This is a genomic window from Arthrobacter bambusae, assembly GCF_022606295.1.
Taxonomy (GTDB): domain Bacteria; phylum Actinomycetota; class Actinomycetes; order Actinomycetales; family Micrococcaceae; genus Arthrobacter; species Arthrobacter bambusae_A.
Map to the genome: position 1 here is coordinate 1 of NZ_JAHHZS010000019.1, position 98,520 is coordinate 98,520.

The window sequence follows — 98,520 nt, forward strand, 5'->3', positions numbered from 1 at the left end:
TTCGCTTCCCTTCCGACGCTCGCTCACTTATGTGGGTGCTTTTGGAAACCCTCGCTCACTCATGTGAGCGGGCGTCGGGCCGGGAGGGCTTGTTTGTGAGCGAGCGTTTAGGGTTGAGGGATGCCGTCGTTCCAGACCAAGTTGAAGATCACCGGGCTCAAGCCGGGCAATCCGCCGGAATCGGTCATGGCCGCTGCGCTCGAGGCCTTGGAAACCCGGCACCACGTGGAATCCAAGCATCTGGACATTGTTGGCGGCGTCGCCCAGATCAGCCTCCGCTTCCTGGTGGAGCCGCGCGACTACTTAGGTGAGAACAGCGAGGCCCGCGCGTCGGCAGCCATGATGCGTGACGCCGTCGAGCGCGTAGCACTCACAGGGAACCTTTACGTGCTGCGCCGCCAGCGGGGGAAATGGTCGCCGGTTTGAGCCCGACGGCGGGACGCGCCTAAAGGTGCGGCGGCTCGCCCGGCTCGTCCACTGGCGAGCGGTCGCCTCGGCGACGGGTGACGAGCACGCCAACCACGATGCCGATCAGCAGCCCCACGCCGACGCCGATCAGTGAGCTCGCCCAGAAGGGAAGCTTCGTCGTCGAACCGGCCAAATAGCCCAGTTCTATCTGCCACGCGGCCCACAACAGCCCGCCCAAGCCAGCGCAGAGACTGAACCCGCGCGAGGAAACGTCGGCAATTCCCGCAGCCGCCGATGCCGCAAGCCGGCCTCCCAAAATGAACCGGCCGCCGATAATCCCGCCATAAGTGGAGGAGCGGCCGGCCTTGGCGATGGCCTGATGGATGCCCCGGTGGACTTTGCGGCCCCAAGACCAGCGGTCCAGGACATGTCCCAGACGGCGCTTGAAGAGCTGGAAAACGAGGATGTCGCCCAGCCACGACGCGCCGGCGGCCAACAAACCCAAGAGCCACGGGTTGACGCGGCCCTCCGCGGCCAGAGCCCCACCGGTGATCACCAGCATCCCGGACGGTATGGGCGGCAAGATCGCGTTGCCCACCACCATGGGGATGATCCAGACATAGATCGCTGCCCCCCAGCCTTCAGCGGTGGTGATGTCCATGGCCACAAATTACCCCACTTTGGTGCGTCCGCCGGAGCGCCGTGCAAGACTAGCGCCATGCGGCTCGAAATCCTGCAAGGTGACATCACCACGCGCGACGTCGACGCGATCGTCAACGCCGCCAACTCGTCGTTGATGGGCGGCGGCGGAGTGGACGGTGCCATCCATCGCGCGGCTGGCAGACAGCTCCTGGCAGCGTGCATGGAGGTGCGGGAGGGGTATCCGCACGGACTGCCAGTGGGCCAGGCTGTGGCCACCCCCGGGTTCAAATTGCCTGCACGGTGGGTGATCCACACCGTTGGCCCCAACCGGCACGCGGGCCAGAACGATCCGGAACTGCTCGCTTCTTGTTTCCGCGAAAGCCTGAAAGTGGCGGCCTCCCTCGGGGCGGGTTCCGTCGCGTTTCCCGCAATCAGCGCAGGGGTCTACGGCTGGGACCCGCGCGAAGTCGCCACTGTAGCGTTCGACGCCGTAAGCTCCAGCGAGCTGGAACTCGTCGAATTTGTGTTGTTCGGCGCAGAGACGACGGAGGTATTCCGGAGCGTGTTCGGGGCTTCGGGAGAGTAAGGGAAGCGCGCGGACTTTCGCGGGCGGGCTTTCGCGGGTGGCGTCAGGCGGACTGCGCCTCAAGCACGGACTTCAGCTGCGCGAGCTGGCCGACTTCCGACTCCATGGTCTTGGTGATCATCGAACCCATGAGCTTCATGAAGCCCTTGGGCTGGAGGTCCAAGGCAAAGCGTACGGTCGTGCCGCCGTCGTTCTCGTTCAGGGTGAAGGACCCCGTTGGGCGGGCCGGGCCGGCAATGACCTGGAAATCGAGTCGCTTGCCCGGCTGGGCCGCGATGACCTCATAGTCGCCGGCGATCGTGCGGCCACCGGGGCCTGCCATCGTCTGGGAGTAAACAGCACCCTTGTTGCCTGCTTCTCCGCTTGCGAGGGCGACAGTCTTCACACCCGGACGCCACAGCTTGTTGTTCAGCCCGTCCGCCAGGAAGGCGTAGACGTCGTTTGCGGGGCGGTTGATCGAGACTTCGTTTTCAGCGTGGGCCATGTGGTTCCTTTTCGCGAGACCGAACACCGCCCGCGGTCTTTGGGCCGGCAAAACCGAGCATATACGCCCGGTCCCGTCGGCATTGTTGAACGCGCCATTGTTTCGCCGCCGCGGCCCGGGGCGCCCGACGCCCGCTCACGTATGTGGGTGTTTGGCCGCACGCCCGCTCAGCTATGTGGCTGTTTGGCCGCACCCTCGCTCACGTAACCACAAGGTGGACATGTTCCCCAGCTTGGGTGAGCGAGGGTTTGGGGGAAGGGCGCCATATGTGAGCGAGGGTTTGGGGAAAGGGCGCCATAAGTGAGCGGGCGTTAGGCGGGGAGGGCTTCGCTCAACTGAAGGCGGCTGCGGTACTCCACAGGTTGCTTGCTGATGGGATCAACGAAGCGGATGCCGCGGGCCAACAACTGCAGGGGCTTGGAGTAGTCGTCCGGGGCCTTGTCCAGGAGTTCGGGGTAGAACGCGTCGTTCACGATCCCGAGCCCGAGCGAGGCCATGTGCACGCGAAGCTGGTGGGTCTTGCCGGTGTGGGGCTCAAGGCGGTACAGCGCCCGGCGAGTGGTGCCGCCGTCGTGAGTGCCGCCGTCGAACGTTTTCAGCAGCTCAATGCGGGTCTCCGCGTTGGGTTCGCCGTCGATCACTTCGGCGAGGAGGTAGCTCCGGGATTTGGTCATGCGGTTGCGCACGACGGCGGGGAGCTCGACGGCGGGAAAGCCCGCGGCGGGTGCGGCGGCGGAGACACACTCGTACTCCTTTTGCACCTGCCGTTTTTCGAAGAGCACCTGGTACTTGCCGCGGGTCTCCGGATTGGTGGAAAGCAGCAACACTCCGGCGGTCATACGGTCGAGCCGGTGCATCGGGATGAGGTCCGGCAGGTCGAGCTGGTTCCGGAGCCGGACGAGCGCGGACTCCTGGATGTACGTGCCGCCCGGGGTGGTGGGCAGGAAATGCGGCTTGTCGACGACAAGGAGATGCTCGTCTTGGTGCAGGATGCTGATCTCCACTGGCATCCGCGTCTCCGGCGGGAGGGTGCGGTAGTACCAAATGAAGGTGTGCTCTTCGAGGGGAGTGCAGCGGTCAAGGGGCGCGCCGCCCTCGCCGACGATTTCGCCGGCGTCGAACCTGTCTTCGATGCCCTGGGGGTCGATATGTCCCCAGCGGTGCATCATGTAGTCCATCGCGGTGTCCCAAGGTCCCTCGTCCGGGAGGCGCAGGCGGGTGGCGTTGACGCCGTCGCGCACTGGAAGGGGGGATTGCATCACCGGTCTATTCTACCGGGGCCGCAACAAGGGCGGCCCCGGGGCCCAAACACCTAATACGTTGTGCCGCCGGGCAAGGTGACGGGTTTGAGGGGTTGCTGGTCGAAGTTGAAGTCGTTCACCAAATTGCCGAGCTGGGGGTTGTCCTCACGGACGCCGGGCCGCGGATCGGGGCGTCCGTCGGTGGCCGGGTCGAGGCGTTGGCCGTGGAGGAAATCGTCTTCGATGAACTTGGCGTAGGCGTCGTGGCTGAGGACTTGGTGGTCGATGTTGCCCTGTTTGGCGTAGGGGCTGATGACGATTCCCGGGACCCGGAGGCCGTAGCCGTTTTGGTCCACGGTGGGCGGGGTGACGTGGTCGTAGAAACCGCCCCAGTCATCCCACGAGAGGAAAATGGCGGTGCTGTTCCAATCCGGGCCCGACATGACTGCATTGATGAGGCCCGTAACGTAGGCCTGACCGGTGCTGACTAGCGCCGGCGGGTGTTCGCTGACGGCTCCGGTGGGGTCGATCCAGCTCACAGCGGGCAAGGTGCCTTTTTTGGCTGCGGTGTAGAAGTTGCTGAGGGACTGGATGTTGCCGAGCTGGCCGTCCTGCTTCACGGTGTCGAAGTAGGGTAGCGGATTCCAGATGCCCGGTGTCTTCGCGTTCTGCGCCACGGGAGCGCAGGTCATGGCTGCGTCGTCTTGGCAGTCCGGCTCGGTGCCGTTGAAGACGTAGTAGGCCCAGGGCACGTTCTGTTTGTGCAGCAGGTAGGTCAGGTCCGTCCAGGCGTAGTCAGGTGGAGCAAGGAGCTTGGCGGCGGCCAGGAGCTTTTGCTTGAGCGCGTCGGGGAGTGTTGCTTTGTCGATCGCGGCCTGGCAACTCGTATAGGAGTCCGAGCCGGCGCAGTTTTTCGTGATGATGGTGTGCAGTTGGGCGGCAATGTCCGGGGTGATCCCGGCCGCGGCGAGCGCGTCCTTGCAGGCCGTGTTCTGCAGGCCGGCCCGGCATTTGCCGATGATGGTGGACTGGATCGCGGAGGTGAAGTCCGGCGGGCTGCCCGGATTCTGGAGGGCGTTCACGCAGGATTGCGGATCGCCCGCCCGGCTGCATTTGGCCGACCATTCCGAGACCATGTACAGGTGCGCGGGAAGGCTCCAGGATGCGTTGGGTTCGAACATATGGTCCTGCAACGTGAAGTCTTTGGCATACGCCCAGTAGTTGGGGATGTCGCGCGCATCGTGGTAGCCCATGACATCGCTTTGCGTTCCGCCCGCGCAGCCTGGGGCATTGGGTGCGCAATTGCTTGCGGCTTTCTCGGCTTGGGCGATGAAGCCGTCCATTTTCCCGCCGTCGACGTCCGCCGTCGCGTTGTTCTGGCTGTGCGGGCCGCCGGAGTTCCGGTCAGAGGGGTCGTAGTAAGGTTTCACGCACGCGCCGTGGGCCGGATCCGGGACGCACACCGCCGGGGATCCGTTCTGCATCGGAATCCCGTCCGCTCCGGGGAACGTGCCGAAGTAGCTGTCGAACGAGCGGTTCTCCTGCATGATGACGATGACATGCTGGATCTTCGAGATGCCGGTATCCGCCGAGGTGCCTGCCGCGGCTCCGGCTGCAGCGGGTGTGCTGACCGCCACCCATGACGTGGACCAGAATGCGCCGAAAAAGACGGCGGCGCCAACAATCGCGATGACCCCGACGATGGACAAGGCAGCGAGGCCCGGACGCCGTGAGGCCCAGGCCCGGATCCGCCGCCTGCGACGCCTGACTGGCCGGTCGGCTCCGGACTCAGCGGGCGGACTATTGAACCTCATCTTGCACCTCACGAACGGTGATACCCGCAGGGTACTCCTTCGCTGACCGCAGCGGTACAGGCTCGCATGACGCCCAATGACCGAGCCGCGCCATCCTCCGACGATAAAATAGTTCTTGACAATAAAAGTTGTCGGTGGCCAGAATGGAAGCATGTTGGACATCGAAGTGATCGAGGATCCCGCCGCGGCGGAAGCGTCGTTGGACCCGATCCGCACCCGTATTCTGCAGGAGCTTGTCGAGCCCGGTTCCGCCACGCAGCTGGCGGTCAAAGTGGGCCTCCCCCGGCAGAAAGTCAACTACCACCTCAAGGCCCTCGAGCGGCATGGGCTCGTCGAACTTGTCGAGGAACGGAAGAAGGGCAACGTCACCGAACGCGTTTTGCGCGCGACGGCGGCGTCGTACCTGATCTCGCCGGTGGCGCTTGCATCCGTGGCGCCGGATCCCCGACGCTTCTCGGACCGCTTTTCCGCTTTCTGGCTCCTGGCCCTCGCGGCCCGGACCGTCCAGGAGATGGGCAAGCTGATAGCAGGCGCCGCAGCGGCCAAGAAGACGCTTGCGAGCTTCGCGATCGACGGCGAGATCACCTTCCGCTCGGCGTCGGACCGCGCCGCTTTTGCCGAGGAGCTCGGCGTCGCGGTGACCCGGCTCGTGGGTAAGTACCACGACGGCGGAGCTGCCGCGGTGGCGAGCGGCGCGCGCAAGCACCGGCTCGTCGTCGTACTTCATCCCGCGCTCAAGACAAACACGCAGCACTCTCCAGAAAAGGAACAGGACAATGACTGACAACCGTGAATTCGAAATCGTGGCCGACACCGAACTGCCCGGCACTCCTGAACGGGTCTGGCAGGCTGTCACCCAGGACACCTCGGCCTGGATGTTCCCCACCGATCAGTGGCCGGCCGTGAAAACCGTCGACGAATACCCCACCCACCTCGTGACCCGGATGGAGGGGCCGGACGGCTGGTTCAACCAGCTCGAGCACGTACTCGAACCGCTCGACGGCGGCCGGGCCAAGCTGCACTATGTCCACAGTGGCATCTTCGCGGACAACTGGGAGGGGCAGTACGACGGCGCCAGCAAGCACACCGAGTTCTACCTGCACACCCTGGGCCAGTACCTTCAGTACTTCGACGGCAAGCCTGTGGTCTTCACCGACATCCAGGGTCCGGCGGCCTCGCAGACGCCCGACGGTTTCGTGAAGCTGAAGAAAGCGCTCGGCGTGGACGGTATTGCGCAGGCTTCAACGGTTCAGGTGGACGTCGACGGCGTGGGGCGGCTGAGCGGAGAGCTCGACTTCTCCAACCAGCACTTCCTGGGCCTGCGGACCGCCGACACGCTGTACCGCTTCTTCGGCCGCCACTCCTTCGGAGCCCCCGTGGGCATGACGGTGCACGATTTCAGCGGCAGCGGCGATTCCGAACTGACCGCCAAGGCCTGGGGCGGGTTCCTGGAGACGGTGTACGCCTAAGTCCTCCGACGCGTAGAACGCGCCGACGCGCAAATGGCCTGGCGACCCCGGAATTCCGTGGTCGCCAGGCCTTTTGCGCGTCGCAGGGCAATTCGGGCGTCATTGCCAGCCGCGCGCCACCGCATCCAACGCCGCGGCGTAGATCCCTTCCCAATCGGTTCCGGAGTCATTCATGTTCGCCAATTCCAGGCTCACCAGTCCGTGGACCTGCCCCCAGATGGACATGGCGATCGTTGCGGCATCATCGCGGCGAATAGTCCCCGTTTCCTGTGCGGCATTCACGGCTTCCACCAGCGGAAGCATGGCTTCCGAGGCGACTGCCGGCGTCGGGCTGCAGTCCACATAGCCGGCGAGGGTGCCGCCAAACATGAGCCGATACAAGGCCGGGTGTTCCAGCGCCCAGGAGCGGTAGGCGCGGCCCAGGTCTCGGAGGCCGCCGCTTTCGGCGAGCCGCTGCGAGTCGCCGAAAGAGCGGAATCCGTCATCGACGGCGGCCGTCAGCAACTGGGCCTTGCCTCCGAAAAGCGAGTAGATCGCCGTCGTTGAGGTCTGGGCTGCCGCGGCAACGTCCCGGAGCGTGACTCGCGCGGGACCATCCCGGTCCACGAGCTCGGCGGTTACCTGAAGGAGCCGCTGCCGGACGAGCTGGTCATGAACGATGGGTCTTGCCATGCCATCAAGTGTTTCATAACATTGTTTCGTAACGACGTTATGAAACTTGACCAGCGGAACTTGAGCTACCGCTCCCAGACCGAAGGATTCAGATGGCACAGGAAATCTTCCCCGGACGCTTCACGGCGGACACCGGGCGCGAGTCGGTGACCGTATTCCTTATCGGAATGCGGGCCAACCGTTGGTGGAAGATCGGCAAGGTGGCTCGCGTGGCCTCGGCGATGCCCACCATGCTCCGCCATCTCGCCGAGCATACGGAGTCCGGGATGCTCGGCTGCGAACAGTGGCTCGGGCGCACCACCATGTTGCTCAGCTATTGGGAGAGCCCAGAGCATCTCAGGCGCTTCGCCGCGGACGGGGATTCGCCGCATTTGGGGCCGTGGCGACGTTTCATGAAGGAAGTCTCGGGAAGTGGTGACATCGGCGTGTGGCACGAGACCTATCAGGTGCCGGCGTCGGGAATCGAGGTGGTGTACAACGGCATGCCGCAGTTTGGCCTGGCCAAAGCCACCTCGCATGTCCCGGTCGGTCCCGGCAGCAACACCGCCAAGCAGCGCATGGGCTCCGGGCGACCCAACTGACTCGCAATAAATGTCGTTCTGAGCCTTCAAAACGACAACGAATGCGAGCTAGTTGGGGGAGACGCGGGATTTAGGCGACCGCGGCGGGTTCCTTGGGCGCCTTCAGGGTGGTCCGGAGCTGCGGTGAGGCGTCGATCCGCGCTTGGGCATCGCGCAGTGCCAGCACCGCCGTCTCGAGTTGGGCCGGGGCCAGCGTGTACGGGACGCGCATGAAATGTTCGAAAGCCCCTCCGACGCCGAAGCGCGGCCCGGCTGCCAGCCGGACGCCGAAGTCCGGGGCGACGACGGTGAGCGCCGTGCTCGACGGCGTGGGCAGCCTGCACCATGCTGTCAGCCCGCCGCGCGGACGTTCCACGTGCCAATCGGGCAGGTGCTCGGCCAGTAGTCCGAGGAGCGCTTCCCGGTTCTGCCGCAGCTCCGCTAGCCGGGCGTCCAATGGTTCGGCGAAGGCCCTGAGCAACCGGGCCGCAGCCAACTGCTCGACGACGGGCCCACCAAGATCCATCGTGGTCCGGGTCTGCACGAAGCGACTGATCGAGTCCTCATCTGCGCGGATCCACCCCGTCCGGAGCCCGGCCCAATGTGATTTGCTGAGCGAACCGATGGTCACCACGGCGGGACTGAATGCCGAGAGCGGCGAGGTATTGACGGCGTCGAGGTTTAGCTCCCGGAGCGTCTCGTCCACTACGAGGACGGTGCCCGTCCCCGCCGCCTCACGCACCAGGCGGCGCCGCTGAAGATTGGACATGATCCGCCCGGTGGGGTTGTGGAAGTCCGGAACGAGGTAGGCCATGGCCGGGCGTTGGTGGCGCATTGCCGCCACCATCCCGTCGATATCCCAGCCGCCCGACGCCGGCTCGACGCCACCGCCCGACGCCGGCTCGACGCCACCGCCCGACGCCGGCTTGACGCCACCGCCCGACGCCGGCTCCGCGACAGGCGGCATGGGCACCGGTACCGTGCGGGAGCCCGAAGCGCGGATCGCGTCGAGCGCGTTGGGGTAGCTGGGATGCTCCACGAGGACCTTCTGCTGCCGCCCGGCGAGGGTCCTCAAGATGATGTTCAGTGCATGCTGGGCTCCCGAGGTCACCAGTATCTGTGCGGCCGTTGTGGGGATGCCGGCTGCCGTGTAGCGGTCCGCGATGGCCTCCCGGAGCGGCGGGAGGCCCACTGCGTCGTAGCCAAAACCGGGCAACAGTGCCGGGAGGTCGATCAACGCGTCGGCGAATGCCCGGTGCACCACCTCGCCCGTGGCCGGCAGCGAAGCGTAGGCGAGGTCAAGGATCCCCTCCGGAGCGGCCAGTCCCGGTCCACTGACCGGAATCGTCCGGTGCGGAATGCCCGTCCGGCCCCGGCTGCCTTGGCCGCCACGGAGGAATCCTTGCTCGCGCAGGCTGGCGTAGGCGGCGGTGACTGTGGTCCGGCTGACGCCCAGGGTGACGGCAAGCGCCCGTTCGCTGGGCAGCGCGACATCGAGCGGGATGCGCCCGTCCATCACCAAAAGGCGTACGACGTCGGCAAGCTCGCGATAGGCGGGAGCGGCGCCGGTGTTCCACGCCCCGAGGAGACGCAGCATGGCTGTGGGGTTCAGGGATCCGGGCATAAGACCAGTATTGCAAACTGGCTATGGAAAGCAATGCCAGTTTTCGGGAGCATGGTTCCATGATAACCCGCAGAATCACCCAGCTCCTGATTGGCCTCGCGATGTATGGGATCTCCCTGGCCATGTTCATCCGGGCTGGCCTTGGCCTGGATCCCTGGGACGTGTTCCACCAGGGCGTTGCGGGGAAGATCGGGTGGAGCATCGGCACCGTCGTGGTGGTTGTCAGCTTCCTTGTGTTGCTCCTCTGGATACCGCTGCGGCAGATGCCCGGCTTCGGAACCCTGGCCAACGCCGTGCTGGTGGGCGTGTTCGCGGACATCGGACTGGCCCTGATCCCCGCGTTCTCGCACCTGGGCGGCCAGATCGGCATGCTCGCAGGCGCCGTGGTCCTCAATGGGATCGCCTCCGCTTGCTACATCGGCGCACGCCTTGGCCCGGGCGCCCGCGACGGACTCATGACGGGACTTGCCCGCCGCACCGGATGGTCGGTGCGTTTGTCCCGGACCTTGATCGAGGTTATTGTGCTGGGCGTGGGTTGGCTGCTGGGTGGCTCCGTCGGCGTCGGAACCGTTGTGTACGCCTTGGCCATCGGCCCGCTGGTGCAGTTGTTGTTGCCCCTGTTCACAGTTCCGGTAAAGGCTCCCTTGGCTGTTCCCGAAGCGGTGCCGGCCGCTCCGTGACGCGGATTCTTCCTGGCGATGCGCGAATTTCCCTACGCACCCGAATTCCGGTGTCGCTGGGGATTTCCCGCGTCGTCAGGCGGATTGGGCAGAGTTAAAGAGCCGGCTGGCACTCGGGGCAGAAGTAGATGGTCCGGTCCTCCATCCCCGACGCCGGTCCCAGCATCCCGCGGCGAATCGGCGTACGGCAACGAAGGCACGGTTGGTGCTCGCGGCCGTACACCCAGTAGCCGGAGCGGGGAATCCCTCGGACTCCGGGGAACGCAGTGCCGCGCGTGATCCTTCGCCCCGGTCCTAAGTTGGCCTCGAGCAGGACCTTGGCTTCCACGAGCATCCCTGCGAGGTCGGGTACGGCCGATACCGGCGTGGCCGGATGCACCCCGGCCAGGAAACACGTTTCGCAACGGTAGATATTGCCGATACCGGCGAGGTTCCGCTGGTCCAACAGTGCGACGCCGATCGGTGCGTCCGGTGCGGCCCGGAGCCGACGAACAGCCTCTTCCGCGTCCCAGTCGGGCCCGAGCAGATCCGGGCCCAGATGCCCCACCGCGCGGGACTCGTCCGGGGTCGGGATCACTTCCAGGACTCCCAAGGAGAAGCCGACGACGTCGGCCGTCGCCGTGCGGAGGACGCATCTGGCCGTGTGGCCGGGTTTCCTCCAACGGCCGCCGGGGGCATAGACCTGCCAGCTTCCCTCCATTTTCAAGTGCGAATGGATGGTCAGGGTGCGGCGGGGTGGTCCGGCCGCCGCCGAACCCGCCTCCACCGGTCCGGGCCCAACGTCCGCCGGTTCCACCAAGCGCATGAGCAGGTGCTTTCCCCTCGGCACCACCTCGGACACGGTCCATCCGGCCAGGTTGAGCGTGGCAAACCTGGGTACCCGGAAATCGGAAGAGACCAGTGTTTGCCCGGCAAGGGCTTTATGCAGCTCCGCGGCAGCCCGCCAGACCGAGTCGCCTTCAGGCACGGATCCTCAATCCCTTCGGCGTGGAGTACGCCCCGGCAGCCGCAAGCGCTAATGCCACGGGGGTGTCCAAGAGGTCATGACCGTTGACCTTTTCCATGATCAGTTTGTCTACCGCTCCTCGCCGCACAACTCCGACGAGCTCGGCAGCGGCAGCCGCCAGGACGTCGTCGTCATGGCTGAAAGTGAGCAGGGTCTTCCCGCCGCGTTCGACGTACAAAACCAAGGCGCCGTCGACCATCACCACCAGGGCACCTGCTTTCCGCCCCGGACGGTGACCCGATCCTGCGTCGACGGCTAACGCGGGCCAGGGGAGGGCTGCGCCGTAGGGGTTGGCGGGATCCGTGGATGCAAGGGCCAAAGCGACAGGCGCGGCCTTGGCGAGTTGGGCATCCTCCGTGAAGGAACGTAAGCGGTCCACCGTTGCCGGAACGGCGAACTGGGCTGCTCCGAGGTGCTCGATGAAGTAGCCGCGGCGGCACCGCCCGGCTTCTTCGAGGCGTGCGAGGACCTTGTACATCAACCCGAATCCGCCCACGATGTTCTCCACCATGACGGAGCCGCGCGTCACGATGCCGTACCTGTCGAGGAGGAGTTCGGCGGTGCCGCGCGCATGGATGGTGGGGTCGACCTCAGGTGCCGGCAAAGCCGACCAGCGGCCGACGGCGAGCGGAGGAGTGGGAGCCGTACCGGAGACCGAGCCGTAGCGTCCGCCCGTGAGCCCGGGCGACCCCATCAAGCCCGTGCCATGCGAACGGCCGAGCCTGCTCATCCGCAGCGACCGGGCACGCGGCGGCCGGGCCGGCTGCTTGTGCGCCGTGCGGCCGCCCGCAATCATCGCGCGGACGGGGGCGAAGGTGTCTCCCGTGATGCGGCCGGCCCAGACGAGATCCCACAGGGCGGCGACCACGGCGTCGTCGCTGAGGACCGCATCCATGCCGCCGGCAACCTCGGTGAGTTGTCGGAAGAAATAGGCGCCGCCACCGCCTTGCAGATATTCCAGAAGGCGGAGCTGGGCATCGCCTGGCTCGAAATCAGGATCCGGGTTGAGCGTCAGTTCCGCGGCTTCAGCCACGTGGAGGCTGATCCAGCCGTCGTTCCCGGGGAGCGAGCCGGCTCCGGACCACAAGACTTCGCCTGCGGCCATGAGCTCATCCAACATGGCCGGCTGATAGTCGGAGATCCGGCTGGCCAGCACCAACGGTTCCCAGGCCGACGCCGGAACGGGCACGCCGGAGAGTTGATCGATGGCCGTCATGATGCCGTCGAGCCCCCGCAGTGCCGAGGCGCCCCTGCCTCCAAAAGAACCAGGGCCCCCGGAAGAGGGCGCGGACACGTTTTGCCAGGCCGGCAGGAAGCGCCCGTAAGCAGCCGCGTCCACCGGCTCCACTTCGGCCCGCAACGCCGCCAGCGAACGACGCCGGAGCTTGCGCAGGACCTCGGAATCGCACCACTCGCTACTCATTGGGATCCCGCGGAGCGGAATGGCCGGGAGTTCCGGCGCCTCAAACAGCTCCGGTCCCTCATCGGCCACCGTGTCCGGCGCACTCGGGTGCGGACGGAACTCGCCCTCCACCACACGCCCGTCGGCCGCCAAGCGTTTCAGTGCTGTGCCCACGACGGCGACACCCAGTCCCAGCCTCGTGGCGGCCTCCTCGGCCGTGAACGGTCCGTGGGTTCGTGCATAACGGGAGACCAGATCCCCGAGTGGATCATGGACGGGTTCAATGAACGCCAAAGGCACACCCATGGGCAGCGGAACGCCGATGGCGTCCCGGAGCCGGGCCGCGTCCTCAATGGCGGCGAATCGTTCGACGCCGCCGAGCGTCACCGTGAGGGCGCGGTTGGCCTTGCGTAGCGCCGCCAGATGCAACGCAGCCAGCTCCGTTTCGGCGGCCGATTTCACCGCAGCCGGTTCCGCGGAAGACTCCACTCCTTCGGGCTGCAAACGGGCGGCCACTTCTTCGACACTCAAGGGGCCGAGCAGTCGCAGCAAGTCCGCCACGCCTTCCACGCCTCGGACTTGCCGGTCCGGTGCCAGCCGCTGGAGTTCGAGCTCGGTAGCCTCAATGACCTTGGCATCCAGGAGCTCGCGCAGTTCCACCCTGCCCAGGAGCTCGTTCAGGAGTGTGGAGTCGAGGGCCAAAGCCGCGGCCCTGCGTTCGGCGAGCGGGGAATCGCCCTCATACAAGTACTGGGCAACGTAGCCAAAGAGCAGCGACTTGGCGAACGGGGACGGCTGCTGGGTGGTGGTCTGTACCAAGCGCAGCTCCCGGCGCTCGATCGAAGCGGCAATGTCTTTCAACGCGGGGAGGTCGTAGACGTCCTGCAAGCATTCGCGCACTGTCTCGAGCACGATGGGGAAGGACGGATATTTCTTGGCGACATCCAGCAATTGCGCCGAGCGTTGCCTTTGCTGCCAAAGCGGTTGCCTTTTCGCCGGATTTTGCCGCGGCAACAACAGCGCACGCGCGGCGCACTCGCGGAAGCGGGAGGCGAACAAGGCGCTGCCGCCAACCTCCGCCGTCACGATCTGCTCAAGCTCGTCGGGGTCAAAGAGGAACAGCTCCGCTCCGGGAGGTTCGTCTTCCATCATCGGCACCCGCAGCACGATGCCGTCGTCGGCGGCCATGGCGGAACCGTCCAGACCGTAGCGCTGCTGGAGCCGCTGCCCGACGGCGAGGGCCCACGGCGCGTGGACCGGCATGCCGAAGGGGCTGTGCAGGACTACCCGCCAGTCGCCGAGTTCGTCGTGGAACCGTTCGACCACCAGCGTCCGGTCATTGGGGACGACCTCCGTGGCCTGCTTCTGTTCGCCCAGATACTGGAGCAGGTTGCCGGCGGCGAAGTCGTCCAGCCCGCTGGCCTTGCATCGTTCCAGCGCGGGACCTTGATCCGATGCAGAGAGCTCGCGCACGAATGCTCCGAGCGCCCGGCCGAGATCCACCGGCCGGCCGAGGGAATCGCCTTTCCAGAAGGGGAGCTTTCCGGGCTGGCCGAAGGCGGGGGAGACAAGGACGCGGTCGTGCGTGATGTCCTCGATTTTCCAGCTCGTGGCACCGAGGGCGAAGACGTCACCTACCCGGGATTCGTAGACCATTTCCTCGTCGAGCTCACCGACGCGTCGGCCGCCTTTGGCAGCGCGCGACGCCGGACTCGGCTCCTGCGCGGACGCCGCACCGTCCCTGCCGGAGCCGGACTCGGAGGCCGAACGGGACCCGGACCCTTCGCTTTCCGTGCCGATGATGTACACGCCGAAAAGGCCGCGGTCCGGGATGGTTCCGCCCGAGGTCACGGCAAGGCGCTGTGCCCCGGGCCGGCCTTCGATGGTGCCGGCGTTCCGGTCCCAGATGATGCGCGGCCGGAGCTCGGCGAATTCGTCCGAGGGATACCTGCCAGCCAGGAGATCCAAAGTGGCTTCGAAAGCTGAGCGTGGCAGGGTGGCGAACGGAGCGGAGCGGCGCACGGTGGCGAACCATTCCTCGACGTCGATGCTTCCCAGCGCGGTGGCGGCGACCGTTTGTTGGGCCAGGATGTCCAAGGGGTTGGCCGGAACATGGAGGCGTTCGATCTTCCCGCCCAGCATCCGTTCCACCGTGATGGCGGTGTGGACGAGGTCTGCCCGGTGTTTGGGGAAGAGCACCCCTTCGGAAATTTCGCCCACCTGGTGGCCCGCGCGGCCAACCCGTTGCAGTCCGCTGGCCACCGACGGCGGCGATTCGACCTGGACTACAAGGTCCACGGCGCCCATGTCGATGCCGAGTTCCAGCGACGACGTCGCTACAACACATCGCAGACGGCCGGACTTGAGGTCGTCCTCGATGAGTGCGCGTTGGTCCTTGGACACGGAGCCGTGGTGCGCGCGGGCCAGGACCGGATCGGCGCCGCTGGTGCTTCCGGCCTGCGCCATCATGCGGGCGGGTGTCGCCGTCGAGGACGGCGGCCCCGAGTCCAGCACCGAATCCGCCGGGGCCGCAAACACATCCACCGCCATGAGCTGGCGTTCTGCGTAGATCTCGTTCAGCCGGGCCGTGAGCCGCTCCGCGAGGCGCCGGGAGTTGGCAAACACAATGGTGGACTGCTTCGACAGCACAAGGTCAACGATCTTTTCCTCAACATGCGGCCAAATGGAGGCTTGTGGTTGCAGTCCGGAGGCCGGCCCGGAGTCGAAGGCGCCGGCAGCTCCCGCAAGGTCGGACATGTCCTCCACAGGGACGCTGACGCTGAGGTTCCAGTTCTTGTGCGACGGCGGTGCGACGATTTCCACGGGTGCCGAACCGGCGAGGAACTGCGCGACGAGCTCCCGCGGCTCCACGGTGGCCGAGAGGCCGATCCGCTGGGCGGGCTTCGGCAGCAGAGCATCGAGCCGTTCCAAGGACACCGCGAGGTGCGCGCCGCGTTTGGTACCCGCAACTGCGTGGACCTCGTCGACGATCACAGTGTCCACTTCGCTCAGCGTCTCCCGGGCCTTGGACGTCAGCATGAGGAACAAGGACTCGGGCGTGGTGATGAGGATGTCCGGTGGGTGGCTGAGCAGCGCGCGGCGGTCCGCCGTCGTCGTATCTCCGGAACGGACGCCGACGCTCACCAGCGGGGCCGGCAGTCCGAGCCGTTTGGCGGTCTGCGTGATGCCGATCAGCGGCGAGCGGAGGTTCCGTTCGACGTCGACGCCGAGTGCCTTCAGCGGTGAGATGTACAGGACGCGGGTCTTGCGCTTGGGGGCTTTGGCGCGGGCGCGGCTGCCAGCTTCCTCAAGCCCCGGGAGGGCGTCCGCCGACGCGGCCGGGGAAACCGACAGGAGCCGGTCCAGCGCCCACAGGAAGGCCGCGAGCGTCTTGCCGGAACCGGTGGGTGCGACCACCAAGGCGTGCGATCCCGAAGAAATGGCCTTCCATGCACCGTCCTGGGCAGGGGTGGGCGCGGAGAAAGCTCCGAGGAACCACTCGCGCGTGGCACGGCTGAAGCGGTCCATGGCCGTGTCGCCAGAACCGCCCGGTAGCTCCTGCTCCTGCATTCCTCCATCATGCCTCACGGCACTGACACAACCTCACGGCACTGACACAACAAGGAACAGCGCAGGAATAGGAGCAGCGCTACCCCGCCTGGAACGCCTGGACGCTCAAAAGGTTGATATTGGTGTTGCTGCAGGCCGTACGCTGCTGCGGGATGAAAAGCGAAGCGGTGTCCTCGGGCGGGTAGACCCGGAACCCCGCGGCCTGGGCCTGGGTGCACTCGGGGTAGTTGCCCGCCTGGGTGTAGCGGAGTTGGGCGAAACCGGCCTTCCCTGGAGCGAGAACCACTTGTGTCACAGGCTGGGAGTCGTCGCGCGCGGCGGCAGCGCCGATCGGATCGCCTGTAGCTCCGGACGTGAGTGAGACACCCGGGAAACCATTCAGGACGCAGGGTTCCGTGCCGGTGTTGGTCAGGATGAGTTTCATGTAGACGCTGCCTGCCGCTCCGCCGCCGGTGGAGTCGACAGAAGCCGTCAGCGAGCCCGCTTTGCAGAGAGCAACGCCGGATGCCGTCGTTGTCCCGGAGCTCGATGGGCTGGCGCTGACGCTGGAGCTCGGAGTACTTGAGGCCGAGGTTGACGTCGAGGCCGAAGCCGTGTCGCTTGGCGCGGCTGTGCCCGAGGGCTGGGCTTGGCTTTGGGCACAGCTGGAGAGCAGGAATACCGAGGCTGCTGCCATCGTGAGCAGGAGACCGTTCTTGACTCGCATATTCGTCATGCGCACAGCATTTCGTCGACATTTGCCGGAGTCAACTGCGGCGCGGCAGCGGCGCCGGATTGGCGTCCGGATCGTAATGTTCCGGACGCCCACCCACCGGACTCGTTACTTGGGCACTGAAGCCTTGGCAGAACGGCTGCGGAAGAAGGCCGCGCCACCCAGCCCAAGCCCAGCTACTCCGGCGATCAGCCCGGCCCAGCTGCGCGCCTGTGAGCCGTCGTCGGTCACCGAGGCAGCTTGCTCTGTGGAGATCGACGCAGCCACGTGACCATCGCCCGCGGCCGCATCCGCGGCTGTGACGGCCACTGACGGCGCTGGAGCCTTGAGCGAGTGCGGGTCCTGGCCGTCCTTCGGGATTTCAGCCCAGTTTGTCTGCCCCTGCTCGCAGTTCTGGAGCGTGGGGAAGTAGAGCGTCTTACCGGCGGCGTCGGGCAGCTTCACGGACAGGACCAGCGCGTCGCGCAAGTGCGGGTCCAGTGGAGCCTTGGCCGTGTAGACAATCTGGCTGGTGCGCTTGGTGATTGATGTGCCGTCGGCCAGCTTCTTGGGCGCGGGCAGCGTCTGCGTCACTTTCTCGACCGTCCAGTTGGGGTTCACCGTGGGCGTGGCGTCCGTCAGTTCCTCGGGCAGGTTGATGGTCAGCTTGGTGGTGCCCGAAGTGTCGCAGCCATGCGGGACACCGAAGGTCAACAGAGCATACGAGTTGGCCGTGGTCTTGTCCGGGGTGACAGAAACGTGGGCAGATGCGCCCGCGAGCCCGGCCATCATCAGCGCGGCGGTCCCGCCGGCGGTTGCTGTGGCAGTAAGGGCACGGCGGAGTGGGGACTTGTTCATGGTTGTTGCCTTTCAAAGGGCGCGCGAAAGCGCGCCAAAGTGCGGGGATATGCCCGTCACCAGTTAAAGGCGGTGCCGGGCGGAGTCAGGAGGGTACGACGACGGCGGGCGGGCCGCGTCTGCTGTCTTGCCTGAGGTTCCGCCACGGGCGGGGGATGAATACGGCAGGTGCGCTGAACGCAACAGCTGCGCTGCCGGCGTCGGGCCTGAAGACCAGACGGATGAGCCGGAGGAGGGGACGGAGCCAAGCCTCGAGCTGCCACAGCGCCTGCTCGCCCTTGGCCAGCAGCAAGGCCGAAGCGGCTGTCGCGAGGGCATGCCCCGTCAACATCAACCAGCTGAGGGGAGTGTCGGCCTCGTGAAAATGTACAGTTTCGGCTCCCAGCGGCGGCGAAACGTGCTCGGCCGCGAGGTGATGTGCCGGCGATTCCGGAGCCGGGCCCATGAACGGACCGAATGCCATAAATGCTTCGTGCAGGACCAGCTGGCCGGCTCCCAGAAGGAAGGCAATAACCGGGAAGCCGAGCTTGAACCGGGTAGCAAGCGTGGTGACGAGCCCGGTCAATGCGAGGACGGCCAGCAGGACCGGTGTGACGGGAAGCGCGCCGCCGGAGAGGACGTGGGCCCCTGCTGCGAGGGCAACAATGGCCACCGCCAGAGCGGCCGAACGCAACGCATGGAAGGGGGTCCGGGCAGGCGATGAGCGCACGGGTTCCTCCCTCGGTAGCGTTCCAGCAGGTGATGGACCGCCCAGTTCCGGCTGGTCAACCCCGACATTCTATCGGTGGTTCGTGGCTGGACTGCCGTCGGATGGGTCGTGTGACGGGGTTGCTAGCCAGGGTGGACCGGGCCCGGTTCGAAATTGTCTTCCATGGCAAGAACCAGGGCGAGCGCCGGGATCACACACTGGATGACCGGCGGCGGAACGGTGTAGTGGGTGTCCACGTCGACGAGGCCAAGATCGGCGAGGGTGGCGAGCTCGCGGAGCGCCCGGATCGCCTCGAACGTGGGCAATGCGCTGCCCACCGATTCGTTCGCTGCCGCACTCTTGAGTTCGTCCACGCTGACGGGCTCTCCAGTGGCTCCTCTCAGGAGTACCCTGGCCAGGGTTGCATTATCCCGGGGACCTTCCTCCCACATGTCGCCGGAATCCATCACTGCACTGGCAAGGAATACCGTGAGGAACTCACGCCGGATCTGAAGCCTCGAATCGAGGTCTGGGGAGTCCCACGATTCGGCGGCCGCTCCGGGTGCGGCACGTGTTGACCCGATCGACAGGCCATCGATGTCCACCAGCGCGGCCCAGATTTCACGCAGCACGGGAACTTCGTGCATGGAGCCGACTTCAAATGACTCCGGATCGGCTTCGGCCGCGCCTTCGCCCTCCGGGAGAGGCCTTTTCCCGGTCTTTTTCCCTCTGGCTTTCACTCCTACCGCTCCGGCAGCACCTTCAATGTCTTTCAGCCGGAGCACGCCAGTGCTGGTGACGTCCTTTCCGGCTCCGAGCCACTCCAGCAAACGTCCGGTCAACTGGAGAACGGGCAGTTCCTGGAACGCCCGGTCCTGCTCTTCGTCGGAAAGTTCCGGAATGTCGTCAGGAAGGCCCAATTCCCCGGAAGCTTCTTCGGTGAGGAGCATGTGGAGGACGAAGTAGTCCTCCTCGGTCCCGGACCAGCGGCCAGTTTCAAAGAGGAATTCAGTGTAGAGGTGCAAGTAATCGAAGATCGCTACGAGCGCCTCATCGCTATCAGCCTCGTCAAGCGTGCTCGCAAGGGCAAGGGCTGCGTCGTCCAAGCTGTCGGGGTCGAACCAGGTTGCGGAGCTTTCTTCGCTGATCGCGTGGCTTGCCGAGATGAAGAGTTTGACTATGTGCAAGCACTGCAGGGCGTCTTCGGCGTCACTGAATCTTTCGTACCAGCGAACGAAATCCGGGGTGAAGGAGTCGACTACGCGATGGTTGAGGACCAACTGCAAGGGCATTCTGGGGGCCGAAGGCACTGCCTTGAGATGCCCGCCACGGGTCTTTGGCTTTTTCGTCTTCCGGCTCATGGCAACTCCTTCATTTCCCTGGCGCACAGCTACTGCATCGACGTTACCCGACGCAGTACGCGGGAATCACGCAGTGATCGCCGGACCACCTTCCGACGGCTTGCCTGCCGGGCCTTTGCTTGCCGGGCCACCGCGTTTTGGCCCCTCGCCTGCCGAACCCGGTGCGGCCTGCGAGAAGCTGCGTGCCGCCCTCGAGCCCGCGATGGTGCATGCCCCGATGCTGATGAGGGCACCGAGGATCATCGCCGCGGCTTCTCCCGGTTCCAGCAAGTGCAATTGGGAGCCGATGGTGGCGGCGGCAACCGGCACTCCCAATTGGGATGCCGCCAGCACCGCGAGCGGCAGTGGCTGGCCGAGGGCCCGGATGCTTCCGTGCACCAGCAGTGTTCCAAAGCCAAGGCAGATCCCGAGGAGGATCATCCGCGGGCTGCCCGCGAGGGTCCGCAAGTCCAGCGACGCACCCAGCCAGACGAAGAAGACCGGCCCCAGGAAACCGTCGCTCACGGCGAAGAGCTGGTGCGCCAGGCGGCGGGGTTCGCCCACCGCTGAGACCACCAGGCCGAAGGAGAACCCGGCCAGCATGATGGAGACGTGGCCGAGGACCGCGAGCCCGGAAAGCGCGAAGAGCAGGGCCAGCTGGATCCGCAGTTCCAGGGCGAACTTCCGGTCTTCGGACATTTCATGCAACCGTCCGCGGTTGCCGCTGTTCTCCAGCCAGCGAAGCACGAAGAACAAGGCCAGCGCGCAAACCGCGACGACGGCTGCCCCCACCGCTGCCCGGCCGGCGTTAGGCGGGTCGACGGCCAACGGAAGCGCCACAATGCAGGCGATGTCAGCGATCGCCACTTGCGCCGTCGTCGTCAGGACCTTCGGTCCTGCCAGCCGAAGGGAGTCGACGATCGGCAACACCAGTGCGGCCGAGGAGGAAGCGAGCAGCACGATATAGAGGGGAGCATGTCCGGTCCCGAAGGCAAAAGCGATGACGATCCCGACGACGGCGGCCAGCGCCGCGGCGACGCCGGCGCGCAGGGCGCCGCTGCCCAGGGCGGGACGGATGGCTTTGTCCCGCACGGGGACGTGCGTCCCGGCGACGAACATGATGAGGGCGAATCCGACGTCGGCCACGAAAGTGAAGGTGGGATCCGAGGAATCAACCAGGCCCAGGCCTGTGCGTCCGATGACGATGCCCGCCAGCAACTGTCCCAGGACAACGGGAAGGTGCCATTTCCGGGGCAGCGCGAGCAACGGTCCGAGGAGCGCGACCGTGGCGATCAGCGAAAGCTGAAAGAACGACACGCGTTCCTCCTTCTACCGGCGTTGCGGTTGGTTAGCGGTGGTTACCGGGGCGCATTAGCCAGTTTGAGAGGAATGTCGGTGTTTTCGTTCGTGTAGTAGCTCGCGCACACCCGATGGTAGCCATCGGCCACCTGCGCGGGAATGCCGCGGGCCAGGTCGCCTTTGACGATGAGGATGGGCGAGAGCTTCTTGCCTTCCTTGATCTTCTTCAGGTCCGAGGCCACGTGGGCGTTGTCCTCGGGCAACAACGCTAGACGCGCGGCCCGGAGAATGTCCTTGGCCTTGCGGTGTTGGATGGGCGCGTCCTTGAGCGCCGCGATCACGGAGGCGACGACGTCGTCGGATTCCAACAGAGACAAATAGTCGGCCGCGCTCGGATAGTCCTGGTCCTCGGGCTGCGCCAACCAGCGGACTTCGTCTTTGTTGTCATCAGGCATGCGTTGTACTCCTTGGCCAACGGTAGCGGCTTGCAAACGTAGGCGGCGCGGGGCGGGGGACCTTGGAGAGGTCCGTGCCGGGACGTCGTCGTCGTAATTCAAGGGCGAGACTCTCCTGGCCGCGGGCCATCGCCCAATGGTGATTCGCGGCAAAAGCGGGCTTGAGCAGCCATCTTAGCCGCCGGAGCAGCGGTTTTGATGTGCTGACCCGCCAGTCATAGGTGATCACCGTTTCCGGACCGTCCTGTTCGAAAGTCCAGCGCCCGGTACCATGCAGGTCGCCGTTCGCCGCGATCGCGAAACCGCGCTCCGTGATGGGTTCGGTGACCGTGAACCTCCAGCGCAGCGTGTACGGCAGCCAACCCTTGGAGTGCAGGGAGAAGGCCTTTCCTGTACCGTCCGCATTTCCCGGATCGAGCGGAACAACCCTCAGGTACACCGAGGGCCACCAGCGGGGCAGTGTTCCGGCGTCGCCCAAGATGTCCATGACCTCACGCGGGGTGCCCGCGACCCGCCAGACGGTGAGGAATTCGTAGTCGGCGGTGTTCTTGGACGTGGCGCCCATTGCCCGGCCCGTTTACTCCCGGACCGTTACGGTCAGCCGTTGGATGTCGTTGTTTCCCATGCCTTGGTAGTTCCACTCCGGGGTATCGGGCTGGGTCTGCCCGGTGGAATCCGTCGCCCGGCATGCCAACTCGTGGGAACCGGGCGTTGCGATCCACGTGAACGTCCATCCGCGCCACGCATGACGTCCGGCCGGAGCGTGAAGTTGGGCTTTCTCCCAGACCCCGTCCACGCAGATTTCGACGCTGTCCACGGTTCCCTTCCCGGACCAGGCCCGGCCGGTCAGCAGCACCGGTCCTGCGTCGAGCGTGCGCTGCCTCGTGAGGAAGTCGGGAATTCCAGGGGGAACCATGAGGGAGCGGACTTTGATCCGCTGAACGGGTTCGCCCGGATCGTCTGCGTCCTGGGTGTAGCGGTAGGAGCCGAGCTGTTGGTAGCCGTCGAAACTGTGGTCTATTGCCTCGATGGATTGCAGCCATTTGACGCTCGTCATCCCGTACCAGCCAGGGACGAGCAACCGGACAGGGTAGCCGTGCTGCGGCGGAAGGGCTTGGCCGTTGACCTCGTAGGCGAGCAGGACGTCGTCGGACATCGCTTCCGCGAGGGTCAGGCTGCGCGCGTACTGATGCTCCTTACCGCCCTGGATCCCTCGGTCCGCGCCCGTAAAGACGAGCTCGACGGCGTCCGGTGACACGCCGGCGTCGAGCAGCAACGGAGCGAGCGGGGTGCCGGTCCACTCGGCGGTCCCCACCCCACCTTGGTCCCATGGCTGGCTCACAGGCCGCGGTTCCAGCCGCGAGCGGCCGTTGCCGGCGCACTCCATGGTGACGGCTTGGGTGCGGCGCTCGCGGTGCTGGAGGTCGGACAGGGTGTACTCGTGCGGATGGTCCACGAGCCCGCCGATATTCAGCCGCCACGAGACGGGATCTATCCGGGGGACGTCGAAATGGACCAGGAGGTAGTGCATGCCCAGCGGGGTGACGGGCCATCGGAGCATTTCCAACGGCATGGCATGGTTGCGCGAAGCGAGTTGCAGTTCTTCACGGGTGATGGGACCGGTGGTTGGGGTGGCCGGTGCGGTTGGTTCTGTCGGAGCGGCGGGGGCGGTGGGGACCGGGGTGGCAGCAGCGGCGCCTTCCGCTGTGCGGCGGGTGTTGACGCTCATGCTCCCAGTATGGGCGCCCGTGGCGGTGGTGTCACTGGGATTTGACCTGGGCAACGGGGCGGACGTGTCTCGCGGCGGTCCGGGTCCGACGTCGGGCTGTTGGGAAGTATTCTTGGTCTTTGGCGCTTGCGCTCCTGGATGAAGACAGATGACAAGAAGGAGAGCCTCCGTGAAGATCCGAGCCCCACGACTCGACGTGAGTGGTGTTCTCCTTGTTTGGGCCCTGATATTCGGACTTTGGCAACCTATTATTTGGTGGCGGGGGATTGTCGCTGCCGTATGTTTGATCGTCGCGCTGTGGGGCTTTGTTGCTTGGTACCGGCGTCGTCCTGCGCGGGGGCGTTAAGGTTTTAGGAATTCCTTTCATCCTCATCAGTGACCAATTTCGCGGGGAAATTTGTTAGTGACGCATCACGGCTGACTGGACGGACCGAATTCCCCTTGTTCGTGTTCCGGACTCGCGCGATGAATGGCCGATGATCCAACCGTTTAGCGGCGTCGATGGCTTGCCGCTGGGTTTGATATGTCATTCCGGTGACGCTTGCGCCGGGGGCACCCCGGAACCGGACACCTCCAACGTGAACTACGTGCAAGGCCAGACGGTCCCGAAACTCCGCGATCGTGCCCGTCGGGGCGGACGGAACGGTCTCGTTCACGAACAACTCCACCGGCACCGTCCAGCTCATCGCCGACACCTCCGGGTACTACCTCGCGCCGGCCACCGGCCAACCCGGCCCGCACCGGCTCCAATCCATGACCAGCACCCCCGCCACCGGGACACCCACCACCAACACCTTCACCTGGGACGCGGCAGGGCGGATGACCGGCCGCGCCGGGGAAACCCTTTCCTACGCCCCAGACGGGAAACTCGCCACCACCACCGGCACGGCCACCCTGCCCGTGAACCCGAATCCCTCCGCCACCGCCGGCACACCGCCGGCCCCCGTCACAGGGACAGCGGGAAGCACCGGAACGAGGTTTTTCGACGCCGGAGGGAACCTTGTCGGGATCACCGACGGCACCGGCACCACCGTCACCCTGGGCTCCATCACCGCCCACTCCACACCCGGCGGGGTCAAAACCGCGACCAAGAGCTACACCTTCGCCGGCAAAACCGTCGCCCAGCGCACCGCCTCCGGCGGGAAGCTCAAGCTCGCCTTCATCATCAGCGACGGGGTCGACACCGCCCAGACCATCGTCCAGGCCAGCAGCGGAACCACCCCGGTCACCGCCCAAACCCGCTACACCGACCCGATCGGCCTGGCCCGCGGACCCACCCAGGCCGCACCCGGAACCGGCGCGTACGCCACCGCCACGGGTTCCACCACCGGTGTCGGATCCAACGCCGCCAACCCCAACGGCTACGGCGCCCCCAACGGGTACATCGGCGGGCTTGCCGACACCATCAGTACCATCACCCACCTCGGCGCCCGCGACCTCGACCCCGTGCTCGGAGCCTTCACGAGCCCTGACCCGGTCCTGAAACTTGACGTGGCCAAGAACTTCTCCCCGTACGTCTACGGCGAGGCTGACGCGATCAACAACGCAGACCCCTCAGGACTCATGATCCTCGGGCCGAGGCTCACCGACGGCCCGAACGGCGGCTCCTGGCACGGATCCGACGCCACCCCCGGCGCCGACCTGAACGTTGTTCGCCTGGTGAACGGGTTCAGGCCCCCAGCGCCACGTACCTCGCCGTCAGGACAACGCTTCCTGCAAGAAGTAGCGGACAGTCCGAAGCCACAACCAACTCCCCAACCCAGCCCGCAACAGTCAGCCTGCAGCCAGTACCACGGCAACTGCATCCCGAACTACGCCAAGCTCAGGGCCGAGGCATACAACAAAGGCCTGAGTGACAACTTGGGAACGTGGAAAAAAGCGGAAACGACATTCGGGCACTGGTCGACAGTAACCGGTGGTGCAGCGGTGGTGACTGCATTCATACCTGGCCTGGAAGAAGTTTCACCGGTGCTAGCCGGATCTAGCCTGATAACCAGCACCGCTTCAACTAGTATTGCCTGTACGGTCGGATCGGGACCGATAACGAAGGAATGCGGCATGGGGCTAGTCACTACAGCTGTCGGTTTCGTTTCCTTTGGGTACGGAATATACGCAACCAAGATGGTATTGGGCCTGAGTGTCGCTACATTGCCTGCGGACCTATTTACGAGCGGATATGGAGCCCTGACTTGGTAACCCCTGATCTCGAGCGTCGGCTACTTGCAGGGCCCACAGCCTACGCCCTGATGCGTATGCGTCTCAGAACTACGACTATTACTTTGGCCTTCCTCGCCATCATGGGCGTCCTGAACGTTTCGGGCACCCCTCTGTTGTGGCCCATGTACACCGCTGCAGCTGCCATGGTCGCGAGCGGCATTTCAGTCGCAGTCCTGGTCATCTACGTAGCGATAAAAACAAAAGCCGAGGAAGAAGCCGGCTACACCACCCTGCAATACGGGAATACGAAACTTGAGCAGCGCGACCCATATCTAGGCAGGGTCATCCGTGCACCCGGAGAGGACAATCTCGAACGACCGCAGTTCCGCACCATCATCCAAACTGCCAAGGACGAGGCCGAGAGATTAAAGCCGCACCGCAGGTAGGCGGTTCCCGAGGCGGAACAATAAGATGGATGTCCTGTCCCCTTGACACCGTCTTCTTCGGTCCATTGCCCTGGTTTCGACCCCTCGCGTCGAAGTCGCTCAGAGAAGGCCGTCGGCGCGAGCGGGAACTACTCCGTGTCAAGGATTCCTGACACAGGGGACGTGAAATCAGGCGCTAAGCCTTGACTGTCTGTTTGGGGTACACCCCAAACAGACGTACACCCCGTGTGAAACGATCCCAATGGATACGTGTCAGGCTGGGGTCGAAATCGAAATTTCTTGACGCATGGCGACGGGCTCTTAGAGTTGCCCTGACACTATGGGTCGGAAAAATGACTGGCCAGACTTTCGGTTAGCTAAGGGTCAGCTCTCTCGACCAGAACACGATCCGGCAACTCGACGTCGAGCAGCTCGACCGCGTTTTCATGGACGGGGCGTCAAGGGACCGCCCTTGCCAAAAAGGCCGGCGTCGACAAGGGCAGGGGCAAGGCGCTGAATACCCGGCAGGCGGCCGACCTGGTACGACGTGCCGCCGCTGGAGAAGCGAAAGCCGCACTCGCCGGGGAACGGTTGTTGGCCGCGATGGGCTTGTCGTTCCACCCCCGGCGAAAGACGATGCCGCCGGTCTTGTGTTCGCGGGACTTGGCCGGGGTGGGGGCTCCTCGGCCACGGGCTCAGCCGCCCGGACGAACGCGGATGGATGAAGTTCGGTCCGGCCACGGTGGAAGATGCCCCACGGTCGTAGGCGCATGGTTATCAGCTGCGCTGCTGGGCCTCGGGCTTCTGCTTCGAAGACGTCTCGATCTTGTTCACCGTCTTGGCCCTGTCAGCGGCAGCATGGGGGATGGGGTGCTCTCGCGGTATTTGATAACGGACCTCCACCGTAGGAGATTCCCTGCGTGTCGTCTACCCACTTGGCCCATAAGCACTGGCCGCAAAGCGTGAACACCAGGATGACAGCCCCGGAATCGGGTCGCCGTGGTCTCCTTTTGATCCTGTTCGAAGACGCCTCGCTGCTTCCTCGCTCGCCGGATCAATGCAGAACACCACCCAGCCACATAGCGCAGTGGTAGTTTGCGGGTATGGCAAATGCCCTCGCGTGGTTCTCGCAGTCCGGTGTGGTCCAAGGATTGATTCTCGGTGCCGTGCTGGCCTTCTTGACGGCGATCGTCATCATGAATGCCGTGGGCCGGGCGGTCACAACAACCGTCAATGGTTGGAGCGCAATCCGCAAATGCGGCCAGCCCGGCAACGGAGTCCTCGTGCGGGCAGCGTGTGCAAAAGCGTTGCCCGTCGTCAATGTGTTTGAAGAGGCCGCGTACTGGACTGCAACTGTGGATGGTTCAGGACAAGCGCTGAGCGGCAGGCACGGATACGTCCTGCATTTTCCTGCCGGGAAACTTCCGCCGCATAATGCCTTCTGGTCGCTTACTCCGACCGATGCCGTCGGCTATATGGTGGACAATCCCACTAATCGCTACAGCGTTGGTAACCGTTCGCCGCTCGCGCAGAACACTGACGGTTCAGTGGATCTCTATCTCCAGCATCACGCTCCGAGCGGGCACGAGCAGAACTGGCTGCCCATTCCGCCAGGGAACTTCAAGCTGATGTTCCGGGTGTATCTGCCTGGCGCGGCAATTCTCGACGGCACGTACCAATTGCCGCTCATTGACAGGGCGCAGTGAGATGAACCGCCTCATCTTGAAATACGGACGTCCCCTTACCGCCGTCATACTGGCGGTCTTCGCCTGGGTCATCTACCGACGGATCGCCAACGGGGACGGGATCATTCCACTCGTCATAGCGGCTGTCATTGTATGGGCGCTGGGCGCACCCGCTTTTATCTACCTCTGGCCGCGGCTCACGGTCAATGGATACAAGAGGGCGATTCTCAAACATGGGTTCGGGGAGGGCCCGATCCCTGTCAACACGCTGTACGCCGTGCCCGGCACCTCGTCACCGTCGACGGCGACGTCGCGCGGGAGCCTTATGGCAACCGGGGCCGACGACTTGCTCTACGTCGGCGGCTGGCTCGACTTGAGCAAAGGGCCGCAAATCCTGCACGTACCGGACATGTCCGGCCGTTACTTCAGCGTGCAATTCACCGACCCGTCGAAAAGCACAAATTTTGCCTACGTCGGCAAACGCACCACGGGAACCGAAGCCGGCGACTACTTCCTTAGCGGGCCCGGATGGAAGGGAACCGTACCGAACGGCATGACGCAGATTTCTTCGCCAACCCACTCCGCGCTCGTCATTGGCCGGGTCTTCGTCGAAAGCGACAGCGATCTTCCAACCGCTTACGCGCTCGCGAAGCAAATACGGCTCGCGCCGCTAAAGCAATAGCCTGACCGGCCCAGAAGTACGACGGCGGACGTCTCGCCGTCGATGTTACTCACGCTCAAACGCGAGTAGACGCACTCAGACGATTCCGTGCGTGGATCATCGGCGGAAGGTGACGTGGATGATGCCGCTTTCGGCGGTCTCTGACGTGACGGTGTAGTCGCTTTCCAGCCCCCGGAGATCGTCCCAGAGCCGTATTCCGCTACCGAGCAGGATCGGTGTGATCCCGACGTGCAGCCGATCGACAAGTCCGGCCTTCAGGTAGTCGCGCACCACGGTAGGACCCCCTCCGATACGCACATCCTTTTCGCCCGCTGCACTGAGCGCTCGTTCAAGCACCTCTTCGGGGCTGCTGCTTACGAAGTGGAAGGTCGTACCGCCGGCCATCGTGATGTCAGGGCGGGGCGTGTGAGTGAGGACAAACACGGGGACGCGGAACGGCGGCTCGTCGCCCCACCAGCCCTTCCACTCGGGGTCATCGGGGAAGTTATGGAACCCGAACATGCCGGCACCCATAATTTCAGCTCCGACTCCCTCGAAGTAGGCCGCCGCGTACTTGTCGTCGACGCCGGACGTTCCTTCTCCACTCGTGTCATGTAGGACCCGCTCACGGAACGTGCGGGTGGACGTATATGCGTCAACGAGTCGGCCCCAGTCCGAACCGAACGGATTCTCTGGAGTTGCGTCCGTCGTCGTGGCGAAACCATCCAGCGAGATATTCAGGTCAACTCGAACAGCCATGGTGAAGGTCCCCTCAGATCAGTGGTTGCGTTATGCAATCACCATACTGGTGCTGGGATCACCGTCACGGAAGAGTTCATGGCCGAATTCATCGTTTCTGGGCGCACATCGTGCGGTAGTGTGCGGAGAACAAAACGGGGGAATCCATGAAAAGGCAATCTGGCGCGTTCATTCTCCTCGCCGTTATTGGCTTAACTGCCTGTACCTATACAGATTCAGCTGGAGAGCCGCCCCGGCTGAGAACTTCAAGCTCAGCCGCGACCATTGCCACCCCTCTGCCTCACCGAACAGCGCGCGTAGGACGGCCGAGGGCGAGTTTCAGTCGCAAGCTGCCACCACAAGGGGGACAGCCACGCTACGAGTGACGGATTCCGGAGCAATTCTGGAACTCAAGGACTTTGCGACCGAAAGCAGCAAAGACCTCCGGGTGTTTCTCAGTCCTGGGACGCTGAGCCCCGGCGCGAATGGCGAACTCGGCCTGACGTCGGCCGCTAGGTATGAGCTGGGTGGGCTAAAAAGTAGCCAAGGAGACCAGCAGTATGAAATAGGCAGCCAACAGTGGGCGAACCTGCCCGCAATCGGCTGCGTTGTCATCTACGACTACCCGGCCCGATTAGCCTACGGAGCGGCCAACCTCAAGTGAGGTTGGTCCGATAAACAGATTCGGAAAATCTAGAAGCCGTCACGACGCCGCCCGGCCCAACAATTCGTGATTCGGAGGTCCCTGAGGCCAAACCGCCCGTCGGGCAGTGCGGCCCGGATGCGCTCGTCGTCAAACATGAGAGTCGGGCGGATTCCTTTGGGCAGTTGGGGTGCGAAAGGTGCGGGCTCGCTAACTCCTTCGGCGAGCATCCGCGCTTGTGCTTTCGCAACGAGCGGCACCACCATCGTCCACTCCGTGAGCTGCGCGAGCACGCGGATGGCCCAGACCGGGGCGCGTACGTAGACAGGCCGTCGCCCGGCGACGCGGGCGATCCGGCGAACAGCTGTGGCGAACTCAAGTTCCTCGGCTCCGACGACGGCGACGGTCGGGTTGGGAACGCGTCCCTCGAGAGCTGCGAGCAACACATTGACGGCTTCCTCGACGGGCACGGGCCGGACCGTCCGATCACGGCACCCCACAGTCGCGAAAACCGGCCACGTGCGCACGGCACGAGTCGCATGGTCCACCATGTGATCACCTGATCCGTAAATCATCCCGGCTTTGAGGATCGTGTGGTCGATCCCGGACCGCCGTACGAGTTCCTCGGCGGCCCACTTCGTCTCGTGGTATGCCGAACCACAGTCCGGCCGGGCGCGAAGGAAGCTAAGCATGACGATCCGCCGTACGCCCGTTCGGCGGGCAGCCTCGACGACGGCGCGAGTGCCGTCGACATGCACACGTGCGAAGGTCTGATCTCCGATCTCACGATTGATCCCTGCGCAATGTGCGACGACGTCGCAACCCGCGAATGCTGCCGTCAAGGCGTCCACGTCATCGATCGGCACGCCCGTCCGACGAGACACGATGACGGTATCCGCGGGATCCAGCCGCTTGGCGAGGTGACGTCCCACGAATCCGGTACCGCCAGTTATGGCAACACGCATTATGTTCTCCTTTGCTTATTAGCAATGAAGCTAAACTGTATATAGCTATTGTGCTATATTGCAAACATGACAGATACGGCGTCAGACATCTTCGCCGCTCTCGCGCACCCGACGAGACGGCAGATCCTGCAGGACCTCAAGGACGGCGAACTCGCCGCCGGCGAGATCGCCGCGCGGTTCCAAGCCACCGGGCCGACGATCTCGCGGCACCTCGGCGTGCTGCGCCAAGCGGGTTTGGTCACCGAGCGGCGAGATGCCAATCGCATCCTTTACTCGCTCGTGGGTGAACGGCTTGCCCTGTCGGTCGGCGACTTTCTCTCGACCGTGTGCCCCGAACAGATCGTCCTACGCGAGGTCCGGAAGCGCGGCACCGGCCGCACAGCAAAGGCGCAGCAGGGGTGATGGCCCTCTCTGCGCTCGTCACTCCGTGGTACAGGCGCACCCGAACCGGTGCCGGAGATGGCCCGGAACAGCCGGGGTCCGTGGCCCCAACGCCCATTCTCGACCATGAAACCCCGGGGATCGCACGGCTCGTCTCCCGGTCACAGGACCTCGCGCAGTCAGCTGAACAAGTGGCCGTGCTTCAAGCCGTCCACTCGATCATCCTCGATGAAGTACGCGCTGTGTATGCGCTGGAAGAGGGCACGCCGGCCTCCCGAACCCTTGCGCGCGGCTTCGGCTCATGCAGCCAGCGCCTCGCAATTCTCGAAAGCGCCGCGCGAGGCATCGGAGTTGCGACAAGAGTGCGAGCCCTTCTCATCGATCGGTCCTTCTGGTATCCGCGTTTCCCACACATCGGCGCTGCGCTTCCGGACCGAGTACTGCTCGTATGGCCGGAATTCAACATTGAAGAGTGGAGGCCTGCGTCCGAGCTCTTCGGAGCGATCGGATGCCGCGGAGGTGGATCATTCACAAACAGCGGTTCGGAAACGCTGTTCGAGGCTGCGGGGCGGTGTGCTGTTGACTGGGACGGCCGGGCAGAGGATAACGCGTATGATCTTTCACGGTTCATTCGCGCCGACTACGGGTACTTCTCGAACCGGGACGACGCCTTCAGGCAACTCGGACAAACCCTCTGCGCACCGTCTCGCGCAATCGCGGACCCCATTCTCCGCCGCATCTCCGCCTGAACTAGGCCCTGGTACCCCTGCCAACCCCCACAACATCCCCTGCGGCTACAATGAGTCATATGCCGGACATTGAGCGTTGGCCCACCGGACGGTTGCTTTCGACAGCGGCCCGGCTGGTGGAGCACGCTTGGGACGAAAATCTCAGGGAGATCGGCCTCACCCACGCCGGTGTCATCGCCCTCGAGGTTCTTGCCGTCACGGGCCCCATCACTCAGACCGCTCTAGCGCAGATCGTCCGGGTGCAGGCCCAGACCATGGGGCAGACCCTCAGCAGGCTCGAAACCCACGGCCACATCAGCAGGCGTCGAAGTCCCGAGGACCGCAGGGTGCACGTCGTTTCGCTGACCGACGTCGGCAAGGAAGCGCTCGAGCGGGCGGTCGAGTCGGAGCAACAGGTCCTCGCCCAAGTGTCCATCGATACGTCGATGTTCAGGCAGGAATTGAAGGTACTCGTGCGCGAGCTGGCCGGCCGGCAAGCACCTGGGGGAGACAACGCGAGCGCCCCTCTTGCCGCCGCAGCACGGGAAGACTAATCCGAGGAAACGTCGACGGCGGATCGCTCACTGCGCCCAGGTCCCAGACCGCGCGCAGCCAGCTCATCCAGGACCGCGTCGTACCAGGACTTGACCCCGAACTCAGGCTTCCCGACGTCGAGCAACCTGAAGAGCGCGTCAGCCAAGAAGTTGAGCTCCGCGACGGACAACTTCGCAAGCCCCTCGACTGGGTCCAGCTCGCCTTCCAAGCATGAGCTGAGCAGCGCGTTCACAGCTCGGCTCCAAGCTTCGGAGCAGCTACGCGAAAAGAGTTGGCAGAGAGGTGAGGCGGGCGGGTCATGGGGTCACTCCGTGGAAGAATTCCGAGGGCCAGCTGCATAACCCACCTTGATGATATCGACGCCGTGAGGCGCGCGGCAAGAGCGCCGCGCCGCCCGAAAACCACCCTCCACACGGCTTGGATGGGCGTTCAATCCATCCCGTATCGCCGGACAAGCCAGACGACCAGGGCCAGGACAGCGGCGGCGCAAAGCACAGGGCCGAAACGGCGCACGAGCACCGGCCACACGGCCGAGCCCAGGTCCAATTCCGACGACGGCGCGAACGGCGCAGACAGAGGTGCGGGGGCAGCCGCGGCCGCGGAAACAGGCGCCGCCGGAGGCCCGGCCGTCGGTGTTGCGGGAACCCCGGCGGCGCGCTCGCCCACCGGTGCAGCAGGCCCGGCCGCAGCCAGCCCGGCTTCGGGCTCCGCGACCTCGTCCCCAGCCGCCCCAGGCTCCGCCGATGCCGCAGCGTTTCCGGCGTCGGGCCCCGTATCGCTAGGAGCCCCGCCGCCCGCCTTCCCGATCACGCACTGGACAAACTGCTCCAGCAACTTGTCCGAGATGTCCTGGATGACGCCCCGGCCGAATTGGGCCGGTTTGCCGGTGACGTTCATGTCGGTAGTCACGTCGACGGCGGTGCCGTCGCCGTCGGGCGTCAGCACTGCCGTCACCGTGGCGCCCGCTGTGCCGTTGCCCCGCTTGTCCTTGCCCGTGGCCGAAATGACCACCGTATGCGTCTCCTGGTTGCGCTCGAGGAATTCACCGGTGCCGGTGTAGATCATGGCGATCGGGCCGAGCTTGACCTTGACCGTTCCGGTGAACTGCTCGCCGCTCACGGACGTGAGGGTCGCCCCCGGGAAACAGGGTGCGATGTCTTCCAGTTGGTTGAAGGAATGCCAGGTGTCCTCCAGCGAACTGGGAACCACGAAGTGATGTTTGAGTTCCATGTCTCCCTCCCGCCCGTGTTCCGTTAGAGTCCGGCGGCCGCGATGACGGCCCGTTTGGTGAGGACCTCCGCCAGGTGGCGGCGGTAGGCCGCGTCTCCATTGAGGTCGCTGGCGGGATCGCTCCCTTCGGCGGCGTGCGCGCTCGCGGTGGCGATCGCTTCCGCTGTCAGCGGGGCGCCCGCGAGGGCCTGTTCGACGGCGGTCGCCCGCAACGGCGTGCTGGCCATGTTGGTCAGGCCGATCCTGGCCTCGGCGATGGTGCCGCCTTCCACCCGGACCATCGCGGCCACGGCGACGATGGACCATTGCTGGGCCACCCTGGTGAACTTCTCATAGTGCGAACCCCAACCGGTGTACTTCGGCACCCGAATATGGGTGAGGATCTCGCCGTCGTCGACGGCGGTGGTGAAGTATCCCTGGAAGAAGTCCGCCGCTGCCACCCGGCGTTCCCCGTTGGGGCCTGCCAGGATGAACGTCGCGTCCGCGGCCAGCACCGGCGCGGGCATGTCGCCCGCCGGGTCGGCATGGACGAGGGCGCCGCCGAACGTGCCGCGGTGGCGGACCTGGGGATCCGCGACCGTGGCCGCGGCCTGGGCCAGCAACGGCACGTGCTCGACTATGAGCGGGTCGGTGGCGATCTGGTGGTGCGTCGTCATGGCTCCGATCAGCAGTGCATCGCCGTCGTCGCGGACACCGGACAACTCGCCGATCCGGCCCAAGTCGACCACCATCGCGGGGTCGGCAAGGCGCAGTTTCATCACGGGGATCAGGCTTTGGCCACCGGCCAGCACCTTCACGTCGTCACCGGCGTCGGCCAACACGCCCAACGCCTCCGCTACCGTAGTGGGCGCGGCGTAATCGAATGCGCTCGGAATCATTGCACACCTCCGGTGGTCTTGGCTTCTTCGAGGGCGGCCCACACGCGCGACGGCGTACACGGCATCTTGATGTCCTTCACCCCGAGGTGCCGCACCGCGTCCAGCACACCGTTGACAATGGCGGGCGTTGAGGCGATGGTTCCCGCTTCGCCGACTCCCTTGGCCCCCAACTGGTTGGTGGTGGACGGCGTCTCGGTGCGCGCCGTCGTGAAATGCGGCAGATCCGGGGCACCAGGCACCAAGTAGTCCACAAACGAGCCCGTGACGAGGGTCCCGGCGTCGTCATGAACCGCCTCCTCATAGAGGGCCTGCGCGATTCCCTGTGCCAAGCCACCGTGGACCTGACCCTCCACGATCAGCGGGTTGACCACCACTCCGACGTCGTCCACGCAGACGTACTTTCGGATGGTGACCTGCCCGGTTTCGGTGTCCACCTCCATCGCGGCCAGGTGGGTGCCGTGCGGGAAGGAGAAGCTCTGCGGGTCGAAAGTGGCATCCGAATCCAGATTGGGCTCAAACCCTTCTGGCAGGTTGTGCGCGGAGAAGGCGGCGAAGGCGACTTCACCGAACGCCGTGGACTGGTCGGTGCCCTTGACGCTGAACTTGCCGTCTGTGAACTCGATGTCCTCTTCGCTGGCCTCCATCAGGTGCGCTGCCAGGACCTTGGCCTTCTCGATCACCTTGTCCGCCGCGGCCAGCACAGCCATGCCACCGACAGTCAGTGAGCGGGAGCCGTAAGTGTCCAGGCCCCGCTGCGAGACCTGGGTATCGCCATGCAGCACCTCGATATTTTCGAACGGCACGCCGAGCCTGTCCGCCACGAGCTGGCTCCACGCGGTTTCGTGGCCCTGGCCGTGCGGGGAGGTGCCGGTAACCACCTCGACGTTGCCTGTGGGGAGCACCCGCACCTGGGCATGCTCCCAGCCGCCGGCGGCGTAACTGAGCGCGCCAAGTACCCGGGACGGAGCCAGACCGCACATTTCGGTGAACGTGGAGATGCCGATGCCGAGCTGGACCGGATCGTTGGCCTCGCGGCGCCGTACTTGCTCGGCACGGAGCTCGTCATAGCCAAAGAGCTCCACGGCCTTCGCGGTGGCCGCCTCGTAATTGCCGCTGTCGTATTCGAGTCCGGTGACTGTGGTGAAGGGGAATTCCTCGTTGTTGATCCAGTTCTTCTTCCGCACTTCCAGGGGATCCATGCCCAGTTCGACGGCGAGTTCATCCATCAAGCGCTCGATCGCAAAAGTGGCTTCCGGCCGGCCTGCGCCGCGGTAGGCGCCCGTCCACGCCTTGTTGGTGAAGAGGTTGTTGCATTCCAGACGGTAGGCCGGGAACTTGTAGATGGCGTTGTACATGAACGCGCCCAGGATCGGGACTCCCGAGCCGATAATGCCCAGGTAGGCGCCCATATCCGCCAGCAACTGGATGTCCAGCCCGGTGACAATCCCGTCCTTCGTGGCCGCGAGCTTAACCTTCTGTACCTGGGCCCGGCCGTGGTGTCCGGACTGCAGGGACTCGCTGCGGGTTTCGGTGTATTTGCACGGCTTGCCGACCCGCCGGGCTGCCATGAGCGTGATGAACTCTTCCGGGATCACTGTCAGCTTTCCGCCGAAACCGCCGCCCACATCCGGGGCGATCACACGGAGCTTGCTTTCCGGGAGGCCCAGAGTCAAGGCCAGAATCAGCCGCAGGATGTGGGGTATCTGCGTGGACGACCACATGGTGATTTGCTCACTCGTCGGGTCAACCACGATCGAGCGCGGTTCCATGAAGGCCGGGATGAGGCGCTGCTGATAAAAGGTGCGTTCGATGAGGACTTCGGCGTTCGCCAATGCTTCGGCGATCGGCTTGCCTGTGCCGGCTTCGCCCGAGTCAAAAACCCACGTCGCCGAGAGATTGGAGTCCAAGTTGGAGTGGGCCAGCACCTTGTCAGTGAACGCCTCCTCCAGATCCAGGACCACCGGCAGTTCGTCGTAGCTGACGTCCACGAGTTCGACGGCGTCGCGCGCCGCGGCGGCGCTGCGGGCAACGATGCAGGCCACTACCTCGCCGGCAAAGGCCACCTCGTCGACGGCGATCGATGGGAAAGCGGGCGCCTTCTGCTCGGCGGTGACGGGCCAGACGTTGGGCAGGCTGCCCTGTTCAGCGGCCACATCCGCTCCGGTAAGCACGGTGACGACGCCGGGTGAAGACTTCGCTGCGGAGGTGTCGATCGAGGTGATCTTGGCGTGGGCGAACGGGCTGCGGACCATGGCCAAATGAAGCATGCCGGGCAGCGTCATGTTGTCGGTGTACCTCGAGCGTCCGGTGATGAGGTGGGCATCTTCCTTGCGGAGGCGGGCCCTGCCGACTTCGGTGATGGTCATGCCACACCTGCCGTTTCCGCTTCATCGCTGTCAGCGGATACTGTGCCGTCTGCCGAAACCGTGCCGTCAGCCGCGGCCTGCACCGCGGCAACAATGTTCTGGTACCCGGTGCACCGGCAGAGGTTCCCTTCGAGGCCGTCCCGGATTTCCTGTTCGGTGGGGTGCGGGTTTTCGGTGAGGAGGGATGCCGATTGCATGATCATCCCTGGCGTGCAGAAGCCGCATTGCAGCGCATGGCATTGGTGGAAGGCTTGCTGGAGAGGGGCGAGTTTTCCGTCCCGGGCCAGGCCTTCGATGGTGGTGACACTGTGGCCGTCTGCCTGAACCGCGAACATGGTGCAGGATTTGACGCTGACTCCGTCCAGATGGACGGTGCAGGCGCCGCAGTTGGTAGTGTCGCAGCCGATCAATGTGCCGGTCTTGCCAAGCCGTTCGCGCAGGTACTGGACCAGCAGCAATCGTGGCTCGACATCGTCTGTGTAGCTCACATCATCGACTTCGACGGTGATCGTCTTGGAACTCGCCATGGGGATCTCCTGTCGCGTTGGACGACGGGCACGACTGCTCGGCATCCAGTCCTGATGTGACACAGGTTACTCCTCGGAGAACGCGAATGCCCTAGCCCGGCTTGAGTTCGTACCCCGCATCCTCGTGGTCCGCTTCAACCGTGGGTTCGTGGTGGATCCGGGCCTCCATGGTGCTCAATCGTCCGCCGCCGCCACCCCAGTGCAACGCAATGATTTCGGCGGCGATGGAGACGGCCGTTTCTTCGGGGGTGCGGGATCCCAGGTCCAGGCCGATCGGGCTGGAGAGCCTGGCCAATTCGGCCTCGCTCAGGCCGGCTTCGCGCAGCCGTTCCAGCCGGTCGTGGTGCGTGCGTCGGGAGCCCATCGCGCCCACGTAGGCCACGTTGTGGCGCAGTGCCAGCTCCAGGAGCGGAACGTCGAATTTTGGATCATGGGTCAGCACGCAGATCACCGTGCGGTCATCCACTTGGCCGGCAGCGATCTGCGCCTGCAGGTAGCGGTGCGGCCATTCCACCACTACTTCGTCGGCCTGCGGGAACCGGGCAGCCGTTGCGAAAACCGCGCGGGCGTCGCAGACCGTGACCCGATAGCCCAGGAAAGTGCCTTGTTTCGCGACGGCGGCAGCGAAGTCGATCGCACCGAACACCAGCATCCGAGGCTGCGGGGCGAAACTGAGGGCGAAAACGCGCATGCCCTCGCCGCGGCGCTGCCCGTCCGGTCCGTACATGAGGGTGGCGTTGCGGCCTGCGGCCAGCAGGCCCTGGACATCGTCGGATACCGCGTGGTCGGCACGCTCGCTGCCGAGGGAGCCGACGAACCCCTCCGGGCGGACCACCAAATGGCGGCCCAGCCACGCCGGATCGGGGTGTTCGATCACGGTGACGATGGCAACCGGGCGGCCTGCACCGACGTCGTCCGCTACTTGCGGCAATTCCGGGAAGAGCTCAGTGGAAAGCGGTTCCACAAAAATATCCAGGATCCCGCCGCAGGTGAGGCCGACCTCGAACGCGGCGTCGTCACTGATGCCGTAGCGCTGCAGCACCGGCTTGCCGGACTCGACCACCTTGGTGGCCAGTTCGTAGAGCGCTCCTTCGACGCACCCGCCGGACACCGAGCCCACCGCACTGCCGTCGGCGTCGACCATCATGGCGGCTCCGGCCGGCCGCGGTGCGGAGCGGAAGGTGCGCACCACCGTTCCGAGTCCTACTGTGTGGCCGGCCGCCATGGCTGCGACCAGATCGTCCAAGACTTCACGCATTGGCAACCACGTCCAACAACTCCTCGAAACTCTGCATTGAGTGCCCCCCTATAAAGAAGTCAACGTGCGGCAGGACCGCCCTGATTCCCCGCTGCAGCGGCTGATATCCCGCTTTGCCGCGGTGCGGATTGGACCAAATGATCCGCCGCGCCAGATGGTGCAGCCGTTCGACCTGCCGTCCCAGCAGTGCGGGGTCGCCCCGCTCCCAGCCATCGCTGGCAATCACGACGACGGCGCCGCGCACCATCACGCGCTGCCCCCAGCGGTCGTTGAACGCCCGCAGCGCTTCTCCAAGCCGGGTCCCCCCGGACCAATCGGGGACGGCGCGGCCAGCGAAGGCCAAGGCATTGTCCGGGTCGGGAACCCGCAGTGCGCCCGTCACGCGGGTCAGTCGGGTACCGAGCGTAAACACCTCCACTTGGCGAGGGGCGGCTTCCACGACCCGGTGGGCCAAGCGCAGCAGGCTGTCCGCGTAAGGTGCCATCGAACCCGAGACGTCGATCAACCAGACCATCCGGCGGGGTTTGCGCGGAGCCCGGGCACGGCGCAGCGGTCCGGGTTCCCCGCCGCGGCGCAGTTGGTCGCGCAGGGTCCGCACGCGGTCCACGTCGCCGTGCCGGTCGAGGTGCTTGCGCCTGGTCTGGCGGGTGGGCAGGCGTACCGGTAGTTCCTCGAACATCCGGCGCAGCAGGGCCCGCTCGGCGTCGTCCAGGACGGCGACATCGCGGTGCCGCAGCAGCTCACGGCGGCTGGCGAGCGCCCGCAACTGTTCGCGCCTACCTTCCGGCCCGCCGTCGTCGTTGTCCAAAGACGTGGCGCTGACGGCCGTCGCGGAGTTTTCCAGGCGTTCGGCGGCGGAATGTTCCACGGCGAACCAGGCCTCAAACGTCCGCTGGTAGGCGGGCAGGTCCTCCGGCGAGGCGCACAAGGTGGCGCGGCCGGCCCAGAAGACGTCCGAACGGCGATCCAGGGCGAGCCTGCCGACGGCGTCGACGAAGCTGAGCGAGCGGTCCGCGGTCACTTTCACGCCGGCCGCACGCACGGCGGCAGCAAAGGCCAACAGGATCTCTTCGGCGCTGTGGCCCGTGCCCGTGTCTGGGCTGTGGCCTGGGCTGTGCCCTCCCGGGGTGATCTGTCCTGCCGGCGGCATGCGCTCAGCCGAGCATCCGGGCCAAGGCCGCCGAGACCCGCTCGGTGTCCTCGCGGTACTTGCACAGCGCGCCGATGCTGGCCGCCGCCGAGGCCAAGTCCAACTCCGCACGGCCGAGCTGGTGCAGCGCGCGGGCCCAGTCCAGGGTCTCGGCAACGCCCGGAGGCTTGAGCACGTCGTCGGTGACCCGGATCTGCTGGACCGCGCGAACCACCTGCTCGGCAAGGAGCTCGGGCACCTCGGGGAGCCGGGTCCGCACAATCTCCACTTCGCGGGCCAGCCCTGGGTGGTCGATCCAGTGGTACAGGCAGCGGCGTTTGAGCGCATCGTGCAGGTCCCGGGTCCGGTTGGAGGTGAGCACCACGATCGGCGGGGTGTCGGCCTTGACGGTGCCGAACTCGGGGATGGAGACCTGGTAGGTGGAGAGCACCTCCAGCAGGAACGCCTCGAACTCGTCGTCGGCCCGGTCGATTTCATCGATGAGCAGCACGGCCGGGCTTTGCTGCAGCGCCTTCAGGATGGGGCGGGCCAGCAGGAACCGTTTGTCGTACAGCGAACTTTCCAGTTCGGCCACGCTCAGCCGCGTGCCCATTCCCGAGCCGCCGCTGGCCTCCACGCTGCGCAGATGCAGGATCTGGGCAGTGAAGTCCCAGTCATACAGCGCTTGCGACGCGTCGATTCCCTCATAGCACTGCAAACGGATCAGCGGCAGCCCGAACCCTTCCGCCAGCGCTTCGGCGAGGGAGGTCTTGCCGGTGCCCGGTTCGCCTTCCAGCAGCAGCGGCCGTTCCATGCTCAGGGCGAGGTAGCCGATGGTGGCCAGGCCGTCGTCGGCGAGGTAGCCGGTGGCGGCCAGCATTTCGGCCAGCGCTGTCGCGGAGCTGATCGACGTCTGCGTCATGGCACCAGCATAGGGTCACCGGCAGGGCTCCGGCCCGCTCGGCTACCCGCCGATGTACGACATCTCGATCTTGTGTGCCGCTGCGGGGTCTTTAGGCGTGTGCGAACTGCGCAGTTCCGAGTAGCGGTCAGTGCGGCCGCCCCACAGTGCGGACAACGCCGTCGAAAGCTCGACGTCGGACGCGCCGTCTCTCAGGAGTGCCCTCAGGTCCGTCCCGGCTGTGGCGAAGAGGCACGTGAACAGCTTCCCGTCGGCCGAGAGCCGGGCCCGCGTGCAGCCGCGGCAAAAGGCTTGGGTCACGCTGGAAATGACACCGATTTCGCCGCTGCCGTCCGCGTAGCGCCAGCGATCCGAGGTCTCGCCAGGGTAGTTCGGCGCCACGGACTCCAGCGGGAACTCCGCGCCGATGCGGGCCAGGATCTCGGCGGAGGGGACCACTTCATCCATTTTCCAGCCATTGGACGCACCCACGTCCATGTACTCGATGAACCGCAGGATGAACCCGGACCCCTTGAAGTGGCGAGCCATGGGAAGGATGTCCTGGTCATTCGTCCCGCGCTTGACCACCATGTTGATCTTCACCGGCCCGAGTCCCGCGGCCTGGGCAACCTCCGCGGCGTGCAGGACCCTGGCCACGGGATAGCCGACGTCGTTCATGGCCTGGAAGGTCTCCTCCCGGAGGGAGTCCAGCGAGACCGTCACCCGGTTCAGCCCGGCATCCTTGAGGACCTGTGCCTTCTGCGCCAGGACCGAGCCGTTCGTGGTCATGGCAAGGTCCGGTGCCAGCCCGTCGGGAGTGCGCAGCCGGGCCAGCATCCGGACCAGTTCCTCGATGTCCTTCCGCAGCAGGGGTTCCCCACCGGTCAACCGGATCTTCCGCACTCCGTGCCCTACCGCGATCGACGCCAGCCTGGTGATTTCCTCAAAGGTCAGCAGCTGGTCCCGGGGCATGAAAACGAAGTCGCGCCCGAAGATCTCCTTGGGCATGCAGTAGACGCAACGGAAATTGCACCGGTCCGTGACGGAAATCCGCAGGTCCCGCAGGGGCCGGTGGAAGGTGTCGGTGATGGAATTGGCGTCCATGCAGCGCCCTCTCAACGCGGTAGTAGTGCCAACCGCTTGTGCCTCTCCCAGCGTAAGCCCGGCCCCCGGCGCCCACAATGGAGATTCGGATGGGCGGCGGCGGAACCGGACTCAGCCGATGGGCTCCGCCATCTTCTCCACAACATACTGGGCGTCCACCGAGGTGCCGATCACCGGGTCCGTCATTTCCACCTTCCAGCTGCGGGCAAACTGGTCGACCCCTTGTTTCATCGCAACCGTTCCTGAGATGAGGACCGTGCCCGGCTGGTTCAGCCCACGCTCCGCCAGGACCCCCAGCCAGTAGTCGGGGCTGAGGAGCGCCTCGAGCGAACTGTCCTGGATCAGGGTGTCCGGAGTTTCGCCGTCGCCTACCCAGCCCTTGAGCGTGATGTTGTCCAAATGGTCGCGGATGTCATCCAGGCGCCAGGCTTTGCGACCCAACACGTCCGGGCTGGCGTTCTTGCTCCATGCCACGCCATGGACTTCGAGTTCGCGGTCCGTATGATCGCACGCCACTGTCAGGAGCACGTCCTCCTCCGTGATCACGAGCGCCCATTCCGCTTCGCCCGAGGTCCTGCCGTGCTGCACGCGGACTTCGGAAACCTGCTGCGCCAGGTATGGCGACACGGGGTACAGTGCCGGCGTGGTTGCGGGACCGGGAACGCCGAGTTCGGCCAGCTCGGCGATGTGGGCTTGCACTTCTTCCTGTTCGCGCCCTGCGTAGCCGGCGTTCAGGAGGTGCTTGACCTGGACATTCCGTGTGGTGCCATCGGGAAGTTCAAAGCTCAGAGTCGTCATTTTCTGTCCATTCTTTGCGTGTCCTGCTGGAGAAATTTTTCAAACCGGAAACCGGAAACAGTCGCCAATGTACAACCAGTATGCGTAATGTATACATTTAACGCCAGTGTGGCAGGCGTCACCGTAAACTTCTCGTGGAGGAAACCCATGGCCAACGTTCCAGTTCCGGCTTCCGGCGCAGCGCCGCGTCCGGGAAAGCCGATGCATCCCAAAGGCCTGTACAAGGCCTTTGCCGCAAGTCTCACCGGCACCGCGCTCGAGTGGTACGACTTTGCCGTCTACTCCGCCGCGGCCGCCGTCGTGTTCCCCCTTGTCTTTTTTCCGTCATCGGACCCCTTGACCGGGACCATCCTGGCCTTCTCGACCTACGCCGTGGGCTACGTGTCCCGACCGGTGGGTGGCATCATTTTCGGCCGGCTTGGTGACCGCATCGGCCGTAAGAAAGTCCTGGTGACGACGCTGATGATCATCGGCGTTGCCACGGTGCTGATCGGGGCGCTACCGGGCTATGGCAGCATCGGGATTTCGGCCCCGATCATCCTGGTGTTGCTGCGCTTTGCCCAGGGCGTGGGCGTGGGCGGCGAATGGGGCGGCGCAGTGCTGCTCTCCAGCGAATACGGCGATCCCCAGCGGCGCGGCTTCTGGGCTTCGGCGGCCCAGGTCGGACCGCCGGCCGGCAACCTCCTGGCCAACGGCATCTTGGCCGTCCTGACCGTTACCCTCAGCGAAGCGCAGTTCATCAGCTTCGGCTGGCGCATCGCCTTCCTGGTCTCGGCCGTGCTGGTGGGCTTCGGTCTCTGGATTCGGCTCAAGCTTGAAGACACCCCGATTTTCAAGGCCATCGAGGCGCACGGTGAGCAGTCCAACGCTCCGGTCCGCGAAGTCTTCAGCAAGGAACTCCGGCCGCTCGTCGCTGCCACCCTGTGCCGGGTGGGCCCGGACGTGCTGTACGCCTTGTTCACAGTCTTCACCCTGAGCTACGGAATCCAGACGCTTGGCTATGACCGCAGCCAGGTCCTCACCGCCGTGTTGATCGGCTCCGCATTCCAGCTCTTCATGATCCCGCTGGCGGGTGCCGTCTCCGACCGCTTCAACCGGCGCCTCGTCTACGGCATCGCGGCAGTGATCGGAGCCGTGTGGACTTTCGTCTTCTTCGGCATCCTGGGCGGGCACAGCGAGCCGCTGCTGATCGTGGGAATTGTCCTGGGCCTCATGGCGCACTCCTTCATGTACGGACCGCAGGCCGCCTTCATCGTGGAACAGTTCTCCCCGAGGCTTCGGTCCACGGGAAGTTCGCTGGCCTATACCTTCGCCGGCGTGATCGGGGGCGCCATCGCACCCTTGATGTTCACACTCTTGCTGTCCCAGTTCGGCACCTGGATTCCGGTTGCCATCTATGTGGCCGTGGCCGCCGTCGTCACCGTCGTGGGATTGGCGCTCGGCCGGGACTCCGACACTGTGGAGGATGAGGACTACCGCCTGCTGCTCGAAGGATCTGCGGCGGCAAGCCAGCCGTCCGCGGCCGCTGAAACCCGCTGACCCTCGGGAGAAGTCGTGAGCATCTCGGCGAGCAGCGTTTGGCAGCCAGAAACTGCCTTAAGTCCGGAGCAGGATGTCCCGGGTCACCGCAAGGTGATGGTCAATCGCTTTCTGCGCCTTCGCCGCGTCGCCGGACATCAGGGCGTCGAGAATGTCCTGGTGTTCGGCGCACACCTGCTCGCGCCGGCCTCCGGTACGGAACAGCGCGGAGACGCCTACCAGGATCTGCCGGACGTGGAGCTTGCTGTACGTCCGGGAGATCAGCTCGTTGCCCGCCGCGTCGATGAGCTGCTGGTGGAACAGCGTGTCCAGGCGGATAAACTCACGGGCCGCTTCCGGGCTCAGTTCCTCGGGAAGCTTGGCCTGCTGGTCAAGGGTTTCCTGCATCGTCCCGGCGGGGATCCGGCCTTGCTCGATGACCAGCCGGGCAGCGTGGCTTTCAAGAATCCCGCGCAGTTCCATCAATTCGGACATTTCCCGGCCGGTCACCGGGGGAACGTAAGCCCCGCGCTGGGGAATCAATTCCACCAAGCCGTCGGAGACGAGCAGCAGGAGCGCCTCACGCACCGGCGTACGCGAGACGCCGATTTCCGCGGCCAGTTCCTGCTCGTTCAGGAACTTCCCCTGGACTTCGGGGTCGATCAGGATATTTTCACGCAGGTACGCGTACGCCTTCTCGCGGCCGGACGCCGCAGTCCCCGAACTTTTTCGCATACATCATGTATACAACAATTTGGAGCAAATTCATGCGTTTAGCCGTGGCACAAATCATCACGGGAGCCGATCCGGCTGCCAACCTGGAACTGATCCGAGAATACGCCACCCGCGCCAAAGCCGCCGGAGCCGAACTCGTGGTCTTCCCCGAAGCAGCGATGCGCGCCTTCGGCAACAGCCTGGCGGACATTGCCGAACCGTTGGACGGACCATGGGCCACAGCGGTCCGCGGCCTTGCGCGGGAGCTGGACATCGCCGTCGTGGTAGGAATGTTCACTCCGGGCGAGGGCGGCCGGGTCCGGAACACGCTTTTGGTCACCGGCCCAGGGGTGGACACGTCCTACGACAAGATCCACCTCTTTGACGCGTTCGGCTTCGCGGAATCGGATTCGGTCGACGCCGGGACGTCGCCCGTAACCTTCGAACTCAACGGCACAGTGTTCGGCCTTGCCACGTGTTACGACGTTCGATTCCCGGCCCTCTTCACCGCCAACGCCCGGGCAGGAGCGCAGGTCAACATCGTCTGCGCCTCGTGGGGCGCCGGCGAGGGCAAGGCCGAGCAGTGGGAGCTGCTGGTGCGGGCCCGCGCAGTGGACAGTACCACCTTCGTGGTGGCTTGCGGCCAAGGCAATCCCGCCAGTGTCGGCCTGCCTGCCACCGGCACGGCGCCCACCGGCATTGGGCACAGTGCTGTGATCTCGCCGTTGGGTACCGTGATGGTGGCCCTCGGCGAAATGCCGGAACTCGCCGTCGTCGACATCGATCCGGCTGTTGTGGAGGGAGTCCGGGGCAAGCTTCCGGTCCTGGCGAATGCCCGGGAACTTTAGGGGCCGCCGTCGGCGTCTTCTTTGAGTGCCAGCCAGTAGGCCGAGCCGTCGGGCATGCGGCTCACGATGCCGGCGTCCACGAGGTAACGCCGGAGCATGGGCACGTCTCCAGTGAACCGGGCGAGGCGTTCGTTGAGCTCCCGTTCCGCCATGCGCTCGCCGGTGTCCAGGATGCGCGTCGCTACCCATGCGAGGAGCCTGAGGCGGTCTGCCTCCCGCGCAGGATAGCGATCGATGCGGCCGTCCGCAGTCAAGAAGCGCTCGACGCCGGACGGGCTGGGTGCAGACGAGAGGCCCGCCAGCGCGTCCCGGAAGGCGTGCTCGCGGATGCAGTAGCGGGCACCGCCTTCGGTCTCGACCGCCTCGACCAGCCCCGCCTGGTTTAGGAGCGTGAGCGCCCGTTCGAGTTTTGCCGGCGAGAGCGAGCTGCCCGGGGTTCCGCCGACGCCGATCTCCGCGAAGACTCTCCGGGCTTGGGCGTTTGCCAGCGCCGCGAGGAGGCGCCGCGCATCCGTCGTCGTCGATGATTCGCTCCCCATGGGCCCAGCATAGGCACAAATGGACGCCGGGCGGATGGGGCAGGAGGCTACGCTGAATAACTGCCAGGGCGATGTCCTGCGGAGGTCTTCCCAGCCGATCTAAGGAGCTCTCTAACGTGGACCTTACTTTAACGCTATTTGTACCGGTGATCTTTTTGGCAATATTCCTCTATTGCCTATATGGAGTTATTTACCGCGCGGTAAAGAATGCCATCAAAGATGCCTGGCGCGACCGGGACGATGAAGCTGTTTCCGGACTCGGTTCCAGAGGAAGCGACACATAGCCTCAGGTCAGGGCGGCGCCGTTCTGACCCTCCTTCGTTCCGGAATGCGCTTACGACGCGGCGAGTCGCGTCATTTCAGGGCTTTCGAGCGGCAAAAAAGGTCAGGACGGACAGCCACCCTCAAGCAGCCCGTCGATAGTGCAAGGCGACCGCGCCGTTGCTGAGCGGCTCCGCCGAGATCAGCTCGAGGCGTCGGGTGCTAGGCAGTCCGCCCTGGTACAGGGTGGGGCCGTGGCCGGCAATCCTGGGATGGACAAGGAACTTGTACTCGTCGATCAGATCCAGCTGGTCCAGCGCTGTCGCAAGTTCGCCGCTGCCGACGAGCACCCCGCCGGGAGTCGCATCCTTGAGATCCTGCACCGCCGTGCGCAGCTCGCCGACCACGTGGTGGCTGTTGGTCCACGGGAAGTCGCTTCGCGTCGACGACACAACGTACTTCGGCTTGGCCTCCAGTTTGAGCGCCCACTCGCGCATCGCAGGCGGCGCGTCCTCGTCGCCGCGGGCGACCGCCGGCCAGTAGCTCTCCATCATCTCGTAGGTGGTGCGGCCCCAGAGCATTGCACCCCCCTCGTCCATGAGGCGGGTGAAGTAGGCGTGCGTCTCGTCGTCGGCGATGCCTTCCTGGTGGTCGACGCAACCATCCAGGGTGACGTTGAGGCTGAAGGTTAGGAGACCCATACGACGATTCTAGGCCGCCCACTTACGGATGCCTCAACAATCACTGCCTCGCCACGGAGGCTGCGTTCGTCGGATGCACGAAAGCGATCAGCTCCCTGCTCGGCGAGCGGGGGTAGCTTACTCGGCGGAATCTGCACCACCACGCCCCAAGAATGCAGAAAACCCCCGGAATTCCGGGGGTTTTCATTGGCGGTGACGGTGGGATTTGAACCCACGTTGGCTTTTACACCAAACAACATTTCGAGTGTTGCACCTTCGGCCGCTCGGACACGTCACCAACTGAAATAGGGTACCGGAGTGGAGGCCTGTTCCCCAAAACGGCCGGGCTGCACCCACTTAGTAAGTAGCCTTCCCTTTCGTAATCGCAGCCGCAGGACTAGATTCGCAAGCACGATGACTCTTCCACGAAACGCGCCGCAGAACCCGGCACAGAACACCCACCCCCAATCCGCCCTGGCCTACTGGACCGTCGGCCCCTGCCAGGGTGAACTCCGGAGCGAGGACCTTCGGGCACCGGCGCAGGGTGAGGCCCTGGTTCGGACCCTGTACTCGGGAATCAGCCGGGGAACCGAACTCGTGGTCCACGAGTTCAACGTCCCCCCACGAATCGCGAAAGCGATGCGGGCGCCCCACCAAACCGGGGATTTTCCTGCGCCGGTCAAGTTCGGCTATCTATCGGTCGGCGTCGTTGAAGAAGGTCCCGAAGATTGGATCGGCCGGAACGTCTTCTGCCTGCATCCGCACCAAGACCGCTACGTCGTGCCCCTCAGCTCTCTCACCCGAATTCCCGACGGCGTGCCGCCACGGCGCGCTGTCCTCACCGGCATCGCCGAGATCGCCCTCAACGCCCTCTGGGAGGCCGGACCCCGCCTTGGTGACAGGATCGCCGTCGTCGGGGCCGGACTCGTGGGCGGCATGACCGCAGCACTGCTGCGCAGTTTCCCGCTGGAACGCCTGCAACTCGTGGAGACGGACCCGGGGAAGCGCGGGTTCGTCGAATCCCTGGGCGTGGAGTTCGTGCTTCCGGAGGATGCAAAGCAGGACTGCGACATCGTGTTCCATTGCTCTGCCACGGACGAAGGGCTGGCCCGTAGCCTGCAGATCGCGGGGGACGAAGGCGAGATCATTGAGATGTCCTGGTACGGGGACCGGAAAGTCTCCCTCCCACTGGGGGAGGACTTCCATGCCAGGCGCCTCTCGATCCGGGCCAGCCAGGTGGGAGTGGTGGCACGTTCGCGCCGGCACCGCCGCACCTCGAGCGAGCGGCTGGACCTGGCCGTGTCACTGCTGCGGGACCCGGTTTTCGACGCCTTCCTCACGGGAGAGTCGCAATTCGAGGAGCTACCGGAGGTCTTCAATGGCTTGCAAAGCGGCGAACTGGACGATCTTTGCCGGGTCATCAATTACCCCAAAACCAAGAAAGGCTAACCATGTTCAGCCTCACCGTCCGCCGGCACTTCATGATCGCCCACAGCCTGCCGCGGGAGTCGTTCGGCCCGGCGCAGGGACTCCACGGAGCCACTTTCGTGGCCGAGGTGACGTTCCGCCGGGCAGCACTGAACGACGACGCGATCGTCCTGGACATCGGCGCGGCCGGAACCATCCTGGACGAGGTGCTGGCCGGCCTCAACTACAAGAACCTCGACGAGCACCCCGACTTCGCCGGACAGCTCACGACGACGGAGGTCCTGGCCCGCTTCATCGCTGAGGCGGTTGCCGCGAAAGTCCGCGAGAGCGACGACGGCGGTGCGCTCGCCGGCGTCGACGTCGTCCTCCGGGAACATCCCGACGCCTGGGCTGGCTTCTCGCTGGACTTCGAGCGATAGCTAGCGCGGGACCGCCCCGGATGCCGGGCAAACGGTGCAGAATGGGGCCATGACGTCCGCCGTGCTTTCCACCCGAACACTCACCCCTGAACTGCTGCGCGCCTGGGCGTGGCATCGGCAGGGCCTGGACGGCTCCCTCTCCGGGAAGACCTCCGAGGAAGTCCTGGACCGCGCCGGTTGGGCCCGTTCCGTGGGCGGCGCCAACCCCTACCTGACGCTTTTCGCCCGGGCAGGGATCCGCCGCGAACAGGTCGATCGGGACGTGGCCGAGCTGAGAATACACGAGCTTCCCACAGCCCGCGGATGTACCTACGTCCTCGGCCGGAACGACTTCGCGTGGGGCCTCCAAGTGGGTCGGGACGCCGCAGTGGCGCCGTTCAAGGTCCTGGCCCGGCTCGGCGTCGAACGCGGAGAGATCACCCTGCTCGAAGAGCAAGTGCTGCACACCCTCATGGAATCCAGCGACCCCATGGATCCCAAACAGCTCAAGGACGAGCTCGGCGAATCCGTCCGAAGCCTCGGCGAAGAAGGCAAGAAGAAGGGCGCGTCCACCACCCTTCCCACAGCGTTGGGCCTCCTGCAAGCCGACGGCCGTATCCGCCGCGTGCCGGTCAACGGCCGCCTCGACCAACAGCGCTACGCCTACACGTCATGGGCGCTGCCGCCCAGTACCCTCGACGACGACGCCGCCCGCGCGCGCCTGATCGAACGGTACCTGCGTTGGACCGGCGGCGCGACGTTAAAGCAGAGCCAATGGCTTACCGGCTTCACTGTCGCGCAGAGCAAGGCGGCGCTGGCCGCCGTCGGCGCCGTCGAAGTGACGACGGCGGTAGGCGAGCCTCTCTGGATGCTGCCCGACGACGTCGAGCACCTTTCCGCGTTCAAGGCGCCGCAGGAGGAACAGATCCAGCTTCTGGCCGGGACAGACTCTTTGGTGCTGTTGCGCAGGAACTCGGCGGACATGCTGGCTGAAGGCGATAGGGGCCGGAAGGTCCTGGACGGCACCCTGGGTCTGCAGGCGGATCTGTCAGACCACCCGATCCTGGACCGGGGACGCATCATCGGGCTGTGGCAATACGATCCGGGCAAGGAACGGATCGCGGCCTGGACATTCGACAAGCCCACCGCGGCCGTCACCCAGCGGATCACTGAGGTGGAGAGCTGGATCCGCGAAGACCTCGGGGATTTTCGCTCGTTCAGCCTGGACTCGCCGGCATCACGCCAGAAACGCATCGACGCCCTGGACAGCGCCAATTCAACAGTGCCAATTCATAAGGCGAACGCCGCCACCACCTGAGGCTGGTCTCGCTTTGGGTTGCGTCAGTCCACCCAGAATCCGGAGAACTCGCCGGTGGCTTGTGTGAACGCGGCATCCACGTGTTTCACGCGGCCGGGGGCTTCCCGGGACTGCAGCCATTCGAGCAGGGAATCGACTGCTTCGCGATCACCCTCAGCGATGACCTGCACCGAGCCGTCCAATTGGTTGGCCGCCTCTCCGGTCAGTCCGAGCGATCGGGCTTGGTGCATTGTTGAATAGCGGAAACCGACTCCCTGGACGCGGCCGGTCACCATCGCCGTGACGCGTACGTGGCTCATGCGGCACCCGATCCATACGGCCGCGTGATCGCCTCCAGGAAATGCCCGTCCGGATCGGCGAAGTAGACGCCGCGTCCGCCGTCGTTGTGGTTGATCTGTTGGGGGCGGGACCGTGCCGGGTCCGCCCAATAGGCGATTTCCTCAGCCTGGATCCGGGCGAAAATCCCGTCGAAGTCCTCCTCGCTGACCAGGAAGGCATAGTGCTGGGGCGAGATGGGCCGGCTGGCCGTGGCGAAATCGAGGGCGACCCCATGGTCAAAAGGCACGGTCACGAAGGACCACACGGCTTGCGGCTTCGGGAGTCCAAACACCTTGGCCAGGAACTCCGCCGAACGGCGTTTGTCCGTTGCGTAGACGATGGTGTGGTTGAAAGAGACGGTCATGAGGTCCTCCTCAGCTGTGCTTCCTGAGACCATCTGACGTCCAACACGCTATTGATTTCAAGAGCGATCCGGAGGGCAGCCGCTATTTCCGGTGGGTTGCGAAGAAATCGCGCAACAGGGCCGAGCATTCCTCTTCGCGCACGCCGGCGTATACCTCCACCCAATGGTTGAGGCGGCGTTCCCGCAAGATGTCGAACACGGATCCGGCGGCACCGGCCTTCTCATCCCAGGCACCGAAGACCACCCGCGGAATCCGGGCCAGCACAATGGCTCCGGCACACATGGCGCACGGCTCCAGCGTCACCACGAGGGTGCAGTCCTCGAGCCTCCAGCCGTCTCCGCCTTCGCCGAGCTCAAGTGCGTGGCGCTGCAGGGCGGCTGCCGCTTCGCGGATCGCGACGATCTCGGCGTGGGCCGTTGGGTCGCCGTGCGCTTCCCGTTCGTTCCGCCCGGCACCCAGTACGCCGCCGTCGGGCCCCAGGACGACGGCGCCGATCGGCACATCCTCGGTATCCAGCGCCCGCCGGGCTTCGTCAAGGGCCAGACCCATCCAGGCCGCGTGCTCCGCGTGATAAGGCTCGTTGGTGCTCATGCCTCAATGATAGTTTTGGAGTCATGCGCACACTCGTCGTGGACCACCCGCTGGTCGCTCACAAGCTCACCGTTCTGCGGGATAAGAACACTCCTTCCCCGGTCTTCCGGCAACTCACCGAAGAACTCGTCACTTTGCTGGCCTACGAGGCCACCCGCGAGGTCAGGACCGAAGCGGTAGAGATCGAAACCCCCGTCACCAAAGCGATCGGTACCGCCTTCACGAAGCCGACGCCGCTGGTGGTCCCCATCCTGCGCGCAGGCCTCGGCATGCTCGAGGGCATGACCAAGCTGGTCCCCACCGCTGAAGTCGGCTTCCTGGGCATGGCCCGCGACGAAGAGACCCTCGACATCATCACCTACGCCGAGCGACTCCCCGAAGACCTCACCGGCCGCCAGATCTTCGTCCTTGACCCGATGCTCGCCACCGGCGGCACACTGCGCGAAGCCATCAAGTTCCTCTTCAAGCGCGGCGCTTCGGACGTCACGTGCATCTGCCTGCTGGCCGCGCCGGAAGGCCTGGCCAAGCTCGAAGAAGAGCTTTCAGGGGCCAACGTCAAGATCGTCCTCGCCTCGATTGACGAGAGGCTCAACGATAAGGCCTACATCGTTCCAGGCCTGGGCGACGCAGGAGACCGACTGTACGGCGTTGCCGGCTAGCCCTAGGTCCGCGAATTCGTGGGTTTCGGCCGCTAGCAGCTAACCCGCCCGGCGTAGCCTCATCAACGCGGGGTCACTTACGGCCCAATTCGAGCAGCAACATGGGCCGTAAGTGACCCCGCGTTGTGCTCCGCCCCTACCGGTTTTCGGGCTCCGCCGATAGCCTTTGGCGCATGGACTGGAAACTTGAACTCGTGTTTGTCCCCGTGTCCGATGTGGACCGCGCCAAGGATTTCTACGTCAACAAAGTGGGCTTCAACGCCGACTACGACGAGCGGCCCATGGACGGCATCCGCTTCGTCCAACTGACTCCGCCCGGCTCGGCCTGCTCCATCTGCATCGGCGAGGGCCTCAACGACGCGCCTCCCGGCACCGCCCCCAGCCTGCAGATGGTGGTGGGAGACATCCAGGAGGCCCACAGCCAACTCAAGGCCAACGGCGTGGAAGTCAGCGACATCGACGTCCAGGATTGGGGTCACTTTGTGTACTTCGCCGATCCGGACGGCAATAAATGGGCCGTCCAATACATCCCGCACAGGCCCAACGGCTAGGACTCACGCCGTAAGAGTCGGGCCGCGGACGGGTTTCAGCAGGCAGGATGGAGGTATGAACCTGCCTGCTGAAGCCGTGAAAACCCTGACCGTCCGGGCCGTCCTCTTCGACATGGACGGCACCTTGGTGGACTCCACCGCGATCGTGGAGCAGGTGTGGAGCGAATTCGCGGGGCGGTACGGACTGGACATCGACGAGATCCTGCGGACGTCGCACGGGGTCCAGGCCAAGGACACGGTGCGCCGCTTCGCCCCGGCCGGAGCAGACATCGACGCTCTCGCGGAGGAACTCGGCCAGATGGAACGGACCCGGACCGACGGGATCGTGGCGTTGCCCGGTGCCGCGGAACTGCTGCGGTCCTTGCCTGCCGACGCCGTCGCCATGGTCACCTCGGCCGATCGGATCCTCGCCGGGGTGCGCATGAAAGCGGCCGGACTCGAGATGCCTGCGACCGCTGTCACCTCCGAGGCCGTGACCCGCGGCAAGCCCGATCCGGAAGGCTACCTCACGGCAGCCGCGTTGCTGGGTGCCGAGCCGGCCGACGTCGTCGTGTTCGAAGATGCGCCGGCGGGCATCGCCGCAGCCCGTGCGGCCGGCATGCGGACCGTGGTGGTGGGCGACGCCGGTGGCGAGGCGGCGGATGGACTGTGGCAGATCGCGGATTACTCAGCTGTCACTGCCGTGGCCAGCCTGGACGATTCGGGGCGATGGGCGATCGAGCTCCGGTTCTAGCGTCAGCGGGCTGGATGTAGGCCGGACCGCTCCCGTTGTTCCCCGGAGGACAAGGGTTCCTTCGAAGATGATCCTCGCTCCGGTCAGGCTGGTTGAGCCTGGATTCTCGGAGAGGGCAGCGACGGCGCGCCGGGCCGCGGCGCCGACATTGACCGCGATCGTGGAAAGGGCAGGAAAGGTCGTGGTCGCGAGGGTGTCGTCGCATCCGATGACGCTCAAGTCCTTCGGGACGTCCACGCCCGCGGCCGCGAATCCGCCCATCAGGCCGTGCGCGATGACGTCGTCGAAAGCGATGACTGCCGTGACTCCGGATGCTGCCACCGAATCGCTGAGCGCCTTCGCGGCTTCGTAGGTGCCCGGATCCGCACTGAAATGCGTGACCTCGAGGGCGTGGACCTTCGAGAAGTTGTCCACAGCCGAGCGGCGCTGCTTGTTTGCCCATGATTGCGGAGGACCGCCGACGTAGGCCACGCGGCGGTGGCCGAGCTCCGACAGGTGGGTCAGCGCGGAGCGGATGGCTGCCGCGGTGTCCAGCAGTACCCGGTAGGTCTCCGGAACATCGCGGTTGATGAAGGCCACCCTCTGGGAATCGGCGATTTGCCGGATGCGGGCCGAGGCGAGCCGGGATGAAACGACGATCAGCCCTTCAACCTGGGGAGCCATCCGTGAGATGAGACGGTCTTCCCGAAGGGGATCTTCATCAGTGTCCGCCAAGAACACGGAGAGTCCGAGATCGCTTGCGTAGTTTTGGGCCGCCCGGACCAGCGGAGGGAAGAACGGGTTGGCGATGTCCGGCACGATGAGTCCGATCGCCCCGGCACGTCCCGTCGAAAGGGCGCGCGCGTGATGGTTCGGTACATAGCCTGCGGCTTCCGCAGCTTTTTGTACCAGGGCCACGGTCTCCGGTTTGAGCAGGTTTGGCCGGGTAAAGGCCCTCGACACGGTTGAGGGGGCGATTCCGAGTTCGGCCGCCAATTGCGTGATGGTTGGACGGCCCGTCATTGGAGCTCACCCGTGAGTTCCAAAGCGGCCTGGACCAAGGCTTCGGCACTGCCAGGGGAAAAGGGGGCGGGCATGCCGTAATAGCGGTGTGCGTCCTCCACTTCGTATCCTCCGAAGTCATACTCGTCGGCGGTCGGAAAGTACCCCGGGCAGCCGTTGGTGTAGCCAGTGACCATGACGGGACCGTCCACCTCGGAGGCGATGGCGTCCGTTGTGGCCAGGAATGGTTCTCCCGGTAATCCTACGAGGGCCAGGCCTTGCCAGTTGAAGACGCTCACTGCTGCACGCCAGGACATGTCCTCTTCGGGCCTCCGGTCCATGGCCCACTGCCTCCACGCGTCGAGAAGGGATCGCCTGCCGGGATCCGCCGAGACCGCTTCGGCCTCCCACTGCCGGCTCAACTCCGCGGGGGAATCGGCGTCGCGCGAAGTCATTGTGAGGCTGATGGCCCTCCGGGCCACGGAGGTCTTCCTTGAATCGAAGACCGGCAATAGCGGGGTCTCCACTACGGATGCCGCCACATGTTCTCCGATCTTGCGCGCCTGCTCCATCGTCCTGCCGGCGGAGCCGGAAAGCGAGTACGACGCGTCGGCGCGATGGCCTGAATTGATGTCCCCGGCGGTCCCGGGCAGGAAAAGGGCCACTGAGCCCGGGGAACGTTCCTCTAGGACGTTCCTGGTGAACGCGGGATAATCGCCGCTGATGAGGCGGTTTTCCGGGCCTAGGACCACGGGGTGGCAGGGATAGAGCACGATCCAGGCAAGCACTTGTCCGGCTTCGTCGTTGAACGTGGCAACTTGGAGGGGTGGATCCACGGCGCGTTCGGGATGGCGTCGGTTCCTCGCAACATCCACTCCGCGCGATTCGCCGTAGTGCAGGGTCGCCGGCTGCTGGGAGTCCACGGCGGCCTCCGCGGCCTCGCGGCAAGCCAAGACGATTTCCTCCAGGAGGCCCGGGTCATGGCCCCCGAGCCGGCCCGGAATGACGCACGGACCTGCGTGGGTATGCGTTGCGGTGATCGCGACGCGATCCGGCACAAAGGGCAAACCGTGTGCGATGCGGGTGCATGTGTCCTCATGGAGGCCGCACACATCCACGGTGATCAAGCAGGTGTCTTCCACGGCCAACGCCCGGACGGTCAGGGGGTCGTGGACGCCGGTGCTCGGTTCCGTCCTCGCCGCGAAGCCGGCCATTGGCGTACCCGCGGGCGGCGAGATCCCGACGACGGCGGCGCCCACCCGCATGGTGGCCTGCCCGGCTTGGGTGGCACTCATTCCGGTCCGCCAGATACTTTCCGGCCGGACTGGAATACGGCGGTGATGGTTCCCGCTTCGGGTCCTTCTCCGGTGATCAGGACGAAATCCGCCGGGGAACCGACTCGAAGGTGGCCGAGCCCCGGACGGGTCCCCGGGATCACCCGGGCGGGAGTGGAAGTCACCATTTTGAGGGCTTCCGGAAGCTCCAGGCCGACGTTGCGGATCACGTTTTGGAAACCGTCCGGCAGGGTGGCGGCGGCCCCCGCGAGCAGATCCGTGCCCACGTGGGAGAGCCGGCCGCCCGGGGCAAGATCCACCAGGCCACCCACGGAAGTACGGTGCCGGCCAGGCTGGCTGCCGGCCAGCGCGGTGCTGTCCGAGACCAGATAGGCGCGTTCGGGGGTCTTTGCCCGGATCATGACTTTCAACGTGTCACTGGGCAAGTGATGCCCGTCCGCTATGAGTCCTGCCGTGAGGCGGTCGTCCGCCAGTTGAGTCCACAAGGCATTGGGGTGCCTGGGCAGGGTGGTGGCGATGCCATTGCCCAGATGGGTGGCCAGCCCGGCTCCCGCGTTGATGGCAGCCGTGATTTGTTCGGGGCTTGCGTGCGTGTGTCCGATGGCCACTTCGACGCCGAGTTCGCGGATTTGGGCGATCTGGGCCGGGGCGTCAGGGGTATGCGGCGAGACGGTGACGATGCCGACCATGCCGCTTGCGCGAAGCCAGCGCCGGACCTCCTGGACGTCCAAGGGGCGGACGAAATCGGCGTCGTGGACCCCCCTGGGACCGTCCTGGTCCGAGATGAACGGGCCCTCGACATGGATGCAGGGGATGGCTGCGCGGGTGGCTGGGTCAATGTCGCATGCCCGCTTGATCTGTTCGAGCGCGCCGGTGATTGCCTCTTCCGTGGCAGTCACAATGGTGGGCACCCACGTGGTGACGCCCAGCTTCGCCAGCTCTGTGCTCATGTCGATGATGGTTTGCGGCGTGACATCAGCGGCGTTGACATCCAGTCCGCCGTATCCGTTGACCTGGCCATCGATAAATCCAGGTGCGATGACGGGCAGCCCTTGGTCGGGGTCGATCTCCCGCACCGACAGGATGGTCGTGTCGTAGGCGATTTCGATGTTGATCCCCCGGTGGGGGTCTTTGCCCACAATCGTTTTGGGGTGTGTCACAGCTTGTGTACCCGTCCTTTGAAACGTGAAATGAACTGCTGATTGGCTGCGTCCCCGCCCGGCGCATTTCCCGATCTCCACAATGGCGGCTCAATCCCCATTTCGTTCAGCTTGCTGATGGTGGACATCATGAGCCAGTTCAGGGTGAAGGCGTTGGCGAACGTGGACACGGCGGCCGTTTTCTCCTTTGTCCCGGGGACCTTCATGACGGCGTCTCCGATGGGAACCTTCGTGTCGATGTGATGGTCGACGACGTCGTGCAGGTTCAGTTTTTGCGGATGCCTTGCAGGGTGGTCACCGGCTGTTTCCCCTGCATGCTCGCGCGAGGAAACGCCAATGGTCTTGACCGATAGTTCGCGTGCCGTCAGGGCCGCATCGATGAGTGCGCTGTTGATCCCGTACGCGTTGACCAGGATGAGGACGTCTCCTGGTCCAAGGCCCGCGTCCTGGATGACGATCCGGCCGTAACCCGGAGTCCGTTCCATGGCCATTGAGCGGAGGGCGCCGTTGGAGAGCAAGGTCCCTTCGTCCAAAATGGCGGAGACGTGCATCAATCCGCCTGCCCGGAAGAACACTTCCTGGCTTGCCAGGTTTGAATGACCGCCCGGTCCGTAGATGTGTACCAGTTCGTCCTCGGCCACCCGGGCCGCGAGAATGGCGGCGGCGATGTTGATGTTTTCGGCTTCTTCCCAGCGGATTCGCGCGAGGAGCTCGGTGATTTTCCCGAGGTAGTCCTCCGAGAGCTGTTCATTTGCGTTCATCGGGGATCCGATTCGGCGTCGAGGTAGATGGTGACGTTGGGGTGCGTGCGCAGCGCGGTACCGGGATGGTTTCCGCTGATCGGCTGGTTCAGGGTGTTCTGGACGGCCATCTTTTTGGCACTCCCGGGAACGGAAGCGATGATTTCTGAGGCGTGCAGCAAGCGCGGGATGGAGACGGTGATGGCGCGCTGCGGAACGTCGTCGAAACCAGGGAAATGCCCTTCGTCAACCTGTTGCTGGCGGCTTACCTGATCGAGGGTAATGACGCGTGCGGGCAGCGGGTCGGCAAGGTCGGCCGGGGGATCGTTGAAGGCAAGATGACCATTGACTCCCAGTCCCAGCAGGACCAGGTCAAAGGGGTCTTGGCCCATCAGCGTGCCGTAGCGTCCTGCCTCTTCTTCGGCGGGATTCTCCGGGTTGATGCGGTGAAAGGTAGTAGGCGGCAGCCGGCTGAAGAACGTGCGCTCCAGCCAGTTTCCGAAACCTTGGGGTGCGTCGGCCGGCAGGGCCAGGTAGTCGTCCATATGGAAACACGTCAGCCGGCTCCAATCGATCCCGGGCTCCTGGGCAAGCGCCAGAAGCGTTGCCTCCTGGCTGGGAGCTGCCGCCAGCATCAGCCGGACCTCATGCTGGTTCCGTAGCGCCCTGCGCAGGGTTTCCGCTGCGTGCGCGCCGGCGTGTTTCCCCAAGGCGGCCCGGTCGGGGTGTGCGGAAACGGCCGGGCTGTATGTGGTAAGTGCTGTCACGTGTGAGTCCTTCGGGTTTCTAATTCGGTGGTCAGGAGGAGTGATCGGGCTATATGGAAGGGGTCCTTGACGGGCAGTGCCACGACTTTGTCGAGGGGTTTCCCTTCGCGGTCGCGTATTTGCAGCCACTCCTGGCCGGAAGGGTCGGGAAATGTGTCGAGGGTGTAGGACCAGATCCGCTCATGCCAGTCCAGGAGCTCGGGACGCACGAAACGTTCTGCGAGCAGCCTGCTCGCGTAGAGGGCCTCAACCTGGACCCACCACAGCTTGGTGTCCCAGGTCTGGGTCACCAAGGTCTCGTAAGGGTCGTTGCCAAGGAGCCTGCCCCGCGGTTCTGTTCCTGTGCTGTCGACGTACCGGAAGATGCCGCCGTGCTGGTCATCCCAGCCGGCTTCCAGCGCCCGGACAGCGAGGTCCGGTAGCCAGTCCGGAATACGAGGTGCGAGGTCAGGCATGATCTCGACGGCTTCCATGACCATCCAGAGCATCTCCAGCAGGTGGCCGGGGGTTCGGTGGCGGGCCAGAAGGGTGTCGAGGTCATCGGCGCTGTCCGGCCGGTATTCCCACCAGGAGCCGGCCTTCCACATGCCTTCGGAGTTTGCGTCGCCGAGGAGCCGGGAAAGCGCGGCGCCGGCTGTTTGAGCGCTTTCGGCCGAGCCGCTGGCCAAATGCAGCTGGGCGCCCACATTCAGCAGCAGCATCAGCCCGGCCGCGTCCTTGAATCCGGCCCGGACGGGGTAAGGCTCGGACGGAGCGCTCCGGGCCTCGATCCTTTCTTCGGCGTGGGCGAGAAGTGCATGGGCTGAGTGCAGCCACTCTTCACGTTCGCGGGCCGCCGCTTGGGGGAGCCTGGCGGCACCCGCCAGGCCCAGGGCCGCAAAGAGGTCAGCCAGGACGCTGACGGCGATCTCCCCGTGCGGCCCGGACGGCAAGGGCTGCCCCGCAGCCGATGTGCGGTATGCGGTCACACCGCCGTCCAGGATGGCGTGTGCCTGGATGAACCTGGCCGTTTCAATCGACAAGGTGGCCCATAACCGGGGGTCTTCCCCGATGATTCCGGCCTCGCTGTCCAACGCAATCCTTGAACAGAGCCAAGCCCAGCGGCCTTGGGACCACGTATATTTTTCGTTCGAGAGCAATCGCCCCGAGTTGGAAAAGCACGTGAAAACTCCGCCGTCTTTCCTGTCGATTCCATTCTCGAGCCACCAAGGGAGGACGCCCTTGAGCAGCTGATCCCGTATTTCGGACGCCGTTGTGCTCATGCCACGGTGCTTTCAACGGGAAGCGAGGTGGCCGGCTCGAGGTCCCGGTCCAGGGACTCGACAAGGGCGTCGGATGCCTCATTGTGCCAGGGGCGCAACCAGCCGAAGACGCAATAGACGATAGCAGAGGCTACAACGGGGGCGGCCACGTTGATGGTCTGCGCACTTGCCGTGCCCAGGCTCGCGATGGGAGCAGCCAGGGCATACTTCGCGAGCGCGAAAACGATCAGACCGGTGGCCCACGAGAACAAGGCCGCCGAGGGGCCGCAACGACGGAACGGCCGCAACATCCCCAGCAACATGGGAACGGCGATTGGACCAACCAAGGCACCGAACCAGAGGATGATCAGGCCCAAAACACCCCCGAATGAATCCGCGCTCAGGGCAATGACCATCGACAATCCGATGAACAGGAACGTGGAAATCCGGCCTCCCAGCAGTTCCGCACGCGACGTCAGGGGCTGCCGTGAACCGCGCAGCGCGGGGATGATGTCGCGGATGACGACGGCGGAAATCGCGTTGGCGTCCGAAGAGGTCATGGCCATGGTATGGGAGAACATTCCGGCAACAACCAGGCCTACCAGGCCGGCAGGCAGCAGTTGCTGGGTGAGGAGCGCATAGGCCTGATCGGGGTGCGCCAGGTTGGGCAGGATCAGAGGCGCGGCCCACATGGGGAAGAAGAGCACCAATGGCCACACTAGATAGAGTGCGCCGGAAAGCAGGACTGATTTGCGGGCCGCTGAGCCGGAAGGGGCGGCAATGAAGCGCTGGGCCAGATTCCAGGTACCTCCGTTGTAGGAAATAGTGCTGATCAGGCAGTAAGCAAGGAAGAATCCGATGGTGTAGTCGCCGGCGAATGGCTGCGAATGGGAGGCCGGCAGACGGGACCAGATCCCGGCGATCGAGGAAACGCCCCCGAGCTTGGCCATGGCGAAGATGAGCATCGCGACGCCCGCTACGGACTGGATGATGAATTGGCCCACATCCGTCAAGGCGTCAGCCCACAAGCCACCAACGGTCGAGTAGATGAGCGTGACCCCGCCGACAATCAGGATGCCAACGGCAATCGGAACCCCGGCGAACACGTTCAGGAGGATTGCGCTGGCCGCCCACTTGGCCGCAACATCGAACACTTTCAGGGCGGCACCGGACCAGGCCAGTACTTGCTGCGCGGGCAGGTTGTAGCGCGTGGCCAGGTATTCGAGCGGGGAGATGATGCCCAGGCGCTGCCTTAGGCGCGGCCAGCGCGGGGCGAAAAAGACGGAGCCGATGATGCAGGCGATGGTGATGGTGAGCGCCCACCAGACATACAGTGCGAAGCCGGTGGTGTAGGCGATGGCGGCGTAGGCAACGAAGACGGCTGCCGAATAGCCGGACATGTGGTGGGAAATCCCTGCCAGCCACCACGGCATCTTCCCACCAGCTGTGAAGAAGTCCGCGGCGTTTTTCACTCGGCTCTTGGCCCACCAGCCGATCCCTATCATGACGACGAAGTAGGCCCCTAAAACGAGCCAGTCGGCGAAATACATACATCCTCCTTGATGCAACGAAAGCTTGGAAACGGGATCTGCAGTGGCGTCCACTTTTCTCTGCAAACGTTTGCAAAACAAGGGTCTTTTTGAAAGTTTTCCTGCGGGTGCTTCAGCTCAGGATTCAGCCCGCCAGCGGGTACACCGTGGTTCCGCCGATGGACTGTGCCTGGAAGTTCGCCGCCACCCATTGCGCGATCTGGGCAGGCGCTTCGGATCCGCTGCTGCCCTGCATGGTGCCGCCGGCGATGAAGTAGTGGATCTTGCCCTGTGCCACGAGCTGCTGGAACTGCTGGAGCGTGGGGGACGGGTCCGTGCCGTTGAAGCCGCCCACCGCCATGACGGGCAGTTCGGTGGCCAGCTGGTAGCCGGCGGCATTGTTGGAGCCAACCACGGCGGCCGCCCACGTGTAGTTCGAGGCGCCGGACTTCAGCGTGGCAACCATTTCCGACGACGGCGTGGTGGCGCCGAGCAGGCCGCCCATGCCGCCGCCCTGCCGGTTCCCTCCGAAGCCGCCGCCCTGGATGCCAGACGGCTGGAGGGCTTGCGGGGGAGTGTTCTGGGCTGCGTTGTTCTGGCCGGATTGCCCGAAACCGTTTTGCCCGAAGCCGCCCCGGCCTCCAAAGCCGCCGAAGCCACCGAACGTAGTCGCGGGCCCGGCGCTGGGGATGGCGCCGCTGTGCGTCACGGAGGCGGTGGAGATGGAGTACGCCAAAGGCCCGGCGAGGGAGGCCGCGAGGGCGAGCGCCGCCGTCGTGCGCTGAAGGATGCGGGAGGTGAAGCGTCCCGAAAGGACCAGCCCGGCTGCGGCTGCGAGGGCGCCGAACAGCACTGCCCAGCGCAGCAACGGACCATAGGCCGTGGTGCTGCCCAGGAGCTCGAAGGCCGTGAATCCCGCGGCGGCCACTGCGACTGCGAGCATGACCGAGGCGACAAGTTGCGCACGGTGCTGCCACAAAAGCGCGCCGCCCAGGCCTGCGAGCCCGGCGATTCCAGGGGCCAGCGCTACCGCGTAGTAGGGGTGGATGATGCCCGCCATGAAGCTGAATACCAGCCCGGTGACCAGCACCCACGAACCCCACACGATCACTGAGGCGCGCACGGCATCCGTGCGCGGGGCACGGCGGCCCAGCCACAGCAGGCCGGCCCCGAGGACCAGCACCGAGGGCAGCAACCACGCGATCTGGCCGCCGAACTCGCTGTTGAACATCCGGAACAGCCCGGGAACGCCCCAGCCGTTGCCGCCCCCGACGCTGCCTGTCTCCTGGCCGCTCAGCCTGCCGAAGCCGTTGTATCCGAGGGTCAGTTCCAGGATGGAGTTGTTCTGGGACCCGCCGATGAACGGCCGCATGTTCGCCGGAACGAGTTCGACGACTGCGAGCCACCAGCCGGCCGAGACCACCATGGCCGCTCCCGCGCCAAGGAGCCGAAGCAGGCGGCGGCCCACTCCACCCGGCGCGGCAACCACGTACGCCACGGCAAACCCGGGAACCACCAACAGGACCTGGAGCTGCTTTGTCAGGAAACCGAAGCCCAGGAGCACCCCGGCCAGCAGGAGCCAACGCAGTTTGTTGTCCTGGATGGACCGCAGCGTGGCGTAGCCGGCGGCCGTCATGAGCAGCACCAGCAGGGCGTCCGGGTTGTTGAACCGGAACATGAGGGTGGCAACCGGGGTGATGGCCATGACGACGGCGGCCAGCAGCCCGGCCCGGTGGGCGATCCGTGGATCGCCGGTGGCGGGGGCCGCAGCCCGCCGGACTGCGAGATACAGCAGCCATGCCGTGGCAACGCCCATGAGCGCCTCGGGAACCAGGATGCTCCAGGAGCTCAGTCCGAAGATCCGCACCGAGAGGTCCATGATCCACAGTGACGCCGGCGGCTTGTCCACGGTGATGGAGTTCGCGGCGTCGGACGATCCGAAGAACCACGCGGTCCAGTTCTGCGAACCGGCTTGGGCCGCTGCGGAGTAGAACGGATTGGCCCAGCCGGAAGCGCCGAGGTTCCAGAGATACAGGACCGCCGTTGCGAGGAGCACGATGCCGAGCTCCACTCGGTGCCGCAGGGCGTGGGGAACGGGCGGTTCCAGCGGTGTCGGCTCTACGGAACTCGACGGCGGAACCAGCTGGCCCGGCGTGGAACCTGTATCTGTGGAATAGGACGTGGTCATCGGAATCTACTTTGTCAGCTTGTAGACGGTGGAGTTGCCCACCGTCTGGGCTTGGAAGTTGGCCTGTACCCAGGAGGCTACCTCGGAATTGCCGCTTTGGCCTCCGAATCCGCCGCCGCCACCCATGCCGCCACCCTCGATGTAGTAGCCGATCTGTCCCTTGGCCACCATGTCCTGGAACTGTGCCAGCGTGGGGTAGGGATCGCCGCCGTTCCAGCCACCGAGTGCGATCACGTTGGTGTTCGTGGCGAGCTCAAGGCTTGCGGCCTGTGTGGCGCCGGAGACGCTCGCCGACCACTTCGTGGTGGTGGACGACAGCAGCGCGGTCAGTCCGGCGTCGGCCGTTCCCTCGGACCCGGGGCCTCCTGCCTGACCTGCGCCACCGGCTGCGCCGAACCCTCCAGCGCGGTTTCCGAAGCCGCCCGTGGCGGAGCCGGCGGGACCCGACGTCGGGATGGACCCGGAATGCGCGGTAGCCGCCGTCGCGAGCGTCCACGCTGCGGTTCCGAGGCCGCCGGCCAGAAGGGAAACGACGACGACGGCCGCGGCCGCTGCGCTCCGGAACCGGCCCGCGGGCCGCAGTGAGTCGAGGCGGAGCAGGATTGCCGCGGCCGCCACCACGCCCAGGACCACGATCACGATGCGCAGCCACGGAAGCCAGGATGCGTCGCGGCCGAGGAGAACCGCGGACCACGCTGAACTGCCGAGGACTACCACCGCCAGGACGATCCTGGCCGGCCAATACCCGCGGCCGCGCCACAGCTCAACGCTGCCAATGCCCACCAGGGCGGCGATTGCCGGTGCGAGGGCTACCGCGTAGTAGGGGTGGACGATGCCGCTCATGAAGCTGAACACGCCCGCCGTGACCAGAAGCCAGCCGCCCCACAGGATGAGGGCGGCACGGGTACGGGAGGCCCGCGCTTCCCGGCGGGTGAACCACAGGCCGGCTGCCAGAAGAATCAGCGCAGCAGGCAGAAGCCAGGAGACCTCCGCACCGAAGCTCGTGCCGAACATGCGGGTGATCCCGGCCGCCCCGCCGAAGCCGGTGTTGCCGCCGCCGCCGAATGCGCCGAGGCCGCCCCCGGCGGGGCCGCCGCCTCCACCGGGCGTGCCCTCGCCCGAGCCGGTGATGCGGGACAGCCCGTTGTAACCAAAAGTCAGCTCAAGGAAGCTGTTGGTTTGCGAACCTGCCATGTACGGCCGTGCCGAAACCGGAGTCAGTTGGAAGAGGGCGATATAACTGCCAGCCACTACGGCGATACCGCCCACTGCGCCGAGCAGGTGCAGCAAGCGCCGCCGCAACGGGATAGGGGCGGCCCAGAGATATGCGAGTCCGAGGCCCGGAACAATCAGGAATCCCTGCAGCATCTTTCCCAGGAAAGCGAGTCCCACGACGGCGCCGGCTGCGGCGAGCCACTTCCAGCCCGCGCGTTCGATGGCACGGGTCGTGAAGTACGCGGCCAGGACCAGGCAGAGGGTCAGCATGGCGTCGGGATTGTTGAAGCGGAACATGAGCGCCGCCACCGGCGTCAGGGCCAAGGCGCCGCCCGCCAACAAGCCCGCGCCCGGTCCGGTAACCCGCTTGACGGTCAAATAGAGGAAGCCGACGGCGGCAACGCCCATCAGTGCCTCGGGAACCAGCATGCTCAAGGGCGAGAAGCCGAAGATCCGGCCCGCCAAAGCGGGGATCCACAAAGAGGCCGGGGGCTTGTCCACCGTGATGGCGTTGCCGGCGTCGAGGGAACCGAAGAGGAACGCCGTCCAGTCCTTGGTGCCGGCCTGGATGGCCGCGGCGTAGAAGGAGTTTCCGTAGCCGGTGGCCGCGAGGTTCCAGAGATACAGGAACGCGGTGGCGACGAGGAGCCCGGCGGCGGACGGCCGCACCCAGCGGGGCTGCCGTCCAAAGGCGTATCGGGTCCAACGGGGCGCGGCATCGGGGATCGACGGGCCGGCCGGGTGAGGCGGTGCGTCGGCAGTCCCGGCGGCGGCAGGAACCACTGAACCGGCGGGTCCCGTGCTTGCGGGAGTAATCGTGGAGGTCATGATGCTGCCGTTTCTGTGCGCGTTGTGGCTTGTGTGGTGGGTGCAGGCGCCTGCGCGGCTGGCTGCCGGAAGACCCAAAGTCGGAACAAGAGGAAGCGGACTGCAGTGGCTGCGAGGTTCGCCGCGACCACGGTGAGGAGCTCGCCCCAGCGGTCGGGCGACGTCGTACCGTGCACCACAGCGAGTGCCCCGGAAGTGAGGGCGAGGCCGATGCCGAAAACGATCAAACCCTCGAAGTGGTGCCGGACCGGATTGCCGCCCTGGATGCCGAAGGTGAAGCGCCGGTTGGCGCCGGTGTTGGCGATGGCCGTGGCGAGCAGCGCCAGGAAGTTGGCCAGCTGCGGGTCCATGAAGCCGCGGCAGAACAGGAAGATGAGCACGTAGGCCAGGGTGGAGGCAGCGCCGATCGCGGCGAACCGGACCAGTTGCCCGAAAAGGCTGCTGCGCGGGCTCTGCTCGGCAATGCGCGACGACGCCGGAAGCGGCCCGCGTGCCAGCGCTGCGCGCAGTTCCGGAACGGGGATGCGGCCCGAGACGAGATCCCGGGTCAGCCGGACCATGCCGCGAATGTCTGCCAGGGCAGTGCGCACCACGTCGACGCTGGAATTGGGATCGTCGATCCAGTCAACGGGAACCTCGTGCACGCGGAGCCCGCAGCGTTCGGCGACCACCAGGAGTTCAGTGTCGAAGAACCACGAGTTGTCCATGGTGTGGGGGAGGAGCTGCTGGGCGACATCTGCCCGGATCGCCTTGAAGCCGCACTGCGCATCGCTGAAACGGGCGCCCATGAACGAGTGCAGCATCAGGTTGTAGCTGCGCGAAATGAACTCGCGCTTGGGGCCGCGGACAACCCTTGAGTTCCGCGTCAGGCGCGTGCCGATGGCGAGGTCCGAGTGGCCGGAGATCAGCGGTGCCAGAAGGGGCGCCAGAGCGGCGAGGTCCGTGGACAGATCCACGTCCATGTAAGCGAGAACCGGGGACGGCGATGCAAGCCACACCTTGCGAAGGGCGTTGCCGCGTCCCTTCTCCTCAAGATGGACAACAGCGAGTTCGGGCAGCTCCCTCGCCACGCGTTCAGCGATTTTCAAGGTGCCGTCCGTGCTCGCGTTGTCCGCCACGGTGATGCGGAAGCCGTGCGGGAACGTCTCGCGCAAGTGGCCGTGAAGCCGGCGCAGGCACTCCTCAAGGTCGCGTTCCTCGTTGAAGACCGGGATCGTGACATCGAGCACGGGGATGGCGGTGTGGGTGTCCACGGGGGCGCGTCGCACCGTGCTGCGCTGGAGGGGAGCGTTGGGCTGGAGGGGAGCGTTGGGCTGGAGGGGAAGGCCCGGCGGCACCACCGCGGGGTCCTTCAGGGTACCGGAGGTGGATTCGATGAGCGTCATGTATCCAGAGTGCGGCTGCCGATTATGAGGGCTTTAGGCGGAACCTGTGATATGGCTGTGGATCTCCGACCGGCATGGCGACTCGCATGTGTGGCCACTAGGCGCAGAGGTCCGCCCCCGGAAGGGACGGACCCCTGCGTTCTTTGTGCGTGGCTCCTGGCTTAGTACCAGTTGTTCGCGAGGTGGAAGGACCACGCCGCGGACGGCGATCCGTAGCGTTCCTTGATGTAGTTCAGGCCCCAGCGGATCTGCGTCTGGTAGTTGGTCTGCCAATCGGCGCCCTCGGATGCCATTTTCGCGCCCGGCAGCGACTGCCCGATTCCGTAAGCGCCGCTGGAGGCGTTGGTGGCAGTCGTGCGCCAATCCGATTCCTTGTTCCACAAGGTGATCAGTGCGGACATCTCGCCCTGACCCCAACCGTAGGAGGGCAGGAGGCTAGCGGCATAGGCCTGGGCCCCGGCGGGATCGTCGAGGGCAACAGGTGCGGCCGGGGCTGCAGGCGCGGCCGGAGCGGCGGGAGCGGCAGCCTGGGGCGCGACGGCGGCCGGAGCCGGGGCGGCTGCCCGGCTCGGAACCGGCGTGGCGCTCGGCTTGGCGCTCGCGCTCGCCGACGGCGTGGCGGTGGCCAATGGAGTGGCTGAGTGACTAACCGCGCGGGAATCCGACGAACGGCTCATGTCCTGGGCATTGATGGCTTGTCCGGCGGCCTGGCTTGCAGCACCGGCACCGAGGAACACGGCGACGACGCCGGCAACAACTGCCATGCGCTGGCCGGTGCCGAGGTTTGAAGCGACTCGCCTCAACGTAGAACGTGACTTGTTTCTCCGGGCCGGTTCGCCGCGGTGGCGCGCAACAGAGCGCGACTGATTCCTGGAATCAGACATGGTGATTGCCTCTCGACGCCTGCGGAGTTAGCTGTCGGATTCGGATGAGGTCATCCGGCCGTGGCCACTGGGAATCGTGGCGGTGCGGCTTCACCCCTAGGGCTGGCTCAACATGAGCGCTTGCCCGGAGACCTGGGTCCCCCGTCTCTGCCTGGACTGTTGGCACCGGGGAGGGGCAGAGCTCGGCGCCTACCCGGCGGCGGCCGGAATGATCCGGCGCACCTATTCGACGGTACAGGAGGATCCGGCTTAAGTCACATTTGGGTAACGGAGATCACGACGCCGGTGCGTCGACTTGCGCTCGCCGCGCACCGGCGTCGTCATTTTGTGGACGGCCTTCAGGCCGTGGCGGTCCTCAGCGCCGGAAGCCGCACCGCAAACTCCGTCCGGCCCGGCCGCGATGCCACTTCGACAGTACCGCCATGCGCCTGAACGATGGATTCCACGATCGACAAGCCGAGCCCGGACGTGCCCTCGGAACCGGAGCGGGCGGCGTCGGCACGGGCAAAGCGCGAGAAAATCCTGCCCTGGAAATCCGGCGGGATGCCCGGCCCGTTATCCGTCACGGTCACCACGGCGCTGCCATCGGCGGAACGCATGACGCCGGTGACCACGGTGGTACCCGCCTCCGTGTGCTTGCGGGCGTTGGAGAGCAGATTTGCCAAGACCTGGTGGAGCTGAGTGGTGTCGCCGCGGACCGTGATGGGCTCATCCGGGAGCTTGAGCTGCCAGATGTGTTCGGGGGCCATGACTTTCTCGTCGCTGACGGTTTCGACCACCAACTGCGTGAGGTCCACATCGGTGAACTCCGGGGCCTTGCCTTCGTCAAGCCGGGCCAGCAGAAGGAGGTCCTCCACGAGGGTGGTCATGCGTTCGGACTGGCTTTGCACCCGGCCCAGTGATTTGCGGCCGTCCTCGGTGAACGTCTCGGTCATGCGCAAGAGCTCTGTGTAGCCGCGGATGGCCGTCAGCGGAGTGCGTAGTTCGTGTGACGCGTCGGCCACGAACTGGCGCACTTTCGTTTCGCTTTGCTGGCGCGCCTCGAGGGCGCTCGAGACGTTGTCCAGCATGAGGTTCAATGCATGGCCCACGCTTCCCACCTCTGTGCCCGGGTGGGCCGCCGACGCCGGAACGCGCACCGCGAGTGCCACCTCACCGGCGTCGAGCGGAAGTTTCGATACCTTCGTGGCGACGTCGGAAAGTTGCTCCAGAGGGCGCATGGTACGGCGGATCAGGACGGTTCCGGCCAGCCCGATCAGGATCAGCCCGCCCAAGGACACCAGCACCATGGTCCACACGAGCGAGGCCTCGGTGTCTTCTTTCGAGGCAAGCGGCAGCCCCGTGATGACCACATCGCCATAGGGGGTTTCGGCGGCTACCAGCCGGTAGCCGCCATTGGAGAGGGTGCGATCAACCGGACGGCCATCGGAGGGGAGCGCCAACAGTATTCCGGCATCGCTGGGCGACAACGGAGTACGGGTGGCATCCGAGGAGAGGAACCCGGCATCGCTGCTCACCTGGCCGCCAAGGATTCGCGCGTTCAAGGTGCCGATGCTCTGGCCCCGGGGATCCAGGGGGTCCGGACGGCCGCCGGGGTTGCCTTGCGGCGGGCGCCCGTGCGACGCCTGCATCAATTGCTGGTCCAGTTGCTTCGTGAGGAACACGTCCATGGAGGCATAGCTGACCACCCCGACTGCGCCGCAGATGGCCACGAGGAGCGCCATGGAGAGGAGGATCAAGCGGGTGCGCAAGTGCCAGGTTGAGGGATTGAACCAGCTGTGGTCGGTTTGGCGGGGGATACCCGAGAGTGCGGACATTCGACGCCCCGGCTATTCGGCAGGCTTGATGACGTAGCCGGCTCCGCGCACCGTGTGGATCATGGGCGGATGGTTGGCCTCGATCTTCTTGCGAAGGTATGAGATGTAAAGCTCCACGATGTTGGCCTGGCCGCCGAAATCGTAATCCCACACGCGGTCCAGGATCTGGGCCTTGCTAACCACGCGCTTGGGATTTTCCATGAGGTAGCGCAGGAGTTCGAACTGGGTCGCGGTGAGCGGGATGTCTTCGCCGCCGCGGGTGACTTCACGGGTGTCAACGTTCAAGGTCAGGTCGCCTACCACCAGCTCGGCCGTGTCCATCGCAGCCACCCCCGAGCGCTGGACCAAGCGGTGCAGGCGCAGGAGGACTTCCTCCATGCTGAAGGGCTTGGTGACATAATCGTCGCCGCCCGCGGCCAACCCCACGATCCGGTCCTGCACGTCATCCTTGGCGGTGAGGAAAAGCGCAGGAACCTCGGGCGCAAAGGCGCGGATCCTGCCCAGCAGCTCAACGCCGTCGAACCCTGGAAGCATCACATCCAGCACCAGGACGTCCGGACGGAAGTCCTTGGCGAGCTTCACTGCGGCCGGACCGTCGCCGGCCACTGCGACCGACCAGCCCGCCATGCGCAGGCCCATGCTCATGAGCTCGGCGAGGCTGGGTTCGTCGTCCACCACGAGGGCCCGGATGGGAGAACCGTCCGGGTGGCTGAGCTGCGGAAGGTTGTTGGTCATGGAGTGCGAGGATGCCATGGGACAACTCTCCAATCTGCCGGTTTGCCGGTGCTTAGCCGTTGCTGTGAGCACCCTGTGAGTCCCAGCCTAGCCACCTGTCCAAAGGTTGCGCGGGTTCCCCCAGCAGAATCCGACACAACACCGCTGCAGGTCACAGGGAAGCCTTCAGTTCGACACAGCCAACGCACAGCAACGCGACTGACGCTGATTGGGACAAGAACAACCGCGACCAAAGAGTCTCGACTTCGATGGAGAACATCATGGATCAGCAAAACAACCCCTCCGTACCTGGTTCCGAGCCGGAGAACGGGCACCCGCAGCCAGTGATCCGCCCCGTTGATGAGTCCGGGCAGCCCGGCGCCGGTTGGGGTGCTCCGCAGCAGCCGGTGAACCAGCAGCCTGCCGCTGGTTGGGGTGCTCCGCAGCAGGCGGTGAACCAGCAGCCTGCCGCCGGTTGGGGTGCTCCGCAGCAGCCGGTGAACCAGCAGCCTGCCGCCGGTTGGGGTGGTCCGCAGCAATACAACGCTGGACAGCCCCGACCTTCGTTTTTCAAGAATTGGAGCCTGAAGAAGGGCCTCATTGTCGGCGGCGTCGCGGTGGTGGTCGCTGCGGCGGCAGGAGCCGGCGCATATGCCGCCGGTAACGGGACCGCGGTGGCTGACACTACCAACGCGCAGGGTCCGGGTGCCGGGCAGAACGGGCAGGGCGGATTCGGCGGCCCCGGCGGCACGAACGCAGGCCCGGGTGGGCTCGGGGTGGGCATGGGCGGCCTGAACGCAGCGGTCCACTCGGAATACGTTGTCCTCCAGAACGGCAGCTACGTCACCATGGCGGGCCAGCTGGGAACAGTCACCGACATCTCGGCGAGCTCCATGACGGTCAAGAGCGAAGACGGGTTCACGAAAACCTATGTGCTGGGATCGGACGTCGTGGTAGCTCAAGGTATGCGGCAACGCGGAAGCGGGACCACCGGCACCACCCTGACCCTCGCCGATGTGAAGTCCGGATCCAGCGTGCGGGTCACTGCGCTCAAGGATTCCGACAAGTACACGGCCCAGTCCATCCAGATCGTGACTGCCACCGCGTCAACCAGCCAAGGAACCGGGACCACCAACTAACCCGCAGTTGATGTCGTTATCGGCCCCCAAAACGACATCTAATGCGAGTCAGTTGGGTACGATGACAAGGGCCGGCGGACGGGGGTTCACGGACGAGCCCGGCGCGGAAATGCGGAAGGGGTCAGGCCGATAGCCGAGGAGAGTTGAGGGTACCCATGACCGCGTCGATGGTTGAGCGGCACAATGTCACGGTCTTGGGGGCCACGGACGGCCAGGTCCTGATGTTCGCGCACGGTTTTGGCACGGACCAGAAGATGTGGGACCGGATTCTCCCGTTCCTGACGGAGCAATACCGCGTAGTTCTCTTCGACCACATGGGCTCGGGGGGATCCGACCAGGCATTTTATGATTCGTCCCGCTACTCGAGCCTTGACGCCTACGTTGCCGACCTCCTGGAGATCTGCGCCGAGCTGGACCTGGGGGGCGTGACGCTGATCGGCCACAGCGTCGGAGCCATGATGGCCATTGCCGCGGCCACGGCCGACCAGCAGTCGCGCATCGCCCGGCTCGTGCTCGTGACAGCTTCGCCCAGCTATATGAACCACCCCGACGACGGCTACTTCGGCGGCTATTCCAGTGATGAGCTGGACGAGCTCTTTGAATCCTTGGACGCCAACTACCTTGTCTGGGCCGAGGCGATGGCCCCTGTGTTCATGAACGTCCCCTCCTCACCCGAGTTCGGGCGGGAATTGCAGGGCAGCTTCCGTCGGATCAACCCCAGGGTTGCCCGCGATTTTGCCCGCGTCGCTTTCCTCTCCGACGTGCGTCATTTGTTGTCCCGCGTCGAATTGCCTGTGCTCATCCTCCAAAGCACGGACGACGTCGTCACTCCTGAACACATCGGAACCTACCTCCAGGAACGCCTGCCGACAAGCGTCCTCGTCAGGCTTGCCGCGACCGGCCATTTCCCGCAGACAAGCGCCCCGGAGGAAACAGTCAACGCTCTTCTTGACTACCTCGGCACCCCGGTATGACCGACGGGACAGTTGACTATCGGCAGATCTTCGACGCAGCCCCGGCCGGTTACCTGCTCACCCGGCCCGACGGTACCATCGTCGACGCGAACCGGACGATGTACGAGTGGACGGGACGCGGACAGGAAGCGCTGCTGGGGCTGAACCTGCTCTCCCTCTTGCCGGCCGGGGACCGGATCATGTTCCTGACCCACGCCATCCCGGCCATCGAATCCAACGGCTCGGTGAAAGAGCTTGCGGTGGAGATCCTCGCCGCCAACGGCGAAAGGCTGCCGGTATTGCTCGCGGTGTCCCGGACGCGGAAACCCGATGCCTTCGACACGGCTGCCCCCGAACTGAACGTCGTCGTCGTTTTTGGCGTCCACGAGAGGCGCCTTTATGAGCGGGAACTGGCCGCCACGTTGCGCAGGCTCGAAGAATCGGAGTTGGAACGGGCCAAACTCCTTGAAGAGGCCAGGCACCAAGCCACCCACGATGCCTTGACCCATTTGCCGAACCGGACCTTGTTGACGTCGCGCCTCGATGAGGCTTTGGAGCGTGCGGGCAACCACGGCCTGCACGTCGGCCTGTTGTTTTGCGATATCAACCGCTTCAAGGACATCAATGACACCTACGGCCACGCAGTGGGCGACGAGGTCCTCGGCCATGTCGCCGGGCGCCTCGCCGATGCGGTCCGCGGCGTCGACACCGTCGCGCGCTACAGCGGTGACGAATTCGTCATTCTCCTCCCGGCCCTGGAATCACCCGAGGAAATTGCCGTGATCGCCTCCCGCATCCTGAACAGCTTCGATCCGGAGTGCATCGTGGGCGAGTCGCAGCTGCGGGTCGAGCTCGCCGTCGGCCAAGCCGTGACGGCCGCGATGAGGCCAATGCTCCCCGAAGCGCGGGAAGAATTGGCGCGGCAGCTTCTCATGGAGGCCGACGCCGACATGTACCGATCCAAACCAAGGGCTGCGTCGAAGCTGGAAACCAGCCACGCGATGTGAGGTTGAGAAGCCTTGCAAAGGCCCTGACAGGCGATTTGCCAAAAGAATTTTCGATGGAAGCAGATCCAGGATTGGACAAGGGTTGTTTCATATCTCGAGATTCAAGGGCAAGCGCGTGACGTGACTTGAGATTCAGGAAGTGGCAATTCAATCAAATTTTATTCGAGTATTGCGCGCGCAACGGCCAGTGTGGCGAACGAGAATGGGTCACATTTGGACATGTCTGAATTGTGATGTGCGGCACAATAGTCCGATTCGTCTCAAAATGTGGACGTTTCCGCCCTTTGTTACTTGCAAGTTCCCTTTGTTACGTTGCACACTTCAAATGTGAACAAGAACTCAACAGCATCTGCAGCCGCAGCGATCGAGCCCAGCGCACCCGCTGGTTTTTCGATGAGCTGTTGTCGAATGCATGCCTAACTTCAGACCCCAGGAAGTTTCAGGCATTCGCCCCCTGCCCAGCGTCGGGCGCCCCTCCCCATCTCATTGCGGGGACCAGACCAGCATTCGAAGCCGCGATGACGGCTATTCACTTTGAGGTAAGCACTCCATGTCAGTTGCATCCGGATACGTCCATATCTCCGTCCGTAACGCCAATAAGGCCGCGTCGAACGCCGGCCTGCGTCCCGGCTTCGGAAACCGCCCGGCCTACGCCCAGCCCGCACCGCAGGGTGGCAGCCAGGCGCCCGGTTACGTCCCCCAGGGCTACAACCCCAACTCCTACGGACAGCTCCGCGCCGTTCCCGCCAACGAGGCCGCGCCAATGACTGCGCCCACGCCCGTCCTGGCTCCCGCAGACCGCTCCATCCGCCCCGTTGCCAGCGACAATGTGGCCCGCGGGTTCGTGCTCTACATGGGCATTGACGAAGACACCGCCGCTGCCGCAGGAACGTCCATCGCCAAGCTTGCCCAGGAAATCCGGGCTTACGCACAGTCCCTCGTTGCCGGTGCCGAGAGCTATGCCGCCGTCGCGGTAGCCCCGGCCAGTGCGCCCGGTTCGGCGCTCGACGTCGTCCGCTCGACTTTCGGTGACCCGACTGTTGGCAACCGCCAGCGCTCCGAAGCGCTCCGCCCGCAGCCTGCCCAGGAAGCCCGGCCGTCCGGCGTCTTGATCGACCTCGCCCGCCGTGAGGTGCACCTCGACGGCGAATCCCTGAACCTCACGTTCAAGGAATTCGAACTCCTCAACTACCTCGTCGAGAACGGCACCCGCACCGTGGGCCGCGATGAACTCCTCGAAGGCCTGTGGCGCAACGCCGAAGAAGTCCCGAACGAGCGCACCATCGACGTCCACATCCGGCGCCTCCGCTCCAAGCTCGGCCGCCTCGCGAACACCGTCCGGACCGTCCGCGGCCAGGGCTACCGCTTCTACGAGCACCCCGAGGTCATCGTCTGGGCCGCTCCGGAATACTCGATCTAGCCCCACCCAACTGACTCGCATTTGTTGTCGTTTTGAGCCCTCATAACGGCAACAAATGCGAGTCAGTTGGGATAGTAGGGTGGGGGGATGAGCGAGCATCACATCAAGCGGCTGGTGATCATGCGGCACGCGAAGTCGGACTGGCCCCTCGGGGTGCCGGACCATGAGCGACCCCTTGCCGAGCGTGGCCACCGGGAAGCCCCGCTCGCGGGCAAATGGCTCCTCAAGCACCACGTGATTCCGGACTTCATCTTGTGTTCGTCCGCGCTCCGGACCCGCCAGACCTGCACCTGGGTGTGCAGCGAACTGGGGGACAAGGCCCCGACGCCGAAACTCGAGGACGGCCTCTACGCCGCCTCCGCGCAGCGGATGTTGACCGTCATCAACCACGTGCCCGAAACCGTCACCACGCTCATGATCTTTTCGCACATGCCCGGCGTGCAGGAGCTCGCGATGCACCTGGCTTCCCGCGACTCTGACCATGACGCCTACATGGACGCCGCCACGCGCTACCCCACGAGCGCCGTGACCGTGATGGAACTCGAGAAGCCGTGGGCTGAACTCGATGGCCAGGATGCCCGGCTGACCCACTTCACCGTTCCCCGCCCCAAGAAGTAGTCCCCGGCTAATCCACCTCGAGGCCGGCCGCCACATCCTGCAGCAAGCGCACCACATGGCGGATGCTGGGACTTGCCGTCATCGTCTTGCGGTACACGATTCCCACTTGGCGTTGCTGCATCGGGTTAACCACGGGCACCGCCACCACTCCGGCGGGAAGCTCAGGCCTTCCGAGCCGCGGCACGAGGGCCACCGCCACGCCCTGCTGAACCATGGCGATATGCGTGGAAAAGTCGGGGTCGTAGATGCGGATGTCCGGCACGCGGCCCAGGCCCGCGAGGATTGCCAGCAATGCTTCATTGCAAATGGCCCCGGCCGGCGTGCTGATCCAGCTTTCGTCCACGAGGTCGGTAGGCTCGACGGCGGTCCGTCCGGCCAGCGGGTGCGCCGAGTTGAGCAGGACGTCGGCGGTGTCCAGGCAGAGGTCCTCGTGGACCATGTTCTCCGGAATGACCAGGGGCACTGAGTGCCAGTTGTGCACGACGCCGAGATCGGCTTCACCGGTGGCGACCCTCTGGACGGCCTCGCGCGGGTCCTCGGCCACCACCCGGATTTCAAGCCCGGAGCCGCCAGGCCCGGAACTCGCCCGCGAGCCCGTGCCAGCCTGAGCCGCGCCCAGTTTCCCCAGCATCGGCCCCACCAGTCCGCGGCAGGCGGTGGAGAATGCCACGAGCCGCAACACGCCGCTTGGCTTCGCAGGGTCGGCGAGCAAGGTGGCCTGCAGCTCTTCCAATTCGCCCAGGATGCGCCGTCCGTACTCGGCCAGCGCCATGCCGCGGTCCGTCAGCAGTACGCCGCGGCCGTGACGTTCCAGGACCGTCACGCCGCTTTGCTTCTCGAGCTTCTTGATCTGTTGGGAGACCGCCGAGGGGCTGAATCCCATCGCCTCCGAGGCGGCCACCACGGAGCCTTGCTGTTCCACGGCTACGAGGGCACGCAACGCCGCAATCTCAATCATGAAGCAAACGTACACGATCCGATGCAGAATTCAACGCTGGTGCTTCATCCTTTTGACTGCCAGAGTTGAATCGTGAATATCCGACACTCAGCACTCGCCGTCCTCGTCGCCGTCCTTTGGGGCCTGAATTTCGTCGCTATCGACTTTGGCCTACACCCCGCAAGCGGGAATGGCAGTGACGGGAGCGGTGGAGCGGCCGACGTGCCGCCGCTGCTGTTCGTCGCCATGCGCTTCGTGCTGGTGGTGTTCCCCTGCATCTTCTTCGTCCGCAAGCCGAACGTGAGCTGGAAGGCGATCATCGGCGTCGGGCTGTTCATGAGCGCCGGGCAATTTGGCCTCCTCTACCTGGGCATGGCCCTCGGCATGCCAGCCGGGCTCGCGTCACTGGTGCTACAGGCGCAAGTGCTCCTGACGGTGCTCTTGGCGGCCAGGTTCCTGGGCGAGCGGCCCAGCAAGCGCCAGCTGACGGGCGTGGTGCTGGGTGTGGCCGGACTAGCGCTGGTGGCGGTCGGTCGAAGCCTGGTGGCTCCGGTGGTGCCGCTCATGATTGTGCTTGCCGCCGCGTTGTCCTGGGCTGCGGGAAACATCATCGCACGCAAGGCCAAGGCTGCCTCGGGACTGGGGCTCGTGGTCTGGTCCGGAGCGGTGGTCCCGTTGCCGCTTGCTGCCTTGTCGCTCCTCGTGGACGGCCCTGCCGCCGTCGTCGGGACCCTTTCCAACCTTCAGCCGGCGACCATCCTGAGCGCCCTGTACACCGCCATCTTCGCCTCGCTGGTGGGTTACGGCATCTGGAACCGGCTACTCAGCCTGTACCCGAGTTCGGCCGTGGTGCCGTTTACGTTGTTGGTCCCGGTGGTGGGAATGACCGCGGCGTGGCTGCTCATCTCGGAGGTCCCGACGACGGCGGAACTGGCCGGCGGCCTCCTCCTGCTGGGCGGCGTGGCCACTGCCGTGCTGCAGCGGCGAGCGAAGCCTGGGGATGTGGCCGCGCCCGAAATGAGTCAGCGCCTGGGTGCCGGCTTGCGCTGAGCCGGCGCTCCCGACGTCGGGCGTTTGGCGGAGGTGGCCGGGGCCGGTTTCCGCGGGACAGGTCGCTTCACGGCCCCCGACGCCGGACGGGCCGCCGGCCGCTGGGCGGGCCTGGCGGGTGCCGGGGAAGGGCGCGAAGCAGGCCGGGGCGCTGGACGCCGGGCTGCCGGACGGGCCGCCGCTTTCGCACGGCGGGACGGCCAGACCGCCCCCAGGAACAAGACCAGCAAGGAACTGCAGCCGGCAAGGGCGGCGAGGTAGAAATAGATGTCCGAGTCCTTGGTGCTCACCGCGCTGCCCAAGGCGTTGTCATCCTGGTTGAAAGCGAGCCCCCACATGCGCAGGAAAGCGATTCCGAACGCGATGAACAGGATGCACGAGATGGCTCCGAGAACCAGCATGAAGTGCCTTCGACGGACGATGACCTCCGCGACGCACGCAAGGTAGCCGAGCGCCAGGACCCCGAGGAAGGTGTACATCACGTTTTCGTCGAGGGTGATGGCAAGGAGCACCAGCAAACCAGCGGACACCACGGCAGAGACGATCGCAAGCTTTCCGCTGTTCCCCATGTGACGCATGGGATCAATCATCCCTGACCGGCTGGCGGCGCCACGCCTCTGGGCGCGGCAGTTGCCATACCGTTACCGCAGCACGTAGCCGCGCATGATGGTCATGACGGCCGCTATGCTCTGCTCCCGGGTGCGCTCGGGGTTGTACGTCTGCCGGTCAAGGCCCACCACGAAGATCGCCCCGAACATGGCGGCCTCGAGGCTGCCCCGGGCAATTCCCGTATCCACGGGGTACGTGGTGGCGACTTTTTCGATCGCCGCGCCGATCACGGACAACAACTCGCTGCGGAGTTCGACGAAGAGCTTGCCCCACTCGCTGGGAGTCCGCCAGTTCTCGCTGATCCAGAGCCGCGCGAAGGACGGATAGTCGTCCATGAAGTCCATGGCCTGGCCGAGCATGGCTTCCATGGCCTCGAGCGGATCGGAGTGCAAGCCCTCGATGGTCTGGAGCCGCCCGAGCATGATGTCGACGCCGTGGCGCAGCAACTGGGCGATCAGGTCGGACTTGCTGCCGAAGTTGTAATAGACCGTTCCCTTCGACACCCCGGCTGCGGCCGCGATCTCGTCCACCGTGACGCCCGCCGCGCCGCGCTCGCCGATCAGCTCCATGGAAGCATCGAAAAGGCGCTGCTTGGTCGCGTTCGTGCGCGCCGGGCGGAGCTTCTTCTCCGGGAGCCCGGTGACGTCCGGCTCGTGCATGCTCATACCGCGATCTCCGGTTTCAGGGTCTTGAGGGTCCAGAACTTGTGCTTACGGACGGCCAGCGTGGAAAGCGCGGCTCCCAGCACAGTGTAGCCAAGCAGGCCCAGGACAATCGGCCAGATCATGGACAAATCGCCGCCGTAGATCAAGTGCCGCATGCCGGTCACCACGTAACCCATCGGCATGATCTCGTGCACCACGTGCAGCGGCATGGGGGTTGTTTGCCAGGGGAACGTTCCGCCGGACGACACCAACTGGAGGACCAGCAGGATCAGCACCACGAACTTGCCCGGAGTTCCCAGGAGCGCCACGATGCCCTGGATGAGGGCAGTGAACGCCATGACCGCAGCCAGCATGAATAACCACATCCACACGGGGTGCGCCGCGTTGAGGCCCAGCCCCAGGTCCACCACGAGGGTGAGGATACTGGCCTGCAGCACGGACACCACGAAGAACGGCAGCCAGCCGCCGACGGCGATTTTCCATGACGGAGCGTTCGACGCCAGGGCCCGCTGCGTGATGGGACGCATCGCCTGGACCAGCATGAACACACCGATCCAAAGGGACAGCGTCAGGAAGAACGGGGCCAGGCCCGCACCGTAGGACCCTGCCTTGGCCTGCGAAACGTTGTTGACCGCAACCGGATCGGCGATCACCTTGGACACCTCGCTCTTTTGGGCGTCGTTCGGGTTCGGGACCTTGCCTGCGCCCTTCGCCAACTCGCTCGCCAATGTGCGGGATCCGTCCGCAGCGGTCGCGGCACCGCTCGCAAGCTGCGCCGCGCCGCCGTCGAGCTTTGCCGCACCGTCCGCCAGGGCTGCCGTGCCGTTGACGGCGGACTGTTCGCCCGCCGCGAGCGTCCCGGCGCCGGAGCTGAGCTGGTCCGCGCCTGCCGAGGCCTGGCCGATGGCGCCCGTCAGCGCCGGCGTGGCGCCCGCAAGCTTGGCAGCGCCCGCACTGACCGCGGCAGATCCGTTGGAAAGCTGCTGGATCTGCGCGGCGTCCGCCGAGATCTTGGCTTTGGCATCGGTGACCGGGCCGGACGCTGCCGCGGTGTCGAAGTCGGCCAAGATCCTATTCGCCTGGTCCTGCGTGATGACCCCGGCGGACACGAGCCGCGCGTTGGACGCCACCACGCGGTCCCGCGCGCCGGCGTCGAACGCTGAAAGCTGCCCGACGACGTCCTGGACCTTTGCGTTCAGCTGCGCGTTTCCGGCGGCTACTTGGGCGGCGCCGTCGGCGAGCTTCTGCGAGTCGGCCGGAAGGGACGCGGTCTTGTTCTTCAGTTCCGTGAGCCCCGCGCTGAGCTGCCCGGCGCCGTCGTTCAGCTGGTTGGCGCCGTCGCGCAACTTGGTTTGGCCTGCCAGGAGTTCGGACGCGCCGCTGCTGAGCTTGCTGGTTCCATCGTGGAGGGTGGCCGCGCCGTCGCTCAGCTTGCCGACGCCGTCGGCGAGCTGGGAGGCTCCGTCGGAGGCTTTGACGATGGAGGCGTGAATGGTTCCGAAGCCCGTGAGGAGCTGGTTTGCGGTTTCCTCGCCCACTTCCTTGGCCACCGTCGAGTGCACCGCGGTGGTGAGCTTGTCGACGATGGTGCTGAGGAGGTAGTTGTTCGCGTCGTTGGTGGTGACGTTGAGCATGGCCTGGTTGGCTGCATTGAAACTGCCGGGCGAGACCAGGTTGGCCGAGAAGTCCTTGGGAATCTTCAGGGCGAAGGCGTACTTGCCGGATTCAACGCCGGCGTCGGCTTCGGCCGCCGTGGTCACCCGTTGCCAGTTGAAAACGTGGCTCTGCACGAGGCTGTCGGCAACCTTCTGGCCGGCCTGCAGCTCGGGGCCGCTGGCCGGCTGGGCTCCCGCGTCCTCGACGACCAGCGCGGCGTCGATCTGGTTGAGGTTGCCGTACGGGTCCCAGTTCGCGTAGAGGTACACGGCTCCGTAGAGCAGGGGCACCATGGTCAGGGCGAGGATGGTCAGCTTAGGCAGGAGCCCGCCGGTCATGCGTTTGAGTTCGGAGCGGGCCAGCCGCAGAACAGTCACTTTGCGGTCCTTTGCAGGGTTTCGGGTACTTCTTCGGGATCTTCTTGCGCGGCGTCTGCGGGTTCCGCGGTTTCGGCGGGTGCCGCGTGCGTGACCGAGTTGCCGATCACCGCGGCCGGGCCGTCCCAGGTGTCCGGGAGGGCAGAAACAACCGCGACGACGGCGAGCGGCCGCCCGGCGTCGTACGCCAACTGCTCAAGGCGGGGGAGCCAATCCGCGGTGTTAGCGCTGTGGCGGTCCGGGGAGTCGAGCACCAGGAGGTCAAGGGCCGGGTCCGCGAGGGCAAGGGCGATCAGCAGCTCAAGGCGTCGGTCCGCGGGGAGCTGCTCAATCCACAGTCCGGCGATGTCCTCGAAACGGTTGACCTTGAGCCACGGCTTGCTGAGGAGCGCGCCGCGGTAGCGGCGGGGGATGAGGGAGAGGTCTTCGGTGACGAGGTCGCGGACGCTCAAATGCTGCTCGGGCTCGTTGACGCCGGGAGCGTCAATGATGGCGCTCGCGGCCCGGACCTTTTTGGTCTTCGTGGAGTTGTCCCAGCTCAGGAGGCCTTTGTTGGGCTTCATCCGGCCGCTCAGCGCAAGCGCCAATGCCGTGCGCTGGTCCTGACCGTCCCCGCTGACCAGGAGAAGTTCCCCCCGCCTGGCTTCGAGGGACGTGGGAGGCAGGAGATCGTCCCGGCGGCCGTCGATCTGGAGTTGCTGTGCAGACAGCACAATTGGACCTTTCGCAGAACCTGTTATCTGCTCCAATCGTAACTGAACTGACCAGTCAGTTCAAATAGACTCCATCACAGGCCGTACTTCTCCAACAGGCGCAGCCACACCTCGCTGATGGTCGGGAACGACGGCACCGCGTGCCATAGGCGGTCCAGTGGGACTTCGCCCACAATCGCGATGGTTGCGCCGTGCAAAAGCTCGGCTACTCCAGGCCCGGCGAACGTCGCGCCCACCACCACCTTCCGGTCCTCGTCCACCACCAGTTGCGCCCAGCCTTCGTAATTTTCCGAATGCAGCTGGGAGCCGGACACGTTGATGGGGAGTTCCACCGAGCTTGCGTTGATGCCCTTCTGCAGCGCCTGCTTGAGGCTCGGGCCCACGGATGCCACTTCCGGATCCGTGAAGACCACGCTCGGGATCGCGTATTCGTCGGCCGTCTTCGCCAGGGAACTCCACGGTTTCGGGGTGCCGTGGAGGGTTCCTTGGGCGCGGGCCACAATAGCGTCGCCCGTTGCCCTGGCCTCGTACTTGCCCTGATGGGTGAGGAAGACAGATCCCGCGGCATCGCCGGCTGCGTAAAGCCACAGCCCGCTGGTCCCGTCGCTCGCTGCGCCCTCAACCAAGCCGCTCGAGTCCGTGGTGAGGCGCAAAGGCTTGCCCTCTTCGGCGTCGAGACCCACGTTTTCGAGTCCCAGATTGTCAAGGGAAGGCCGACGACCTGTGGCCACCAGCAACTCGTCACTCTTCAAGACCGTCCCGTCGCCCAGCGTGACGCTGAAGGCAGTGTCCGGGTTGTGTTCGACCCGCGCCGTGTCTGCCCCAAGGTGCAGATCGACGCCGTCGGCCCGCAGCCCCGCCGCGACCAAGTTGGCGGCTTCCTCGGGAAATGCGCTCAACAGTCGGCCTCGGGCAACGATCGAAACCGACGAGCCTAGGCGGGCGAAAGCCTGGGCAAGCTCGACGCTGGCCACCCCGCCGCCCAACACGATGAATCGTTGAGGGATGTGCCGCACCGAGGTGGCGCCGCGGGTTGTCCAGTAGGGGACGTTGCGCAAGCCGTCGATTTTCGGGATGAGCGGTGTGGATCCGGTGGCCACCACCACGGCGTGATGGGCTTTGAGCGAGTAGCTGGTGCCGTCCTTGCCGTCTACTTGGACTTCGCGCGGGCCCGTGATGCGCGCCCGGCCCCGGATGAGCTCGATCCCCGTATCTACGAGCCATTGGACCGCTCCGTCGTCCTGCCATTTGTTGGTGAAGTAGTCGCGGTACTTCAGGACCGGTGCGGGGTCCAGGACCTTGGTGACGGAGTCCGACGCCCCGGGCACTGATTGTGCCGTGTGCAGTGCAGTTCCCGGCCGAAGGAGCGCTTTGGAGGGTATGCACGCCCAGTAGGAGCATTCCCCTCCGACGAGCTCGGCCTCCACAATTGCGCAAGTGAGGCCTCCCCGGACCACGCGATCTGCAACGTTCTCACCCACAGCCCCGGCGCCGATCACGATGACATCGAATTCCCGGATATTCTCCTCAGCCATGGGAGAAGCCTACGCCCGGACACAGGCCGGGATGAGGGACCCGGCCACGGATTCTGCAGGGTCAGGCGTCCATTGCGCCTCTGAACCAGCTGGTGATGCTCGCCGGATGCGTGATGGCGGTACCGACGACGACGGCGAACGCCCCGGCGTCGAGCGCCTGGCGGGCTTGTGCGGGGGTGTGGATGCGGCCCTCGGCGATGAGCGGCTTGCCTAGTCCGGCGCCGGCGATTTCCGCGAGAAGCTCAAGGTCGGGGCCGTCTGTCTTGGCACGTTCCCCGGTGTACCCGGCCAGCGTGGTGCCGATCAGGTCAGCACCGGCTTCGACGGCGGCCACAGCATCAGCGAAGGAACCGCAGTCGGCCATGACCAGGGCGTGCGACGCGGCGTGGATTCCGTCAACGGTTTGCTTGAGGCTCAAGCCATCGGGACGCGTGCGCCGCGTGCCGTCGATAGCCACGACGTGAGCGCCGGCATTCGCGACGGCGAGGGCGTGCCGGAGCGCCGGGGTGATGAACACGCCGTCGTGCCCGTCCTTCCAGAGCCCGATCACCGGAACCTCCACCGCGGCGCGGGTGAACTGGACGTCTGCGAGGCCCTGGACCCGGACTGCCGCGGCACCACCGATAACCGCGGACGCCGCCACCTGGCCGGTGGTCCGGGGATCCCGCATGGGTTCGCCCGGGTAGGCCTGGCACGACACGATCAACTGCGAGCGGAGGGCTTCGAGGCCGTCGGGGGTCAAGATCATGGGGTTCTCCTTGCGAGGTTGTTCGGGTTTTCGGGCGTTCGCGGGTCAGTTCATGACGAGTTTGGCTGCGCCCACAATCGCCGCGGTATTGCCGAGCGCCGCGGGAAGCACGGGAATGTCAGCAAGCGGGCCCATGAGCTCCTTGCGCAGGGCGCGTTCCATGGGTTTCCACCAGAAATCTCCCGCATCCGCCAGACCGCCGGAAACCACTACCGTTTCCGGGTCGAGGATGTTGACGAGCCCGCCGACGGCCTGCCCGGCAGCACCCGCGCCCGCCCCGATGGCTTTGATGGCGGCAGCACTGTCAGCCGCGGCGGCACTATCGCCGTCGCGGGCCACGGCAAACACGGCACGCGTGTCCGCGACCTCGGAGGAGCCGCCGAAACGGATGAACGACTCATGGATGGCCGGCCCCGAGGCGATCGCCTCGACGTGGCCCGAGCCGCCGCACACGCACGGGAGGGCTGTGCCCTCGTGATAGGCGTACGGCGACGCAAAATGCCCCACGTGCCCACCCACATAGTGGTGCCCCAAAACAGGAGAGCCGTCCAGCACAAAGCTGCCGCCCACACCTGTCCCGAAAGCCACCATCAACGAACTCGAAGACCCCGCAGCCGCCCCACGCCATGCCTCACCCAAAGCATGCGCATGCACATCATTGACTGCACTGACCGAGCCCCGCGGCAAGCCAAGGAGTTGCGCCAGCCCGGCCGTCAACCTTGTCCCGGCCCACCCCAGAATCGCATCAGTCGCAGAAACCACCTCACCATTCACTGCATCGATGACCCCGGCAGAACCCACGCCAACACGCCCGACGTCGATTCCCGCACCCGCCGCCCGCCGCATGAGCCGCTCCACGAGTGCCGCCGTCTCCCGCAAAATCACGTTGCCCCCACCCCGATTCAACGTAGGAATCTGCTCCGAGAACAACACCTCCCCGTCGGCCCCCACAACCCCGGCAGCCGTCTTCGTCCCCCCAAGATCAACCCCGACCACGTACTTCATGTTTTGTCCTCCGGATCGTTCGATTGCTTGGTTGAGACCGCGTGTTGCGGTTGCGTTTTTGGTCAGTTGTGGTTGCGCCCGCGTCTGGCTGCGGTTTGTCTATGGTCGGGTTAGCTGTGGCTGGGACAGCGCCAAGCCGCGGCCTTGCCGGCGCTTAGACACCTCCCGACGTCGCCTTCCGGTCGCTGGGCGACCTTCAGACGACTCTGGTCGGCGATGCGCGCCTACGCAAGACCCCGGCCCGGCGCCTCAGGCGGTCGACTCACCTGACGCAGCGTGCTGTCGCCTCGCCGATCGCCGGCCGCACCGACTGATACCGACGCTCCCGAAGCGGGCGGTGACCCGATCGCCCGAGTGCCGGAGGGACGGTTTTGTGTAGTCCCGCATCGCCGACCAGAGCATTGCGGAAGTCGCTCAGCGACGGTAATGCGGCGTCGGGAGGAAGAGAAGCCCCAGGGGCCCGAGCCGAGCTTGCGAGGCTTGGGGAGGGGCTGAACGCTAAGGGACGGCAAAACTGGTCCGCCGGCACGACCCGACCACTGGAATCCACCTAAGGTGACGCTGACTGCAACCCGCTTAGGTGAGCGGCGATCCGAAACTCAGGCGGGCCGAGCCGGCGCCGCCTCCCTAGACGAGGCCGTTGCGTTCGAGGATCGTCCGGATTGCGGAGGTTTCTTCGGCGTTCAGGGAGAGCATGGGGGCGCTCATGGTGTTGGATTCGATGATGCCCATGATTTGGAGGGCCGTCTTGAAGGCGCCTAGTCCTGCTGCGCCGCCGGAGACCCGGCCGTTGGGGGTGTAGACGATGTCGAAGAGGTCGGCGAGGCGGTCTTGTTCGGTGGCCGCGGCGGTCCAGTCTCCGCCTTGGGTGGCGTCGAACAGGCGGCGGTAACCGGCGGGGTCGACGTTGCCGAGGCCGGGGACTACGCCTTGGGCGCCGGCGAGGAGGGCGCCGTCGACGACGATTTCGTGGCCCGTGAAGATGTCGAAGTTGGGGATGTCCTTGGCTGCGAGGACGAGTTGGCGGAAGGAGACGTCGTCGCCGGAGGAGTCCTTGACGCCTGCGATGACGCCGTCGCGGCCGAGGCGGACCAGGAGATCGGTGGGCAGTTTGAAGTGGGTGCGGACAGGGACGTCGTAGGCGAAGATCGGCTTGTCCACGGCAGCGTGGATGCTGCGGAAGTGGGTTTCGGTCTCCTCGGCGTTGCCGATGGCGTAGTACATCGAGGTGACCACGATGGCGTCGGCGCCGAGATCCACGACTTTGCGTGCTTCTTCGATGACGCGGTTGGTGGTTTGCTCGTTGGCACCCACGATCAGGGGCACGGCGCCGGCATTCGCGTCGGCGATCGTGGAGACGACGAGGTCGCGCTCTTCGTTGGTCATGTAGGGGACTTCGCCCGAGGAGCCCAACACGAAGAGGCCGGACACGCCGCCGTCGAGCAGGTGCTTGGTGACGTTCTTCAGGGACGCGGTGTCAACGCGTCCGTCAGCGTGGCGGGGGGTGATGACCGGGGGAATGACGCCCTGGAACTGAGTAGACACAGAAATCTCCGTTGCTTGGATCTGGATGGGAAAAACTTAGGTGTGAAGCAGGCTGGGCGCGGCGCCGAGCAGCTTCTTGGTGTAGTCGTTGCTCGGGTTGTCGAAGACCTGGGCGGCCGGGCCTTCCTCGACGATCTGTCCGAAGTACATGACGCAGATGCGGTCGGAGACGTAGCGGACGGTCTGGATGTCGTGCGAGATGAAAACCATGCCGAGGTTCAGCTGGGTTTTCAGGTCGGACAGCAGGTTGAGGACTTGGGCGCGGACGGAAACGTCGAGGGCCGACGTCGGCTCGTCCGCCACGATAATGTCAGGGTCCAGGGCAAGGGCGCGGGCAATCGCCACGCGCTGGCGCTGGCCGCCGGAAACCTGCGACGGCGTGACCTCGCCGGCCGATTGCGGCAGGCCGACGAGGGCCAGCAGTTCCTTGACCTTGTCGGAGCGCGACGCGGCGTTGCCGATGCCGTGCACCTGCAGGGGATCGGTGAGGATATCCTGGATGGTCATGCGCGGATTGAGTGCCGTGGCCGGGTCCTGGAAGACCACGGAGACGGCGCGTCCGAATTCCTTGCGCATCCGGGCGTTGCGTTTGATGGCCGGCTTGCCGTGGAAGAGAACCTGGCCCGACGTCGGGGCCTGGAGTCCCACGAGCACTGAAGCGAGCGTGGACTTGCCGCAGCCGGACTCGCCGACGATGCCGACCGTTTCGCCGCGGCTGATGCTGAAGTCCACGCCGTTGACCGCCTTGACGATGTTCGGCCGGAAGAGACCGCCCGTGCGGGCACGGTGGTGGACCTTGACGTCTTTGAGCTCGATGACCGGCTTGCCGGTTGAAACGCTCACTTTGCGTCCTCCTTCAGGTGGCTTGCCCAGTAGTGGTCGCGGTCTACTCCGTCGCCGGCAGGATCGACAACGGCGAGGACCAATTGCTGGTTCGGGTCGGCGTCGGGCCTCAGCGAGCGGGCCGCAAAGCGGTCGCCGGGAGCGAAATCGCGCGGCGACGGGACGGTGCCGGGGATCTGGTGGAGGCGGACGGCGTCGGCCTCGATCGACAGGACCGCGCCCAACAGGCCGCGCGTGTATTCGTGCCGCGGGTTTTGCAGGAGCTCCGAAGCCTGTGCGGATTCCACCACCTGGCCGGCGTACATGACCGTGATCCGGTGCGCCAGGGAGGCGACCAGGGCGAGGTCGTGGCTGACGAAGACCATGGCGAAGCCGAGCTGCTCGCGCAGTTCGTTGAGCAGTTCCACTACCTGCTTCTGGACGGTGACGTCGAGGGCGGTGGTGGGTTCGTCAGCCACCACGATCTTCGGCGAGCGGGAGAGCGCCATGGCGATCAGGACGCGTTGGCGCTGGCCGCCGGAGAGCTCGTGCGGGTAGCTGGCGAGCGTCCGGACGGGATCGAGCTTCACCATTTCCAGCAACTCGGCGGGGGTCTTGCGTCCGCCGCGCCTGGTCAGCTGGGTCATCTGCTCCTTGATCTTCATGGAAGGGTTGAGCGAGCTCAACGCATCCTGGTAGACCATGGCGATCTGTTCGCCGCGCAGGCCCTGGTAGGCCTTGGCGTTGCTGTGCTTCGAGCCGGAATCCAGGAGTTCCTTGCCGTCGAAGGTGATGGACCCGGTGATCTCGGCGGTCTTTGGCAGGAGGCCCATGATCGCGAGGGAGGTGATGGACTTGCCGCAACCGGATTCGCCAACCAGGCCCATGGTCTCTCCTTCGCGGACGGTGAAGGAGACGTTGTCCACGATCGCGGTTTCGCCGAAACGGCCGGGGAAGCGGATGGATAGGTTCTTGACCTCCAGCACGTTGCGGGCGTCGGCGGGGACCTGGGCGAGCCGGTCCGTGCGCTTGGCCTCGATGGACGCGAGGAGCTCGAGCTCCTTATCCAGCAGGGCGTGGGGATTCTCCACCGCGAGTCGCGGATCATTCAGGACAGACGCCGCGTAGTCCTCTTCCGAGAGCGGATCGCCGTTGGCGGCGCGGACGCCGTCGAGCTCGTGCTGCTCGACCACGGAAGACTGGGCTACCGACGTCGCGATCTCGGTATCGACGGCGGCACCGGCCACTGCCGCGCCCGCAAAGGCAGCGGCAGCACCGTCGTCGTCCTTCACAACGGGAGCCTTGCGCAGCTTCGGGTTCACCATGGCATCGGTGAGGCCTTCGGCGAGGATGTTCAGCGCAAGCACGGTGAGCAGGATGGTGAGGCCGGCGAAGGTGGTAGCCCACCAGCCGCCGGACAGGACAAGGTTGCGGCCGTAGGAGATGACGTTGCCCCAGGACGGCGCGGGATCCTGGACACCGGCGCCGAGGAAGGACAGGGATGCTTCGAGGATGATGGCGTCGGCCACCATGACCGTCGCGAAAACCAGCACCGGGGCCGCGGTGTTGCGGACAATGTGCTTGAGGAGGATGTAGGGGCGGCTTGCACCCATCACGCGTTCGGCGCGGACGTAGTCTTCACCGTATTGGGAGAGCACATTGGCGCGGACTACGCGGGCGAGCTGCGGCGTGTAGATGATGGCGATCGCGACGATGATCGTGGGCACCGAGTTGCCGAATGCGGCCAGGAGTACGGCTGCGAGGGCGATGCCCGGGAACGCCATGAGGATGTCCATGAGGCGCATGATGATCTCGTTGACAGCTTTGCTGGACGTCGCGGCCAGGGAGCCAAGCACTGCGCCGACGACGATCGCGAGGGCCACTGCGCCGAGGCCGATCATGAGTGAAGACTGCGAACCGTAAAGGAGCCGGGAGAAGACGTCCCGGCCCAGGCGGTCGGTACCGAAGAAGTGGTCGCCGTCCGGCGCTTGCGCCGGAATGAACGTTTCCAGGGGATCGTGCGGCGCGATGACAGGTGCGAAGATCGCCGCCAGGGCGATGACCACGAGGAACAACAAGGCAAAACGCGATCCCCACGGGAGGGACTTGAAACGGACGCCCGGGGCGCTGAGCCGTTCAGCAAGTTTGCTGCGCATGGCTATACCGTCCTGATTCGGGGGTTGATGAGCAGGTACAGGAGGTCAACCACGATGTTCACCAGAACGAAGGTGACCGAGATGGTGAGGACCACGCCCTGGACCAGGTTGACGTCCAGGTTGGTGATCCCGTTGAGGATCAGCTGGCCCATGCCGGGAAGGGCGAAGATCATTTCAATCACGACGGCGCCGCCCAGGAGGTAGCCGATCCTGAGCCCCAGCACGGTCACCGGAGTCACGAGCGCATTGCGCAGGACGTTCCGGGAAACCACTTCGCGGTAGGGGACCCCGTTGCCGATGGCCGTGCGGACGTAGTCGCGGTCGAGTTCCTCCACCATGGACGTGCGGACCACGCGGATAAGCGAAGCCGAGACCGGAATGCCGAGGGCGAGGGCCGGGAGCGCCATCGAGTTGAGCCAACCGCCGAAGCCGGACTCCGGCGTCGCGATTCCACCCGAGGGAAACAGCGGGTTGTCGCCGAGCGCGAACCACTGGATGAGCAGGATGCCTAGCCAGAAGGACGGGGTGGCGATCGCCGCGATGGAGAAGATCCGCACCAGCTGGTCCTGCCACTTGTCGCGGTAGAGGGCGCCGATGATGCCGAAGACCAAGGACAGGACGATGGCGATGATCACGCCGAGGAAGGTCAGCTGGAGGGTCAGCGGGAAAGCCGAGGCGATCATGCTCGCCACCGACTTGGACGGCGGGGTGGTGACGCCAAGATCGAGATGCAGGAGCCTGCCGAGGAAACGGAAGTATTGGACGAACAGGGGATCGTTCAGGCCGTTGTCCTGGCGGTACTGCTGTTTGGCTGCCTCGCTGGCGCCTTCGCCGAGGGCCGTGCTGGCCTGGTCGCCTGGTGCTGCTTGAAGGACGAGGAAGACCAGCAGTGTGATGCCCAGGATCATCAAGGGCAATGCTGCGAGCCTGCGTCCAAGCAGACGCAATATCATGACCAATTTGTTCTCCGGTTACTTTGGTGCGGGTACCCAACTAACTCGCAGTAAGTGTCGTTTTGAGCCGTCTAAACGACAACAAATGCGAGTCAGTTGGGGTGGGGTGCGGCGTGCTACGAAGTGCGGCCGACGCCGATGAAGGACAGTCCCGTGGTGGGCAGCGGCTTGAAGCCCGACAGCTTCTTTTCGTCCCAGGCACTGGGGAGCTGGCGGTGGAACAGCGGGTACAAGGGAAGTTCCTCGGAGACGAGGTCCACGATTTGGCCGGTGATCTTCTTCGCGTCAGCGGCCGCGGCCTGTGATCCCTTATCCATCAGGCCCTGGAGGGTGGCGCTTTCCGGGGTAGTCCAGTAGGCGCGCTTGGCCATCCAGGTGGCGCCGGAGTAGAACCAGCTCAAAAGCAGGTCCGCGTCGTTGCCGAAGACGGAGGGGTCGCCAGGGGCCGCGACTACCGAGAAGTCGGCTTTGCCGACCCTGTCTGAGTACAAGGCTCCGGACTGCAGGTTCTTCGCGGTGACCTTGACGCCGGGGATTTTGTTCCAGGATTCCAGCATCAGCGGGGCAACGTCCTTGACCCAGGCGGTATCCGTGGTGAGCAGTTCGAATTCGAGGTTGCTCACGCCGGCCTGCTTGAGGAGGTCCGCGGCCTTCTGGGGATCGTAGCCATAGACGTTCTTTGCCTTGACGTAGTCCGGGTGGCCCTCCTGGAAGTACGACGACGCGGCCTTCGCATTGCCGAACAAGGCCTTCTTGATGATGGCGTCTTTGTCCAGTCCATAGTGGAGTGCCTGGCGGACCAGCTTGTTGTCGAACGGGGCCTTGGCACAGTTGAACATCAGGAACAGCATGCCGAAGGACTGCACGGATTCAACCCGTGTCTTGGACTTGAGCCCGTCCATGTCCAGGTAGGGGACGTCTTCGATCGCCTGGACGCGTCCCGACTGGGCTGCCGTGACACGGGCTGCCGCGTCCGAGAGCAACAACCAGGTCATCCCCTTGGCGAGTGCCGGCTTGGGGCCGTTGTAATCGGCGAATGCTTCGAAGACGATCTTGTCGTCCTTGACGGCCGAGATCAGCTTGTAGGGGCCGGAACCGACGGGCTTGGCATCGAATCCCTTCTGATCGGTCGAGGCCAACGCCTTCGGAACCACCTTCACCACGGAGATTCGCGGTCCGAAACCGGGGAAGGGGTATTTCAGCGAGAATTCCACCGTCTTCGCGTCGAGGGCCTTGACGTCTTTGATGAAGGGAATGAACTGGGAGAACAAGGACTTGTTGGCCGGGTCCATCACGCGGGTGAAGGAGTAGACAACATCGTCCGTGGTGACGGGGGCGCCGTTGTGGAACTTGGCGCCGTCGCGGATGGTCACCTGGTACGTGGTGTCGTTGACCTTTTTGGGGTCGCTCGCGGCCAGCGCGTTATAGGGCTCGCGGGTAGCGGGGTGGAGTTCCACGAGGCCTTCGAAGATGTGCAGGTTGGCGGCCTGCGGCGTGGCGCCGGAAGACGTCAGCGGGTCGAAACCCGTGGACAGGGCATAGGAGATGCCTGCCTCGATGGTGAGGTCCTTGTTGACGGTCGCAGTGTTGTTCGCTCCGTCCGTCGTGGTGGAGGCAGGACCGCCACACGCGGACAGGGTGGCCGTGAACGCTGCCGCGGCTCCGATCGCCCCGGTCAGCTGGAGGAAGTTGCGCCGGCTCGCGTCGCTGACCAGCGGCAGTTTGTTAATCGTGTTGCTCATAAGATGCCTCACCATTCAAGTTTTCTGGTTATCGGATGTAGGACATCCGATGCTCGTAAAGAAACTGTAAGGGCGGTCACACGAAGTCGTCAAGCGAGATCTGGATCACTGGCGACCCGACGGGCGGCTCCGGCGCTGCCAGCGGGGGCTGCCGTCGGGGCCTTGCGCCACGGTTCGCCGGCGGGGTCGGCCTGGGGCTCGGTCAAAAATAAGGGCGAACATCTATCAAGGAGATGGGACATCCGATATTGTATGTTGCGAAGCACTATATCCACGGTGGGCGCTAGGCTCACCTCAACATTAACACCGCACTGATTCCTTGTCCCCGGTCCGCACAGGATCCAGGCCAAGGATGAGTACTTTTGCAAGGAGAGCCATGACCACTTCCGGTGTCGTTCCGCAGGCGCGGTTCAGCGCACAGGCCCGGCTCAGGGCCCTCCAGTCGGACATTATGGAATTGATCCTCGAGCGCGAGCTCGAGGCGGGCGATCCATTGCCCACGGAAAACGAACTCTCGGTGGCTTTGGGCGTAGGGCGCAACACGCTGCGCGAGTCCCTGAAAGTTCTGCAGGCCCTCGGTGTCATCGAGATCCGCCATGGTTTTGGCATGTTCGTCGCCCCGAGCAACTTCGAGGCGCTCGCCGACGGCCTGACGTTCCGGGGCCGTTTGTCGCTGCGCCACCAGGGGCTCGAGGCGCTGCAACTCGTAGACGTGCGCCAGGCCCTCGAGTCGGGGCTGATCGGATCCTCGATGGATGTGATGACCACCGAGCAGCTCGCTTTGATCGAAGAAGCCGTCAAGCAGATGGAGGAGCTCGCGAACTCCGGCGAGAACTTCGTCGCCGCCGACGCCGAGTTCCACCGCCGGCTGTTCGAGCCACTGAACAACGAGCTCCTCATCAACCTGATGGGCGTCTTCTGGAAGGTCTACCGGAAAATACACGTGGAAATCGGCTCCGACAACGAAGATCTTGTAGCCACGGCGGCCATGCACCGAAGCATCTACACCGCCGTCGCCACCGGGGACAAGGCCGCGGCAGCCGAACTGCTCAACCGCCACTTCGATGGGATCCGCCGCCGCATCAGCGACGCCGTCGCGGTCTAAAGCCTGGCACCCAAGCTCACGGGCCGCCGTCGTACTTTGTCATGAAGTACGACGGCGGCCCTTGCCTGTTGTGCGCGCGGCACCTGGAGGGCGCGCCAACCAAACTCGGGCCTGGAATTTAACGAAAAAAGACCCGCACCGGAGCCGGTGCGGGTCTTGATTTGTGCGCCCAGAGGGATTCGAACCCCCGGCCTTCTGTTCCGTAGACAGACGCTCTATCCAGCTGAGCTATGGGCGCATCTTGGTGATTCTGGGGAGTTTCAAACTCGTTCCCCCCTCGAACCTCAATAAACTTTACGCGAGATCGCTGTTGGTGCCAAATCGATGCGGTGTAATCTGCCTAACTAGACCGGTCTATGTGACCTTGGTCACTAAATTTGGCAAATCTTTGACGCAGATCCTTGATTTTTAGGGGTTTTGCGTCGAAATGGTCAAGAGATCCCATGTCTGGACCCAGATTGGTCTACTCCGCGACCCCTAGCATTTAGGACACACCACTGAACCCGAGGAAGGGAACCACGATGGGCGATCTGGCGCGACTGCCGTTGCTTGAGAAGGCACCTACTACGCATGCACGCCTGTTGGCCTGGGTGGAGGAAGTAGCCGAGCTGACACAGCCGGACCGCATCCACTGGGTCGACGGCAGTGAAGCTGAAAACAAGAAGCTGACCGACGAACTCGTTGCGGCCGGCACCCTGAAGAGGTTGAACCAAGAGCTCTTCCCCAACTCTTTCGCTGCATTCTCTGATCCCGCGGACGTAGCCCGCGTGGAAGAACAGACCTACATCTGCTCCGAGAAGGAGCACGACGCAGGCTTCACCAACAACTGGATGGCTCCGGCCGAGATGAAGCAGAAGCTGCGCGCGCTGTTCGCCGGCTCCATGCGCGGCCGCACCATGTACGTCATTCCGTTCGTCATGGGCCACCTGGATGCCGAAGATCCGAAGTTCGGCGTCGAGATCACCGACTCCGCCTACGTTGTTGCCTCGATGCGCATCATGGCCCGCATCGGCACAGACGTCCTTGAGCGCATTACGCAGACCGACGCTTTCTTCGTCCCCGCGTTGCACTCCCTCGGCGCTCCGTTGGAAGCCGGCCAGGCCGACGTCGCATGGCCTTGCAACCCCGACAAGTGGATCGTGCACTTCCCGGAAGAGCGCTCCATTTGGTCCTTCGGCTCCGGCTATGGCGGCAACGCACTCCTCGGCAAGAAGTGCTACGCCCTCCGCATCGCGTCCGTCATGGCCCGCGACGAAGGCTGGCTGGCCGAGCACATGCTCATCCTGAAGCTGACTTCGCCCGAGCAGAAGACCTACTACATCTCCGCGGCATTCCCCTCCGCTTGCGGCAAGACCAACCTCGCGCTGCTCGACCCCACCATCAAGGGCTGGAAGGTCGAGACCCTCGGCGACGACATCACCTGGATGCGGTTCGGCAAGGACGGCGAACTCCGCGCCGTCAACCCCGAGGCCGGCCTGTTCGGCGTCGCTCCCGGCACCGGTTGGGGCACCAACCCCAACGCGATGCGCGCTATTGCCAAGGGCAACAGCATCTTCACCAACGTCGCGCTGACCGACGACGGCGGCGTCTGGTGGGAGGGCATGACGCAGGAAACTCCGGCGCACCTGACTGACTGGCAGGGCAACTCCTGGACTCCCGAGTCCGACAAGCCTGCTGCGCACCCGAACTCCCGCTTCTGCACCCCGATCGACCAGATCGACATGCTCGCCGAGGAGTACTTCAGCCCCGACGGCGTAGAGCTCTCCGCGATCCTCTTCGGCGGCCGCCGGAAGACCACCATCCCGCTGGTCACCGAGGCCCGTGACTGGTCCAACGGCATCTTCATGGGTTCCACGCTGTCCTCCGAGACCACCGCTGCTGCGGCCGGTGCCGTCGGCGTCGTGCGCCGCGACCCCATGGCCATGCTGCCGTTCATTGGCTACGACGCAGGCGACTACCTGAACCACTGGGTCAACCTGTCCGCCAAGGCCAACCCTGAGCGGCTGCCCAAGATCTTCCTGGTCAACTGGTTCCGCCGCACTGCCGAAGGTGGATTCGCCTGGCCCGGCTTCGGTGACAACGCCCGCGTCCTCAAGTGGGCCATCGAGCGGCTTGAAGGCAAGGCCGACGCCGTCGAGACCCCCATCGGCTTCGTGCCGACCGGCGAGGCCATCGATCTCGAAGGCCTGGACATGACCCCCGCCGAGGTGGAAGCCGCAGTACGCGTCGACCCGGCCGAGTGGGAGACCGAACTGGCATCGATCGAGGAATGGTACGCAAAGTTCGGCGGTTCCCTGCCGGCCGCGCTCATCTCCGAGCTCGACGGACTGAAGGCCCGCCTGGCCTAGCCCACCTGCCGGAACCTGGCTTACGACGACGGCGATCCCACACCTGGTGCGGGATCGCCGTCGTCGTTTCCGCACGGTGGAGCAGTCGTCGCGGAGCATTGTGCCGTGATCGGGCCGAGAGTAGCTTTTAGAGAACCAGCAGTTCTCTAATTCCGGGGGTCCGCGTTATGGACGATGCCCAGCAGCACACCAAAGACTCCACGGGGTCGGGACCGCCTGAAGCGCCGAAGCCGACCATCGCGTCCTTGGCCCAATTTGGCGTGGGGGACATCGCTGTTGCCGGCGGAAAAGGTGCCGCCCTGGGGGAGTTGGTGCGTCAGGGGTTTCCCGTGCCGCCGGGATTTATCCTCACCACGGACGCGTACTCGTCCTTCCTGGCGGAAACGAACGTGGGTGCCGCGCTGGGCGGTTTCCTGTCCGTCGGGCCGGATGAAGCTCCCGACGGCGGCGATGGTACCGGTAGTGCGGCACTCCGGGCCCTCTTCGCCGGGGCGGAAATGCCCGGCTGGCTGCGGCAGGAGATCCTCGATGCCTATGCGGGGCTGGGCGGCGGGCCAGTCGCGGTCCGCTCCAGCGCCACGGCGGAGGATCTTCCGGGAGCCGCGTTCGCCGGTCAACAGGACACCTATCTCAACGTGCTCGGCGGAGACGGTGTCGTCCAGGCGGTCGCCAATTGCTGGGCATCGTTGTGGACGGACCGGGCCATGGCCTATCGCCGACGGCAGGGGATCGATCCGCACGAGGTGGCGATCGCCGTCGTCGTGCAAAAAATGGTGCCCGCCGCGATGGCGGGCGTGCTGTTCACTGCGAACCCGGTCACGGGCGAGCGCGGCGAGATGGTGGTGGACGCGAACCCCGGGCTGGGGGAGGCCGTGGTCTCCGGGAGGGTGACGCCGGAGCACTACGTGTTGGACCGCTCGGGGAAAACGCTGAGTTTCACGCCCGGTGGCCGCGAGGTGGTGATCAGCGTGGCCGAGGGTGGCGGTACGCAGGAAAACTCCGGTACGCAAAGCACGAAACCAGGGCTCGCCGCGGAGGAATTGGCGGAACTCGCCAGGCTGGGAAGGAAAGCCCAGCAACATTTCGGCCGGCCACAGGACATCGAGTGGGCGGCGGTCGACGGAACGCTTTACATCCTGCAGTCGAGGCCCTTGACCGCCCTCCCGCCCCAACCGCCCGTCCTCAACGCGGTCCAACGGCGCGTCGGGCCGTTCTTCATCGAGATGTTCCAGGAGCGGCCCTATCCCTTGGACGTATCCGGCTGGATGAGTAGGGGGATCCTCGCCATGCTGCACGGGATGGCCGGGAGCGTGGGGGTGGTCTTCCCGGCGGTGGAGGAGTTGCTGCCGGAGGAAGACGGGGTGGTGGTCCAGCTCATCCCGCCGGTTCCGCGCCCGACTGTCCGGACGATTGCCGCGCCGCTGTCCTTGTTGCGCCGGGCGAGGCGATTCAAGGCTGCCGCCTGGACCCGGGATCCGCGTTTCTCCCTGTTCCTCGGCAACATCGAACGACTGAACGGCACGGACCTTGGCCCGTTGCGGTGGCGCGTGGTTGTTGCATTTGCCGGGGAATGCTTCGCGGCGATGCAGAGCATCACAGATTTGAGGGTTTCGTATCTGCCGGGCATCCTGGTGCCGGTGCTGAAAATGCGGTTGATGCTCTTGCTCCTGGGCAAGACGAAGCTTGCGCCTGCATTGATCGCCGGGGCGGAAACGCGGACGAGCCAAGCGAACAGGGCCCTCGAACGGCTCGCTTCCATCGCGGGGGACGATCCGGGGTTGTCCCGCGCGTTACTTGATTCAGCACCCCGTGAGCTCCTGGACGTGGTGGAAAAGGAACCCGGTCATCGCGCATTCCGAGAGGCTTTCGAGGCGTTCCAGCTCGAGTACGGCCACCGCGAAACCACGAGCGTTGTCCTCAGTAGTTCGCCTACGTGGTCCGATGCCCCCGAGGTGGTTCTGGGGTTGGTCAAGGCCATGTCTGGAGAACGGCCTCAAACAGTTGACCAGTCCGGGGATGCGCTCGCGGCACTGAAACGCCATCCGGCCCTCCGTTTCGAACCGCTGCGTCGGCGGGTGCTCGCCGCCGTCGAGTCCGCCCAAGCCGGCATGGCGTTCCGCGAGGACAGCCACTTCTACGCGACCAAAGCGATCCCGCCGATCCGCCGGGCCTACCGGGAGCTAGGCCGCCGGTTGGTGTTGGCCGGCGTGCTCGATGAGCCCGACGAAATCTATCACCTGCGGTTCGAGGAACTGGAGTCCATCAAGGACAACGACGACGGCGCTCTGCCGGCTTCGCTCCGTGACCGATTCCGGCCGCTGGTGCTGGCGCGCGCGGCGAAGCGGCGCGGGCTCGAAGGCATCCCGTTGCTCGATCCTGCTTTGCTCTTCGCCGGGAACCGCAAGGTCGAAGGGGCCCTGGTCTCCGGCACTCCGGCCAGCCGGGGCCAAGCGACCGGTCCGGTCCGTGTGATCCGTGGACCGGCGGAGTTCGGACAATTGCGCAGTGGCGAGGTCCTGGTCTGCCCGTATACCAACCCGGCCTGGACGCCGCTGTTCCAGAGGGCCGCCGCGGTTGTGGTGGACGCCGGTGGGCTCGGCTCACACGCGGCGATTGTCGCGAGGGAATACGGCATTCCGGCCGTCATGGGAACCGGCTCTGGCACGAGTATCCTGGCCGACGGCCAACGGGTATTCGTGGACGGAACCCGGGGAGTGGTTCTGCCGGCCGCTTCGGCGGAGAGGCCTTGAGATGCCGCAGCAGCGGGATCACCGGAAGCTGCCGCGCCGCCGCGGGGCGGCCCTGAACAGCGCAATCTTCAAGGCGGTCCGGGAAGAGATCGCCGAATCCGGCTACGCAGGGTTGACCATGGACAGCGTTGCCGAGCGCGCCAGGGCGAGCAAGGCGTCGCTCTACCGGCGGTGGCCCGGGCGCGCGGCCCTGGTCCTCGAAGCAGCCTACGATGCCATGCCTGGTCCGGCGTCCGCGCCCGATACCGGTAGCCTGCGCGGAGATGCCCTCGCGATCCTGCGGCTCGTGGCCCAGCAACTGGAAGGAGCAGTAGGGCAAGCCATGCGCGGGCTCTTGGGGGAGGCGCTGCAGAATCCGGCGGTGGCGGCTGAGATCCGGGAGTACGCCCGCGGCAACGTGGCAAAGATCATGCGCGCCATCATTGAGCAGGCCGCGTCCCGCGGCGAATGCGATCCGAGCGTAGCGACGGAGACCAGGATCGAGGCCGGCCCCGCCTTGTTGCGGCAGCGGTTCATCTTCTCGGGCGCGCCGATCGACGACGAATTCCTGGTGCACGTGGTGGACGAGGTGATGCTGCCGCTGCTAATGGCCGGGCCGCCCAACTGACTCGCAGTAGGTGTCGTTTTGGGGCCTCTAAACGACACCTACTGCTTG

General features: G+C 65.2%; 92 protein-coding genes, 2 tRNA genes and 1 riboswitch. Of the genes, 32 read left to right on the forward strand and 62 right to left on the reverse strand.

The genetic code is table 11. From position 1 onward, the window contains the following. Nucleotides 1-120: 120 nt before the first annotated feature. Nucleotides 121-426, forward strand: a complete 306-nt coding sequence (locus KNN17_RS13875; protein WP_241709625.1) for a hypothetical protein — start codon at nucleotides 121-123, stop codon at nucleotides 424-426. Between the two features lie 19 nt (nucleotides 427-445). Here the strand turns inward: KNN17_RS13875 and KNN17_RS13880 are convergent, their stop codons facing one another. Beyond that, nucleotides 446-1,069, reverse strand: a complete 624-nt coding sequence (locus KNN17_RS13880) for a DedA family protein (RefSeq protein ID WP_241709626.1) — start codon at nucleotides 1,067-1,069, stop codon at nucleotides 446-448. A gap of 57 nt (nucleotides 1,070-1,126) precedes the next feature. Here KNN17_RS13880 and KNN17_RS13885 point away from each other — a divergent pair, with 57 nt between their 5' ends. Then, nucleotides 1,127-1,636 (forward strand): O-acetyl-ADP-ribose deacetylase, encoded by a 510-nt coding sequence (locus KNN17_RS13885; protein ID WP_241709627.1) that lies wholly within the window; start codon nucleotides 1,127-1,129, stop codon nucleotides 1,634-1,636. Between the two features lie 43 nt (nucleotides 1,637-1,679). On the opposite strand, the gene KNN17_RS13890 is transcribed toward KNN17_RS13885, so the two are convergent. The 3 genes from KNN17_RS13890 to KNN17_RS13900 form a co-directional block, all read right to left on the reverse strand. After that, on the reverse strand, nucleotides 1,680-2,120 hold the full coding sequence (locus KNN17_RS13890) for an SRPBCC family protein (protein ID WP_241709628.1): 441 nt from the start codon (nucleotides 2,118-2,120) through the stop codon (nucleotides 1,680-1,682). A gap of 311 nt (nucleotides 2,121-2,431) precedes the next feature. Next, on the reverse strand, nucleotides 2,432-3,379 hold the full coding sequence (locus KNN17_RS13895) for an RluA family pseudouridine synthase (protein ID WP_241709703.1): 948 nt from the start codon (nucleotides 3,377-3,379) through the stop codon (nucleotides 2,432-2,434). 53 nt (nucleotides 3,380-3,432) lie between these two features. Continuing rightward, entirely contained in the window at nucleotides 3,433-5,175 is a 1,743-nt protein-coding gene (locus KNN17_RS13900; protein WP_241709629.1) for an alkaline phosphatase family protein, read from the reverse strand. Nucleotides 5,176-5,326: 151 nt separating this feature from the next. Between KNN17_RS13900 and KNN17_RS13905 the strand changes: the two genes are divergently transcribed. Both KNN17_RS13905 and KNN17_RS13910 read left to right on the forward strand, forming a co-directional pair. Further along, the gene (locus KNN17_RS13905) at nucleotides 5,327-5,959 is read left to right on the forward strand and encodes a winged helix-turn-helix domain-containing protein (RefSeq protein WP_241709630.1); all 633 of its coding nucleotides are present in this window, start codon (nucleotides 5,327-5,329) and stop codon (nucleotides 5,957-5,959) included. Continuing rightward, nucleotides 5,952-6,644 carry an SRPBCC family protein gene (locus KNN17_RS13910; protein WP_241709631.1) on the forward strand — a complete coding sequence of 231 codons (693 nt, stop codon included), beginning with the start codon at nucleotides 5,952-5,954 and terminating at the stop codon, nucleotides 6,642-6,644. The genes KNN17_RS13905 and KNN17_RS13910 overlap by 8 nt, the downstream gene beginning before the upstream one ends. A 99-nt stretch (nucleotides 6,645-6,743) precedes the next feature. Here the strand turns inward: KNN17_RS13910 and KNN17_RS13915 are convergent, their stop codons facing one another. Then, a complete protein-coding gene (locus tag KNN17_RS13915) occupies nucleotides 6,744-7,316 on the reverse strand; it encodes a TetR-like C-terminal domain-containing protein (protein ID WP_241709632.1) in 573 nt (190 codons plus the stop codon). 92 nt (nucleotides 7,317-7,408) lie between these two features. On the opposite strand from KNN17_RS13915, the gene KNN17_RS13920 reads away from it, so the two are divergent. Then, nucleotides 7,409-7,897, forward strand: a complete 489-nt coding sequence (locus KNN17_RS13920; RefSeq protein WP_241709633.1) for a DUF4188 domain-containing protein — start codon at nucleotides 7,409-7,411, stop codon at nucleotides 7,895-7,897. Between the two features lie 70 nt (nucleotides 7,898-7,967). On the opposite strand, the gene yczR is transcribed toward KNN17_RS13920, so the two are convergent. After that, nucleotides 7,968-9,500: a MocR-like transcription factor YczR gene (yczR, locus tag KNN17_RS13925; RefSeq protein WP_241709634.1), complete on the reverse strand. Its 1,533-nt coding sequence runs from the start codon at nucleotides 9,498-9,500 to the stop codon at nucleotides 7,968-7,970. A gap of 59 nt (nucleotides 9,501-9,559) precedes the next feature. Here yczR and yczE point away from each other — a divergent pair, with 59 nt between their 5' ends. Beyond that, on the forward strand, nucleotides 9,560-10,180 hold the full coding sequence (yczE, locus tag KNN17_RS13930; protein WP_241709635.1) for a membrane protein YczE: 621 nt from the start codon (nucleotides 9,560-9,562) through the stop codon (nucleotides 10,178-10,180). Nucleotides 10,181-10,274: 94 nt separating this feature from the next. Here yczE and KNN17_RS13935 read toward each other — a convergent pair whose 3' ends face one another. From KNN17_RS13935 to KNN17_RS13980, 10 genes are all read right to left on the reverse strand, one after another. Beyond that, nucleotides 10,275-11,147, reverse strand: a complete 873-nt coding sequence (locus tag KNN17_RS13935) for an Fpg/Nei family DNA glycosylase (protein WP_241709636.1) — start codon at nucleotides 11,145-11,147, stop codon at nucleotides 10,275-10,277. Beyond that, the gene (locus KNN17_RS13940; RefSeq protein WP_241709637.1) at nucleotides 11,140-16,158 is read right to left on the reverse strand and encodes a DNA glycosylase AlkZ-like family protein; all 5,019 of its coding nucleotides are present in this window, start codon (nucleotides 16,156-16,158) and stop codon (nucleotides 11,140-11,142) included. The genes KNN17_RS13935 and KNN17_RS13940 overlap by 8 nt, the downstream gene beginning before the upstream one ends. Nucleotides 16,159-16,237: 79 nt before the next feature. Then, complete coding sequence (locus KNN17_RS13945) at nucleotides 16,238-16,873, reverse strand: DUF4232 domain-containing protein (RefSeq protein WP_078106671.1); 636 nt, start codon at nucleotides 16,871-16,873, stop codon at nucleotides 16,238-16,240. A gap of 105 nt (nucleotides 16,874-16,978) precedes the next feature. Next, nucleotides 16,979-17,707 carry a YcnI family copper-binding membrane protein gene (locus KNN17_RS13950; protein WP_241709638.1) on the reverse strand — a complete coding sequence of 243 codons (729 nt, stop codon included), beginning with the start codon at nucleotides 17,705-17,707 and terminating at the stop codon, nucleotides 16,979-16,981. Nucleotides 17,708-17,792: 85 nt separating this feature from the next. Next, nucleotides 17,793-18,416: a hypothetical protein gene (locus KNN17_RS13955; protein ID WP_241709639.1), complete on the reverse strand. Its 624-nt coding sequence runs from the start codon at nucleotides 18,414-18,416 to the stop codon at nucleotides 17,793-17,795. A gap of 122 nt (nucleotides 18,417-18,538) precedes the next feature. After that, complete coding sequence (locus KNN17_RS13960; RefSeq protein ID WP_241709640.1) at nucleotides 18,539-19,756, reverse strand: hypothetical protein; 1,218 nt, start codon at nucleotides 19,754-19,756, stop codon at nucleotides 18,539-18,541. 66 nt (nucleotides 19,757-19,822) lie between these two features. Beyond that, nucleotides 19,823-21,052 (reverse strand): cation:proton antiporter, encoded by a 1,230-nt coding sequence (locus KNN17_RS13965; protein WP_241709641.1) that lies wholly within the window; start codon nucleotides 21,050-21,052, stop codon nucleotides 19,823-19,825. Between the two features lie 41 nt (nucleotides 21,053-21,093). Then, nucleotides 21,094-21,489 carry a hypothetical protein gene (locus KNN17_RS13970; RefSeq protein WP_078106666.1) on the reverse strand — a complete coding sequence of 132 codons (396 nt, stop codon included), beginning with the start codon at nucleotides 21,487-21,489 and terminating at the stop codon, nucleotides 21,094-21,096. Beyond that, nucleotides 21,482-22,054, reverse strand: coding sequence for an SRPBCC family protein (locus KNN17_RS13975; RefSeq protein WP_078106665.1), 573 nt, complete (start codon nucleotides 22,052-22,054; stop codon nucleotides 21,482-21,484). The genes KNN17_RS13970 and KNN17_RS13975 overlap by 8 nt, the downstream gene beginning before the upstream one ends. Before the next feature lie 12 nt (nucleotides 22,055-22,066). After that, nucleotides 22,067-23,218 (reverse strand): sulfite oxidase, encoded by a 1,152-nt coding sequence (locus KNN17_RS13980; protein ID WP_241709642.1) that lies wholly within the window; start codon nucleotides 23,216-23,218, stop codon nucleotides 22,067-22,069. A 621-nt stretch (nucleotides 23,219-23,839) separates the two neighbouring features. Here KNN17_RS13980 and KNN17_RS13985 point away from each other — a divergent pair. From KNN17_RS13985 to KNN17_RS14000, 4 genes are all read left to right on the forward strand, one after another. Then, complete coding sequence (locus tag KNN17_RS13985; RefSeq protein ID WP_241709643.1) at nucleotides 23,840-25,414, forward strand: RHS repeat-associated core domain-containing protein; 1,575 nt, start codon at nucleotides 23,840-23,842, stop codon at nucleotides 25,412-25,414. A gap of 56 nt (nucleotides 25,415-25,470) precedes the next feature. Next, on the forward strand, nucleotides 25,471-25,821 hold the full coding sequence (locus KNN17_RS13990) for a hypothetical protein (protein ID WP_241709644.1): 351 nt from the start codon (nucleotides 25,471-25,473) through the stop codon (nucleotides 25,819-25,821). 1,082 nt (nucleotides 25,822-26,903) lie between these two features. Further along, entirely contained in the window at nucleotides 26,904-27,506 is a 603-nt protein-coding gene (locus tag KNN17_RS13995) for a DUF1214 domain-containing protein (protein ID WP_241709645.1), read from the forward strand. A 1-nt stretch (nucleotide 27,507) separates the two neighbouring features. Further along, complete coding sequence (locus KNN17_RS14000) at nucleotides 27,508-28,167, forward strand: DUF1254 domain-containing protein (RefSeq protein WP_241709646.1); 660 nt, start codon at nucleotides 27,508-27,510, stop codon at nucleotides 28,165-28,167. 96 nt (nucleotides 28,168-28,263) lie between these two features. Here the strand turns inward: KNN17_RS14000 and KNN17_RS14005 are convergent, their stop codons facing one another. Next, the gene (locus KNN17_RS14005) at nucleotides 28,264-28,905 is read right to left on the reverse strand and encodes a dihydrofolate reductase family protein (RefSeq protein WP_241709647.1); all 642 of its coding nucleotides are present in this window, start codon (nucleotides 28,903-28,905) and stop codon (nucleotides 28,264-28,266) included. Between KNN17_RS14005 and KNN17_RS22345 the strand changes: the two genes are divergently transcribed. Next, the gene (locus KNN17_RS22345; protein ID WP_242598842.1) at nucleotides 28,904-29,548 is read left to right on the forward strand and encodes a DM13 domain-containing protein; all 645 of its coding nucleotides are present in this window, start codon (nucleotides 28,904-28,906) and stop codon (nucleotides 29,546-29,548) included. The genes KNN17_RS14005 and KNN17_RS22345 overlap by 2 nt on opposite strands. Before the next feature lie 29 nt (nucleotides 29,549-29,577). On the opposite strand, the gene KNN17_RS14015 is transcribed toward KNN17_RS22345, so the two are convergent. Beyond that, nucleotides 29,578-30,492 carry an NAD(P)H-binding protein gene (locus KNN17_RS14015; protein WP_241709649.1) on the reverse strand — a complete coding sequence of 305 codons (915 nt, stop codon included), beginning with the start codon at nucleotides 30,490-30,492 and terminating at the stop codon, nucleotides 29,578-29,580. A gap of 66 nt (nucleotides 30,493-30,558) precedes the next feature. On the opposite strand from KNN17_RS14015, the gene KNN17_RS14020 reads away from it, so the two are divergent. The 3 genes from KNN17_RS14020 to KNN17_RS14030 are packed head-to-tail and all read left to right on the forward strand — an operon-like array spanning nucleotide 30,559 to nucleotide 32,155. After that, nucleotides 30,559-30,894, forward strand: coding sequence for a metalloregulator ArsR/SmtB family transcription factor (locus KNN17_RS14020; protein WP_241709650.1), 336 nt, complete (start codon nucleotides 30,559-30,561; stop codon nucleotides 30,892-30,894). Next, nucleotides 30,894-31,622 carry a hypothetical protein gene (locus KNN17_RS14025; RefSeq protein WP_241709651.1) on the forward strand — a complete coding sequence of 243 codons (729 nt, stop codon included), beginning with the start codon at nucleotides 30,894-30,896 and terminating at the stop codon, nucleotides 31,620-31,622. Before KNN17_RS14020 ends, KNN17_RS14025 begins: the two co-directional genes overlap by 1 nt. A gap of 59 nt (nucleotides 31,623-31,681) precedes the next feature. Then, a complete protein-coding gene (locus tag KNN17_RS14030) occupies nucleotides 31,682-32,155 on the forward strand; it encodes a MarR family winged helix-turn-helix transcriptional regulator (RefSeq protein WP_241709652.1) in 474 nt (157 codons plus the stop codon). On the opposite strand, the gene KNN17_RS14035 is transcribed toward KNN17_RS14030, so the two are convergent. From KNN17_RS14035 to KNN17_RS14080, 10 genes are all read right to left on the reverse strand, one after another. Next, nucleotides 32,152-32,388, reverse strand: coding sequence for a hypothetical protein (locus KNN17_RS14035; protein ID WP_078106653.1), 237 nt, complete (start codon nucleotides 32,386-32,388; stop codon nucleotides 32,152-32,154). The genes KNN17_RS14030 and KNN17_RS14035 overlap by 4 nt on opposite strands. Before the next feature lie 197 nt (nucleotides 32,389-32,585). After that, nucleotides 32,586-33,386 (reverse strand): SRPBCC family protein, encoded by an 801-nt coding sequence (locus tag KNN17_RS14040; protein WP_241709653.1) that lies wholly within the window; start codon nucleotides 33,384-33,386, stop codon nucleotides 32,586-32,588. 23 nt (nucleotides 33,387-33,409) lie between these two features. Beyond that, on the reverse strand, nucleotides 33,410-34,264 hold the full coding sequence (locus KNN17_RS14045) for an FAD binding domain-containing protein (RefSeq protein WP_241709654.1): 855 nt from the start codon (nucleotides 34,262-34,264) through the stop codon (nucleotides 33,410-33,412). Next, complete coding sequence (locus tag KNN17_RS14050; protein ID WP_241709655.1) at nucleotides 34,261-36,630, reverse strand: xanthine dehydrogenase family protein molybdopterin-binding subunit; 2,370 nt, start codon at nucleotides 36,628-36,630, stop codon at nucleotides 34,261-34,263. The genes KNN17_RS14045 and KNN17_RS14050 overlap by 4 nt, the downstream gene beginning before the upstream one ends. Next, the gene (locus tag KNN17_RS14055; RefSeq protein WP_241709656.1) at nucleotides 36,627-37,157 is read right to left on the reverse strand and encodes a (2Fe-2S)-binding protein; all 531 of its coding nucleotides are present in this window, start codon (nucleotides 37,155-37,157) and stop codon (nucleotides 36,627-36,629) included. The genes KNN17_RS14050 and KNN17_RS14055 overlap by 4 nt, the downstream gene beginning before the upstream one ends. A 91-nt stretch (nucleotides 37,158-37,248) precedes the next feature. Further along, entirely contained in the window at nucleotides 37,249-38,415 is a 1,167-nt protein-coding gene (locus KNN17_RS14060; RefSeq protein ID WP_241709657.1) for an XdhC family protein, read from the reverse strand. After that, nucleotides 38,408-39,565, reverse strand: coding sequence for a vWA domain-containing protein (locus KNN17_RS14065; protein WP_241709658.1), 1,158 nt, complete (start codon nucleotides 39,563-39,565; stop codon nucleotides 38,408-38,410). The genes KNN17_RS14060 and KNN17_RS14065 overlap by 8 nt, the downstream gene beginning before the upstream one ends. 4 nt (nucleotides 39,566-39,569) lie before the next feature. Continuing rightward, nucleotides 39,570-40,466: an AAA family ATPase gene (locus tag KNN17_RS14070; protein WP_241709659.1), complete on the reverse strand. Its 897-nt coding sequence runs from the start codon at nucleotides 40,464-40,466 to the stop codon at nucleotides 39,570-39,572. Nucleotides 40,467-40,508: 42 nt separating this feature from the next. After that, entirely contained in the window at nucleotides 40,509-41,549 is a 1,041-nt protein-coding gene (gene moaA / locus KNN17_RS14075) for a GTP 3',8-cyclase MoaA (protein WP_241709660.1), read from the reverse strand. Between the two features lie 111 nt (nucleotides 41,550-41,660). Beyond that, nucleotides 41,661-42,347, reverse strand: coding sequence for a DUF2848 domain-containing protein (locus KNN17_RS14080; protein ID WP_241709661.1), 687 nt, complete (start codon nucleotides 42,345-42,347; stop codon nucleotides 41,661-41,663). Nucleotides 42,348-42,494: 147 nt separating this feature from the next. Between KNN17_RS14080 and KNN17_RS14085 the strand changes: the two genes are divergently transcribed. Beyond that, complete coding sequence (locus KNN17_RS14085) at nucleotides 42,495-43,886, forward strand: MFS transporter (RefSeq protein WP_241709662.1); 1,392 nt, start codon at nucleotides 42,495-42,497, stop codon at nucleotides 43,884-43,886. A 57-nt stretch (nucleotides 43,887-43,943) separates the two neighbouring features. Here the strand turns inward: KNN17_RS14085 and KNN17_RS14090 are convergent, their stop codons facing one another. After that, nucleotides 43,944-44,600: a GntR family transcriptional regulator gene (locus KNN17_RS14090; protein ID WP_078106642.1), complete on the reverse strand. Its 657-nt coding sequence runs from the start codon at nucleotides 44,598-44,600 to the stop codon at nucleotides 43,944-43,946. A gap of 32 nt (nucleotides 44,601-44,632) precedes the next feature. On the opposite strand from KNN17_RS14090, the gene KNN17_RS14095 reads away from it, so the two are divergent. Then, nucleotides 44,633-45,427, forward strand: a complete 795-nt coding sequence (locus KNN17_RS14095) for a carbon-nitrogen hydrolase family protein (protein ID WP_241709663.1) — start codon at nucleotides 44,633-44,635, stop codon at nucleotides 45,425-45,427. Here KNN17_RS14095 and KNN17_RS14100 read toward each other — a convergent pair. The 3 genes from KNN17_RS14100 to KNN17_RS14110 form a co-directional block, all read right to left on the reverse strand. Then, nucleotides 45,424-45,966: a DUF2087 domain-containing protein gene (locus tag KNN17_RS14100; protein ID WP_241709664.1), complete on the reverse strand. Its 543-nt coding sequence runs from the start codon at nucleotides 45,964-45,966 to the stop codon at nucleotides 45,424-45,426. The genes KNN17_RS14095 and KNN17_RS14100 overlap by 4 nt on opposite strands. A 404-nt stretch (nucleotides 45,967-46,370) precedes the next feature. After that, nucleotides 46,371-46,928, reverse strand: coding sequence for a dihydrofolate reductase family protein (locus tag KNN17_RS14105; protein ID WP_241709665.1), 558 nt, complete (start codon nucleotides 46,926-46,928; stop codon nucleotides 46,371-46,373). A 187-nt stretch (nucleotides 46,929-47,115) separates the two neighbouring features. Beyond that, nucleotides 47,116-47,205 (reverse strand) — tRNA-Ser (locus KNN17_RS14110). A 116-nt stretch (nucleotides 47,206-47,321) separates the two neighbouring features. Here KNN17_RS14110 and KNN17_RS14115 point away from each other — a divergent pair. Genes KNN17_RS14115 through KNN17_RS14125 form a run of 3 tightly spaced genes read left to right on the forward strand, consistent with a single transcriptional unit; the run spans nucleotide 47,322 to nucleotide 50,051 of the window. Next, nucleotides 47,322-48,356 carry a zinc-dependent alcohol dehydrogenase gene (locus tag KNN17_RS14115; RefSeq protein WP_241709666.1) on the forward strand — a complete coding sequence of 345 codons (1,035 nt, stop codon included), beginning with the start codon at nucleotides 47,322-47,324 and terminating at the stop codon, nucleotides 48,354-48,356. Nucleotides 48,357-48,358: 2 nt separating this feature from the next. Then, complete coding sequence (locus KNN17_RS14120; RefSeq protein WP_241709667.1) at nucleotides 48,359-48,754, forward strand: 6-pyruvoyl trahydropterin synthase family protein; 396 nt, start codon at nucleotides 48,359-48,361, stop codon at nucleotides 48,752-48,754. 49 nt (nucleotides 48,755-48,803) lie between these two features. Next, nucleotides 48,804-50,051, forward strand: coding sequence for a DNA glycosylase AlkZ-like family protein (locus tag KNN17_RS14125; protein ID WP_241709668.1), 1,248 nt, complete (start codon nucleotides 48,804-48,806; stop codon nucleotides 50,049-50,051). Nucleotides 50,052-50,074: 23 nt separating this feature from the next. Here the strand turns inward: KNN17_RS14125 and KNN17_RS14130 are convergent, their stop codons facing one another. The 3 genes from KNN17_RS14130 to tadA form a co-directional block, all read right to left on the reverse strand. Continuing rightward, on the reverse strand, nucleotides 50,075-50,350 hold the full coding sequence (locus tag KNN17_RS14130; RefSeq protein WP_078106609.1) for an acylphosphatase: 276 nt from the start codon (nucleotides 50,348-50,350) through the stop codon (nucleotides 50,075-50,077). Then, nucleotides 50,347-50,733 (reverse strand): VOC family protein, encoded by a 387-nt coding sequence (locus KNN17_RS14135; RefSeq protein ID WP_241709669.1) that lies wholly within the window; start codon nucleotides 50,731-50,733, stop codon nucleotides 50,347-50,349. The genes KNN17_RS14130 and KNN17_RS14135 overlap by 4 nt, the downstream gene beginning before the upstream one ends. Before the next feature lie 82 nt (nucleotides 50,734-50,815). Further along, nucleotides 50,816-51,325 carry a tRNA adenosine(34) deaminase TadA gene (tadA, locus tag KNN17_RS14140; protein WP_241709670.1) on the reverse strand — a complete coding sequence of 170 codons (510 nt, stop codon included), beginning with the start codon at nucleotides 51,323-51,325 and terminating at the stop codon, nucleotides 50,816-50,818. Nucleotides 51,326-51,348: 23 nt separating this feature from the next. On the opposite strand from tadA, the gene upp reads away from it, so the two are divergent. The 3 genes from upp (at nucleotide 51,349) to KNN17_RS14155 (ending at nucleotide 53,268) form a co-directional block, all read left to right on the forward strand. After that, the gene (upp, locus tag KNN17_RS14145; protein ID WP_241709671.1) at nucleotides 51,349-51,984 is read left to right on the forward strand and encodes a uracil phosphoribosyltransferase; all 636 of its coding nucleotides are present in this window, start codon (nucleotides 51,349-51,351) and stop codon (nucleotides 51,982-51,984) included. A 173-nt stretch (nucleotides 51,985-52,157) separates the two neighbouring features. After that, the gene (locus KNN17_RS14150; protein ID WP_078106607.1) at nucleotides 52,158-52,535 is read left to right on the forward strand and encodes a VOC family protein; all 378 of its coding nucleotides are present in this window, start codon (nucleotides 52,158-52,160) and stop codon (nucleotides 52,533-52,535) included. Between the two features lie 55 nt (nucleotides 52,536-52,590). Then, nucleotides 52,591-53,268, forward strand: coding sequence for an HAD-IA family hydrolase (locus KNN17_RS14155; protein ID WP_241709672.1), 678 nt, complete (start codon nucleotides 52,591-52,593; stop codon nucleotides 53,266-53,268). On the opposite strand, the gene KNN17_RS14160 is transcribed toward KNN17_RS14155, so the two are convergent. The 13 genes from KNN17_RS14160 to KNN17_RS14220 all read right to left on the reverse strand — a co-directional run bounded on the left by KNN17_RS14160 (nucleotide 53,203) and on the right by KNN17_RS14220 (nucleotide 70,051). Then, nucleotides 53,203-54,270 carry a LacI family DNA-binding transcriptional regulator gene (locus KNN17_RS14160; RefSeq protein WP_241709673.1) on the reverse strand — a complete coding sequence of 356 codons (1,068 nt, stop codon included), beginning with the start codon at nucleotides 54,268-54,270 and terminating at the stop codon, nucleotides 53,203-53,205. The genes KNN17_RS14155 and KNN17_RS14160 overlap by 66 nt on opposite strands. Then, nucleotides 54,267-55,544, reverse strand: a complete 1,278-nt coding sequence (locus KNN17_RS14165; protein ID WP_241709674.1) for a neutral/alkaline non-lysosomal ceramidase N-terminal domain-containing protein — start codon at nucleotides 55,542-55,544, stop codon at nucleotides 54,267-54,269. Before KNN17_RS14165 ends, KNN17_RS14160 begins: the two co-directional genes overlap by 4 nt. After that, the gene (locus tag KNN17_RS14170) at nucleotides 55,541-56,704 is read right to left on the reverse strand and encodes an N-acetylglucosamine-6-phosphate deacetylase (RefSeq protein ID WP_241709675.1); all 1,164 of its coding nucleotides are present in this window, start codon (nucleotides 56,702-56,704) and stop codon (nucleotides 55,541-55,543) included. The genes KNN17_RS14165 and KNN17_RS14170 overlap by 4 nt, the downstream gene beginning before the upstream one ends. Beyond that, nucleotides 56,701-57,465: a sugar isomerase domain-containing protein gene (locus KNN17_RS14175; RefSeq protein ID WP_241709676.1), complete on the reverse strand. Its 765-nt coding sequence runs from the start codon at nucleotides 57,463-57,465 to the stop codon at nucleotides 56,701-56,703. The genes KNN17_RS14170 and KNN17_RS14175 overlap by 4 nt, the downstream gene beginning before the upstream one ends. Then, nucleotides 57,462-58,211 carry a 6-phosphogluconolactonase gene (locus KNN17_RS14180; protein ID WP_241709677.1) on the reverse strand — a complete coding sequence of 250 codons (750 nt, stop codon included), beginning with the start codon at nucleotides 58,209-58,211 and terminating at the stop codon, nucleotides 57,462-57,464. Before KNN17_RS14180 ends, KNN17_RS14175 begins: the two co-directional genes overlap by 4 nt. After that, on the reverse strand, nucleotides 58,208-59,473 hold the full coding sequence (locus KNN17_RS14185; protein ID WP_241709678.1) for an AGE family epimerase/isomerase: 1,266 nt from the start codon (nucleotides 59,471-59,473) through the stop codon (nucleotides 58,208-58,210). Before KNN17_RS14185 ends, KNN17_RS14180 begins: the two co-directional genes overlap by 4 nt. Then, nucleotides 59,470-61,002: a sodium:solute symporter family protein gene (locus KNN17_RS14190; protein WP_241709679.1), complete on the reverse strand. Its 1,533-nt coding sequence runs from the start codon at nucleotides 61,000-61,002 to the stop codon at nucleotides 59,470-59,472. The genes KNN17_RS14185 and KNN17_RS14190 overlap by 4 nt, the downstream gene beginning before the upstream one ends. Before the next feature lie 124 nt (nucleotides 61,003-61,126). Continuing rightward, the gene (locus KNN17_RS14195) at nucleotides 61,127-63,169 is read right to left on the reverse strand and encodes an ArnT family glycosyltransferase (protein ID WP_241709680.1); all 2,043 of its coding nucleotides are present in this window, start codon (nucleotides 63,167-63,169) and stop codon (nucleotides 61,127-61,129) included. Nucleotides 63,170-63,175: 6 nt separating this feature from the next. Further along, a complete protein-coding gene (locus KNN17_RS14200) occupies nucleotides 63,176-65,212 on the reverse strand; it encodes an ArnT family glycosyltransferase (protein ID WP_241709681.1) in 2,037 nt (678 codons plus the stop codon). Next, on the reverse strand, nucleotides 65,209-66,597 hold the full coding sequence (locus KNN17_RS14205; protein ID WP_241709682.1) for a glycosyltransferase: 1,389 nt from the start codon (nucleotides 66,595-66,597) through the stop codon (nucleotides 65,209-65,211). Before KNN17_RS14205 ends, KNN17_RS14200 begins: the two co-directional genes overlap by 4 nt. 161 nt (nucleotides 66,598-66,758) lie before the next feature. Beyond that, entirely contained in the window at nucleotides 66,759-67,400 is a 642-nt protein-coding gene (locus KNN17_RS14210; protein ID WP_308196813.1) for a hypothetical protein, read from the reverse strand. 83 nt (nucleotides 67,401-67,483) lie between these two features. After that, nucleotides 67,484-67,656: riboswitch (cyclic di-AMP (ydaO/yuaA leader) on the reverse strand. Between the two features lie 163 nt (nucleotides 67,657-67,819). Further along, on the reverse strand, nucleotides 67,820-69,298 hold the full coding sequence (locus KNN17_RS14215) for a sensor histidine kinase (protein WP_241709684.1): 1,479 nt from the start codon (nucleotides 69,296-69,298) through the stop codon (nucleotides 67,820-67,822). A gap of 12 nt (nucleotides 69,299-69,310) precedes the next feature. Next, entirely contained in the window at nucleotides 69,311-70,051 is a 741-nt protein-coding gene (locus tag KNN17_RS14220) for a response regulator transcription factor (protein ID WP_078106594.1), read from the reverse strand. A 242-nt stretch (nucleotides 70,052-70,293) separates the two neighbouring features. Here KNN17_RS14220 and KNN17_RS14225 point away from each other — a divergent pair, with 242 nt between their 5' ends. The 5 genes from KNN17_RS14225 to KNN17_RS14245 all read left to right on the forward strand — a co-directional run bounded on the left by KNN17_RS14225 (nucleotide 70,294) and on the right by KNN17_RS14245 (nucleotide 75,149). Next, a complete protein-coding gene (locus KNN17_RS14225) occupies nucleotides 70,294-71,151 on the forward strand; it encodes a hypothetical protein (RefSeq protein ID WP_241709705.1) in 858 nt (285 codons plus the stop codon). Between the two features lie 155 nt (nucleotides 71,152-71,306). Further along, nucleotides 71,307-72,125 carry an alpha/beta fold hydrolase gene (locus tag KNN17_RS14230; protein WP_241709685.1) on the forward strand — a complete coding sequence of 273 codons (819 nt, stop codon included), beginning with the start codon at nucleotides 71,307-71,309 and terminating at the stop codon, nucleotides 72,123-72,125. Then, nucleotides 72,122-73,111 (forward strand): diguanylate cyclase domain-containing protein, encoded by a 990-nt coding sequence (locus KNN17_RS14235; protein WP_241709686.1) that lies wholly within the window; start codon nucleotides 72,122-72,124, stop codon nucleotides 73,109-73,111. Before KNN17_RS14230 ends, KNN17_RS14235 begins: the two co-directional genes overlap by 4 nt. A gap of 550 nt (nucleotides 73,112-73,661) precedes the next feature. Further along, nucleotides 73,662-74,531 (forward strand): winged helix-turn-helix domain-containing protein, encoded by an 870-nt coding sequence (locus KNN17_RS14240; RefSeq protein ID WP_078106591.1) that lies wholly within the window; start codon nucleotides 73,662-73,664, stop codon nucleotides 74,529-74,531. Between the two features lie 87 nt (nucleotides 74,532-74,618). Beyond that, nucleotides 74,619-75,149 carry a SixA phosphatase family protein gene (locus tag KNN17_RS14245; protein ID WP_241709687.1) on the forward strand — a complete coding sequence of 177 codons (531 nt, stop codon included), beginning with the start codon at nucleotides 74,619-74,621 and terminating at the stop codon, nucleotides 75,147-75,149. A 7-nt stretch (nucleotides 75,150-75,156) separates the two neighbouring features. Here KNN17_RS14245 and KNN17_RS14250 read toward each other — a convergent pair whose 3' ends face one another. Further along, nucleotides 75,157-76,107 (reverse strand): LysR family transcriptional regulator, encoded by a 951-nt coding sequence (locus KNN17_RS14250; protein ID WP_241709688.1) that lies wholly within the window; start codon nucleotides 76,105-76,107, stop codon nucleotides 75,157-75,159. Nucleotides 76,108-76,179: 72 nt separating this feature from the next. Here KNN17_RS14250 and KNN17_RS14255 point away from each other — a divergent pair, with 72 nt between their 5' ends. Next, nucleotides 76,180-77,136 (forward strand): EamA family transporter, encoded by a 957-nt coding sequence (locus KNN17_RS14255; RefSeq protein ID WP_241709689.1) that lies wholly within the window; start codon nucleotides 76,180-76,182, stop codon nucleotides 77,134-77,136. Here KNN17_RS14255 and KNN17_RS14260 read toward each other — a convergent pair. The 12 genes from KNN17_RS14260 to KNN17_RS14315 all read right to left on the reverse strand — a co-directional run bounded on the left by KNN17_RS14260 (nucleotide 77,109) and on the right by KNN17_RS14315 (nucleotide 91,677). Further along, entirely contained in the window at nucleotides 77,109-77,714 is a 606-nt protein-coding gene (locus tag KNN17_RS14260; RefSeq protein WP_241709690.1) for a hypothetical protein, read from the reverse strand. The two genes, KNN17_RS14255 and KNN17_RS14260, sit on opposite strands and share 28 nt — an antisense overlap. 63 nt (nucleotides 77,715-77,777) lie before the next feature. Further along, complete coding sequence (locus KNN17_RS14265) at nucleotides 77,778-78,410, reverse strand: TetR/AcrR family transcriptional regulator (RefSeq protein ID WP_241709691.1); 633 nt, start codon at nucleotides 78,408-78,410, stop codon at nucleotides 77,778-77,780. After that, a complete protein-coding gene (locus KNN17_RS14270) occupies nucleotides 78,407-80,443 on the reverse strand; it encodes a YhgE/Pip domain-containing protein (protein WP_241709692.1) in 2,037 nt (678 codons plus the stop codon). The genes KNN17_RS14265 and KNN17_RS14270 overlap by 4 nt, the downstream gene beginning before the upstream one ends. Continuing rightward, nucleotides 80,440-81,156, reverse strand: coding sequence for an ABC transporter ATP-binding protein (locus KNN17_RS14275; RefSeq protein ID WP_241709693.1), 717 nt, complete (start codon nucleotides 81,154-81,156; stop codon nucleotides 80,440-80,442). Before KNN17_RS14275 ends, KNN17_RS14270 begins: the two co-directional genes overlap by 4 nt. Before the next feature lie 74 nt (nucleotides 81,157-81,230). Further along, nucleotides 81,231-82,691 (reverse strand): dihydrolipoyl dehydrogenase family protein, encoded by a 1,461-nt coding sequence (locus KNN17_RS14280; protein WP_241709694.1) that lies wholly within the window; start codon nucleotides 82,689-82,691, stop codon nucleotides 81,231-81,233. Between the two features lie 61 nt (nucleotides 82,692-82,752). Further along, complete coding sequence (locus KNN17_RS14285; protein WP_241709695.1) at nucleotides 82,753-83,439, reverse strand: N-acetylmannosamine-6-phosphate 2-epimerase; 687 nt, start codon at nucleotides 83,437-83,439, stop codon at nucleotides 82,753-82,755. A gap of 45 nt (nucleotides 83,440-83,484) precedes the next feature. Further along, nucleotides 83,485-84,444: an ROK family protein gene (locus KNN17_RS14290; RefSeq protein WP_241709696.1), complete on the reverse strand. Its 960-nt coding sequence runs from the start codon at nucleotides 84,442-84,444 to the stop codon at nucleotides 83,485-83,487. 627 nt (nucleotides 84,445-85,071) lie between these two features. Continuing rightward, complete coding sequence (locus KNN17_RS14295) at nucleotides 85,072-85,989, reverse strand: dihydrodipicolinate synthase family protein (RefSeq protein WP_241709697.1); 918 nt, start codon at nucleotides 85,987-85,989, stop codon at nucleotides 85,072-85,074. Between the two features lie 36 nt (nucleotides 85,990-86,025). Next, nucleotides 86,026-86,832, reverse strand: coding sequence for an ATP-binding cassette domain-containing protein (locus KNN17_RS14300; RefSeq protein ID WP_078106580.1), 807 nt, complete (start codon nucleotides 86,830-86,832; stop codon nucleotides 86,026-86,028). Beyond that, the gene (locus tag KNN17_RS14305) at nucleotides 86,829-88,967 is read right to left on the reverse strand and encodes a dipeptide/oligopeptide/nickel ABC transporter permease/ATP-binding protein (protein ID WP_241709698.1); all 2,139 of its coding nucleotides are present in this window, start codon (nucleotides 88,965-88,967) and stop codon (nucleotides 86,829-86,831) included. Before KNN17_RS14305 ends, KNN17_RS14300 begins: the two co-directional genes overlap by 4 nt. 2 nt (nucleotides 88,968-88,969) lie before the next feature. After that, the gene (locus tag KNN17_RS14310) at nucleotides 88,970-89,926 is read right to left on the reverse strand and encodes an ABC transporter permease (RefSeq protein WP_274619728.1); all 957 of its coding nucleotides are present in this window, start codon (nucleotides 89,924-89,926) and stop codon (nucleotides 88,970-88,972) included. Nucleotides 89,927-90,036: 110 nt separating this feature from the next. Continuing rightward, nucleotides 90,037-91,677: an ABC transporter substrate-binding protein gene (locus KNN17_RS14315; protein ID WP_241709699.1), complete on the reverse strand. Its 1,641-nt coding sequence runs from the start codon at nucleotides 91,675-91,677 to the stop codon at nucleotides 90,037-90,039. Nucleotides 91,678-92,038: 361 nt separating this feature from the next. Here KNN17_RS14315 and KNN17_RS14320 point away from each other — a divergent pair, with 361 nt between their 5' ends. Next, nucleotides 92,039-92,767 carry a FadR/GntR family transcriptional regulator gene (locus KNN17_RS14320; RefSeq protein ID WP_078106576.1) on the forward strand — a complete coding sequence of 243 codons (729 nt, stop codon included), beginning with the start codon at nucleotides 92,039-92,041 and terminating at the stop codon, nucleotides 92,765-92,767. Nucleotides 92,768-92,931: 164 nt separating this feature from the next. On the opposite strand, the gene KNN17_RS14325 is transcribed toward KNN17_RS14320, so the two are convergent. Then, a tRNA-Arg gene (locus KNN17_RS14325) sits at nucleotides 92,932-93,005 on the reverse strand. A 283-nt stretch (nucleotides 93,006-93,288) separates the two neighbouring features. Between KNN17_RS14325 and KNN17_RS14330 the strand changes: the two genes are divergently transcribed. The 3 genes from KNN17_RS14330 to KNN17_RS14340 all read left to right on the forward strand — a co-directional run bounded on the left by KNN17_RS14330 (nucleotide 93,289) and on the right by KNN17_RS14340 (nucleotide 98,472). After that, complete coding sequence (locus KNN17_RS14330; RefSeq protein WP_241709700.1) at nucleotides 93,289-95,115, forward strand: phosphoenolpyruvate carboxykinase (GTP); 1,827 nt, start codon at nucleotides 93,289-93,291, stop codon at nucleotides 95,113-95,115. A gap of 167 nt (nucleotides 95,116-95,282) precedes the next feature. Further along, nucleotides 95,283-97,865 carry a PEP/pyruvate-binding domain-containing protein gene (locus KNN17_RS14335; RefSeq protein ID WP_241709701.1) on the forward strand — a complete coding sequence of 861 codons (2,583 nt, stop codon included), beginning with the start codon at nucleotides 95,283-95,285 and terminating at the stop codon, nucleotides 97,863-97,865. 1 nt (nucleotide 97,866) lies between these two features. Then, a complete protein-coding gene (locus KNN17_RS14340) occupies nucleotides 97,867-98,472 on the forward strand; it encodes a TetR/AcrR family transcriptional regulator (protein ID WP_241709702.1) in 606 nt (201 codons plus the stop codon). Nucleotides 98,473-98,520 lie beyond the last annotated feature (48 nt).

Excerpts from the sequence above, each read along its gene's own strand:
- KNN17_RS13875 (WP_241709625.1), top strand. The coding sequence starts at position 121 with ATGCCGTCGTTCCAGACCAAGTTGAAGATCACCGGGCTCAAGCCGGGC.
- KNN17_RS13880 (WP_241709626.1), bottom strand. The coding sequence starts at position 1,069 with ATGGACATCACCACCGCTGAAGGCTGGGGGGCAGCGATCTATGTCTGG.
- KNN17_RS13885 (WP_241709627.1), top strand. The coding sequence starts at position 1,127 with ATGCGGCTCGAAATCCTGCAAGGTGACATCACCACGCGCGACGTCGAC.
- KNN17_RS13890 (WP_241709628.1), bottom strand. The coding sequence starts at position 2,120 with ATGGCCCACGCTGAAAACGAAGTCTCGATCAACCGCCCCGCAAACGAC.
- KNN17_RS13895 (WP_241709703.1), bottom strand. The coding sequence starts at position 3,379 with ATGCAATCCCCCCTTCCAGTGCGCGACGGCGTCAACGCCACCCGCCTG.
- KNN17_RS13900 (WP_241709629.1), bottom strand. The coding sequence starts at position 5,175 with ATGAGGTTCAATAGTCCGCCCGCTGAGTCCGGAGCCGACCGGCCAGTC.
- KNN17_RS13905 (WP_241709630.1), top strand. The coding sequence starts at position 5,327 with ATGTTGGACATCGAAGTGATCGAGGATCCCGCCGCGGCGGAAGCGTCG.
- KNN17_RS13910 (WP_241709631.1), top strand. The coding sequence starts at position 5,952 with ATGACTGACAACCGTGAATTCGAAATCGTGGCCGACACCGAACTGCCC.
- KNN17_RS13915 (WP_241709632.1), bottom strand. The coding sequence starts at position 7,316 with ATGGCAAGACCCATCGTTCATGACCAGCTCGTCCGGCAGCGGCTCCTT.
- KNN17_RS13920 (WP_241709633.1), top strand. The coding sequence starts at position 7,409 with ATGGCACAGGAAATCTTCCCCGGACGCTTCACGGCGGACACCGGGCGC.
- yczR (WP_241709634.1), bottom strand. The coding sequence starts at position 9,500 with ATGCCCGGATCCCTGAACCCCACAGCCATGCTGCGTCTCCTCGGGGCG.
- yczE (WP_241709635.1), top strand. The coding sequence starts at position 9,560 with ATGATAACCCGCAGAATCACCCAGCTCCTGATTGGCCTCGCGATGTAT.
- KNN17_RS13940 (WP_241709637.1), bottom strand. The coding sequence starts at position 16,158 with ATGCAGGAGCAGGAGCTACCGGGCGGTTCTGGCGACACGGCCATGGAC.
- KNN17_RS13945 (WP_078106671.1), bottom strand. The coding sequence starts at position 16,873 with ATGACGAATATGCGAGTCAAGAACGGTCTCCTGCTCACGATGGCAGCA.
- KNN17_RS13950 (WP_241709638.1), bottom strand. The coding sequence starts at position 17,707 with ATGAACAAGTCCCCACTCCGCCGTGCCCTTACTGCCACAGCAACCGCC.
- KNN17_RS13960 (WP_241709640.1), bottom strand. The coding sequence starts at position 19,756 with ATGAGCCGGAAGACGAAAAAGCCAAAGACCCGTGGCGGGCATCTCAAG.
- KNN17_RS13970 (WP_078106666.1), bottom strand. The coding sequence starts at position 21,489 with ATGCCTGATGACAACAAAGACGAAGTCCGCTGGTTGGCGCAGCCCGAG.
- KNN17_RS13975 (WP_078106665.1), bottom strand. The coding sequence starts at position 22,054 with ATGGGCGCCACGTCCAAGAACACCGCCGACTACGAATTCCTCACCGTC.
- KNN17_RS13980 (WP_241709642.1), bottom strand. The coding sequence starts at position 23,218 with ATGAGCGTCAACACCCGCCGCACAGCGGAAGGCGCCGCTGCTGCCACC.
- KNN17_RS13990 (WP_241709644.1), top strand. The coding sequence starts at position 25,471 with ATGCGTCTCAGAACTACGACTATTACTTTGGCCTTCCTCGCCATCATG.
- KNN17_RS13995 (WP_241709645.1), top strand. The coding sequence starts at position 26,904 with ATGGCAAATGCCCTCGCGTGGTTCTCGCAGTCCGGTGTGGTCCAAGGA.
- KNN17_RS14000 (WP_241709646.1), top strand. The coding sequence starts at position 27,508 with ATGAACCGCCTCATCTTGAAATACGGACGTCCCCTTACCGCCGTCATA.
- KNN17_RS22345 (WP_242598842.1), top strand. The coding sequence starts at position 28,904 with ATGGTGAAGGTCCCCTCAGATCAGTGGTTGCGTTATGCAATCACCATA.
- KNN17_RS14005 (WP_241709647.1), bottom strand. The coding sequence starts at position 28,905 with ATGGCTGTTCGAGTTGACCTGAATATCTCGCTGGATGGTTTCGCCACG.
- KNN17_RS14015 (WP_241709649.1), bottom strand. The coding sequence starts at position 30,492 with ATGCGTGTTGCCATAACTGGCGGTACCGGATTCGTGGGACGTCACCTC.
- KNN17_RS14020 (WP_241709650.1), top strand. The coding sequence starts at position 30,559 with ATGACAGATACGGCGTCAGACATCTTCGCCGCTCTCGCGCACCCGACG.
- KNN17_RS14025 (WP_241709651.1), top strand. The coding sequence starts at position 30,894 with ATGGCCCTCTCTGCGCTCGTCACTCCGTGGTACAGGCGCACCCGAACC.
- KNN17_RS14030 (WP_241709652.1), top strand. The coding sequence starts at position 31,682 with ATGCCGGACATTGAGCGTTGGCCCACCGGACGGTTGCTTTCGACAGCG.
- KNN17_RS14040 (WP_241709653.1), bottom strand. The coding sequence starts at position 33,386 with ATGGAACTCAAACATCACTTCGTGGTTCCCAGTTCGCTGGAGGACACC.
- KNN17_RS14045 (WP_241709654.1), bottom strand. The coding sequence starts at position 34,264 with ATGATTCCGAGCGCATTCGATTACGCCGCGCCCACTACGGTAGCGGAG.
- KNN17_RS14050 (WP_241709655.1), bottom strand. The coding sequence starts at position 36,630 with ATGACCATCACCGAAGTCGGCAGGGCCCGCCTCCGCAAGGAAGATGCC.
- KNN17_RS14055 (WP_241709656.1), bottom strand. The coding sequence starts at position 37,157 with ATGGCGAGTTCCAAGACGATCACCGTCGAAGTCGATGATGTGAGCTAC.
- KNN17_RS14060 (WP_241709657.1), bottom strand. The coding sequence starts at position 38,415 with ATGCGTGAAGTCTTGGACGATCTGGTCGCAGCCATGGCGGCCGGCCAC.
- KNN17_RS14065 (WP_241709658.1), bottom strand. The coding sequence starts at position 39,565 with ATGCCGCCGGCAGGACAGATCACCCCGGGAGGGCACAGCCCAGGCCAC.
- KNN17_RS14070 (WP_241709659.1), bottom strand. The coding sequence starts at position 40,466 with ATGACGCAGACGTCGATCAGCTCCGCGACAGCGCTGGCCGAAATGCTG.
- moaA (WP_241709660.1), bottom strand. The coding sequence starts at position 41,549 with ATGGACGCCAATTCCATCACCGACACCTTCCACCGGCCCCTGCGGGAC.
- KNN17_RS14080 (WP_241709661.1), bottom strand. The coding sequence starts at position 42,347 with ATGACGACTCTGAGCTTTGAACTTCCCGATGGCACCACACGGAATGTC.
- KNN17_RS14085 (WP_241709662.1), top strand. The coding sequence starts at position 42,495 with ATGGCCAACGTTCCAGTTCCGGCTTCCGGCGCAGCGCCGCGTCCGGGA.
- KNN17_RS14090 (WP_078106642.1), bottom strand. The coding sequence starts at position 44,600 with ATGCGAAAAAGTTCGGGGACTGCGGCGTCCGGCCGCGAGAAGGCGTAC.
- KNN17_RS14095 (WP_241709663.1), top strand. The coding sequence starts at position 44,633 with ATGCGTTTAGCCGTGGCACAAATCATCACGGGAGCCGATCCGGCTGCC.
- KNN17_RS14100 (WP_241709664.1), bottom strand. The coding sequence starts at position 45,966 with ATGGGGAGCGAATCATCGACGACGACGGATGCGCGGCGCCTCCTCGCG.
- KNN17_RS14105 (WP_241709665.1), bottom strand. The coding sequence starts at position 46,928 with ATGGGTCTCCTAACCTTCAGCCTCAACGTCACCCTGGATGGTTGCGTC.
- KNN17_RS14115 (WP_241709666.1), top strand. The coding sequence starts at position 47,322 with ATGACTCTTCCACGAAACGCGCCGCAGAACCCGGCACAGAACACCCAC.
- KNN17_RS14120 (WP_241709667.1), top strand. The coding sequence starts at position 48,359 with ATGTTCAGCCTCACCGTCCGCCGGCACTTCATGATCGCCCACAGCCTG.
- KNN17_RS14125 (WP_241709668.1), top strand. The coding sequence starts at position 48,804 with ATGACGTCCGCCGTGCTTTCCACCCGAACACTCACCCCTGAACTGCTG.
- KNN17_RS14130 (WP_078106609.1), bottom strand. The coding sequence starts at position 50,350 with ATGAGCCACGTACGCGTCACGGCGATGGTGACCGGCCGCGTCCAGGGA.
- KNN17_RS14135 (WP_241709669.1), bottom strand. The coding sequence starts at position 50,733 with ATGACCGTCTCTTTCAACCACACCATCGTCTACGCAACGGACAAACGC.
- tadA (WP_241709670.1), bottom strand. The coding sequence starts at position 51,325 with ATGAGCACCAACGAGCCTTATCACGCGGAGCACGCGGCCTGGATGGGT.
- upp (WP_241709671.1), top strand. The coding sequence starts at position 51,349 with ATGCGCACACTCGTCGTGGACCACCCGCTGGTCGCTCACAAGCTCACC.
- KNN17_RS14150 (WP_078106607.1), top strand. The coding sequence starts at position 52,158 with ATGGACTGGAAACTTGAACTCGTGTTTGTCCCCGTGTCCGATGTGGAC.
- KNN17_RS14155 (WP_241709672.1), top strand. The coding sequence starts at position 52,591 with ATGAACCTGCCTGCTGAAGCCGTGAAAACCCTGACCGTCCGGGCCGTC.
- KNN17_RS14160 (WP_241709673.1), bottom strand. The coding sequence starts at position 54,270 with ATGACGGGCCGTCCAACCATCACGCAATTGGCGGCCGAACTCGGAATC.
- KNN17_RS14165 (WP_241709674.1), bottom strand. The coding sequence starts at position 55,544 with ATGAGTGCCACCCAAGCCGGGCAGGCCACCATGCGGGTGGGCGCCGCC.
- KNN17_RS14175 (WP_241709676.1), bottom strand. The coding sequence starts at position 57,465 with ATGAACGCAAATGAACAGCTCTCGGAGGACTACCTCGGGAAAATCACC.
- KNN17_RS14185 (WP_241709678.1), bottom strand. The coding sequence starts at position 59,473 with ATGAGCACAACGGCGTCCGAAATACGGGATCAGCTGCTCAAGGGCGTC.
- KNN17_RS14190 (WP_241709679.1), bottom strand. The coding sequence starts at position 61,002 with ATGTATTTCGCCGACTGGCTCGTTTTAGGGGCCTACTTCGTCGTCATG.
- KNN17_RS14195 (WP_241709680.1), bottom strand. The coding sequence starts at position 63,169 with ATGACCACGTCCTATTCCACAGATACAGGTTCCACGCCGGGCCAGCTG.
- KNN17_RS14200 (WP_241709681.1), bottom strand. The coding sequence starts at position 65,212 with ATGACCTCCACGATTACTCCCGCAAGCACGGGACCCGCCGGTTCAGTG.
- KNN17_RS14205 (WP_241709682.1), bottom strand. The coding sequence starts at position 66,597 with ATGACGCTCATCGAATCCACCTCCGGTACCCTGAAGGACCCCGCGGTG.
- KNN17_RS14215 (WP_241709684.1), bottom strand. The coding sequence starts at position 69,298 with ATGTCCGCACTCTCGGGTATCCCCCGCCAAACCGACCACAGCTGGTTC.
- KNN17_RS14220 (WP_078106594.1), bottom strand. The coding sequence starts at position 70,051 with ATGGCATCCTCGCACTCCATGACCAACAACCTTCCGCAGCTCAGCCAC.
- KNN17_RS14225 (WP_241709705.1), top strand. The coding sequence starts at position 70,294 with ATGGATCAGCAAAACAACCCCTCCGTACCTGGTTCCGAGCCGGAGAAC.
- KNN17_RS14230 (WP_241709685.1), top strand. The coding sequence starts at position 71,307 with ATGACCGCGTCGATGGTTGAGCGGCACAATGTCACGGTCTTGGGGGCC.
- KNN17_RS14235 (WP_241709686.1), top strand. The coding sequence starts at position 72,122 with ATGACCGACGGGACAGTTGACTATCGGCAGATCTTCGACGCAGCCCCG.
- KNN17_RS14240 (WP_078106591.1), top strand. The coding sequence starts at position 73,662 with ATGTCAGTTGCATCCGGATACGTCCATATCTCCGTCCGTAACGCCAAT.
- KNN17_RS14245 (WP_241709687.1), top strand. The coding sequence starts at position 74,619 with ATGAGCGAGCATCACATCAAGCGGCTGGTGATCATGCGGCACGCGAAG.
- KNN17_RS14250 (WP_241709688.1), bottom strand. The coding sequence starts at position 76,107 with ATGATTGAGATTGCGGCGTTGCGTGCCCTCGTAGCCGTGGAACAGCAA.
- KNN17_RS14260 (WP_241709690.1), bottom strand. The coding sequence starts at position 77,714 with ATGCGTCACATGGGGAACAGCGGAAAGCTTGCGATCGTCTCTGCCGTG.
- KNN17_RS14265 (WP_241709691.1), bottom strand. The coding sequence starts at position 78,410 with ATGAGCATGCACGAGCCGGACGTCACCGGGCTCCCGGAGAAGAAGCTC.
- KNN17_RS14280 (WP_241709694.1), bottom strand. The coding sequence starts at position 82,691 with ATGGCTGAGGAGAATATCCGGGAATTCGATGTCATCGTGATCGGCGCC.
- KNN17_RS14285 (WP_241709695.1), bottom strand. The coding sequence starts at position 83,439 with ATGATCTTGACCCCCGACGGCCTCGAAGCCCTCCGCTCGCAGTTGATC.
- KNN17_RS14290 (WP_241709696.1), bottom strand. The coding sequence starts at position 84,444 with ATGAAGTACGTGGTCGGGGTTGATCTTGGGGGGACGAAGACGGCTGCC.
- KNN17_RS14305 (WP_241709698.1), bottom strand. The coding sequence starts at position 88,967 with ATGCGCAGCAAACTTGCTGAACGGCTCAGCGCCCCGGGCGTCCGTTTC.
- KNN17_RS14315 (WP_241709699.1), bottom strand. The coding sequence starts at position 91,677 with ATGGTGAGGCATCTTATGAGCAACACGATTAACAAACTGCCGCTGGTC.
- KNN17_RS14320 (WP_078106576.1), top strand. The coding sequence starts at position 92,039 with ATGACCACTTCCGGTGTCGTTCCGCAGGCGCGGTTCAGCGCACAGGCC.
- KNN17_RS14330 (WP_241709700.1), top strand. The coding sequence starts at position 93,289 with ATGGGCGATCTGGCGCGACTGCCGTTGCTTGAGAAGGCACCTACTACG.
- KNN17_RS14335 (WP_241709701.1), top strand. The coding sequence starts at position 95,283 with ATGGACGATGCCCAGCAGCACACCAAAGACTCCACGGGGTCGGGACCG.
- KNN17_RS14340 (WP_241709702.1), top strand. The coding sequence starts at position 97,867 with ATGCCGCAGCAGCGGGATCACCGGAAGCTGCCGCGCCGCCGCGGGGCG.